The organism is Micromonospora sp. FIMYZ51 (genome assembly GCF_038246755.1).
Classification (GTDB): Bacteria; Actinomycetota; Actinomycetes; order Mycobacteriales; family Micromonosporaceae; genus Micromonospora.
Map to the genome: position 1 here is coordinate 6219232 of NZ_CP134706.1, position 113474 is coordinate 6332705.

Genomic DNA, 113474 nt, shown 5'->3' on the forward strand with positions numbered 1-113474 from the left:
TGCCGGTGGCGGGTACGTCGGTGTGCACGCCGCCTCCGACACCGAATACGACTGGGCCTGGTACGGCCAACTCGTCGGCGCCTACTTCAACAGCCACCCGGCCAACCAGACGGCCACGGTCAAGGTGGAGGACAGCACCCACGAGTCGACCCGGCACCTGCCGGACCGGTGGTCCCGCTACGACGAGTGGTACAACTTCCGCACCAACCCCCGGTCCCGTCAGGTGCAGGTGCTGGCCTCGCTCGACGAACGCTCCTACAACCCGGGCAGCGGCGCGATGGGGCACGACCACCCGATCGCCTGGTGCCAGAACTTCGACGGTGGCCGGTCCTGGTACACCGGTGGCGGGCACACCCAGGAATCCTTCGCCGACGCCGCCTTCCTCCAGCACCTGCTCGGTGGCATCCAGACCGCAGCCGGGGTGGTGCACGCGGACTGTGGCGCCGGCCGGGCCGCCAGCTTCGAGAAGGTGACGCTTGACAGCAACACCAGCAACCCGATGGAGCTGGACATAGCCGAGGACGGCCGGGTCTTCTACATCGAGCGCGACGGCCGGGTGCAGATCATCAAGCCGGACACCGGTCAGACCGTCACCGCGCTGCGGCTGAGTGTCTTCGCCGGCAACGAGGACGGTCTCCTCGGCATCCGGCTCGACCCGAACTTCGCCAGCAACGGGTGGATCTGGCTCTACTACGCCCCGAGCGCAGGCGGGTCTCGCAACCACCTGTCCCGGTTCACCGTCACCGGTGACACGATCAACCCGTCGAGCGAACGGGTCGTCCTAGAGGTGCCCACCCAGCGCAACACCTGCTGCCACATGGGCGGGACGATGGTCTTCGACTCCGCCGGCAACCTCTACCTGGCCACCGGTGACAACACCAGTCCCTTCGAGTCCAGCGGATACAGCCCGCTGGACGAGCGCTCCGGCCGGTCGGACTACGACGCGCAGCGGACCGCCGGCAACACCAACGATCTGCGCGGGAAGGTGCTCCGGATCCGGCCTCAGGCGGACGGGACGTACACCATTCCGGAGGGGAACCTGTTCGCCCCGGGAACCGCCCGGACCCGGCCGGAGATCTACGCGATGGGCCTGCGCAACCCGTTCCGGATCGGCATCGACCCGGTCACCAACGTGCTCTACGTCGCCGACTACGGTCCGGACGCCACCACCGCGAACGCGAACCGGGGCCCGGCGGGCCTGGTGGAGTGGAACATCGTCGACCGGCCCGGCAACTTCGGCTGGCCGTACTGCCACGGCAACAACCAGGCGTACAACGACTACCAGTTCCCCTCCGGCCCGAGCGGAGCGAAGTTCAACTGCGCCGCGCCGGTGAACAACTCGCCGAACAACACCGGCCTGACCAACCTGCCGGCGGCCATCGCGGCCACCGTCGACTACGGCTACAGCGGCGACGCCCGCTTCCCGGAGATCGGCGGCGGCGGGGCTCCCATGGCCGGCCCGGTCTACCGGTACGACCCGAACATCTCGTCCCGCCGGCAGTGGCCGGCGTACTTCGACGGCAAGGCGCTCTTCGGCGAGTGGAACCAGTCGCGGATGTACACCATGCAGGTCAGCCGGGACGGCAAGTCGCTCGTCGACATCAACCGCATCCTCGACCAGATGACCTTCGTCCGGCCGATGGACTTCGAGTTCGGCCCCGACGGCGCGATGTACCTGATCGAGTGGGGCAGCGGCTTCGGCGGCAACAACGACAACTCCGGCGTCTACCGGATCGACTACACCGCCGGCGCCCGCGCCCCGATCGCGGTCGCCGCGGCCACCCCGACGTCGGGTGCTCCGCCGCTGGCCGTCACCTTCTCCAGCGCCGGCTCCCGCGACCCCGACGGCGGGACCCTCAGCTACGCCTGGACGTTCGGTGACGGCGGCACCTCCACCCAGGCCAACCCCACCCACACGTACACCCGGTCCGGCAGCTACACCGCACAGTTGCGGGTGACCAACCCGGCGGGCCGGAGCGCGGTGGCGAACGTGCCGATCACCGTGGGCAACACCGCACCGACCGTCACCATCGAGTTCCCGCCGGACGGTGGCTTCTTCGGCTGGGGTGACCAGGTCGCCTACACGATCAAGGTGACCGACCCGGAGGACGGCACGATCGACTGCGACGACGTCGAACTCCAGGTGCTGCTCGGCCACGACGAACACGCCCACCCGCTGGAGCGGCACACCGGCTGCACCGGCACGGTGCAGACCCAGCTCGCCGACGGCCACGGCGCGGACGCGAACGTCTTCACCGTGCTTGAGGCGACCTACACCGACCGGGGCGGAGCCGACGGGGCCGAGCCACAGACCGGCCGGGCGTTGAAGATCCTCCAGCCCAAGCGCAAGGAGGCCGAGTACTTCTCGGCCACCGGCCGGGTGGCGGGTGCCACCGGGGGTGGCACCGCAGGAGTGCAGCGGGAGACCACCGGTGACACCGCCGGTGGCGGGCAGAACATCAGCTTCATCGAGGACGGCGACTGGTGGTCGGTCGATCCGGCCAGCCTGACCGGAATCACCTCGGTCCGGTTCCGGGTCGCCTCGGCCAACGCCGGTGGCCGGATCGAGGTCCGTGCCGGGGCCGCCGACGGGCCGCTGATCACCACCGCCACCGTGGCCGGCACCGGCGGGTGGCAGACGTACACCGACGTCACCGCGCAGATACCCAACGGCGCCGCCGCCGAGGGCAAGCTGTTCTTCGTCGCCCGCGACCCGAACCGCGGCACCGGCACCCTGTTCAACGTCAACTGGATGGACTTCGTCGGCCCCGGGGTGAGTGGTAACGCTCCGCCGACGGTCACCGCCACCGCCACCCCGACCAGCGGGACCGCGCCACTGGCCGTGACCTTCACCGGTACGGCGACCGACCCGGACGGGGACACCCCGCTGACGTACGCCTGGAACTTCGGCGACGGTGGCACCGCGACCACGCTCAACGCCGCCCACACGTACACCACGGCGGGCACCTACACCGCCACCCTGACGGTCACCGACAGTCGGGGCGCGCGGGGTCAGGCCAGTGTGCAGATCCGGGTCGACGGGGCCGGCGGCAACCCCTGCCAGGGTGAGCCGGGACCGCAGCGGTCCGACGAGTTCACCGGCACCGCGCTTGATCGTCAGCGGTGGACGAGCGTGGTCCGGGACAGCCAGTCGTACTCGATCTCCGGGGGTGCGTTGCGCCTGCCTACCGGTGTGGGTGACCTGTACGGCACCCGCAACGACGCGACAAACCTGGTGCTCCAGCCCGCGCCCAGCGGCGCCTGGCAGGCGACCACCCGGCTCACCGTGCCGGTCCGGGCCGACTACCAGCAGGCCGGTCTGATCATCTACGGCAACGACGACAACTACGCCAAGTTGGATCTGGTCTACGGTGGCAACCGGAAGGTCGAGTTCATCCGGGAGACCGCCGGCACCGCCCGCAACGAGGGAGCCGATGCCACCGCCGCGCCCACAGGTGACACCATCCATCTGCGACTGACAAGCGACGGGACGAACCTGACCGCGGCCTATTCGACCGACGGGCAGACCTTCACCCCGGTCGGCCGGTCCGCCGCCCTGGCCGGGATCACCAATCCCCGGATCGGTCTCTTCGCCCTCAACGGCGGCACCACCGCCCCGGTGGTGAACGCCGACTTCGACTGGTTCCGGATCACTCCGGAGACCTCGACCGGTGGGGGCACCGCACCCTCGGACGAGTTCACCGGCAGCAGCCTGGAGACGTGCCGGTGGAACGCCATCGTGCGGGAGGACGCCACCCGGTACCGGGTGAGCGACGGCTCGCTGCGCATCGACGTGCCCAACGGTGACATCTACGGCACCGGCAACACCGGGCCGACGAACTTCATCCTCCAGAACAGCCCGGCCGGGAACTGGACGATCCAGACCCGGGTCGACGGCAGCCTGCTCAACGAGCAGTACCAGCAGGCGGGTCTGCTGGTGTACGCCGACGACGACAACTACCTCAAGTTCGACTACGTCACGGACAACGCGGCCGGTCAGACGGTCTCGCGACGGATCGAGTTCCGCAGCGAGGTCGGCGGGGTGGTGCAGAGTACGCAGCCGCAGGCCACCGGACTGACCCAGGGGATCTGGCACCTGCGCCTGTCCCGCAGCGGCAGCAGCTTCACCGCCGCGTACTCGGCGGACGGCACGAGCTGGACGACCCTGGGGACGTTGACCAGCACCGCGGTCGGTACGACCCCGAAGGTGGGGCTGTTCACCCTCGGCGCCAACCAGACCGCCTCGAAGACGGTCGCGTTCGACTACTTCCGGCTCACGCCTGGTTAGCGAGCCGACCGCAGCCGATCCATCGATGCCGGCCTGTGCTTTCCGCGAGGCGCAGGCCGGCATCGCCGTGGCGGGCGCGGCGTTTTGGGTGGACTCTAGGCGAATGTCGCTCGTAGTTATTGAAACGTTACCTATCGACACCTTGCCATGAATGGATTCAGCGGAATTAATTTGTTCAGCGATTCGACATAATGCCGGAACGGATGCCCTGGCAAGGTGTCCGTCCCGGTCCACCTGGGACGGTCTTCGGCGAGCCGGCCCCCGCGACCCCATGTCCAGTAAGGACAAAGGAGACCGGATGTCTCGACCACGCCGTGCCCGCGTACCAATCACCGCCACCCTGCTCAGCCTCGGACTCGCCGTGACCATGGTCGCCGGCGGGCCTGCGCAGGCCGCCCCCGCGCCGCAGACCGTTCCGGTCGCGCAGGCCGCGACCCAGGCGACAAAGACCCCCGCAGCGAAGACCACAGCCGCACCGGAGGCCGCGGCTGCCGAGCCCTTCTCGGTGCTCGTCTTCTCCAAGACCGCCGGTTTCCGGCACGACTCGATCCCGACCGGCATCGCCGCCATCCAGCAACTCGGCGCGGCGCACGGGTTCACCGTCGACACCACCGAGGACGGCGCGGCCTTCACCGACGCCAACCTCGCCCGCTACCAGGCGGTGATCTGGCTCTCCACCACAGGTGACGTGCTCAACGCCGAGCAGCAGGCCGCGTTCGAGCGCTACATCCAGGCGGGCGGCGGATACGCGGGTGTGCACGCCGCCTCCGACACCGAGTACAGCTGGGAGTGGTATGGCGGCCTGGTGGGCGCCTACTTCGCCAGCCACCCGGCCAACCAGACGGCCACGGTGAAGGTGGAGGACCCGGCGCACGAGTCCACCGCCCACCTGCCGGACCGCTGGTCCCGGTACGACGAGTGGTACAACTACCGCGCCAACCCGCGCGGCACGGTGCACGTGCTGGCCACCCTCGACGAGACCAGCTACTCCCCCGGCACCGGCGCGATGGGCCACGACCACCCGATCGCCTGGTGCCAGGACTACGACGGCGGCCGGTCCTGGTACACCGGTGGCGGGCACACCCGCGAGTCGTACGCCGAGCCGGAGTTCCTTCAGCACCTGCTCGGCGGCATCCAGACCGCCGCCGGAGTGGCCCCCGCCGACTGCGGCGCCACGCTCGACGCGAGCTTCGAGAAGGTGACGCTGGACAGCAACACCAGCAACCCGATGGAGCTGGACGTCGCCGAGGACGGCCGGGTCTTCTACATCGAGCGCGACGGCCGGGTGCAGATCATCAAGCCGGACACCGGCAACACGGTCACCGCCGTCAGCCTGGACGTCTTCACCGGCAACGAGGACGGCCTGATCGGCATCCGGCTCGACCCGGACTTCGCCACAAACAACTGGGTGTACCTGTACTACGCGCCCAGCGGCGGCGGGCCGCGCAACTACCTGTCCCGGTTCACGGTGACCGGTGACAGCATCGACAAGGCCAGCGAGAAGGTCGTCCTCCAGGTCGACACGCAGCGCAACACCTGCTGCCACGCGGGCGGCACGATGACCTTCGACTCCGCCGGCAACCTCTACCTGGCCACCGGGGACAACACCAACCCGTTCTCGTCCGACGCGTACACCCCGATCGACGAGCGGCCCGGCCGCGCCGACTACGACGCGCAGCGTACCTCCGGCAACACCAACGACCTGCGGGGCAAGGTGATCCGGATCCACCCGGAGGACGACGGGACGTACACCATCCCGGCGGGCAACCTCTTCCCGCCGGGTACCGAGAAGACCCGTCCCGAGATCTACGCGATGGGCTTCCGTAACCCGTTCCGGATCGGCATCGACCTGGCCACCGACGTGCTCTACGTGGCCGACTACGGGCCGGACGCCGGCTCGGCCAACCCGAACCGCGGCCCCGAGGGCCTGGTGGAGTGGAACATCGTCGACCGGCCCGGCAACTTCGGCTGGCCGTACTGCCACGGCAACAACCAGGCGTACAACGACTACCAGTTCCCCTCCGGCCCGTCCGGCGCGAAGTTCGACTGCCAGAACCTGGTGAACGACTCGCCAAACAACACCGGCCTGACCAACCTGCCGCCGGCCATCCCGGCCACCGTCGACTACGGCTACGCCGCCAACCCGCGCTTCCCGGAGATCGGTGGCGGCGGCGCGCCGATGGGCGGCCCGGTCTACCGGTACGACGCCGACCTCGACTCCGACCGCAAGTGGCCGGCCTACTACGACGGCAAGGCGCTCTTCGGCGAGTGGAACCAGTCGCGGATGTACACCATGCAGGTCAGCCAGGACGGCAAGTCCCTGGTGGACATCAACCGCCTGCTGGCGGGCATGAACTTCATCCGGCCGATGGACTTCGAGTTCGGCCCCGACGGCGCGATGTACCTGATCGAGTGGGGCAGCGGCTTCGGCGGCAACAACGACAACTCCGGGGTCTACCGGATCGACTACATCGCCGGTGACCGGTCGCCGATCGCGGTGGCCTCCGCCGAGCCGACCTCCGGGCCGGCACCGCTCACCGTCGAGTTCTCCAGCGCCGGTTCCCGCGACCCGGACGGCGGGACGCTCAGCTACGCCTGGACGTTCGGTGACGGCGAGAGTTCCGACGCGGCCAACCCCACCCACACGTACGCCGAGGCGGGCAACTACAACGCCCAGCTCACCGTGACCAACCCGAAGGGGCGGACCGCGGTGGCGAACGTGCGCGTCACGGTCGGCAACACCGCGCCGACGGTCACCATCGAGTTCCCGCCGGACGGCGGCTTCTTCGACTGGGGTGACCAGGTCAAGTACACGATCAAGGTGACCGACCCGGAGGACGGGGAGGTCGACTGCGACGACGTCCAGCTCCAGGTCCTGCTCGGCCACGACGAGCACGCCCACCCGCTGGAGCAGCACACCGGCTGCACCGGTGTGGTGCAGACGCAGCTCGCCGCCGGCCACGGCGCCGAGGCGAACGTCTTCACCGTCCTGGAGGCCAGCTACACCGACCAGGGCGGGGTCGGCGGCGCCGAGCCGCTTACCGGCCGGTCGTTGCAGATCCTCCAGCCCAAGCGGAAGCAGGCCGAGTACTACTCCGCCACCGGACGGGCCGCCGGCAGCACCGGCGGCGGTGACCCCGGCGTGGGCAAGGAGACCACCTCCGACAGCGCCGGCGGTGGACAGAACATCGGCTTCATCGAGGACGGCGACTGGTGGTCGGTGGAGCCGGCCAGCCTGACCGGCATCGACGCCATCCGGTTCCGGGTCGCCTCGGAGACCTCGGGCGGCCGGATCGACGTACGTGCCGGCGCCGCCGACGGCCCGCTTGTCACCTCGGTCACCGTGCCCGGCACCGGAGCCTGGCAGACCTACACCGATGTCACCGCCGAGGTGCCGGCCGACGCCGACGCCCGGGGCAAGCTGTTCTTCGTGGCGAAATCCCCGGAGGGCGGCTCCGGAAGCCTGTTCAACGTCAACTGGATGGACTTCCTGGGCAAGGGGGTCACCGACAACGCGCCACCGGTGGTGACCGCGACGGCCACCCCGACCACCGGCATCGCGCCGGTGAACGTGGCCTTCTCGGGTACCGCCACCGACGCCGAGGACGACACCCCGTTCACGTACGCCTGGGACTTCGGTGACGGCGGCACGGCCGACACCCTGAACGCCTCCCACACGTACACCACCCCGGGCACCTTCGCCGCCACCCTGACCGTGACCGACAGCCGGGGTGCGAAGGCGTACGCCACCGTCACGGTGAAGGTGGACGCACCGAACACCTCCTGCTTCGGGGCCCGCTCGGACGAGTTCGACGGCGCCGAGCTGAATCGGGACCGGTGGACCACGGTGGTCCGGGAGAACCAGTCGTACTCGGTCACCGACGGCGCGCTGCGCCTGCCCACCTCGGTGGGTGACCTTTACGGCACTCGCAACGACGCGAGCAATCTGGTGCTCCAGCCCGCACCCAGCGGGTCCTGGCAGGCCACCACGAAGGTGACCGTGCCGGTCACCGCCGACTACCAGCAGGCCGGCCTGATCATCTACGGCGACGACGACAACTACGCAAAGGTGGGTCTGCTCTACGGCGGCAGCCGGAAGGTGGAGTTCATCCGGGAGACCGCGGGCACCCCGCGTAACGAGGCGGCCGACAGCACCGCCGCACCCACCGGTGACACCATCCACCTGCGGTTGATCAGCGACGGGGTGAACCTGACCGCCGCGTACTCCACCGACGGGCAGAACTTCACCCCGGTCGGCCGGGCGGCGGAGCTCGCCGGGATCACCAACCCACGGATCGGTCTCTTCGCGCTCAACGGCGGCACCACCGCGCCGGTGGTCGACGCCGCCTTCGACTGGTTCCAGGTGACGCCGGACGCCCCCGCCGGGCCGGTCGACCGGTCCGACGAGTTCACCGGCAACGCGCTGGACAAGTGCCGGTGGGACGCGATTCTCCGGGAGGACCCGGCCGCCTACCGGGTCAGCGACGGAGTGTTGTCGATCGATGTGCCAAACGGTGACATCTACGGCACCAACAACACCGGGCCGACGAACTTCATCCTCCAGAACGCGCCCGAGGGCGACTGGACGATGGAGACCAAGATCGACGGCAGCCTGTTGGACGAGCAGTACCAGCAGGCCGGCCTGCTCGTGTACGCCGACGACGACAACTACCTGAAGTTCGACTTCGTGGTGGACAACCAGGCCGGTCAGCCGGTGACCCGGCGGATCGAGCTGCGCAGCGAGATCGGCGGGACGATCCAGGACCCACAGCCGGGTGCGGAGAACCTGACCTCGGCGCAGTGGTACCTGCGGTTGGCCCGCACCGGTGACACCTTCACCGGGTCGTACTCGGCCGACGGCGAGACCTGGACGGCGTTGACCGAGCTGACCAACGCGGCCGTGGGGGCGACCCCGAAGGTGGGTCTGTTCACCCTCAGCGGTAACCAGACCGCGTCGAAGCGGGCGTCGTTCGACTACTTCCGGTTCGCCACCGGGGCCGAGCCGGACGACGACGTGGCGCCGGTGACCACGGCCGAGGTGGCCGGCACACCGGTCGAGGGTTGGTACACCGGCCCGACCACCGTCACGCTCACCGCCACCGACGCCGAGGGCGGCAGCGGGGTGGCTCGCACCGAGTTCCAGCTCAACGACGCCACCGCCTGGACCACCTACAGCGGTCCGGTCCAGGTGGCCGGGGACGGCGAGCACGAGCTGCGGTTCCGTTCCGTGGACGAGGCCGGCAACGTCGAGGAGACCAAGCAGGTCGCCGTCAGGATCGATGCCACCGCGCCGGTCAGCACCGCGGCGTTCGCCCCGGCGAACGACGAGGGCTGGCACGACGGCACGGTGCCGGTGGTGCTCACCTCGACCGATGCCGGTTCCGGGGTGCAGCTGCTGGAGTGGTCGCTGGACGGCGGCGAGTGGCAGCCGTACCGCGAGCCGGTGGAGATCAGCGGCGACGGGGACCACGAGCTGCTCTACCGGGCCACCGACAAGGCGGGCAACGCCGAGACGCTCAAGTCGGCGGTGGTACGCATCGACGGCACGAAGCCGACCCTGCTGGTCTCCGGGATCGCCGACGGCCAGCTCTACGGCGACAGCCAGGACGTCCGGGTGTCCTGGCAGGCGGTCGACCCGACCTCGGGCCTGGCCGCAGTGGTCGGCACCCTTGACGGCCGGCCGTACGCCAGCGGCACGCTCCAGGCGATGTACGAGTTGCCGCTGGGCCTGCACGAGCTGACGGTGACGGCGACCGACAAGGCCGGCAACGCCACCACCGCCAACGTCCGGTTCTTCGTCACCACCTCGTTCCGGGACATGCAGAACCTGCTGGACCGGTTCAAGGCGACCGGACGGCTGAAGAACCAGGCGTACAACCAGTTGTCGAACCGGCTCGCCAACGCCCGTACGGCGGAGGCGGCCGGAAACGACCGGCGGGCGATCAACCAGCTCACCGCGTTCCGCACCCTGGCGGGGGACGCGTCGCTTGTCGACGAGGCGGAGATCCGGGACGTACTGATCCGGGACGCCGACGCGATGATCGTCCGGCTCGGCGGTGACGCCAGCAGGGCGGGCGTACGCGCCAACGACGGTGCGTCGGTCAAGGGCACCGGCCGACTCGGTGGCGACCCCACCCGGCTGGCTCCCGGCCGCAAGCTGTAACCGAATTCCGGGGCCCCGTCCGGCAACAGCCGGGCGGGGCCCCGGCCTTTCCCGTGCCCTACCGGTCGAGGACCGCGCGTAGTGCCTTGAGGTCGGCCTCGGTGGGCTGCCAGGTGCCGGCCTCGGCGTTGGCCCGGACCTGGTCCGGCGTGGTGGCCCCAGCGATCACCGAGGTCACCGCCAGCTGGGCGGCCAGCCCGCCGATCGCCACGTGCAGCATCGACACCCCCCGCTCGGCGGCGTACGCCTCGATGCCCTCGATGGTGTCCCAGTCGGCTGCGGCGAGCCGTTGGGCGTACCGGCCGCCACCGGCGAGCCGGCTGCCGGCGGGCGGTGCCTCGCCACGCTTGTACTTGCCGGTGAGCAGACCGTTGGCCAGCGGGAAGAATGGCAGCATGCCGAGCCCGAAGCGCTCGCAGGCGGGCAGCACCTCGATCTCGGCGTCCCGGTTCAGCAGGCTGTAGTGGTTCTGCGCGCTGACGAAGCGGGTCAGCCCCCGGGTCTTCGCCGTCCAGTCGGCGTCGGCGATCTGCCAGCCGGCGAAGTTGGAGTTGCCCAGGTAGCGCACCTTCCCGGCGCGGACCAGGTCGTCCAGGGCGGAGAGCGTCTCGTCGATCGGGGTGCCCGGATCGGGCTCGTGGAACTGGTACAGGTCGATGTAGTCGGTGTCCAACCGGCGCAGCGACGCCTCGACCGCCCGGACCACGTACCGCCGCGAGCCGCGTACGCCGAAGTCCCGCCCGTTGCCCCCGCCCATCGACATGCCGAACTTGGTGGCCACCACCACGTCGTCCCGGCGGCCTTTGAGGGCCGCACCGAGCTGTGCCTCCGACGCGCCGTGCGGCTCACCGTAGATGTCGGCGGTGTCGAAGAAGTTGATCCCGACGTCGAGGGCCGCGTCGACCACCGCGCGGGTGCCGTCCAGGTCGAGCTTGCGGCCGAAGTTGTTGCAGCCGATCCCCACCACGGACACCACGAGCCCGGAGTCGCCCAGCCGGCGATAGGTCATCTCAGTCACGAGATCCACCATATGTCGGGCCGACCGGCCCGGTTGCCGAGCCGGTCAGGGCGGCTACGTCCGGCAGGCGACCGGTCACGACACGTCCCAGACCGGCTCGGTCGTCTCCACCACCTCGCCGTCGCCTCGGAAGAGCAGGAACCGGTCGAAGGTGCGGGTGAACCAGCGGTCGTGGGTGACCGCCAGCACCGTGCCGGCGAACGCGGTGAGCCCGGCCTCCAGCGCCTCGGCCGAGGCCAGGTCGAGGTTGTCGGTCGGCTCGTCGAGCAGCAGCAGGGTCGCCCCGGACAGCTCCAGCAGCAGCACCAGGAAGCGCGCCTGCTGACCACCGGAGAGGGTGCCGAAGCGCTGGTCACCCTGCGCGGCCAGCTCGTACCGGCTGAGCGCGGCCATCGCCGCGTGCCGGTCCATGCCGGCCCGGTGCTCGTCACCCCGCCAGAGGATCTCGACAAGCGTCTTCGACATCAACTCCGGTCGGTCGTGGGTCTGCGAGAAGTGACCGGGGCGGACCCGCGCGCCGAGCCGGGCCACCCCGCCGTGGGCCACCGGCGCGAGCGCCGCCGCGCCGTCGACCGGACCGTTCGCCGGGTCGGGATCGGTGCCGCCCCGGGCCAGCAGCCGCAGGAAGTGCGACTTGCCGGTGCCGTTGGCGCCGAGCACCGCGAGCCGGTCGCCGTACCAGACCTCCAGGTCGAACGGGTAGGTCAGGCCGTCGAGTTCGAGCTGCTCGCAGACCAGCGCACGCTTGCCGGTCCGTCCGCCGGTCAGCCGCATCCGGATGTCCTGCTCCTTCGGCGGTACGGGCGGCGGCCCGGCCTCCTCGAACTTACGCAACCGGGTCTGCGCCGACTGGTACCGGGAGGCCATGTCGGAGTTGTACGCGGCCTTCTGCTTGTACATCAGCATCTGCTCGCGCAGCTTCTGGTGCTCCTCGTCCCACCGTTTGCGTCTCTCGTCGAGACGGGCGTGCCGGGCCACCCGGGCCGCGTGCCAGCTGGCGAAGCCGCCCGGATGCACCCAGGCACTGCCGCCCTCGACCGCGACCACCCGGTCGGCGGTCTGCGCCAGCAGCTCCCGGTCGTGCGAGACGTAGAGCACCGACTTACCGGATTCGCGCAGCCGCGCCTCCAGCCAGCGTTTGCCGGGCACGTCGAGGAAGTTGTCCGGTTCGTCGAGCAGCAGTACCTGTTCCGGGCCGCGCAGCAGCAGTTCCAGGGCGAACCGCTTCTGCTGGCCACCGGAGAGGGTGCGGACCGGGCGGTGCCGGGCGCTGTCCCAGGGCAGGTCCAGGACGATCGTGGCGACGGTGTCGAAGAGCACCTCGGCGTCGTACCCGCCGGCCTCGCCCCAGGCCGCGAGCGCCTCCGCGTACGCCAGCTGGGCCTGGGCGGCGGCGGTGCTGTACTTGCCGCGCAGCTCGGCCGCCCGCATGGCCGCCTCGGTCTCGGCCAGCCGGCGACCGACCTCGGGCAGCGGTGGCGGGGCGAGCGAGAGCGCCAGGTCGGCAAGCGTCGACTCATCGCCGATCATGCCGATGAACTGGCGCATCACGCCCAGCCCACCGGTACGCGCGATGGTGCCGGTAGGCACCGGCAGATCCCCGGCGACCATCCGCAGCAGCGTCGTCTTGCCGGCACCGTTCGGCCCGACCAGCGCCACCTTGGCACCCTCGCCGACTCGGAACGACACATCGGCGAAGAGTTCCCGCCCGTCCGGCAGGACGTATCCGACCGCCGCCACGTCCACGTATCCCACCCGGGCATCCTCCCGGAGCCCCGCCGGTACGCCAACCGATTACCTGCTCAGCGCGTGACCCGGAGCACTCGGAAGCCCTTCTGGCTGGCGTGCCGTTCGACCTGCCAGCCCTGCTCGACAAGCCAGCGGTGCAGCGAGTCGCCGCCGAGGTGACGGGCCACCACCAGCCAGGCCACGCCGTCCGGGGTCAGTCGTGGCAGCCAGCGCCGCAGCATCTGGTGCAACTCCTCCTTGCCGACCCGGATCGGCGGGTTGGACCAGATCTGGGTGAAGCCGAGCTCGGTGGGTACCTCGTCGGGGGTCACCGCCCGCACCCGGTCGGCGACGCCGAGCCGGGCCGCGTTGGCGGCGGTGAGTTCACGTGCCCGCGCGTTGACGTCGACCGCCCACACCGTCGCGCTCGGTGCGAGGGTCGCCAGGGCGCAGGTGATCGGGCCGAACCCGCTGCCGAGGTCGAGCAGCGCGCCGGTGGTCGCGGGGCCCGGCAACTCGGCCTTGCGCAGCAGCACGGCGGTGCCCGGATCGAGCCGGGTCGCCGAGAAGACGCCAGCGGCGGAGGCCAGGGCGTACTCCCGGCCGGCGAGGGTGAAGCGCACCTCGCGCGGCTCGGCGGACGCGCTGGGTTCGGCGGTGAAGTAGTGGTCCCCGGTCACGCCGGCCATTCTCGCATCGGGCCGGGAACGCCCAGCGGGACGGGAGTCGTGGGCCGCTCCGGCAAACCGTGCATTTCCCGGAATTACCTACTAAAGGGATAAAACTCCCTACTCTGGACACCATGGTTTATCGGTACGACTCCGATGAGGACGCTCACGTCCCGTCCCGGGAGGACGGGCCCATGGCGCAGTCGCCGGGCAGCGATCCGCCCCCGGGCGGGCCCTCCCCGTCGCGCTTTCCCGCGCCGTTGCTGCCGCGTCCCAATCAGCTCATCCTGCCCTCGGCCGCACCGCCACCGCAGCAGCCGCCAGCGCGGCACCAGCCGGCCCCGGGCCTACCACCGCCAACGGCCGAGGCCGTGGCGCCACCGCCACGCGGCGGTGGCCGTGGCTGGCAGGTGGTGATCGGTGGCGCCGCCGTGCTGGTGCTGCTCGCCCTCGTCGGGCTCACCGCCGCCACCCTGCTGGATGCGCGGCAGCCGACCAATCGGACAGCCGCGCCCGAGCCCACCGTGCAGATCACCCGTGAGGCCGAGCCGAGCGACCTGGACTCCCGCGACACCGACCAGGCGCCACTCACCGCCCGGGAGGTCTTCCCCGGCAGCACCGTCACCGTCGGCGAAGACCGGACGGAGTACGAGCTGCGGCGCACCCAGTCCAGCGCCAGCTGCCCGGTGGCCGCCACCGAAGAGCTGGCCGACCTGCTGGTACGACTCGGCTGCAACCAGGTGGTCCGAGCCACGCTCCGGGCGCCCGACCAGGAGCATCTGGTCACCGTGGGGCTGTTCAACCTCACCGACCGGTCCAGCGCCGAGCGGGCCCGGGAGCGGATCCGCCAGATCCTCGACGAGCGGCAGGGCCGGTTCCGCGGCTTGCCGGCGGGCGACGAGACCGAGATCATCGCCACCGCGCCGGCCCGGGTCGGTTGGCAGGTACGCGGCCACTACCTCGCGTACGCGGTGGTCGCCCGCGTCGACGGCGAGGCGATCCGCTCCGGCGACACCAGGGTCCGCGAGATCCTCTTCGACCTGCTCGAACTGCACCTCAACCGGACCGTGCTGGAGCAGCGGGCCAACGGCGGGAGCGCCAGCCAGCCGACCGCCGCCCCCAGCGAGGGCACCGGTGACCAGAACGAGTCGACCGAGGACTGACCGACGAGCGAGCGGTCGCGGTCAGCTTTCGGCGGGCACCCGGAGCCGGCGCGTCGCGTCGGCCCGGCGGGCGTACTCGGCGGGATCGTCCGGATAGCCCACCGCCACCAGGGTCAGCCCGTGGGCCGGTGCCACGCTCACCTCGCTGGACCGCTCCCGCCGGGTGAGCAGACCGGCCGGCCACTGCGCCGGCCGTCGGCCCTCCCCCACCGCCAGCATGGCCCCCACCAGGCTGCGCACCATCGCCTGGCAGAACGCGTCGGCCTGCACCGTGGCGACCAGGATCCCGTCGGCGTCACGTCGCCAGTCCAGCCGGGTCACCTCCCGCAGCGTGGTGGCGTTCTCCTTGCGCCGGCAGTACGCGGCGAAGTCATGCTCCCCCACCAGACCGGCCGCGGCAGCGGCGAGCCGGTCCAGGTCGAGCGGTCGGGGCCAAGCCAGGATCTCGTGTCGGCGCAGCGGTTCCGCCCCCCACGGCGCATCGGTCACCCGGTACTCGTAACGCCGGAAGGTGGCCGAGAAGCGGGCGTCGAAGGTGGCTGGCACCACGGTCATCGTCCGGACCCGCACGTCGGGCGGGAGCAGCCGGGCCAGCCGGCGCAGCAGGCCGCCCTCGTGCCCCTGCCAGACCTCGGTGGGCAGGTCGAGATGACAGACCTGCCCGGTGGCGTGCACACCCGCATCGGTACGACCGGCGACGGTCAACCCGCTCGCGGTGCCGGCGCCGAGAATCCGGTCCAGCGCCTCGACCAGCACCCCGGCCACCGTACGCCGGTCCGGTTGGGGGGCCCACCCGGAGAAGTCCGAGCCGTCGTACGCGACGTCCAGTCGCAGCCGGGTCCGCTCGTCCACGTCGTACCTCCTGGTGCGGTGCCAGCACACCGCACTGACGGGTCGGGCCCGGCACCCCAGGGGTACCGGGCCCGACGACGGCCTGGATCAGGCCTTGCCTTCCTCGACCTTGCCTTCCTCGGTGGCCAGGTCGCTGTCCTCGCGGGCAGCGGCGGTGTCACCGGACGCCGACACCGGCGCCTCGGCGTCCTGGTCGGCCGGCCGCGACTCCGGGGCCTCCTCGGCCGGGGCCAGCGCCTCGACCTTGTCCTGCTGGGCGGCCTTGCGGGCGGCGGTCTTCTGGTTCGCCTTCGGCTCGGCGATCTCCAGCTCCTCGACCAGCTCGATGATCGCCATCGGCGCGTTGTCACCCTTGCGCGGACCGGTCTTCACGATCCGGGTGTAGCCGCCGGCGCGGTTGGCGTACCGCGGCGCGATCTGGTCGAACAGGGCGTAGACCACGTCCTTGTCCTTGACCACGGTGAGCACCCGCCGACGCGAGGCGAGGTCGCCCCGCTTGGCCTTGGTGATCAGCTGCTCGGCGAGCGGACGCAGCCGCCGGGCCTTGGTCTCGGTGGTCTTGATCCTGCCGTGCTGGAACAGCGAGGTGGCCAGGTTGGCCAGCATCAGCCGCTCGTGCGCGGGGCTGCCGCCGAGGCGGGGGCCCTTGGTGGGCGTGGGCATGCTTGGTGCTCCTCAGGTGTGGCGGCAGCGCGGACTAGAGCTGCTCGGTCTCGCGGTAGTCGTCGGTGTCGTAGTCGGCCTCGCCGAAGGCGTCCACGACGTGCGCCGGGTCGAAGTTCGGAGCCGAGTCCTTCAGCCCCAGACCCATCCCGGCGAGCTTCATCTTGACCTCGTCGATCGACTTCTGGCCGAAGTTGCGGATGTCGAGAAGGTCGGCCTCGGTACGCCCGATCAGCTCACCAACGGAGTTGATGCCCTCGCGCTTGAGGCAGTTGTAGGAGCGGACGGTGAGGTCCAGCTCCTCGATCGGCAGGGCCAGGTCCGCCGCCAGCTGCGCGTCCTGCGGGGACGGGCCGATGTCGATGCCCTCCGCGGTCTCGTCCAGCTCCCGGGCCAGCCCGAACAGCTCGACAAGCGTCGAGCCGGCCGACGCCAGCGCGGTACGCGGACCCATCGACGGCTTGGTCTCGACGTCGATGATCAGCCGGTCGAAGTCGGTCCGCTGCTCGACCCGGGTCGCCTCGACGCGGTACGTCACCTTGAGCACGGGCGAGTAGATCGAGTCGACCGGGATCCGGCCGATCTCCGCGCCCGCCTGCTTGTTCTGCGCGGCCGTGACGTAGCCCCGGCCCCGCTCGACGGTCAGCTCCATGTCGAGCCGGCCCTTGCCGTTGAGGGTGGCGAGCTTCAGGTCCGGGTTGTGTACCGAGACTCCGGCCGGGGGCTGGATGTCACCGGCGGTCACGTCGCCCGGGCCCTGCTTGCGCAGGTACATGCTGACCGGCTCGTCGTGCTCGGAGCTGACGCAGAGCTCCTTGATGTTCATGACGAGCTCGACCACGTCCTCCTTGACACCGGGGATCGTGGTGAACTCGTGCAGCACACCGTCGATCTTGATCGAGGTGACCGCCGCACCCGGGATCGACGACAGCAGCGTACGCCGCAGCGAGTTGCCCAGGGTGTAGCCGAAGCCCGGCTCCAGCGGCTCGATGGTGAACCGGGACCGGGTCTCGTTGATCGACTCCTCGGAGAGAGTCGGTCGCTGGCTGATGAGCATCTTTTCTCTTCTCTTCCGGGGCGCCCGCTATATGACGCCCACGACACAAACTGTTCCGGTGGCCCGCCCGAGCGGGCGGGCCACCGCAACGAGCCCTTACTTCGAGTAGAGCTCGACGATCAGCTGCTCCTGGACCTGGGTGTCGATCACCTGGCGGGCCGGGAGCGAGTGCACGAGGATCTTCATCTGGCTCGGGATCGCCTCCAGCCATGCCGGGACGGTCTTCGAGCCGGCCTCACCCTGCGCCACCAGGAACGGGGTGAGTTCCTTGCTCTTGCCACGCACCTCGATGATGTCGTGTGCGCTGACCCGGAACGACGGGATGTCGACCTTCTTGCCGTTCACCGTGAAGTGACCGTGCTTGACCAGCTGACGGGCCATGTCCCGGGACTTGGCGTAGCCGGCCCGGTAGACCACGTTGTCCAGCCGCGACTCGAGGATCTGCAGGAGGACCTCACCGGTCTTGGCCTGCTTGGCCACGGCCTCCTCGTAGTAACCGCGGAACTGCTTCTCCAGCACGCCGTAGACCCGGCGCGCCTTCTGCTTCTCACGGAGCTGGAGCAGGTACTCCGTCTCCTTCGTGCGACCGCGGCCGTGCTGCCCGGGCGGGAACGGCCGGGACTCGAACGGGCACTTCGGTCCATCGCACTTGCTGCCCTTGAGGAACAGCTTCATCTTCTCCCGCCGGCAACGGCGGCAGTCAGCACCGGTGTAACGAGCCATCTCTCTCTAACCTCTCAGACCCGGCGACGCTTCGGCGGACGGCACCCGTTGTGCGGCTGCGGGGTGACGTCGGAGATCTGCCCGACCTCCAGACCCACCGCCTGCAACGAACGGATGGCGGTCTCCCGGCCGGAACCGGGGCCCTTGACGAACACGTCGACCTTGCGCATGCCGTGCTCCATCGCCCGACGCGCGGCGGCCTCGGCGGCCAGCTGCGCGGCGAACGGGGTCGACTTGCGGGAGCCCTTGAAACCGACCTGGCCGGCGGAGGCCCAGGAGATGACGGCACCGGTCGGGTCCGTGATGGACACGATGGTGTTGTTGAAGGTGCTCTTGATGTGCGCCTGCCCGTGGGCGACGTTCTTGCGTTCCTTGCGCCGGACCTTCTTGACAGCGGCTCCGGCACGAGCCTTCGGTGGCATAAGTCTGTGCGCTCCTATTACTTCTTACCGGGCTTCTTCTTGCCGGCGACCGTCCGCTTCGGGCCCTTGCGGGTGCGAGCGTTGGTACGGGTCCGCTGGCCACGCACGGGCAGACCCCGGCGGTGCCGGATGCCCTCGTAGCAGCCGATCTCGACCTTGCGACGGATGTCAGCGGCGACCTCGCGGCGCAGGTCACCTTCAACCTTGTAGTTGCCCTCGATGTGGTCACGGAGCTGTACCAGCTCTTCGTCCGTGAGGTCGCGGGCACGCTTGTCCGGCGAGATGCCGGTGGCAGCGAGCGTCTCCAGGGCGCGGGTGCGACCCACGCCGAAGATGTAGGTGAGCGCAATCTCCAGCCGCTTCTCGCGGGGGAGATCCACGCCGACTAGACGTGCCATGTGCGGGCGTACTCCTTGTGGTTTCTGCCGGAGGTGTGGACCCGTCCCACCCCGCTACCGACTTCTCCCGGCTGATCCGGCGCGGTGTCGCACCGGCGACCGGGATCGGTCGCTGCCCGAGCGGGCCCCGGCCTCCGACCGGGGGTCAACCACGAGTGCGTACGCGCTGCGCACTGCTCGCGGCTGGGACGAGCATGTGAAATGTGTTGGCTGGACCTGCCGCCCGGCTTCACCTCGACCGGCCGTCGAACACCCGGCCAGTCGGACGGTTCAGCCCTGGCGCTGCTTGTGGCGCGGGTCGGTGCAGATGACCATGACCCGGCCGTGCCGGCGGATCACCCGGCACTTGTTGCAGATCCTCTTGACGCTCGGCTTGACCTTCACGGTTGCCTTACTTCCCATCTGGCCCGGTATCCCCTAGGCGGGGCACCGGACGTCGAAGACGGACACGGGACGATTCCCGGCCGCCGCCAGGACTACTTGTAGCGGTAGACGATGCGCCCGCGGGTCAGGTCATACGGCGAGAGTTCGACGACGACCCGGTCCTCCGGCAGGATGCGGATGTAGTGCTGCCGCATCTTGCCGCTGATGTGAGCCAGCACCTTGTGGCCGTTGGCGAGCTCCACCCGAAACATGGCGTTCGGCAGGGGCTCGATGACCCGACCTTCGATCTCGATGGCTCCGTCTTTTTTCGGCATGTCCTCCGCTGTCCTGACGTCGGTTGCTCCGGACGGCCCACAACGTCTTACACGGGATCTGATCAAGATCAGCTTTCCCGCGCCAGCCGCGGCTCCGCGTCCCACCGAAGCGCTGGTGGGCATGGCGGAGTGGACGCTGCGCGCCGATCAGAAAGTGTACGCCCGCCCGAGCGCCGTCGCCAAACCGACCGGCCCTTACGCACCGACTGGCCGGACAAACGTGACTTTCAGGTCGTAGCGTCCCGCTCGGGCCCGGCCGATCGCTCCTCCGGGGAGCCGCCGTCGAGTTGCTGCTGGCGGAGGGCCCGCTGTTCCCGCTTGAGCGCCTTCTTCTCCGCCCGCCGCTGCCGGCGGCGCTCCCGCTCCGCGGCCCACCGCTGGGGCTCGCCAGTGGCCAGGCCGGTGACCGTATGGACCAGCACCACCGCACCCCAGGGCCCGGCCACCCAGCCCGGCCAGAAGTAGATCGCCTCGCCAGCAGCCAACGAGGTGACCGCCCAGATCGCCACCACGATGCCTACTGCCTTGAGCCACGGCTCCCAGACCTCGGCAAGCCACCGCGCGGTCACCCCTCGCCCGCCGGGCCCCGCCGGCAACTGCCCGCCGTCCTCGCGCTGGGCCGGCACCGCGCCGGTCGCCGGCACCACCGCGCCCGTCACCGGCAGGTCGCTCACCAGGCCGTCCAGATCGGCGTACGTGCGGGCGGCGTAGGCCCGCTGCAACCGCTCGTCGTACTCGTGCAGGTCGAGCCGACCCTCGTCGAGGGCCGCCCGGAGTCGTTCGGCGATGGCCTGTCGGTCCGAATCCGCTGCCCGCATGCCATCCCGCCGTTCCATACCGGCAAGCATGCCACCGTGCCGCCAACCCGGCGATACCGCAGTGATCATCCGTCCATCGGCGGGACGCACCCGGCGACCGGATCCAGCTGGCCGGGGACCGGGATCAGCTGGCCGGTGACCGGCTCGGCTCGCGGCCGGTCACCAGGTCGCCGAGGCGGGCCCGCCCGCCGTCCGGGGCGGTGAGCACCCAGACCCCGTCGGGCAGCAGAGCCATGGTGTGCTCGACGTGCGCCGCCCGCGACCCGTCCCGGGTCACCACCGTCCAACCGTCGGCAAGTTCCTCGGTCCTCGGCGAGCCCATGGTGATCATCGGCTCGATGGCCAGCGCCATGCCCGGCACCAGACGGGGCCCCTTGCCCGGCCGCCCATGGTTGAGCACGTGCGGGTCCTGGTGCATCTCGGTGCCGATGCCGTGCCCGCCGTAGCCGTCGACGATGCCGTACCGGCCGGCCTTGCGTACCGCGTTCTCGACGGCGTGCGAGATGTCGGTGAGCCGGCCCTTGCCGCTCGCCGCGCCCCGGGCGGCCACCGCGATACCGGCCCACATCGCGTCCTCGGCGACCTTGGCCATCCGCAGCAGGGCGGGATCGACCTCGCCCACGCCGACCGTGATCGCCGCATCGCCGTGCCAGCCGTCGAGCACCGCGCCGCAGTCGATCGAGATCAGGTCACCCTCGGCGAGAACCTGCCCGGGCGACGGGATCGCGTGCACGATCTGCTCGTTGACCGACGAGCAGATCGACGCCGGAAAGCCGTGGTAGCCCTTGAAGGACGGGACGGCACCGGACTCGCGGATGGTCGCCTCGGCGATCGCGTCCAGGTCGGCCGTGCTCACCCCGGGCGCGACCGCCTCCCGCATCCTGCGCAGCGCCTCCGCGACCACCAGGCCGGCGGCTCGCATCTTCTCGATCTGCTCGGGGGTCTTCAGCTGGATGTCCAGCTGGGGACGACGCATGGAGGTGCAACCTTTCGTTACCGAAACAGCGGGGCACGCCGCACGTACCCCGCTGTACCGCACTTTATCCGGCCGGCGGCTACGCCGACGTCAGCCCCCGTACGAGCGGAGGGCGTCGATCGCGCGGACCGTGACGTCCTCGACCGGGCCGGTGGCGTCGATGCCTACCAGCTTGCCCTGGGCGCCGTAGTAGTCCACCAGCGGCGCGGTCTTCTCCGCGTACTCCCGCAGGCGGGCGGCGATGGTCTCCGGCTTGTCGTCGTCGCGCTGGAACAGCTCGGCGCCGCACCGGTCGCAGATGCCCTCCCGGGTGGTCGGGTCGAACTCGACGTGCCAGATCTTGCCGCAGCCCCGGCAGGTGCGGCGGCCGGAGAGCCGCCGGATCACCTCGTCGTCGTCGACCACCAACTCCAGCACGAGCTCCAGCGAGGTCCCCAGGTCAGCGAGGAGCTTGTCCAGCGCCGCCGCCTGCGGGGTGGTCCGCGGAAAACCGTCGAGGAGGAAGCCCTCGGCAGCGTCCGGCTCGGCCAACCGGTCCCGCACCATGTTGATGGTGACCTCGTCCGGCACCAGCTTGCCGGCGTCCATGTAGCGCTTGGCCTCGACGCCCAGCGGCGTGCCCTGCGACACGTTGGCCCGGAAGATGTCGCCGGTCGAGATCTTCGGCACGGAGAGGTGCGCGGCGATGAACTCTGCCTGAGTGCCCTTGCCCGCACCCGGCGGGCCAACCAGAACCAGTCTCATCTACCGCAGGAACCCTTCGTAGTTCCGCTGCATCAGTTGGCTCTCGATCTGCTTGCTGGTTTCGAGGGCCACGCCAACCATGATCAGCACAGCGGTCCCGCCGAACGGGAAGTTCATGTACTGCTGCCGGTCCAGCCAGATGAAGAAGAAGTTCGGCAGGATGGAGATGGTCGCCAGGTAGAGCGCGCCCGGCAGGGTGATCCGGCTGAGGATGAAGTCCAGGTAGTCGGCGGTCGGCTTACCCGGGCGGATGCCCGGCACGAAGCCGCCGTACTTCTTCATGTTGTCCGCGACCTCGGTCGGGTTGAACGTGATCGAGACGTAGAAGTAAGTGAAGAAGATGATCAGCAGGAAGTAGACCGCGATGTAGATCGGGCTGGTCGGGTCGACCAGGTTGTTCTGGATCCACACCTGGGTCTTGCCCGGGTCGTTCTGGTCGAAGAACTGGAGCGCCAGCTGCGGGAGGTAGAGCAGCGACGAACCGAAGATGACCGGGATGACACCCGCCTGGTTGACCTTCAGCGGGATGTAGGTCGAGGTGCCGCCGTACATCCGCCGGCCGATCATGCGCTTGGCGTACTGCACCGGGATCCGGCGCTGGGCCTGCTCGATGAAGGTGACCGCGGTGATGACCACCAGCACCAGGGCGATGACGAGGAAGAACTTCCACCAGCCCTGGCTCTCCTTGATCCGCCAGCCCTCGCTGGGCAGCCGGGCGGCGATCGAGGTGAAGATCAGGACGGACATGCCGTTGCCGACGCCGCGGTCGGTGATCAGCTCGCCGAGCCACATCACCACGCCGGTGCCGGCGGTCATCGTCATCACCAGGATGGAGAGCGTCAGCCAGTCCGGGATGCCGGTGCCGGTCGGGATGATCTCCTCGTCGCACATGTTGTTGAACAGCTGGCCGGAGCGGGCCAGCGCGACGAAGGCCGATGCCTGCAACACACCCAGACCCAGGGTCAGGTAGCGGGTGTACTGGGTGATCTTCGCCTGACCGGCCTGACCCTCCTTGCGGAGCTGCTCCAGGCGCGGGATGACCACCGTGAGCAGTTGCAGGATGATCGACGCGGTGATGTAGGGCATGATGCCCAGCGCGAAGACCGACAGCTGAAGCAGCGCGCCGCCCGAGAAGAGGTCGAGCAGGTTCAGGACACCCGTCGATCCCTCGGTGGCTTCGATGCACTTCTGCACGTTGCCGTACGAGACGCCCGGGCTGGGCACCGTCGCGCCGAGCCGGTAGATCGCGATGATGCCGACTGTGAACAGCAGCTTCTTGCGCAGGTCAGGCGTACGGAACGCACTGAGAAAGGCGGACAGCAACTTCTTCCTCCTGCGCGAGGCGGGCCGCCGGTCGTCCCTGGCGGTGCGGGGTGGGTGCCGGGCAAGTGCCCGATATCCATGGCTGGGAAGGGACTCTAACAGCCCAATCCCGGTCCGGGCAGATGCGCCCGGCTACATATACCGAATCCGATGTTACCGGGCGCTCACGCCCGGCGTAGCGCACGGCGCCCGCCAGCTGGGGTCAACTGGCGGGCACCACACGTTTTCGCAGCTTACAGCTCGGTGGCCGAGCCGCCGGCGGCAGTGATCTTCTCCTTGGCCGACGCGCTGAACGCGTGCGCCGAAACCTGGAGCTGCACACCGCCAAGGTCCCCGGTACCGAGAACCTTCACCGGCTGGCCCTTGCGGACCGCGCCGGACTCGACCAGCTCGGCCGGGCCGACCTGCCCGCCGTTGGGGAACAACTCGGCCAGGCGGTCCAGGTTGACCACCTGGTAGACCACCTTGAACTTGTTCTTGAAGCCCTTCAGCTTCGGCAGGCGCATGTGGATGGGCATCTGCCCACCCTCGAACGCCGCCGAGATGTTCTTCCGGGCCTTCGAACCCTTGGTACCGCGACCGGCGGTCTTGCCCTTGGAGCCCTCACCGCGACCCACCCGGGTCTTCGGAGTCTTGGCCCCCGGCGCCGGGCGCAGGTGGTGGACCTTGATCGTCATTACTCGACCTCCTCGACCTTCACGAGGTGGTTCACCTTGAAGATCATGCCGCGAATCTCCGGCCGGTCCTCCTTGACCACCACGTCGTTGATCCGCTTGAGACCGAGCGAACGCAGCGACTCACGCTGGTTGTGCTTGGTCCCGATGTCGGAACGGACCTGGGTGACCTTCAGCCGTGCCATCAGGACGCCACCTCCGCCCGCGAGGCCAGCATGGCGGCGGGAGCAACGTCCTCCACCGGCAGGCCCCGACGCGCGGCGACCGCCTCGGGGGACTCAAGCCCCTTCAACGCGGCCACCGTGGCGTGCACGATGTTGATCGGGTTGGACGATCCGAGGCTCTTGGAGAGCACGTCGTGGATGCCCGCGCACTCCAGCACGGCACGGACCGGACCACCGGCGATGACACCCGTACCGGCGGAGGCCGGCTTGAGCAGCACCACACCGGCGGCGTCCTCGCCCTGCACCGGGTGCGGGATCGAGGAGCCGATCCGCGGCACCTTGAAGAAGTGCTTCTTGGCCTCCTCGACGCCCTTGGCGATCGCCGCGGGCACCTCCTTGGCCTTTCCGTAGCCCACGCCCACGGTGCCGTCGCCGTCGCCCACGATCACCAGGGCGGTGAAGCTGAAGCGACGACCACCCTTCACGACCTTGGCGACACGGTTGATCGCGACGACCCGCTCGAGGTGCGGGGTCTTCTCGGCGGGCGCGTTTCCGCGGCCGCCCTCACGGCGGTTGTCGCGGCGACCACCCTCGTTGCCACCGGACCCGCCGCCACGGCGCTGTTGACCTGGCATCAGCAGCCTTCCTCTCTCTCGTGACGGGGTTACTAGAACTCGAGCCCGGCTTCGCGAGCGGCGTCGGCCAGGGCGGCTACCCGCCCCGCGTACCGGCTGCCACCGCGGTCGAAGACGACCTTGGAGATGCCGGCCGCCTTGGCCCGCTCGGCGAGCAGGGCACCGACCTTGCCGGCCAGAGCACTCTTGTCGCCCTCCGTGCCGCGCACCGAGGCGTCCAGGGTCGAGGCCGACGCCAGGGTGTGCCCCTTGGTGTCGTCCACGATCTGGGCGACGATGTGCCGCAGCGAGCGGGTGACGACCAGGCGCGGACGCTCGGCGGTGCCGCTGACGTTCTTGCGGACCCGGAAGTGCCGACGCGCACGCCCGACGGCACGCTTGGCGGCAACGCCGCGGCGGCGCTTGAGCAGCGTGGCGCTCACTTCTTACCTGCCTTTCCGGCCTTACGGCGAATCACTTCACCCTGGTACTTCACACCCTTGCCCTTGTAGGGCTCCGGCGGGCGGATCTTCCGGATGTTGGCGGCCACCTCACCGACCAGTTGCTTGTCGATGCCGGCCACGTGGAACAGCGTCGGGCGCTCCACCGTGAAGGTGATGCCCTCCGGCGCCTGCACCGTCACCGGGTGCGAGAACCCGAGCGCGAACTCCAGGTCCTTGCCCTTGGCGGTGACCCGGTAACCGGTGCCCGCGATCTCCAGGCTCTTGCGGTAGCCCTCGGTGACCCCGACGATCATGTTCGCGACCAGGGTACGGCTCAGGCCGTGCAGCTCCTTGGCCTTGCGCTCGTCGTTCGGGCGGTTGACGTTCAGCTGCCCGTCCTCGGCCCGCTCGATGGTGATCGGCTCGGCCAGGGTGTGCGCCAGCTCGCCCTTGGGGCCCTTGACCTTGACGGTCCGGCCGTCGATCGTCACGTCGACGCCGGTAGGCACCGGGATCGACTTACGTCCAATACGCGACATTTCTACCTGTCTCCCGTTACCAGACGAAGGCGAGGACTTCCCCGCCAACGCTCCGCTTGCGGGCCTGCCGGTCGGTGAGCAGCCCCTGGGACGTCGAAATGATCGCCACGCCCAGCCCGCCGAGCACCCGGGGAAGCTCGCCCGACTTGGCGTACACCCGAAGACCGGGCTTGGAGACGCGCTTGATACCGGCCAGGCTCCGCTCCCGGTTCTGGCCGTACTTCAGCTCGACGACCAGTCGCTTGCCGACGGCACCCTCTTCGGGCTCCTCGACCGCCCAGGTGGCGATGTAACCCTCGGCCTTGAGGACCTCGGCGATGTTCGCCTTGATCTTCGAGTAGGGCATCGTCACCCGGTCGTGGTACGCCTGGTTGGCGTTACGCAGACGCGTGAGCATGTCTGCGATCGGGTCGGTCATCGTCATGAAAACTCGTCAACCTTTCTCGCCGGGGTTCCCGCGAACAGCAGGCCTACGGCGAAGAGACAGTCCAGCTAACGCGCGAGCGCGCCGGGCTATTACCAGGAAGCCTTGGACACGCCGGGCAGCTCACCGCGGTGAGCCATCTCCCGGATGCACACCCGGCAGAGCCCGAACTTGCGGTAGACCGCCTTGGGACGCCCGCACCGCTGGCAGCGGGTGTACGCGCGAACCGAGAACTTCGGCTTCGCGGCCGCCTTGAGGATCAGCGCCTTCTTGGCCATCTCAGTTCTCCTTGAACGGGAAGCCCAGGAGCTTCAGCAGCGCCCGGCCCTCGTCGTCGGTCGTGGCGGTGGTGACCACCGTGATGTCCATGCCCCGCTGGCGATCGATCTTGTCCTGGTCGATCTCGTGGAACACCGACTGCTCGGTCAGACCGAACGTGTAGTTGCCGTGCCCGTCGAGCTTGCGCCCGTCCAGGCCGCGGAAGTCGCGAATACGCGGCAGCGCGATGGAGAGCAGCCGGTCCAGGAACTCCCACATCCGGTCGCCGCGCAGGGTCACCTTCGCGCCGATCGGCATCCCCTCGCGGAGCTTGAACTGCGCGATGGACTTCTTCGCCCGCCGAACCTGCGGCTTCTGGCCGGTGATCGTGGCCAGGTCACGGACCGCACCGTCGATGAGCTTGGCGTCCCGAGCGGCCTCGCCGACGCCCATGTTCACGACGATCTTGACCAGCCGCGGCACCTGCATCGGGTTGCCGTAGTTGTACTGCTCGCGCAGCTGGGCCACGATCTCGTTGCGGTACCGCTCCTTGAGGCGCGGCATGGTCTTGGTTTCGGTAGCCGTGGTCATCACAGGTCCTTACCGGTGCTACGCGCGATGCGAACCTTCTGGCCGTTCTCGTCGATCCGGTAACCGACGCGGGTCGGCTTACCGTCGGAGTCCAGGACCATCACGTTCGAGACGTGGATCGGGGCCTCCTGGGTGACGATGCCACCGGTCTTGGCGCCACGCTGAGTGGTGCTGATGCGAGTGTGCTTCTTGACCCGGTTCACGCCCTCGACCAGGACCTTGTCCTGCCGCGGGTAGGCCGCGATGACCTTGCCCTTGGCACCCTTGTCCTTGCCGGCGATGACGACGACCGTGTCGCCCTTCTTGACCTTCACGGTCACAACACCTCCGGCGCGAGAGAGATGATCTTCATGAACCGCTTGTCCCGCAGCTCACGACCGACCGGGCCGAAGATACGGGTGCCACGCGGGTCCCCGCCGTCCTTGATGATGACGGCGGCGTTCTCGTCGAAGCGGATGTACGAACCGTCCGGCCGACGCTTCTCCTTGGCGGTGCGGACGACGACGGCCTTGACCACGTCACCCTTCTTCACACCGGCACCCGGGATGGCGTCCTTGACGGTGGCGACGATGACGTCGCCGATGCTCGCGTAGCGCCGACCGGAGCCGCCGAGAACCCGAATGCACAGGATCTCCCGGGCACCCGTGTTGTCGGCGACGCGCAGTCGCGACTCCTGCTGAATCACGTCTATCTCCTATGTCTGCCGGTTCTCCGGCCGCCGGGGCGGCCGGAGCCTGGCGGAACCTGCGCCCGACCGATCTCGGCCGAGCTCGAGCCTTCGCTACTTGGCCTTCTCGAGGATCTCCACGAGCCGCCACCGCTTGGTGGCGGACAGCGGCCGGGTCTCCATGATGAGGACCCGGTCGCCGATGCCGGCGGAGTTCTGCTCGTCGTGGACCTTGAGCTTGCTGGTCCGGCGCATGATCTTGCCGTACAGCGCGTGCTTGACCCGGTCCTCGACCTCGACGACGACGGTCTTGTCCATCTTGTCGCTGACCACGAGGCCCTCACGCACCTTGCGGCGGCCACGCGTGGCGGTGGTGGTGTTCTCGCTCATCCTGCAGTCACCTCAGTCGGCGCGGCCGAGAGCCCCAGCTCGCGCTCACGCATGATCGTGTAGATCCGGGCGATCTCCCGGCGGATGACCTGCAACCGCCGGTTGTTGTCCAGCTGCCCGGTTGCGGCCTGCACGCGGAGGTTGAACAGCTCCGCCTTGGCCTCGCGCAGCTTCGTGACCAGCTCCTCCTGGGAGAGCTCACGCAGCTCGGCGGCCTTAACGCCCGCTGCCATCAGGATTCACCCACTTCGCGCGTCACAATGCGGCACTTCATCGGGAGCTTGTGAATCGCGCGACGCATCGCCTCTCGCGCGATCTGCTCGTTGGGGAAGGACATCTCGAAGAGCACCCGCCCCGGCTTGACGTTTGCGACCCACCACTCGGGCGAGCCCTTACCGGAACCCATCCGGGTTTCCGCCGGCTTCTTGGTGAGGGCCTGGTCCGGGAAGATGGTGATCCAGACCTTGCCACCACGCTTGATGTGGCGGGTCATCGCGATACGCGCCGACTCGATCTGCCGGTTGGTCACGTACGCCGGCTCGAGAGCCTGGATCCCGAACTCGCCGAACACCACCCGGTTGCCACCCTTGGACGCGCCACTGCGGTCCGGGTGGTGCGGCTTGCGGAAGCCCTTCGGGGGCTTGCGCGGCATCAGCATCTGTCAGCCCTCCTGCTGCGTTTCTGCCGCGGCGGCGACGGCGGAAGCGTCCACCGGCTCACCGCTCGGCGTCTCGGCCTGCTGCCCGACGGTCGTCGCGGCGGCCCGGCCGGCCTCGGTGCCACCGGAGGTCGTACCGGACGAACCGGAGCGACCACGGCGCGGCCGCTCGGGGCGGTCGCCGCGCTCCCGGCGCGGGCGCGACGGAGCCTCGGTCGGGGTCTCCCGACCCGGCACCGCGTCGCCCTTGTAGATCCAGACCTTCACGCCGATGCGGCCGAAGGTGGTACGCGCCTCGAAGAAGCCGTACTCGATGTTGGCCCGCAGCGTGTGCAGCGGAACCCGACCCTCGCGGTAGAACTCCGTACGGCTCATCTCGGCGCCGCCGAGGCGACCCGAGACCTGCACCCGGATGCCCTTGCACATCGGGTTCTTCATCGCCGACTGCATCGCCTTGCGCATCGCCCGACGGAAGCTGACCCGGCTGGAGAGCTGCTCGGCCACGCCCTGGGCAACCAGCTGCGCGTCCGACTCGGGGTTCTTCACCTCGATGATGTTCAGCTGCACCTGCTTGCCGGTGAGCTTCTCCAGCTCGCCGCGGATCCGGTCGGCCTCGGCACCCTTACGGCCGATGACGATGCCCGGCCGGGCGGTGTGGATGTCGACGCGGACCCGGTCGCGGGTGCGCTCGATGTCGACCTTGGAGATGCCGGCGCGCTCCAGCCCCTTGGACATCATCCGGCGGATCTTGACATCCTCGCCGATGTAGTCCTTGTAGAGCTTGTCCGCGAACCAGCGGGACTTCCAGTCGGTCGAGATGCCGAGCCGGAACCCGTGCGGGTGAACCTTCTGACCCATTACTCGGCGCCCTCCGTGTTGCTCTGCGTCTCAGCCGGCGCGGTCTGCTTCGCCGGGGCCGTCTTCTTCGCCGACTTCGGCGCGGCCGGCGCCACCGCCTCGACCGCCACGGTGATGTGGCACGTGCGCTTGCGGATCCGGTACGCCCGGCCCTGCGCCCGCGGCTGGAACCGCTTCATGGTCGGGCCCTCGTCCACGAACGCCTCGCTGACGAGCAGCGCGTCGGGGTCCAGCCGCTCGTTGTTCTCCGCGTTGGCGATCGCGCTCGCGAGCACCTTGTATACCTGCTCGCTCGCTGCCTGCGGCGCGAACTGCAGCACCGTGAGCGCCTCCTTCGCGGGCAGGCCGCGGACGAGGTTGACCACCCGGCGCGCCTTCATCGGCGAGATGCGCACATACCGCGCAACCGCCCGCGCGCCCGGAAGCACCGGAGCGTCGCCCTTTCCTGGCATCGCTGTAACCCCTTGATCCTCTATCCGTATGCCCGCGGCGTCAGCGCCGGCGGCTCTTCCGGTCGTCCTTCTCGTGACCCTTGAACGTGCGGGTCAGCGCGAACTCGCCGAGCTTGTGCCCGACCATCGCCTCGGTCACGAACACCGGGACGTGCTTACGTCCGTCGTGCACCGCGATCGTGTGCCCGAGCATGTCCGGGATGATCGTCGAGCGGCGCGACCAAGTCTTGATGACGTTCTTCGAGCCCTTCTCGTTCTGCGTCTCCACCTTCTTGAGCAGGTGGTCGTCGATGAACGGGCCCTTCTTCAGGCTGCGAGGCATGTCTTATCTCCCTCAGCCGCGCTTACGCGTGGCGTAGCGGCGGCGGACGATCAGCCGGTCACTCGGCTGGCCCTTACGACGGGTGCGGCCCTCGGGCTTACCCTGCGGGTTGACCGGGTGGCGACCACCGGAGGTCTTGCCCTCGCCACCACCGTGCGGGTGGTCGACCGGGTTCATGGCGACACCACGGACGGTCGGGCGCTTGCCCTTCCACCGCATCCGGCCGGCCTTGCCCCAGTTGATGTTTGACTGGTCGGCGTTGCCGATCTCGCCGATGCTGGCGCGGCAGCGCACGTCGACCCGCCGGATCTCGCCGGACGGCATACGCAGGGTCGCGTACGCGCCCTCCCGGCCGAGCAGCTGGATGCCGACGCCGGCCGAGCGGGCCAGCTTGGCCCCGCCACCGGGCCGCAGCTCCACGTTGTGGATCGTGGTACCGACCGGGATGTTGCGCAGCGGCAGGTTGTTGCCCGGCTTGATGTCGGCGCTCGGACCAGACTCGACGCGGTCGCCCTGCTTCAGGTCCTTCGGCGCGATGATGTAACGCTTCTCGCCGTCGAGGTAGTGCAGCAGCGCGATGCGCGCGGTGCGGTTCGGGTCGTACTCGATGTGCGCGACCTTGGCCGGCACGCCGTCCTTGTCGACCCGCTTGAAGTCGATGATCCGGTACTGGCGCTTGTGGCCACCACCCTGGTGCCGGGCGGTGATCCGGCCGTGGACGTTCCGACCGCCCTTCTTCGGCAGCGGCGCCAGCAGCGACTTCTCGGGCGTCGACCGGGTGATCTCGGCGAAGTCGGCGACGCTCGAGCCACGCCGGCCCGGCGTCGTCGGCTTGTACTTACGGATAGCCATTGTCTACACCCCTCAGCTGACCGGGCCGCCGAAGGCCTCGATGCGGTCGCCCTCAGCCAGCTTCACCATCGCCCGCTTGGTGTTCTTGCGCTTGCCGAACCCGGTACGGGTCCGCTTGCGCTTGCCCTCGCGATTGAGCGTGTTGACCGTCAGGACGCGGACGTTGAAGATCTGCTCGATGGCGATCTTGATCGCCGTCTTGTTCGCGTCCGGGTGCACCAGGAAGGTGTACCAGTTGCGGTTCAGCTCGCTGTAGCTCTTCTCCGAGACGACCGGCGCCACGATGATGTCGCGCGGGTCGGCGATCGTGCTCACTTGCCACCCTCCTCGGTGGTCTCGGCGGGGACGCCCAGGAACTCGTCCAGGGCCGCCTTGGTGAAGACCACGTCGTCGGCCACCAGCACGTCGTACGTGTTCAGCTGGCCGGCCTCGATCAGGTGCACCCGCGGCTCGTTGCGCAGCGACAGCCAGTTCAGCTCGTCGGTGCTGCTCAGCACGACCAGTACCCGGCGGGCGTCGGTCAGCTTGGCGAGGGTGGCCAGCGCGGCCTTGATCGACGGCTTCTCGCCCGAGACGAACGCCTCGACGACGTGCACCTGGCCGGCGCGGGCCCGGTCCGACAGGGCGCCACGCAGGGCAGCGGCCTTCATCTTCTTCGGGGTGCGCTGGCTGTAGTCGCGCGGCACCGGGCCGTGCACCACGCCACCACCGGCGAACTGCGGCGCGCGGATCGAACCCTGCCGGGCCCGACCGGTGCCCTTCTGCTTGTACGGCTTCTTGCCGCCGCCGGAGACCTCACCACGGGTCTTGGTCTTGTGGGTGCCCTGCCGGGCCGCCGCGAGCTGCGCCACCACGACCTGGTGCATCAGCGCGATGTTGGCCTGCACGTCGAAGATGTCGGCGGGCAGCTCGACCGAGCCGGTGGTGGCGCCTTCGGTGTTACGGACGTCAACGGTGGTCACTTGGCCACACCGCCCTTCTTCGCCTTGGCCGCGGTGCGGACCAGGACCAGCGCGCCCTTGGGGCCCGGAATGGCACCCCGGACGAGCAGGAGGTTGTTCTCGGTGTCGACCGCCTGGATGGTCAGGTTCTGCACGGTGTAGCGCACACCACCCATGCGGCCCGCCATCCGGGTGCCCTTGAAGACCCGACCCGGGGTGGCGCAGGCGCCGATGGAGCCCGGCGAGCGGTGCTTGCGCTCGACACCGTGGCTGGCGCGCAGACCGTGGAAGCCGTGCCGCTTCATCGGGCCGGCGTAGCCCTTGCCCTTGGTCTTGCCGGTGACGTCGACCGAGACGCCGACCGGGAACTCCTCGACCGTGATCTCCTGGCCGAGCGAGTAGTCCGCGGCGTCGATGGTGCGCAGCTCGACGATGTGCCGGCGCGGCGCCACGTCAGCCTTGGCGTAGTGCCCGCGGAGCGGCTGCTTGACCTTGCGCGGGTCGATCGTGCCGTACGCCAGCTGGACCGCGGAGTAACCGTCCTTGTCGGCGTTACGAACCTGGGTGATGACGCAGGGGCCGGCCTGAACCACGGTCACCGGGACAACGCGGTTGTTGTCCCAGACCTGGGTCATGCCGAGCTTCGCGCCCAGGATCCCCTTAACTTGCCTGTCCATGTGTCCGGTCCCTACAGCTTGATCTCGATGTCGACGCCAGCCGGCAGGTCGAGGCGCATGAGCGAGTCGACCGTCTTCGGGGTCGGGTCGATGATGTCGATAAGCCGCTTGTGCGTACGCATCTCGAAGTGCTCGCGCGAGTCCTTGTACTTGTGCGGCGAGCGGATGACGCAGAAACGGTTGATCTCCGTGGGCAGCGGCACCGGGCCCGCGACCTGCGCCCCGGTACGCGTCACCGTCTCGACGATCTTCCGAGCCGAGGAGTCGACGACCTCGTGGTCATAGGCCTTGAGCCGGATGCGGATCTTCTGTCCCGCCATGGTGGCTTCTGTTCCTTCTCTCGATGCCGCTGTGTTGCGGGTGCCTGTACCGGCTGGCACAGGCCCTCTTCGCCCACCCCCGCGGTCGGGCGTGTCGCGCCCTTGGGCCAGGCTCCGCCCCGGGATACCGGAGCGATCCTGACCCGCGGTGGGTCCAGGCGCCGATCGCGCTACCGCGACCTGAACGCCGCGCAAGGGTGGTTGGCGGGCGACCGCCAACCACCCCACGCCCGACTGCTCTGCCCACCCGGAGGTTCAGCGTGAGCCGAACACGGGAGGCGAACTGTCGTTACGCAACCTGACTAGTATGCCGCACGACCGGCGGCGGGTCTAATCGGGGTTACCCAGCTCACTTGATGATCTTGGTGACGCGACCAGCGCCGACCGTACGGCCACCCTCCCGGATCGCGAACTTGAGGTTTTCCTCCATCGCGATGGGCTGGATCAGCTTCACGGTCATCGTGGTGTTGTCGCCAGGCATGACCATCTCGGTGCCCTCGGGGAGGGTGACGACACCGGTGACGTCCGTGGTCCGGAAGTAGAACTGCGGACGGTAGTTCTGGAAGAACGGGGTGTGCCGGCCGCCCTCCTCCTTGGAGAGGATGTAGACCGTCGCCTCGAACTCCGTGTGCGGGGTCGTGGTGCCCGGCTTGACGACCACCATGCCGCGCTCGACGTCCTCGCGCTTGATGCCCCGCAGCAGCAGACCGACGTTCTCACCCGCGCGGGCCTCGTCGAGCAGCTTGCGGAACATCTCGATGCCGGTGCAGACCGTCTTCTGCGACTTCTCGCGGATACCGACGATCTCCACCTCCTCGTTCGGCTTGAGGACGCCGCGCTCCGCGCGACCGGTGACGACGGTGCCCCGACCGGTGATCGTGAAGACGTCCTCGATCGGCATCAGGAACGGCTTCTCGGTCTCGCGCTCCGGCTGCGGGATCGCGGTGTCGACAGCGTTCATCAGCTCCATCAGGCGACCGGTCCACTCCGGGTCACCCTCAAGGGCCTTGAGCGCCGAGACGCGCACGACCGGCAGGTCGTCGCCCGGGTACTCCTGCGACGAGAGCAGCTCGCGGACCTCGAGCTCGACGAGCTCCAGCAGCTCCTCGTCGTCGACCATGTCGCTCTTGTTGAGCGCCACGACGATGTACGGCACGCCGACCTGACGGGCCAACAGCACGTGCTCGCGGGTCTGCGGCATCGGGCCGTCGGTCGCCGCGACCACCAGGATCGCGCCGTCCATCTGCGCGGCACCGGTGATCATGTTCTTGATGTAGTCGGCGTGACCGGGGCAGTCGACGTGCGCGTAGTGCCGCGCCTCGGTCTGGTACTCGACGTGCGAGATCGAGATCGTGATGCCGCGAGCCTTCTCCTCCGGCGCCTTGTCGATCTCGTCGAACGGCGTGTACGGGTTCAGGTCCGGGTACTGGTCGTGCAGGACCTTGGTGATGGCCGCCGTCAGCGTCGTCTTACCGTGGTCGATGTGACCAATGGTGCCGATGTTGACGTGCGGCTTAGTCCGCTCGAACTTCGCCTTCGCCACTGGTGTCCTCCTGTGGACTTCTTGGTTCTTCTCGCCCCGGTGCGCCAGGTCGGCGCTTAGGACTCTGTCGACAGCCTTTCCGGCCTGAGGGGCCGGAGAGCTTTGTGGGTTCTGCGGCGATGAAGCCTACAGGCCCGGAATTCATCCAATCCGACCGAGGTGGTCGCGGTCGGGGAATCCTCCCGCGACCACCGTCGGATCAGCTCAGGCGAGCGTCACTCACCCGTCGCCTTGGCGATGATCTCCTTGGCCACCGAGGCCGGAACCTCGGCGTAGGAGTCGAACTGCATGCTGTAGCTAGCCCGGCCCTGGGTCTTCGACCGCAGGTCGCCGACGTAGCCGAACATCTCCGACAACGGCACCAGAGCCCGGACGACACGGGCGCCGCTGCGCTCCTCCATCGCCTGGATGATGCCGCGGCGGGAGTTGAGGTCACCGATGACGTCACCCATGTTCTCCTCAGGAGTGGTGACCTCAACGGCCATCATCGGCTCGAGGAGGGCGGGGTCGGCCTTGCGGGCCGCCTCCTTCATCGCCATCGAGCCGGCGATCTTGAACGCCATTTCCGACGAGTCGACCTCGTGGTACTGGCCGTCCACCAGGGTGAGCTTGATGCCCACCAGGGGGAAGCCGGCGAGGATGCCGTACTGCATGGCGTCCTGCGCGCCCGCGTCCACCGAGGGGATGAACTCCCGGGGGATGCGGCCACCGGTGACGGCGTTGGCGAACTCGTACGTCGGCGCGTCGTTCCCGAGCGGCAGCGGCTCCAGGCTGATGATCACCCGGGCGTACTGGCCGGAACCACCGGTCTGCTTCTTGTGGGTGTACTCGACCTTCTCCACCTTGCGGCGGATGGTCTCGCGGTACGCCACCTGCGGCTTACCGATGTTCGCCTCGACGTTGAACTCGCGGCGCATCCGGTCGACCAGGATGTCCAGGTGCAGCTCGCCCATGCCGGAGATGACCGTCTGGCCGGTCTGGTCGTCCAGCTTGACGCGGAAGGTCGGGTCCTCCTCGGCCAGCCGCTGGATGGCGGTGCTGAGCTTCTCCTGGTCGGCCTTGGTCTTCGGCTCGATGGCCACCTCGATGACCGGCTCCGGGAAGGTCATCGACTCCAGGATGACCGGGTTCGCCGGGTCGCAGAGGGTGTCACCGGTGGTGGTCTGCTTCAGACCCTGCACCGCGATGATGTCGCCAGCCTTGGCGGTGCTGCGCTCTTCCCGCTTGTTGGCGTGCATCTGGTAGATCTTGCCGATCCGCTCCTTGCGGTCCTTGGTGGAGTTGACCACCTGGGAACCCGACTCGAGCGTGCCGGAGTAGACCCGGACGTAGGTGAGCTTGCCGAGGTGCTTGTCCGTCTGGATCTTGAAGGCCAGACCGGAGAACGGCTCCGACACCGACGGCTTACGCTGCATCGGGGTCTCGCCGTCGGTGGCCGTACCCTCGATCGCCGGGATGTCCAGCGGCGACGGCAGGTACGCGACGACCGCGTCCAGCATCGGCTGGATGCCCTTGTTCTTGAAGGCGGTGCCGGTGAGGACCGGGTTGGCCTTGCCGCCGATGGTGGCGCGACGGATGGCGGCCTTGATCTCCTCGGCGGAGATCTCCTCGCCCTCCAGGTACTTCTCCATCACCGAGTCGTCGACGTCGGCAAGCGTCTCCATCAGCTTCTCGCGCCACTCCGCGGCGGCGTCGGCGAGGTCGGCCGGGATCTCCTCGACCGCGTAGTCCTCACCCTTCTGGGTCTCGCCACGCCAGGTGAGGGCACGCATCTCGACCAGGTCGACCACGCCGATGAAGTCGGACTCGGCGCCGATCGGGATCTGGAGCACCAGCGGGGTGGCGTTCAGCCGGTCGATCATCATCTGCACGCAGCGGAAGAAGTCCGCACCGGTGCGGTCAAGCTTGTTGACGAAACACATCCGGGGGACGTTGTACTTGTCCGCCTGGCGCCAGACGTTCTCCGTCTGCGGCTCCACGCCGGCCACGCCGTCGTAGACCGCGACCGCACCGTCCAGCACCCGCAGCGACCGCTCCACCTCGACCGTGAAGTCGACGTGGCCGGGCGTGTCGATGATCTGGATCGTGTGGCCCTTCCACTCGCACTTCGTGGCGGCGGAAGTGATGGTGATACCGCGCTCCTGCTCCTGCTCCATCCAGTCCATGACGGCAGCGCCCTCGTGGACCTCACCGATCTTGTACGTGATACCGGTGTAGAACAGGATTCGCTCGGTGGTAGTGGTCTTACCGGCATCGATGTGCGCCATGATGCCGATATTGCGTACGTTGGCGAGCGCGTCTGCGGCGGCCACTTCAATCCCTACTTATCGTCGTCTCGACACAACTGGTGGCGGTCCCGGCACCGGTTGGGCGCCGGGACCAGGGTGTTACCAGCGGTAGTGCGCGAAGGCCTTGTTGGACTCCGCCATCTTGTGCGTGTCCTCGCGCCGCTTGACGGCGGCACCGAGGCCGTTGCTCGCGTCCAGCAGCTCGTTCATCAGCCGCTCGACCATGGTCTTCTCGCGCCGGGCGCGGGAGTAGGTGACCAGCCAGCGCAGGCCCAGCGTGGTCGCCCGGGCCGGGCGGACCTCGACCGGCACCTGGTAGGTCGCGCCACCAACCCGGCGGCTGCGGACCTCAAGCGTCGGCTTGACGTTGTCCATCGCCCGCTTGAGCGTGACGACCGGGTCGGTGCCGGACTTCTCCCGGCAGCCCTCAAGCGCCGCGTACACGACGCGCTCGGCCAGCTGACGCTTGCCCCGCAGGAGGATCTTGTTCACCAACTGAGTGACCAGCGGCGAGTTGTACACCGGGTCAGCGACCAGCGGCCGCCGCGGAGCGGGTCCCTTACGCGGCATGTCAGCTCTTCTCCTTCTTCGCGCCGTAACGGCTGCGCGCCTGCTTGCGGTTGCGGACACCCTGGGTGTCCAGCGAGCCGCGAACGATCTTGTAACGCACGCCGGGGAGGTCCTTCACACGACCACCGCGGACGAGCACGATCGAGTGCTCCTGCAGGTTGTGTCCGACACCCGGGATGTAGGCGGTCACCTCGACCTGGCTGCTGAGCTTGACACGAGCGACCTTGCGCAGCGCCGAGTTCGGCTTCTTCGGGGTGGTGGTGTACACGCGGGTGCACACGCCGCGCCGCTGAGGGGATCCCTTCAGCGCCGGGGTCTTGGTCTTACTCGTCTTTGCCTGGCGGCCCTTTCGGACCAGCTGCTGGATCGTGGGCACCGGGTTTCTCCGCTCCCTTCGGCCGCTCGTCGCGGCCGCGCCGTCTGCCGTAGCCGACCGGGTGATCGACTCTCCTACATTCCGGCCAGGGCCACCTCGCGGAGGTCCCGGCACCCGCGGTCGGGCGTGTCGCCCGTCTCACGGTCCCGGCTCCGACACATGCACGTGCGGCCCGGGGTTCTGTCACCGGCACACGGGTCGCCGCAGGCCGGATCATCTTGCTCAGTCGTGGCGCCACTCGGATCCCGGATGACCGGATCCAACGCACGCACGAGTTGCCCGGGCAGGCCCGGGCACAAGGGGAAAGAGTACCTACCACAGCCGCGCAGGTCAAAACGGAAGACCCGCCAGCCTGCACACCGTGCGGCGACCGGTCCCGTCACTCCACCCGCCCGTGATGGGCACCTACGGAGACAAGTGTACCGGCTCCGCCGGAAACCGCCCGCCGAGCCCCCGACCGGGCGTCAGGGCAGGTCAGGCCACCGCTAGCAGGACCGCCAGAGCCATGCCCAGCAGGCTCAGCAACAGCCCGGCGCCACCACAGCTGATCCCGGCGATCGCCAGACCACGACCGGTGAACCGGACCGCGGGCGGAGGCGCCGGTCGCCGGATCTGGCGCTGGCCCAACAGGCCCGCGACGACGGCACCGGCGCCGGTCAGCCCACCGAGCGCGGTGAAGGCGCCGGCGGCCCACACACCGGCCGTCCCTCCCGCGACCGCACCGAAGCAGATGACCAGGAACGACACCAGGATGGAGGTGATTCCAGCCACCAGCGAGCCGACCGCCAGGCCCGAGGTGACCGGCGGCACGTCGAGGTGCACCATCGCGAACGGAGTGCCGGGCACCTGCTCCACCCGCTTCGGCGGCCGGGGCCGGTCCTGCGGCGGCGCGGGGTTGCCGCCTCCCCAGCCCGAACCGGGCGGCCAGCCCGACGCTCCCCCACCCGGCGGCCCCGACGGCGGCCCGAAGCCCGACGGCTCGGGCGAGAACGACGACGATCCGATGCCCGACGGCCCGGGCGGGAACGACGGCGACCCGAAGCCCGGCGACCCCGGTCGCGATTCGGAGCCCGACGGCCCCGGCGAGAACGACGGCGGCCCGAAGCCCGGCGACCCTGGCGGCCCCGGTCGCGATTCGAAGCCCGACGGCCCCGGTGAAAACGACGGCGGCCCGAACCCCGGCGGCCCCGGCGGGAACGACGGCCAGCCGGGCGGCACCGGCGCGAACGCCCCCGGTGGGAGCGGCGGCGAGCCCGGTGGGAGCGGCGGCGCGGAGGGCACGGGTGGTGGTACGGACGAGTTGGGCGGCACCGGCGCGGAGGGTGCGGGCGAGGACTGTGGGTAGCCCGTGGGGAAGGGTGCCGGCGGGGATGCCGGAGGCCCCCACCCGCTCGGTTCCGGTGTCTCGGTCTCCGGGCGCCCGGCGGTAGGTCGAGCGGGTTCACCGCTCTCGGGACGCGCCGGTTCCGTCACAGGATCCTCCTCATCGGCCGCGTCCACCACCGCGCGGTGGACAACGTCAGGCTACCGTCGCCGATCAGCTGATCGGCGTGCGGCGCGGGAGATGCCGCCCTGATCGACACCAGTTCGGCGCAACGGCGGGGTTCGGGCAGGCCGGACACCCCAGTCCGGGCGGCACGCAGCCGATCACCGCCCCTGACAGGCCCCGGGGCGGGTCAGTCGATGTTCGGCGCGAAATCGTGGCCGTAGGGCACCTCGGCGAGCCGGATCACGCCGACCACAATCGCGGCGACCACAGTCACCGCGGCCAGTACCAGGCCCGTCCAGGCCAGGCTCTCGCCGCGCCGCAGCCAGGCCGCGCCGGTGAGAAAACCTCCCGAGGCGTACGCCTCGCGGCGCGCCTGCCGGGACAGTTGGAGCGCCACCGTGGCCGGCACCACTCCCCCGATGAACAGACCGGTAAGCGCGCCCATCAGACCGAGCGCGAAGACCGCCCTCGCCTTCGTGGCCCGGACCGGGTCGGGGTCGAGCGGATGCCGGGGCGGCTCCGGTGGTGGAGCGACCGGCATGGGGCCGGCGGCGGTCGTCATGCCTCCATCATGCCCCGTCGCCGGAGCCGGAGACCCGGATCCTGTGGGGCGAAAGCCACGGCGTGCGGGTCGTCCACCCTGACGCAGGGCGGGTCGACCTCGCGCAGCGGACGCTCAGCCGTACCGGACCGGTACCGACGAACGAGGCCCCCGGCGGATGCCGGGGGCCTCGTTGTCAGAGCGGATAACTTGTCAGAGCGGATAACTCAGCGGTACGACCCGAAGTCGAAGTCGTCCAGCGGAACCGCCTGGCCGCTGGCCGGCCCGAAGCCGTAGTCGGTCTCCGGGTAGCCGGTCATCGAGTAGACCTTGGCCTTCGCCTCCTCGGTCGGCTCGACCCGGACGTTGCGGTACTTGCTGATGCCGGTACCGGCCGGGATGAGCTTACCGATGATCACGTTCTCCTTGAGGCCGATCAGCGAGTCGCTGCGGGCGTGGATCGCCGCGTCGGTCAGCACCCGGGTGGTCTCCTGGAAGGAGGCCGCCGAGAGCCAGGAGTCGGTGGCCAGCGAGGCCTTGGTGATGCCCATCAGCACCGGACGACCGGCGGCGGGCTCGCCACCCTCGCCGACGAGCCGGCGGTTCTCCGACTCGAACAGCGCCCGGTCGACCAGCACGCCCGGCAGGAACTCGGTCGAGCCGGAGTCGATGACCGTCACCCGCTTGAGCATCTGGCGGATGATGATCTCGATGTGCTTGTCGTGGATGAGCACGCCCTGCGAGCGGTAGACCTCCTGGACCTCCTGGGTCAGGTGGACCTGGACCGCCCGCGGACCGAGGATGCGCAGCAGCTCGTGCGGGTCGATGGTGCCCTCGGTGAGCTTCTCGCCGACGTCGACGTGGTCGCCGTCGTGTGCCCGCAGCCGGACCCGCTTCGAGATCTTGTCGTAGACGATCTCGTCGCTGCCGTCGTCCGGGATCACGACGATCTTGCGCGACCGCTCGCCGTCCTCGATCCGGATCCGGCCCGGGGTGTCGGCGATCGGCGCCTTGCCCTTCGGGATCCGGGCCTCGAAGATCTCCTGGACCCGGGGCAGACCCTGGGTGATGTCCTCACCCGCGACGCCACCGGTGTGGAAGGTACGCATCGTCAGCTGCGTACCCGGCTCACCGATCGACTGGGCGGCGATGATGCCGACCGCCTCGCCGACGTCCACGATCTTGCCGGTCGGCAGCGAGCGGCCGTAGCACGCACCGCAGACGCCCAGCTTCGACTCGCAGGTGAGCACGCTGCGTACCCGGACGGTATCCACCCCGGCGGCGACGATCCGGTCGACCAGGATCGAGTTGATGTCGGCGCCCCGCTCGGCGACGACGGTGCCGTCCGGACCCTTGATGTCGTCGGCCAGCGTGCGGGCGTGCACGCTGGTCTCGGCGTGCTCGTGCACCACGAGCCGGCCGTCGAGCTGCTGACCGATCTGCATCGGGATGGCCCGATCGGTGCCGCAGTCCTCCTCGCGGATGATGACGTCCTGCGAGACGTCCACCAGACGCCGGGTCAGGTAACCCGAGTCGGCGGTACGCAGGGCGGTGTCCGCGAGACCCTTACGGGCACCGTGCGTGGAGATGAAGTACTCCAGCACGGACAGACCCTCCCGGTAGCTGGCCTTGATCGGCCGCGGGATGATCTCGCCCTTCGGGTTGGCCACCAGACCACGGATCGCCGCGATCTGCCGGAGCTGGAGCAGGTTACCGCGAGCACCCGAGTTGATCATCTTCCACAGCGGGTTCTCCTGCGGCAGCGCGGTGTCCATCTCCTTGGCGACCTCGTTGGTCGCCTTGGTCCAGATCTCGATGAGCTCGCCGCGACGCTCCTCGGCGGTCATCAGACCACGCTGGTACTGCTTGTCGATCCGGTCGGCTTCCTTCTCGTACCGCTCCAGGATCTCCCGCTTGCGCGGCGGAGCGATGACGTCCTCCATGCCGATGGTGACGCCGGACCAGGTGGCCCAGTGGAAACCGGCCTCCTTGAGCCCGTCCAGGGTGGCCGCGAGGGCCACCTTCGGGAACCGCTCGGCGAGATCGTTGACGATCGCGGAGAGCTGCCCCTTGCGGATCTCGTAGTTCACGAACCGGTAGCCCTGCGGCAGGGTCTCGTTGAACAGCACCCGGCCGAGGGTGGTCTCCACGGTCAGCGGCTCACCCGGAACCCAGCCCTCGGGCGCGGTCCACGGCTGCCCACCGGCACCGTTGTCGACCTCGACCACGTCCCGCAGCCGGATCTTGACCGGCGCCTGGAGGTGCAGCTCGCCGTTGTCGTACGCCATCCGCGCCTCGGCGTCCGAGCTGAACGCCCGACCCTCCCCGCGCTCACCGGTGGTGAGGTGGGTCAGGTGGTAGAGCCCGATGACCATGTCCTGGGTGGGCATGGTGACCGGCTTGCCGTCGGCCGGCTTGAGGATGTTGTTCGACGACAGCATCAGGATCCGCGCCTCGGCCTGGGCCTCGGCGGAGAGCGGCACGTGCACCGCCATCTGGTCACCGTCGAAGTCGGCGTTGAACGCGGTGCAGACCAGCGGGTGGATCTGGATGGCCTTGCCCTCGACCAGCTGCGGCTCGAAGGCCTGGATGCCCAGCCGGTGCAGGGTGGGCGCCCGGTTGAGCAGCACCGGGTGCTCGCCGATGACCTCTTCCAGCACATCCCACACGACCGGCCGCTGCCGCTCGACCATCCGCTTGGCGGACTTGATGTTCTGTGCGTGGTTGAGGTCGACCAGCCGCTTCATCACGAACGGCTTGAACAGCTCCAGCGCCATCTGCTTGGGCAGGCCGCACTGGTGCAGCTTGAGCTTCGGGCCGACCACGATCACCGAACGGCCGGAGTAGTCGACGCGCTTGCCAAGCAGGTTCTGCCGGAACCGGCCCTGCTTGCCCTTGAGCATGTCGGAGAGCGACTTCAGCGGGCGGTTACCCGGGCCGGTGACCGGCCGACCGCGGCGGCCGTTGTCGAACAGCGCGTCGACGGCCTCCTGGAGCATCCGCTTCTCGTTGTTGACGATGATCTCGGGCGCGCCGAGGTCGATCAGTCGCTTGAGCCGGTTGTTCCGGTTGATCACCCGGCGGTACAGGTCGTTCAGGTCGCTGGTCGCGAAGCGGCCACCGTCCAGCTGCACCATCGGACGCAGGTCCGGCGGGATGACCGGTACGCAGTCCAGCACCATGCCGAGCGGCGAGTTGCGGGTGTTCTGGAACGCCGCCACGACCTTCAGCCGCTTGAGCGCCCGGATCTTCCGCTGGCCCTTGCCGGTGCGGATGGTCTCCCGCAGGCTCTCCGCCTCGGCGTCGAGGTCCATGTTCTGCACCAGGGCCTTGATCGCCTCGGCGCCCATGCCCCCGGTGAAGTACTCGCCGAACCGGTCGCGCAGCTCGCGGTAGAGCAGCTCGTCGGTGACCAGCTGCTTCGCGTCGAGCTTGCGGAAGGTGTCCAGCACCTCGTCCAGGCGGTCGATCTCGCGCTGGGCCCGGTCGCGGATCTGGCGCATCTCGCGCTCTCCGCCCTCCTTGACCTTGCGCCGGACGTCCGCCTTCGCGCCCTCGGCCTCCAGCTCGGCCAGGTCGGACTCGAGCTTGGCGGCCCGCTTCTCGATCTCCGAGTCGCGGCTGTTCTCCGACTGGCGCTTCTCGGCCAGGATCTCGTTCTCGATCGTCGAGAGGTCACGGTGACGTGCCTCGGCGTCCACGCTCGTCACCACGTACGAGGCGAAGTAGATGATCTTTTCGAGGTCCTTGGGGGCGAGGTCCAGCAGGTAGCCCAGCCGGCTCGGCACGCCCTTGAAGTACCAGATGTGGGTCACCGGGGCAGCGAGCTCGATGTGGCCCATCCGCTCCCGGCGGACCTTCGAGCGGGTCACCTCGACGCCGCAGCGCTCGCAGATGATGCCCTTGAAGCGGACCCGCTTGTACTTACCGCAGTAGCACTCCCAGTCGCGCTGCGGACCGAAGATCTTCTCGCAGAAGAGCCCGTCCTTCTCCGGCTTGAGAGTGCGGTAGTTGATCGTCTCGGGCTTCTTGACCTCGCCGTGCGACCACTGACGGATGTCGTCTGCGGTCGCCAGCCCAATTCGCAACTCGTCGAAAAAGTTGACGTCGAGCACGTTCAATTCCCTCACACGTCGCTTGTTGCGTCAGCAGCTCAGCTCATCGGGGTTCGGTCCCGGGACGGGGGTCACCCCGTCCCGGAACCCAACGTCACACCTCTTCGACCGAGCTCGGCTCGCGCCGGGACAGGTCGATACCCAGCTCCTCCGCGGCCCGGAACACCTCGTCGTCGGTCTCGCGCATCTCCAGGGCCACACCGTCGCTGGAAAGCACCTCAACGTTGAGGCACAGCGACTGAAGCTCCTTGAGCAGCACCTTGAACGACTCCGGGATGCCCGGCTCCGGGATGTTCTCGCCCTTGACGATGGCCTCGTAGACCTTCACCCGGCCGAGCACGTCGTCGGACTTGATCGTCAGCAGCTCCTGTAGGGCGTACGCGGCACCGTAGGCCTGCATCGCCCAGCACTCCATCTCACCGAAGCGCTGGCCACCGAACTGCGCCTTACCACCCAGCGGCTGCTGCGTGATCATCGAGTACGGACCGGTCGACCGTGCGTGGATCTTGTCGTCGACCAGGTGGTTCAGCTTCAGGATGTAGATGTAGCCGACGGCGATCGGGTCCGGCAGCGGCTCGCCGGAGCGACCGTCGAACAGCTGCGCCTTGCCGGAGGAACCGATCAGCTGCTTGCCGTCCCGGTTGGGCAGGGTCGACGCGAGCAGACCGGAGATCTCCTCCTCGCGGGCACCGTCGAAGACCGGGGTGGCCACGTTGCTGTCCGGCTCGGACTCGTGCGCGTCGATCGAGCGGAGCTGTCGCTTCCACTCCGCGTCGTCGCCGTCCACGCTCCAGCCGGTCTTGGCCACCCACCCGAGGTGGGTCTCCAGCACCTGGCCGATGTTCATCCGGCTCGGCACACCCAGCGGGTTGAGCACGATGTCGACCGGGGTGCCGTCCTCCAGGAACGGCATGTCCTCGACCGGCAGGATCTTGGAGATGACGCCCTTGTTGCCGTGCCGGCCGGCGAGCTTGTCGCCGTCCTGGATCTTCCGCTTCTGGGCGACGTAGACCCGGACCAGCTCGTTGACGCCCGGCGGCAGCTCGTCGCCGTCCTCCCGGGAGAAGGTACGCACGCCGATGACCGTGCCGGTCTCACCGTGCGGCACCTTCAGCGAGGTGTCCCGGACCTCGCGCGCCTTCTCACCGAAGATCGCGCGGAGCAGCCGCTCCTCCGGGGTCAGCTCGGTCTCACCCTTCGGAGTGACCTTGCCGACCAGGATGTCACCGGGAACGACCTCGGCGCCGATCCGGATGATGCCGCGCTCGTCGAGGTCGGCGAGCATTTCCTCGCTGACGTTCGGGATGTCGCGGGTGATCTCCTCCGGGCCGAGCTTGGTGTCCCGCGCGTCGACCTCGTGCTCCTCGATGTGGATCGAGGTGAGCACGTCCTGCTGCACGAGGCGCTGCGACAGGATGATCGCGTCCTCGTAGTTGTGCCCCTCCCAGGTCATGAAGGCCACGAGCAGGTTGCGCCCGAGCGCCATCTCGCCCTCGTCGGTGCACGGACCGTCGGCGATGACCTGGCCGGCCTCGACCCGGTCGCCCTCGAAGACCACCGGCTTCTGGTTGACGCAGGAGCCGGCGTTGGAGCGACGGAACTTGTGCAGCAGGTACGTCCGGCGGTGGCCGTCGTCCTGGTGGACCGTGATGTAGTCGGCGCAGAGGTCCTCGACCACGCCACCGACCTCGGCCACCACCACGTCACCGGCGTCGACGGCGGCACGGTACTCCATGCCGGTGCCGACGAGCGGGGACTCGGCCTTGACCAGCGGCACCGCCTGACGCTGCATGTTCGCGCCCATCAGGGCCCGGTTCGCGTCGTCGTGCTCCAGGAACGGGATCATCGCGGTCGCGACCGAGGTCATCTGCCGCGGCGACACGTCCATGTAGTCCACCGCGGCCGGCGGGACGTCCTCGGTCTCGCCGCCCTTACGACGGACCAGGACGCGATCCTCGGCGAACGTGCCGTCGGCCCGCAGCGGCGCGTTGGCCTGCGCCTTGACGAACCGGTCCTCCTCGTCTGCGGTCAGGTAGTCGATCTGGTCGGTGACCCGACCGTCGATGACCTTCCGGTACGGCGTCTCGATGAAGCCGAACGGGTTGACCCGGGCGAAGGTGGACAGGGCGCCGATCAGGCCGATGTTCGGGCCTTCCGGCGTCTCGATCGGGCACATCCGGCCGTAGTGGGACGGGTGCACGTCGCGGACCTCGAAGCCCGCCCGCTCCCGAGACAGACCACCCGGACCGAGCGCGCTCAGTCGACGCCGGTGGGTCAGGCCCGCCAGCGGGTTGGTCTGGTCCATGAACTGGGAGAGCTGCGAGGTGCCGAAGAACTCCCGGATCGCCGCCACCACCGGACGGATGTTGATCAGGGTCTGCGGCGTGATCGCCTCGACGTCCTGCGTGGTCATCCGCTCACGGACGACGCGCTCCATCCGGGACAGGCCGACCCGAACCTGGTTCTGGATCAGCTCGCCGACCGTACGCAGGCGCCGGTTGCCGAAGTGGTCGATGTCGTCGGCCTCGTAGCCCTCCTCACCGGCGTGCAGCCGGCAGAGGTACTCCACGGTGGCGACGATGTCGTCCTCGGTGAGCGTGCCGGTGGTGATCGGCACGTCCAGCTCGAGCTTCTTGTTGAACTTGTACCGACCGACCTTGGCGACGTCGTACCGCTTCGGGTTGAAGAAGAGGTTGTCGAGCAGGGTCTGGGCGTTCTCGCGGGTCGGCGGCTCGCCAGGGCGCAGCTTGCGGTAGATGTCTAGCAGCGCCTCGTCCTGGCCGGCGATGTGGTCCTTCTCGAGCGTGGTCATCATCAGCTCGGACCAGCCGAACTTCTCCCGGATCCGCTCGGCCGACCATCCGACGGCCTTGAGCAGCACCGTGACGGCCTGCCGCCGCTTGCGGTCGATCCGGACGCCGACGGTGTCGCGCTTGTCGATGTCGAACTCCAGCCAGGCACCCCGGCTGGGAATGACCTTGACGCTGGAGAGGTCACGGTCGGAGGTCTTGTCCGGCTGCTTGTCGAAGTAGACACCCGGCGACCGGACGAGCTGGCTGACGACCACCCGCTCGGTGCCGTTGATGATGAAGGTGCCCTTCGGCGTCATCATCGGGAAGTCACCCATGAACACCGTCTGGCTCTTGATCTCGCCGGTGGTGTTGTTGGTGAACTCCGCGGTCACGAAGAGTGGCGCGCAGTAGGTGAGGTCCTTCTCCTTGCACTCCTCGATCGAGGCCTTGACCTCGTCGAAGCGCGGCGCGGAGAAGGAAAGCGACATAGTGCCGGAGAAGTCCTCAATGGGACTGATTTCGTCGAGGATTTCCGCGAGACCCGAGCGTGCGTGCGGGTCGTCCGCCGACCGGCCCTGCCAAGCCTCGTTGCCGACGAGCCAGTCGAAGGACTCGTTCTGGATGGCGAGGAGGTTGGGGACCTCGAGGTGTTCGGTGATCCGACCGAAGGAAACTCGGCGGGGAGCGAATGCGCTCGACGTACGACTGGTCTTCGCAGGGCGGGAAGCTGCCAAGATGCGTCCTTCCGAGGACCGGTGCTGCAGAACGGCTGGTACGCGTGCACTCCAATGACCCCACCAGAAAATATCCACAAACGGACATTTCCGAGCAGGGGTCAAGTCGGAAGGCAGCGCAAACTAGCAGTGTAGCCGAGAGGCTAACCGCTGTCCAGCCCACCCCGCAGGTCGTTGCGGAACTAGGCCTCGGGACCCTGGCACGGGTCGCACCGGACCGCTCGGAACGCAACGTTCCCGCTGGGCCGCTCGGGTGTCTGCGGCGTGTTGCTGGTGCCGCTTCACTACCCGTGCGGTGGCCGTCGCAAGCGCGGAAGGTCTTGCTGATGTCAGCGTGCCTGGCTGCCGGGGCCGCGTCAAGGGCGGCATCGCCATCCGATGCTCTTTCCCACGGACGGGGCGCGGCGCGGACCGGTGCCCGAACCTCGCGGACCTGCCCCCGCCCGGGGTTCGGCAGCGCCACGAGCACGGCGGACGACGATCCGAGTGTCGGATCGTCGTCCGCCGCGACGTCGCACTACCCCCGCTCGGGTGAGCCGGGACAGCCAGGTGAGGCTCAGATCACTTGAGGGTGACCTTGGCGCCTTCGCCCTCCAGCTTGGCCTTGGCCTTGTCGGCGGCCTCCTTGTTGACCTTCTCCAGAACCGGCTTCGGGGCCGCCTCGACCAGGTCCTTGGCCTCCTTGAGGCCCAGGCCGGTCAGCTCACGCACGACCTTGATGACCTGGATCTTCTTGCCACCGTCGGCGTCGAGGATGACGTCGAACTCGTCCTTCTCCGGCTCGGCCTCGGCGGCGGCGCCACCACCGGCCGGGGCACCCGCGGCGACGGCAACCGGCGCGGCGGCGGTGACCTCGAAGGTCTCCTCGAACTGCTTCACGAACTCCGAGAGCTCGATCAGCGTCATCTCCTTGAACGCGTCGAGCAGCTCTTCGGTGCTGAGCTTCGCCATGTCTGGCGTCCTTTCCTGAATGGTTTAACTAAGAACGTGGGTGCGCCGCGCGGCCTCAGGCCGCCTCGGCGCCGCCTTCCTTCTCGCGCTTGTCCTGCAGGGCAGCCGCCAGGCGGGCGGTCTTCGACAGCGGAGCCTGGAACAGGGCCGCGGCCTTGCTCAGGTTGCCCTTCATCGCGCCGGCCAGCTTGGCCAGCAGCACCTCACGGGACTCCAGGTCGGCGAGCTTCGTGACCTCGGCCGCGGAAATGGCCTTGCCCTCGAAGACACCACCCTTGATGACGAGCTTCGGGTTGGTCTTCGCGAAGTCACGAAGCCCCTTCGCCGCCTCGACGACGTCGCCCGAAACGAAAGTCAGCGCGGTAGGACCGGTGAACAGCTCGTCGAGGCCGGAGATGCCCGCGTCCGCCGCAGCACGCTTGGCCAGCGTGTTCTTGGCGACCGTGTAGGTGGTCTCCTTGCCGAGCGAGCGCCGCAGCTGGGTGAGCTGGGAAACCGTCAGACCGCGGTACTCGGTCAGCACGGTGGCACCCGCGCTGCGGAAGCTCTCGGTCAGCTCAGCAACGGCCGTGGCCTTGTCGGCCCGGATCGGCTTGTCCGCCATGTCCCTCCTCTCTCGTTGCTTCGAGGCTGGTCACCGGCGCAGGCGAATGACTGCGACAGGAGCGGAGGGTCGCGGCAACAGAAAAGCCCCGGCGCAGGGCGCACGGGGCGAGGTCGGCGGCGATCACTGCGGTCGGCGGACCACGGGATGCTGCCGGTATTCGCTTGCCGCCCTACGCGGGTCGCCCGTCATCGCGGGACCTTCGACCGTGCCAAGGCACGGTGACCAGCGGTCTCTGGGTGGAACGTCGGCCACCCGAAGTGGCCAACGTGCAAAGACTACGCGACCTGCCGCACCACCACCAAATCCGCGCTGGTGGGCCGGCTCACACCACCGCAGAAACAGCCGCGGCCCACGCATCGCAGATGCGCGCCGATGCAGGCGCAGCCGCCAGCTCAGAGCCAGCGCGGGTACGGCGACGGGGCGCCGCCCGTAGGCGACGCCCCGTCGGCAGGCGTACCGCTCAGCTCTCGGCCGAGGCGTCCTGGAGGTTCTTCACCAGGTTCGGGTCGACCGGGACGCCCGGGCCCATGGTGGTGGTGAGGGTGACCTTCTTCAGGTACTTGCCCTTCGCCGCCGACGGCTTGGCCCGGAGCACCTCGTCGAGGACGGCCGCGTAGTTGTCGACCAGCTGCGCCTCGGAGAACGAGGCCTTACCGATGATCAGGTGCAGGTTCGAGTGCTTGTCCACCCGGAAGGTGATCTTGCCGCCCTTGATGTCGGAGACCGCCTTGGTGACGTCCATGGTCACGGTGCCGGTCTTCGGGTTCGGCATGAGACCGCGCGGGCCCAGGATCCGCGCGATCCGGCCGATCTTGGCCATCTGGTCCGGCGTGGCGATCGCCGCGTCGAAGTCCAGCCAGCCGCCCTGGATCCGGGCGACCAACTCGTCGGTGCCCACCTCGTCCGCACCGGCGGCGACGGCCTCCTCGGCCTTCGCGCCGGCGGCGAAGACGATCACGCGGGCGGTCTTACCGGTGCCGTGCGGCAGGTTGACCGTGCCACGGACCATCTGGTCCGCCTTGCGGGGGTCGACGCCGAGGCGCATCGCGACCTCGACCGTGGCGTCGAACTTGGTGGAGGTGCTCTCCTTGGCCAGCTTGACGGCCTCGGCGGGGGTGTAGAGCTTGGACCGGTCGATGGCCTCGGCGGCCTTGCGGTAGCTCTTGCTGCGCTGCATGTTCTGTCTACTCCTGTGGTCTTTGGCGGGCCGCGATGCTCGCGCGCCCTCCCACGATCCGTACGGGTCGGTGGTGGCCGAGGTCAGTCGGTGACGTCCAGGCCCATCGACCGGGCGGTGCCGGCGATGATCTTCTCAGCCTGGTCCAGGTCGTTGGCGTTGAGGTCGGCCATCTTCTTCTCGGCGATCTCGCGCAGCTGGGCGCGGGTGACCGAGCCGACCTTCTGCGTGTGCGGGACGCCCGAGCCCTTCTGCACACCGGCGGCCTTGATCAGCAGCCGGGCAGCGGGCGGGGTCTTCAGCACGAAGGTGAACGTGCGGTCCTCGTACACGCTGATCTCGGCGGGGACGATGTCGCCCCGCTGCGACTCGGTCTGCGCGTTGTAGGACTTGCAGAACTCCATGATGTTCACGCCGTGCTGACCGAGCGCGGGGCCGACCGGCGGCGCCGGGGTGGCCTGGCCCGCCGGCAGCTGAAGCGTGAACGTCTTGACGAGCTTCTTCTTCGGAGGCATGTCTCTTCCTGGGACTTGAACTGGGAAAGGTTCGCACCGACGCCGCCGTCGGGGCGCGCACGGTCAGCGCGGATTCGACAGCAGCGACGTTCTAGGGTAGCGCAGCCCTGGAAACGCCCGCCCACAGAGGTTGGCCGGACGAACGAACCGGACAAACGCCGCTGGCGACGGCCGACGCCGTCGCCAGCGGTTGGTGAATCAGATCTTGGCGACCTGGTTGAAGTTCAGCTCGACCGGCGTCTCCCGGCCGAAGATCGAGACGAGCACCTTGAGCTTCTGCTGGTCGGCGTTGATCTCGCTGATCGTGGCCGGCAGCGAGGCGAAGGCACCGTCGGTGACGGTCACCGAGTCGCCGACCTCGAAGTCGAGGACCTTGACCTCGGGCTTGGCCTTCTTCTGCTCGGTCTCCACGGCCGGCGCCAGCCACTTGAGCACCTCGTCGAGGCTCAGCGGCGCCGGACGGTCGGCCCGGTCCGTGGCACCCACGAAACCGGTGACGCCCGGGGTGTTGCGGACGCAGGAGTAGGACTCGGCGGTCAACTCCATCCGGACCAGGATGTAGCCCGGGAAGACCTTGGCCTGCACCTGGGAGCGCTTGCCGTTCTTGACCTCGACCTCTTCCCGGGTCGGCACCTCGACCTGGTAGATGTAGTCCTCCATGTCGAGGGAGGTGATCCGGGTTTCGAGGTTGGTCTTGACCTTGTTCTCGTAACCGGCGTACGAGTGCACCACGTACCAGTCGCCCGGCGCGTAGCGCAGCTTCTGCCGCAACTCCGCGACCGGGTCGAAGCTCTCGTCCGGTGCTGGCTCAGTCATCGCGAACTCCGGCTCGCTGGCGGCCTCGACCGACTCGTCACCAGCCGCCGTCGCCACCGTGGACTGCTCGTCCGGGGTCTCGGCGGTCTCGTCGTACTCAGGCACGCTCGCTCACTTCCGTCACTATCGGCACAGTCAGCCGGTCAGCTGGGGTTGCCGAAGACCCACAGCACGCCCTTGGCGAATCCGTAGTCGAGGACGGCCACGATCGTCAGCATCACCGTGACGAACGCGATCACCACGGCCGTGTAGGTCAGCAACTCCTTGCGCGTCGGCCAGATGACCTTACGCAGTTCGGCCACGACCTCGCGGATGAAACGCGCGACGCGACCGAACAGCCCGACCTTGTCGGCATCGGTACGCGTCTTCGACCGGCTGTCGGCGGACTCCGCCTTGGCCCGTTCCCGGGTGGCGGTGCCGCCCCGGGAAACCGGCTCATCCCCGTCGGTGGCGTCGTCGTCGGCGCCGTCACTGACGACCTCGTCGTTCAGGCGGTCGTCGTCGGCGTCCTCGCCGCGCCGCTTGTTGTCGGCCACTTCGCCCTCCGTCGCGGGATGTCGGGTCGCACGCAGTACGCGTGCGCGGCGCTTGGTCACGCCGGCCGGACCAACCGTCCCGGGACGGGCCGCGGCCGGCGGATCAACCGGAAGGCCCGATGCCTCGGAACCTCCCCGCCAATGCCACCACCACGGGCCGGACGCCACCGGAAGGTGGCGCGACCCACGGAACGGTCAGGCCTGAGGCGCAGGGGTGACAGGACTTGAACCTGCAGCCTGCGGTTTTGGAGACCGCTGCTCTGCCAATTGAGCTACACCCCTGTGCGGCAACGCTCGCCCCACCAGGTCATCAGGACCAGGCAGGGGTCACTTGCCCCACGGCGGACCAGTGTACGGGTACCGACCCGAGTTTCCCAACCGGTCTACCGATCACGCTCTCCGGCGGCGGTCAGCCGGCCGTCCGGACGGTGGCCCTGGCCTGCGAGAGCACCTTCTCGCCGTGGCAGGTGGCGGTGATGTCGAGCCTGGTCAGCCCCGCCTCGGTCACCTCGCGGACCACCGCGCTCACCACGATCTCGGTGCCGGCGTCGTCGTCGGGTACCACCACCGGGCGGGTGAACCGGACGTTGAAGTCGACCACCGCGTCGGCGGCGCCGGCCCAGCTGGTGACCGCCCGGCCGACCAGCGCCATGGTGAACATGCCGTGGGCGATCACCCCGGGCAGGCCGACCTTTGTGGCGAACCGGTCACTCCAGTGGATCGGGTTGAAGTCGCCCGAGGCACCGGCGTAGCGGACCAGGTCCGCCCGGGTCACCCGGAACGTCTGGGTGGGCAGCTCCACGTCAGGCCTCCCCGCGTACGACGAGCTTGGACCAGACCGTGACCACCAGCTCGCCGGTGGTGGTGTTGACGTCGGTCCGGGTGGTCAGGAAATCGTGACCGCCGCGGCTGGTCACGTCCTCCACGGTGTTGACGCAGACCAGCTCGTCGCCGGCCACCACCGGACGGGTGTACGCGAACCGCTGGTCGCCGTGGACGACCCGGCTGTAGTCGACGCCGAGGGCCGGGTCCTCGATCACCTGGCGGCTGGCGGCCATGGTGAGCACCATGGGAAAGGTCGGCGGCGCGACCACGTCCGGGTGACCCAGCGCACGGGCCGCCTCCGGGTCGTGGTGGGCGGGGTCGGTGGCACCGATCGCCGCAGCGAACTCGCGGATCTTCTCGCGGCCCACCTGGTAGGGCGCGGTCGGCGGGTAGCTCCGGCCGACGAAGGAGTGGTCCAGGGACATGCCGCGAACCTACACGCAAAGCACGATCGCCGATCCAAGCGGTCAGCGCGCAGACCCGACGGGTCGCGCCGACCATGGACCGGCGATCGTGGTACGTGTGAAACCGGGCCGGTTGTTGGGCCCGGACGGGTCAGCGCGTCTCGCGGTGAACCGTGTGCCGCCCGTCCCGGGGGCAGAACTTCTTCATCTCAATGCGGTCCGGGTCGTTGCGGCGGTTCTTGCGCGTGATGTAGTTGCGCTCCTTGCACTCCACACACGCCAAAGTGATCTTCGGCCGGACATCGGTCGCCTTCGCCACGGCGGAGTGCCTTCCTCGCTAACGGATACAACTACAGCGCTACAGCCTACGCGCCGCCTGGGCGGACACGCAAAGCGGGCGCCCCTGGCGCCCGTCCTACAACCACCGGAAACCCCGGCGGCCGAGAGTAGCGGTGGCCGGACTTGAACCGGCGACACAGCGATTATGAGCCGCTTGCTCTGCCATCTGAGCTACACCGCCGTGGTGGGCCCAGCCGGACCCTCTGAGCCCCCTTACGGAATCGAACCGTAGACCTTCTCCTTACCATGGAGACGCTCTGCCGACTGAGCTAAGGGGGCCTGCGCGATCACTCGGTGGCCGCGCAGAGGTAAGAGTACACGGCCCCGCCGCGCCGGTGAAATCGGATCCCCCGACTGCGCGTACGCCCTGTTCAGGGCACCACACGGAGGCGCGGCAGCTCGTTGTTGGAGATCGAATCGGGGTCGACCTGGGCGCCGAACCAGGCCTCCAGCCGCTCGTACGGCAGCGGGCGGCTGAACAGGAATCCCTGCCCGATCTCGCAGCCGATGTCCTGGAGCAGCTCCAGGGTCAGCTCGCTCTCCACCCCCTCGGCCACCACGGTCAGGCCGAACTGCTGGGAGAGGGTGACCACGGCGTTGACGATCGCCAGGTCGCCCGGGTCGGTCGCCATGCCCTGCACGAACGACCGGTCCACCTTGACCTCGTTGACCGGCAACCGACGCAGGTGGGCCAGGGAGGAGTTGCCGGTGCCGAAGTCGTCAACGGAGAGCCGTACGCCGAGGTCCCGCAGGCGACGCAGGGTCGGGATCAGCCGGTCGGTGCCGTCCAGCACCCCGGCCTCGGTGATCTCCAGCGTCAGCAGCTGCGCCGGAACGCCGTACTCTTCCAGCAGCTCGCGTACCTGCTCGGGAAAGCCGGGGTCGATGAGCGTACGCGCGGAGAGGTTGACCGCGACGGCGAGCGGGTGGCCGCCGAGCGCCCAGTCGCGACTGTGCCGCAGCCCTTCCCGGAGCACGAACTCGGTGAGCCGGCCGAGCTGGCCGGTGTGCTCGGCCACCGGGACGAAGTCCGCCGGGGCGATCGTGCCGTGCGTCGGGTGCTCCCAGCGGGCCAGGCACTCCACCCCGACCAGCCGGCGGCCCCGCAGCGTCACCTTGGGTTGGTAGTAGATCTCCAGCTCGCCGCTGTCGAGCGCGCTGCGCAGGTCGCCGGCGAGGCCGAGCCGGTGCAGCGCCCGCGATTCCAGGGCGGGCGTGTAGAGCTGCACGCTTCCCGGGACCGCCTTGGCCGCCATCGCCGCCACGTCCACCCGTTGCAGCAGGGTCGCCGGATCGCTGCCGTGATCCGGATGTACGACGATCCCTACGGCGGTGTCCACGTCCAGGGTGAGCGCGTCGAAGACCATCTCGTCCCGGATCTGTTCCCGCAACTGGCTGGCCAGCTCCACCGCCGCCTCGGCGCTCTCCAGGCGCAGCGTCACCAGGAACTCGTCGCCGCCCACCCGGCCGACCAGCGCGGCCGACGGTGCGCAGCCACGCAGCCGGTCGGCGACCTCGATCAGCACCTTGTCCCCCGCCGCATGGCCGAGGGACTCGTTGACCTGCCGCAGCCGGTCGACGTCGAAGAGCAGCAGCGCGACCACCTCGCCCGGCGCACGGATCCGGACCGCCTCGGCAAGCGCGCCGAGGATCCGGCGACGGTTGGGCAGCTTGGTCAGGCCGTCGTGGTAGGCGTCGTGTCGCAGCCGGTCGACCAGGCGGGAGTTCTCCAGCGCCACCGCGGCGTGCGCCGCCACGGTCTCGAAGACGGTGACGTCCTCGGCGCGGAAGAAGTTGATGTCGCCGAGCCGGTTGGCCACCTCCAGGGTGCCGATGACCGCCTTGCCCGAGCGCAGCGGCACGACGATCACGTCCTTGACCCTGGTCGGCCGCAACGCCTCGCGTAGCTCCGGGTCGGCGCCGAGCCGGTGGCTCACCGCCACCGTCTCCTGGCGGGCCAGTACCGCCTCGCGCAGCGCCGCCGGGCTCGGTGTGGAGTCCAGCAACCCGGGCTTACCCTCCTGGGCGGTCAGCAGCACCTCCGGGTGACGGCCCTGCGCGGGCAACCAGAGGGTGGCGGACTCCGCCTGCATCAGGCTGCGGATCCGGACCAGCAACGCGTCGATGAGGTTTCCGTCCGACCCGCTCTCGGTGATCGCCTTGGTCAGCTCGTACATCTCGGAGAGGGTCCGGTGCTGCCGGAGGAACTGCGTGTAGGAGTGGTAGACCAGCGCGAACGCCATGGCCAGCCCGGCGAAGATCAGGATGGCCCACGGGGTGCTCCGCCAGGCGATGATGATCAACAGTCCGATGGAGAGGTTGATCATGACCCCGAGCAGCATCGGCGGACCGGCGGCCCGGATCAGCTCCCGGCCGGCCTGCCAGCTCTGCACCACGGTGAAGACCCCGACCATCGCCGCAAGCTGGACCACGGTGTGGATGCCGATGGCGGCGAGCAGGACCGCCCAGGTGCCCGGTCCGACATTCCCGGACTTCGGCATGACGGTATAAGCCGCCGTGGCCAGAGCGGTCGCCGCCGCCGCACCGGCCACGTTGAACCAGAGCTTCACCGGCAACACCTTGCGGCGCAGCTGGATCACCAGGTTGGCGACGGTGTACGCCAGCACCACCGACAGCGGTGGCAGCACGAACAACGCGACGACGAGCGGAATCTCGGTCGGCGAAACCAGGAACGCCTGCCGTCGGATCACCACGTTGATGGTCGGCATGGCGGCGACGACCATCGCCACGGTGAGCAGCAGAGTGAGCGGCAGCTCCCCAAGCGAAGGGTCGACCGTGACGCCGAGCAGCAGGCAGACAAGCACCGCGCAGAGCGCCAGCGGGCCCGTGATGAGCCAGGCGTATTCGGTTCGTCGGCGGGCGGAGCGAGGACGAGACGTCATGGCTCCCCTCGTCGGTTATGTCTGATGGCCGAGCGGGAGCAACCGGTCAGGGCAGCGTGGACGAGGCCCAGTCGATGCCGGAGGTCCGCACTTCGAGCTCAGCAGCCGCGCCGGAGGCGAACAGCAGGCCAAGAATGAGCGTGAGGGAGCCGAGCAGCCGGCCCAGACGTTGAGCAGACATCTGTGCTCCTGATGGGGTGATCGCAACCGTGATGGAGGTTCTCCCGATAGTGCCACAGCCGCTGAGCCGGTGGAAAGTTCACGGGACCGATGTCGGACCGGTCGTCGTCCGCCGTGGCCCGACCGTAGCCGACAGATGTACGTCCGGGCATGCCAGGAGGGGCAGTCGACGGGCATTGTCGGAAGAAGACGCCAACCACTCAATACTCTCCATATCCGGATCTAGCGGACCAGGTCATCGACCATCCGACACCGCGTCCAGCATCGTGCTGACTTTTTTCGACCCGGTGCTGGTCTTCGCCCTCGACCGGGTGGTCTGCTCGATCACCCCGGGTCTGGAGAACCGCTCCGCCGCCCCACCCACCTCCTGAGGTTGTCCAATTTGATCGGCAACATCGGGTGACCGCAGGGAGGACCGATGGAAACCTGGCGTTTCCTGGCGAGTGGCATCGCGAGCCTGGCCATGACACTTGTCGGTGCGGCGCTGGCCCTCAACGTCCGCGGGGTGACCGAATGGCACGTACGCCGCTCGATGGCCACCACGAACCTGTCACGGCGTCGACCAGTTCAACACCTGGCGCGCTTCGTCCTGCTGGGACGGGTGATCGGCACGGCCTTCGCCGCAGTCGGCCTAACCTTCCTGGTTGTCCTCAGCTACACCGTTCTCACCGACCAGCCGATGCGGACAGTAAAGTAGGCAAGCTGCTCAGTCGGGGTCGTAGCGGTCCTCCAGCGGCAGCCCCTTGGTCATCACCCGCCACCGCACGTAGGTCAGCTCGTAGATGAGCCGATCGAGCTGCACCCGCGAGAGCAGCACCGACTCCGTCGCCCCGGACCGACTCGCGTCGACCCGGACGACCGCGTCGCGGCGGCGGAACCGATCCAGCAGCAGTTGCACACTCACCCAGCCGCTACGCTCGGTGCCGACCGTGGCGAGCAGCCCTCGGTGCATCGGATCGTTCGGGCCACAGCCCCGACACCAGTCCGGACACGCCACGTCCGCCGCCGCCACCGTCGCCCGCCGCGCGCCGGCCGGCCGGTCAGCTGCCCCCATGTTCACCACCCTCCTCACCGTCGGCGTTCTGAACGCTGGCTTCCTGGCCGTCGGCCTGCGCCAGCAACGACCGCAGCTGCTCGACCAACTGCCCGGCCTGCGGCAACGACAACTCGGCCCAGGCGGTACCGGCCCGGCAGGACGCGTGCACCCGCACGCTCGGCGTCTGCCCATCGGCCCCGATCAGGTACGACACCACCGCCCCGGACGGTCGCACCGCACCAACCTTCAGCAGTACGCCTCGATGCCGCCGCTCCAGGTGCGCCAGCACCGGCGGCACCAGCTGCCCACACCGATCCAACACACACCAGTCCGGATGCACCGGAACCCTGGCCAGTTGGCTTGGTCGGCTCACCGCAACCACCTCCTTACGCCGCCGATCACTGATCGGTGGGGCCGCTGAGGACAGGTGGCGAAACTTCGACGCTTAGGGTCAGGCATCACACCTCCACAGGTAGGAGAGCCGGCAACCAATCAGGGGCACTGCGGTCGCCGGCCCGACCGAGGGCCCGGCAGCACCCGTCCCACAGGGAGAGCGGATAGCCAGGCCAACCACTGCGCTTAGGCCCCTAAACGTGGTGAGATCAGGGAATGCGATGTGCTGTTTAGGGGGTATAAGCAGATTAACAGTGGCAAGAGCCCTGTCAAGGGGGTCTAAACTTTGATGAGTGACTCAGCCCGTTGATCAATTCGAGCGCGTGCGCGGCGAGACTGACCCGCTGCGCCAGGCGAAGCTCGCCAGCGAACTCATCGCCCTCTACCAGCAGCGATCGGTAGAACTCGCGCGACTCCGTAAGGAGGCGATCAACCGCGCAGCATCCGAGCGGAACCTCTCCTACAGCGCCATCGCAGCCGAGTTGGGGCTCACCCGTGGCCGGATCACGCAGATACGCCAGACCGCACCGCCCGCAGAGCGAGCCTTCTTCGGCGTAGGCCCGGTGACCGTCGCGGTGCCATTGCGAGAGGTCTCCGGCCGCGCACTTCCGGTCATCTCGTCCGAGGATGCTCGGGCAGCCGAGCGGCTCGCCAAGCTACTCAGCGAGCTGTCCTTCCAGGTGGAACACTTCCGCATCCCGCCAGACGGTCGCTGGCAACCGAAGACCGATGCCATCGCCATCTGCGGTCCGAAGTCATCGCCCATCACTGCCGAGGCCATCAGCAGGGACCCCTACCTCGCGTTCGAGCCGGACGAGTCAGGGAACTGGACGATCCGCGAGCGGGACGGCAGTCGGGTTTACGAGTCCCCCATGGATGACGAGGATGCGCAGCGATGGTCTGACGTGGCGTACGTCGCTCGACTCCCACTGCCAGCCTGCAACCAGAACCTGCTTGTGATCGCAGGTATCCACGCGCTCGGCTCCGTCGGCGCCGTCGACTACCTGGCCCACAACCTCCCCGGCCTCTACCAGCAGGTCGGCACACGTCCGTTCTCGATGGTCGTTACCAGCGATCATGACGGCGAATCGGTGACAAGGAGCGAACTCCTGTGCCCGCCACGAACGCACCGCTAGCCACCATCCGAACGGCAGAGCGTCCTCGTCCGGACCGCCCCAGCGAGGATCGCGTCTTCGTCATCGCCAACGCGGTCGTGGTGCTCGACGGCGCATCGCAGCCAGAAGCCGGCGAGCGCAACGGAGGATGGCTGGCCGACACACTCGGGCGGGACGTCGCCGAACGACTCAGCCATTCCCACGATGACCTACGTCAAATCCTCGCCGACGCCATCGCAGCCGTTGCCAAGCGACACGACCTGAAACCTGGCGCGGCTCCCTCGACCACTGTCAGCATCGCCCGGTGGAACGATGAGGTGGTCGACATTCTGGTCCTTGGTGACAGTCCCGTCGTCCTGCTGGATCGTGACGGTGGGTTACACCAGGTACGGGATGACCGGCTACACCAAATCGCCAGCCACCAGCGTCAACAACTGAAGCGGCAGGCAGGCTACGGGTTCGGATTCGACGACCGCGACCGCTGGCAAACCCTCGTTGATGCTGAGCGCAGCCACCGCAACCGGCCAGGTGGCTATTGGATAGCCGAGGCGGTGCCCGAAGCGGCAGCCCAGGCCGTGAGCGGCCGATGGCAGCTTGAGGATGTGGCCGCCACGGTGATGATGACCGACGGGGTATCAGTTGGCGTAAGTCGCTACCGCCGGCCATCGGACTGGAGATCGGCCGTTGAGATCGCAATGGCCGATCCTGCTGGACTTGTAAATCTGGTCCACGACGCTGAGGCCGAAGACCCCGACGGCATCCGGTGGCCACGCACCAAGCGCCACGACGACAAGACGCTGGCAGTCGTCGAGCACCACCACGGTTGAGGCCGAGGGCTAGAATGCAGGTGTGCTCGGGGCTCGGAACTTGCCCCTTCTCGACCCCCACCGTACCGCTCACCTAGCCTAGAACGGCGGCTCCTCATCGAAGTTCGATGAAACCGACGGAGGTGAGGGCGGGGGCGTATTCGCCCATGGATCCTCGAAGGCCCCACTCTTTATCGGGAGTGAATTAGCCCAATCGTCAAAAGGGCCGGCAGTCGTTCTAGTGACCAGAGTGGCGATGTCATCGTCTGTCAGGCGACCTTCCTGCGCAAGCCTTTCAACGAACAACCGAAGGGACATGAAATCCTCAACAGATGCGCCGCGTGTCCGGCTGACCTGAACGTCTCGCTGAATTCGTTTTACGGCTTCCAATATTTGCGCAAGCCCCTGCTCCTCCGGGTTAGCGGATGTCCGCAGATCCTGCAACTCGATTGCAAAGGACATAGGTGTCTCGATCGGCTCACCCTTGTGAATACTCTCAATCGCCCGCGAGAGTGCCGCCTTCGCATCCTCTACACTGTCCAAGTCGCGATGGTCGACGTGGATCGTTCGTAGACCTGCAATGTCGAACGGCAGACGCTGGGCGGAATCAATTAGTTGAATAAATGGCTTCCGCAGCACATGGCGCACTGCCAGTTCGTAGTAGACGTTGGGGTTGGCGTCCGTTAGGTCGGCGATCACAAGCGGATCGTTCGCAATTCGAGTCAGAATGTGGCTGGTGATCAAGCCGCCTTGATCCATCTCATCGCCTCGGACGGCCACGTAACCATGCCTACCCAGCACCGGACGAATTAGATACTTCATGATCTGATTACTCCGACGTCGTATCTCCCCGCCGGCAGGACCAATGGGTGCGATGACGAAGCAGGGCTTCGTCGGGAAATTGGCTACCGCCCCGTCCGGCGGCGTCGGCTCGCTCACGTCGTGCCCCCTACTGCCCGTTCGAAGGTCGCTTGGTGGACAACCTGCCAGGAAGCAAAACAGACCCCTGACTTGCGTCTTCGCAGGTCAGGGGTCTGTTCCCTGGTGGCGGGTAGAGGATTCGAACCTCTGTAGCTTTCGCGACGGATTTACAGTGCGCCACTCGCCAGCCCCTGACCAGCGCAAACATGCACCCAGTTCAAGCCCGTGACACAGATATGACACGGGGCGCCAGTTGACCGGAGCGGGCAGCGTCCTGCTCGCTGCTGTGAGGTTCCCCCGGTTGGCCGGAGGGTTGGTTACCTGGCGCCGGTGGGCTCAGGCTGAACGATAGTTGCCTCGTCCTGCTGGGCCTGGTGACCGTCGGGGCCTTGCGGGCGGGTGTGCCAGGCGGCTTCGTACTCGTCTGGGGATCGCCAGCCGAGGTCTTTCTGGATGCGCCGGGTGTTGTACCACCCGTCGATGTAGCTGAAGATCGCGTTCTCCGCCTCGTCGCGGGTCCGCCACGAGTTGCGGTAGACCAACTCGATCTTCAACGTCGACCAGAAGTTCTCCATCAGGGCGTTGTCGAAGCTGTCGCCGACCGACCCCATCGAGGGCAAGATTCCGTTGTCAGCCAGGCGTTGCGCGAAGCGGAACGACGTGTAGTTCGAGCCCCTGTCCGAGTGGTGGATCAGTTGCCCGTCGCGGACGTCACGCGACCAGATGCCGTATTCGAGGGCGCCGAGGATCAGGTCGGTGTCGCAGCGGTCGGAACACCGCCAGCCCACGATGCGGTTGGAGAAGACATCCCGCACGGCGGCGAGCCAGAACACGCCCTCGCCGCAGGGGATGCGGGTGGCGTCGGCGACCCACAGCCGGTTCGGTGCCGCAGCGGTGAACTGCCGGTTGACCAAATCCGGTGCCGGTGTCGCCTTTGGGTTCGACCGGGTCGAGGGGATGCGCCACTTCTTGCGCAGGAACGCCCCTTGCAGTCCGGCGGTACGCATCAACCGCTCGACCCGCTTGCGGCCCACCTGGCGGCCTTGGCGGCGCAGCATGGCGTGCACCCGCGGACTGCCGTAGGTGGCGCCGGAGACCTCGTGGATCTCGGCGATCTCGACCGCCAGTTCCGCGTCCTCGCGGCGCCGAGCGGACGGATTCGCGGCTTGGGCGAGCCAGCCGTAGTAGGTGGAGACGGCTACGCCCAGGACCCGGAGGACGGGCTCGACCCCGAAGCGATCGCGCAGCTCGCCGACGAGCGTCACGACCGTCGCCGGGTTGGGTCGAGTTCCGAGGCGAAAAAAGCCGACGCGGCCTTCAGTATCTCGTTGGCGCGCTTCAGCTCGGCGTTCTCCCGCCGCAGGCGGCGCAGCTCCTCCAAGTCGGAGGTCGTGGGCCGGTCGTCACGCTGCCCACGGTCGGCTTCGTCCTGGCGGATCCAGTTCCGCAACGCCTCGTGATGCACCCCAAGCTGGCGGGCCAGCTGGCGGATCACGGGCTTCGGGTCCGACTCCCGATACAAGCGCACCGCACGTTCACGCAGCTCATCGGGGTACTTCTTCGGTGCTGCCACGGATGACTCCCTTCAGCTCCATCAGAGCATGATCGAAAGCCTCCGAGCTACCGGGGGAACCTCAGCTGGGCTCGATGTCAGCCCCCCTGGCGGTCGACAGTCCGCCGATCCTCCGCAACCTGCGCCTGGTCGAGGTAGATCTGCCGCACCCTCGCGCCGATGCCCCGCATTGCCGCGTCCTGCGCATCAGCGGCAGCCACCATCGCCGCGTCGGCCTCCTCAACCGTGGTTCGCATGAGGTTGGTCATCCGGCCGTAGGAGCGGTGAACCGTCTCCACCGTCGCCCGCAGGTTGTCGTCGAGCACCAGGTGCATCAGGCTCAGCACCTCGCGGCCAGCGTTGTACAGCTCGCCATTCAGCTCCTCCGGCAGCTGATGGCTCGCATACTCACCACTCTGCTTGGCCACCATCGCGTCGTGGAAGTGCACCCGGCCCGCCGCCCGGCCGTACCGCAATAGCGCCTCGTTGAGCCGCAATAGGTGATCGAGCTCAAACGTCTCCCGGCGTTCCTGACGCGCCCGGTCACGGTCGGCGTCGCGTGCTTCTTGGGCAGCCCGGCGCTGTCTGGCATCGGCACCCCACTGACCGAGGTACTGAAGGATTGCACCCAGAGCGAGGGTGATGACGGGGAGCAGGGTCTGCCATGGCATGAGAGCGAGAGTACGAGCGCTTAGCTACCGGATGCGCGAGCGGCAGCGCGCTGGACAACGCCGGCTGCCTTCAACAGGAGCTCAGTCGCCTCGCGGCTGACCGCCGCTGCCTCGACTGGCTCACCGGTCAGCGTGCGAGGCATGACGACCATCCTTCCTCTAACTACCTAGGAATGCCTTCACGGCCTCGGTGATGAGGCCGCCAGCAGCACCGACGCCCACCTGGGTCGTGGTCCGTGCTAGCCATCCCCGCACTCTGGCACCGGGCTCACGAGGGTGATCACCACCCGCCTCCCTACGATCTTCCTCCAGCGCTGTGCGGAGCTCTTGGATGCTGGCCTCGGAAACACCAGCCGCTTCGAGAGCCCGAACCAGAGATGGCTCGTCGCCCGGCGTAACGTTCACCACTTGACTAAACGACGAGCTTTCAATAGCAACGTTGTTGGATGAGCCGTAAAAGTTGTATGTGTTCATCACCTGAGCAGCGCGATCCCTGGAGTCTTGGTGAGCGTCAGGCTGCCCGGCCTCTGGCGCCACTCTTTCCAGCTCAAGAGCCAAATCGAGAACTCTGTTCCGGACAGCATCAAGGATGCCGACGAATATCTGACGCGGGAAGGGACGCGATGCGTTAACCAATCCCATGCCCGGATGCATGATTCGCCGGATCTTTCCTTGCGCCACACCCCAGTTATAGTATTCGACCGCATCCGCCGACCACCCCATGTTCACCGATTCCTTCGAAGCCAATTCCTCCAGCTCCGCAACTGGCTGGGTGAAGCCGACCTCGAAAAGGGCGGATTTCCTCATATCTTCCGGAAATGAGATCTCCGGAATTGGCATATTCCGAGCTTCGGTATTGAACGGACCAATGAAGTGCCCAAGAATCGGCGGCCTAAAGGGACCTCTATAGTCGGGCAATGGCGCCGAATCCGGGTATCCGGAGAGCTCGTGGTCAACCCATTCGGCCAGCCGACCAGTTCCCGTCCTGGCGGCCACGACCTTTAGCTGCCGAAGCAGTCTCGCCACGGACGCTTCCCCACTGGCGCCGTCAATTATCTCCGTAAGAAGCGTCACGCCCCATTTCCAATCTTCCTCAAGTTCTTCAACGCTTGACCGCCTTCCGCCCTTTCGGCTCGTCAATGCATAGTCAAAGCCCGCGCCGCGATCTTAGACATGGCGAAGCCATCACCGTCCGGCCACATTGCCCCGATCCCTCGGTCCTTCTCCAGGTAGTCGGTCCACATCTGAGGGACAGGACGATCGGCCATGAAAATCAGACTGGATTCCGGATCGGCCACACGGAAGTAGCGATATTCGTACAGTTGCCCTACCGCCTCGCGTATCGCCTTTGCCCAAGACTTCTGCACAACCTTCGCCTCGATGATGACACCGAGTTCGGCCACCCCCAGATCGATGGCAGCGTTCCGCCCCGGAACGAATCCATTATCCGCCAGCCACTTCGCACAAGCGTTCACAAGCGTCTCATGCCTGCGGCCCCTCCTGGCAGAACCGCCGACCATCTTGGAAAAGTAGTCAGCATCCGCCTTCGGCTTAAATGGGTCTAGGAAGGCCCATCCTTGGTCAGCTTGCGGGCTGTCCAGGGGTACGGAATTAGCTGCGGGAACGTCCGCTGTCGGCGCGCTCTCCACTTGGCCGCCCCCTAGGCCGTCTTTGCCAAAGAGTATAGGGACCGCCTGCTTGGGTAATTTGGCAAAGTAGTTTGACATAGAGCTGAACTTAGAACGGTCCTCCTTGAACTGCCAAGGCAGGTAGAGCGGATCGCCGAACAAATTTCGAAGCTCGTCTCGCAGCACATAAAGCCGATCGGCGCGCGAGCGGAGAAATTCGAGCGACAGGTCAGCCCGAAGCGGCGTGAAATTTGTTAGGTCGACTACAAAAGCGTCATTCTGCGCATCAATTCGTGCGTCCAGTGCGGCAAAGCTCCTGCCGACGAAACGACTCTCGACGGCATTCCAATGGTAGATAGTGTCTCCCGCAGCCACCGAGCTTACGAGGTTATACCAACCATCCACTCCGCCGTCTTCGTCCCGAGTCGGCGCCCAGAGTTGTGTACCTATGCCGGGCCGCTTCCTGATCTCGACCCAATAACGCTGCGTGGGATCGTCTGACCACCAGTACGCCATACGTCGAATCGCTCCTTGAATACGAGAGCCGCGAGCAGAACCGCTCTCACCGAGCTGCTTCCCTCACTGAACCTGAGCCCCTCGCACCATAGAGGACGGAGCTCGCACGGCGCTGCCCCCAAGGCGACAGGTTGGCGCCACCGTCTAGACCGGTCCTGGCAGGGATGGCGGCTACCTAGGTCGCCGAGTGGGCCGGGCACAGCGTGCACGTCCTCATGGGGGTCTACGCGAAGTGCGTCTACGGCCAAGAGGAAGCCGCACGCCGACGCATCCAGGCGGCATTAGCGGGAATGAAGTAGGCCAGCCGGGACAACGCTGCGTCGGCGCTACAGTAGTTTCTCTGTGGGGCACTCCAAGCGGGGTGCCCCACAGCCGTCCTTCAAAATCACGTCAACAGTCGGCTCAGCACACTGAGCATTGCATCGACGTCGTTGATGTTTCCCAGCGCTACTCCGACCAGCATCCAGAACAGCCAGCGCGGCATGCTGACCTGCACCCGCAGCACCGGCTCTCGGTCCTGGTTCATCTCTTGCTGGCTCATTCGGTCGCCGCCGCAGCGGCTCGCGGCTTGCTCGCTGCGCGCATGACTCGCGTCGGGCGGTATTGGTAGAACATGGTTGAGCCGGCTGGCGTCAACGGCGCCCGCTTGTAACGCTCCCGCCGCTCGATCAGGCCCAGCTTGAGCAACTCCTTCAACCCGCGCTCGGTCGTGTCGGCCGACCAGCCGTACCACCGATCCTCAGGCATCCGCTCCGCCGGGAACGCAGCCCAGTTCCGCTCGTTGCAGATGGCCAGCAGCATGGCGAGGCCGGGCATCGACACCTTCCCATCGAATCCCCTTAACCAGAAGGCGGTGGGGATCTGGAGGTAGGCGTCATTGTTATTCAGACCCGGCCGAGTGTACGGCTGCCCAGATCCGTCCTCACGGAGCAGGGTTACCTTGATCTTCCGGCTCCCCGGGGTCCGAGCGCAGGAGATCAGCTGCTTCTTCTGCAGCCGGATCAGGGTCCGCCACGCCGCAGTCCGAGTGCCTGCGTCGTCTGCGGTGTACTGATCGGCATCGAACAGCCTTCCCCAAACCAGGCTATCCAGTTCGGTGGTCTTGCCGCGCTCGTCCTGCCCGCTGCTTGCAGCCAGCACCATCAGGTAGGCGCGCAGCGCGCGAAGGTCACCCTTCTGCACGAACGAAGCGAGCACGCCGTGGCGCATTGGCTTGTCCTGCGCTAGCTGGACGAACGCCCTCCGCAGGGGGACTGCCGACCTTTTGGCCCTTTTGATCAACTCTGCTCGGGTTTCACCGCCGGTGACATCCAGTGGTTTCGCGCTGAGCGAGCCGCGCGTTGTTTGCTTCGACATGCCGGCAATCCTCGCCGTACAGCCCAGTGAAAATCCAGCGGACGAGGTGTCAGCAAGCGGCACGCCGCAGCGGGTGCTATGCCGATTACCAATGCCAATATCCCTATGCCGAGTACCAAGTGCCGAGGACCATGCCGAGGACCAAGACAGGCGGAGACAAGACCCAGCGGGCAGCGCACGGACGCCGGGGCGGACGACTCAGAGCATCTGAGCGCAGCACTGGCACCACCTCAGTTTTCGGCGGTGGGCAGTCCGCTTCACACCTGTCCGCCCTTTTCATCCTACGCTCGCTTCACTCTCGCTCCGGCGCCCCAGCCCTCAAGGCAAACGGGCGCCGCCAGAAAGGGGCGCGGCGGAAGCCCACCTAGCCGTGACGCATCCACCGCGGCGGTCGGCGGAAGCCCCCTGGGGCGAGTTGACGTTTCCCGCCTGGTGGCTTCCGTCACCCGCCGCCTGACGCACGCCGCAGCCGGCGGCCTTGCGTCACTGCCACTGCGGCGAGCCACTTCGTTGCCCTGCGACCGGCCGATGGCCGCGTCACCGCCCCCCGCATGACGCCCCGCCGGCCCACACCTCGTGTCCACCGACCATCGCAGAACACCGGCACACCAGGGGTGCACCCCCCACCCCTGCGGCCCGGTTCAGCCGTTCGTGCCTGACACGAACTCATGCAGCGGCGTGAGGTCGTGTTCCCAGAACAAGATCACGCCCGCCTGCTGTGCAGTCCGTAGGCAAGACATGTCAAAGACTCCCGCCAGCACAACCCCCGTTATGAGCTGAACTCCGAAGTGGGACCGCCAAGCCTCCGCCTTGCCGACCACCTCGCGGTTCACCCGTTTCCAGCCGTTCTTGGGGCCGTTCGAGACTTTGCACTCAAGTGCCAGGAGCCGGCCGTCCGGCAACCGAATGGGTACGTCGCACTTGGCGCCCGCGATGTGTCGCTCACGGCTGTAGGTGCCACGCTGCATGTCGTCGAAGAAGTGAATGGGAGAGCGGGAGGGGTCGAGCACCAACCCGGCTCGACTGAGGGTTTCACCCGTCAGTGCTTCCTGGCGAGTGGATGCCTCACCTCTCCGCTCGGTGGCGAGTTGCTGCGCTGCCCACAGCACAGAGGTCGCCAGGATGGCGGCCTCCCTCTCGTCGTCGCGCGGGTAGCGCCTCTGCTCGACCCACGGGAACCGGACGGGGTCGATGACGACGCGGATGGCATCCGCAGTCGCCTCGGCAAGCCCTGGGGGAACTTTTCGAAACTTCGAGGATCCCACCAAGGTCCACAGGTCTTCTTGGCTGATCGGTGGTCCGCACACGTAACGGCCTGCCTGCCAGGCGGACGGGTCGGCGATGAAGACCTCCCCTGTCAGGTCGAGCAGGTCTTTGGACGCGGCAAAGAGCTGCTCAACCTGAGGCCTCAGGCTGTCATACATGCGGGCGAAGGACCGTGGCCCTTCCTCCCGGCGGTGGGCGGTGAAGAGGCTCTCAGCATGGTCGCGAGCAGCCTTCAGGGCCTCTTCTGTCCAACTTGGAGGCTGATAGAACGCGAGGGGCATGGGGGCAGTCTGCCGTCGACAGTCATTCGCCGATGCCCCGGTTCAGCCCGGCGTGTCTACCGCCTTTGCTCGCACTCTGACCCGCAGTACGCCATTGACCCGATGCTCCGCCTCCGTGTACTTCACTCGCTTCACAAGCTCAGGCGGCCAAGGCGGCGTCACCGGGGGCTCACTGACAGGGCCGGCGCGGAACGATGCAAGGAGCGCCTCGCCAAGGGCCTCGGCCATGTCGACCTGGACCGCATTGCCGATCTGCTGGAAGACGGACGCACGGGTGCCCGCGAACTGCCAGCCGCGCGGAAAGCCCTGCAACGCCGCACATTCTGCCCATGTGAGCCGACGTAGATCATCCTCGCTTGGCAGCCGCAGCCAGTCGGGCGTGCTTGCTGCACGGATTGTCCTTGAGGGCAGCGCCAGATCGGCAAGGAAGCTGTCCTGCCTGTAGCCCCATTGCCCGCTGGGCCGGTTGTTCATCACCCGCCCTCCCGTCTTGAGTCCCGTTCCCGGGCTCAGAGCGCGGAGCAGTTCAGCCCTCTCTCCTGTTGGCCGAACAACATCCTTCGCATCGGGCTTGGGGAGACTGGCGAGCAGTTCACCCAGCGTCACCCATGGCTTACGCCCATCCTTGGCAGCCTTATCGTGGGTGGGCTCGGGAAACACGGGAAGCGCGTGGTCGCTCGTCGCCATCAGCAGAAGGCGTACGCGACGCTGAGCTGCCCCGTAGTCAGCAGCATTCAGAGTCGCGATGCGGCTCGCGTAACCCATCCCTGCCAAGTCCTCTTGAATGCTTCGGAGCACCTCACCCGGCGTCTGGGTTGCCCCAACTGCTGTGACCAAGCCGCGCACGTTCTCGAAGAGGACGAAACGCGGTTGCGACTCTTCGATCAGCCGCAGCATGTGCTCGATCAGCTTTCCACGAGGGTCACTCAAGCCTTTCTGGTGCCCGGCTGATGACCACGGTTGGCACGGCGGTCCACCAGCAAGGAGGTCCGGTCGCCATCCACTCGCGGCTCGTGGCGGTCGCAAGTCAGAGGCCTTGAGGTCCTGCACGTCCGCCTCGATCAGCCGCGTTCCGTCGAGGTGGGTGCCGCTACGCCGCCCACGAATCGGTACCTGTGCCGCTTGGCTGCGCCTGAGCGTTTCCATGCTGGGTTTGGACAGATCCGTCGCTGTCACAACATCCCAACCGGCTCGCTCCAGCCCGATGTCGAGCCCTCCGGCTCCGCTGAAGAGACTGACCACGGAGGGCCGCCGTCGAGGCTTCGTCACGCTGGCCACCCCTCCTCATTCATCCCCGCCAAGATCAGACCGCCTGCAAGATCAGAGACGGAAGCCCCGCGACGTTGCGCCTCAGCCTTGAGTCGCTCCGCCTGCTGCTTCGGTAGGCGAATCAAGATGGCCTCTCGTTCGCCTCTCCACTGCGGCCGACGGGATCGCCGGACTGTCTTGACGCGCATGGAGAGATCTTGTATCACGTTTGCCCATCCGCACGCCAGACGCGCCGATCCCGCCAACGGCCATCCGGTCAGACCAACCCACCGTCGGCCCCGCCGCTCCCCCGGTCGATCAACGCTGCGGCTATCTCGCTCATGCTGGTGACCACCGCATCCGCCCCGGCGAGCCGGAAGGCGTCGACCTTCGCGGGTCGATTCGCGTAGCCGATCACCGCGACCCCGGCGGCCCGCGCTCCCTCGATATCCGAGATCGAGTCACCGATCAGCACACACCGCCCCGCCGGCTCGCCGACGGAGCGCACGGCTTGCAGGATCGGTTCCGGGTTGGGTTTCATGCGGCCCGGCTCGGCGTACGCCCGGCCGATGACCGGCGAGACGTGCTCGGCGAGCCGGTGCGCCGCGAGGTAGGCGGTCACCGCGCCGGCCGAGTTGTTACTCACTGCCGCCACCGGCATCCCGGCCTGCCGGGCCGCCACGATGACCTCCCGGCCGTACGGTGTCGGCACCGCAGTCTCGACGGCTCGGCGCTCGGCCTCGCAGAGCACATCCTCTACCGCCCGCGTGACGCCGTGGTCGCCGGCCGCGCCCGTGCGGCGTAGCACTTCGAGCGGGTCCGGCTCGCTGGCGAGGTCCGGTGGCACGTCGACCCCGCGCCGCCGCAGTACGTCCACCAGTTCGGCCGCGACCTGCGGCGCGGGATACCCGGCGAAGATGCTGCACACCGGTCCGTCGAAGTCGAGCAGCACCGCGCCGATCTCGCCAAACAGGTGGCCCAGGTCGGCGCTCATCCGTCATACCGGTAGGCGATGGTCGACCACACCGAGTCGAACCACTGGCGGGACGCCTCTACGAACTGCGTGCCGTGAGACGTGTCGTCATCGGTCACGGCGTAGTGGAACAGCGGCACGTCCTTGCCCATTAGATCGTAGATCGCCATGGGCTCACCCTTAATCGAAACGGTGCGCTCAACGACCGGATAAAAGCCGTAGAAGACCTCTTCGCCGTTGAGGATGTAGAGCTTGAACAGGGGCGACGCCCTATGCATCCGCACCTCTACGGTGGTCGAGCGGATCAGACCGAGGTCGCCCAGTTCGGCTACCTGGTCGATGATCCCGTCAGCCGCCCGGCGCGTGATGCGCTCGGCCCGCTCTCGCACCGCCGGATCATCCGCCTGAGTCTCGGCCCGAGCCGGCAGGGCCATGGGCGCCGTCATGTCGGAGATCAGGACCCGCACCGCGATTGTCTCCGGCGCGAGCCTGCCAACTCGCACCTTGTCGAGTGCCTCGGCGAGCGCATCTCGCAGCGTCTCGCCGGAGAATCCGGCGAAGTCGATAGTGACGTGCGGCCTCTCGAATGAGGCTTCGATGTGTGGCCGCAGCTCCACGGCCCGCTGCGTCTGCGCGCGGACGAACGCCCCGCTGCCCTGCCGGGACACGATCAGCCGCTCTGCCCGGAGCAGGTCCAAGGCTCGCTTGACCGTTTCCCGCGCCACGCCGTAGCGGGCGGCTAGGTCGGGCTGCGACGGCAGCTTGTCACCGGGTGCGAGTCGACGCGTGAGGATGGCCGCCCGCAGCTTGTTCGCGATCTGCTGCGAGGCCTGTTTGGGGTCGTCGGGATCTAGCTCGCCGAGGAAGTCGAGGTTGTCACTCACCCGCTCACGGTAGCGCTGACTAGCCAAGTTAGGAAAGTGCGCCGCAACCCCTTGACCTGACTAGCCAAGCCGGCTTACGTTCGTCCCGTTGAACCTGGCTAGCCAGGTACGACAAGCCGAGCGGAAGCCGGGGAAGGCAGCGACTGCGCTGCGCGCCCACGGGCCGTTCGTGTGGTCGTTCATTCAGAACTACACAGCGACGGAATGCGCGGACGAGCCGTCCTCGGTAGACCCCCGCCTTGAGTCACATGGTGGCCGACCCCCGGTGCAGAGCCGGGGCGAGCAGGTGTCAGGCAAGGAAGGCGTCCGCGCTGTACGACCTCGGAGCCGGGGGTGGGTGACGCATTCACCGCGGCGACCGGTGACGGATGCCCATCGACGAGACGTATTCCCGCCTGGCGGCTTGCGTCACGGACTGCTGACGCAACCCCGCCGGCGGCCTTGCGTCACCACCCGGCTCCGAGGATTCCCCCGCTGCAACGACCCATACCGGAGGTTCCCGTGAGGAAGCACCTCGCTCTCATCGCCACCGAGCCGACCGCCGCCGACCTGGCCGCGATCGAGACGGAGTGGCCGCTGATCGCGGCCGAGCTGGACGTGCTCGACGCCGAGATCACGATGCTCTACGCCGAGGACCACGGCGGCCCGTCGCCGCTGGACTGGCGGCGGCTGCGCCGGGCCGAGGCCCGCGTCACCCGCGCCGCCGCCGACCTGAGCACCCGCACCGACCCGCGCCGCGCGGCCTGATGTCCCGCATCCGCGCCGCCTTTCACGATCCGGACGGGGGGCGGTACGGCATCCCGACCTACTGGTGGCGAGGTGCCCCGCCCGGCTACGCCACCCGCCGCCAACTGACCGCCGCCGGCCTACGGCCTGCCGGTCAGCCGATCGCCGCTCAGATCCTCTGGCGCGGCGTCGGCGGCACCCGCGCCGCCTACCTGTACCGGGTCGACCTGGCCCAACCGAAGCGCACCGCCACCCCCGCCCAACGCGTCGCCATCGGCAAAGCGTTGACCGCCCGCCGTACGTGCCGCGTCTGCGGCCAGGTGCGGCCCTACTACATCCCGCGCTCGCTCGGCGAATGCCTCGCGTGCGCCTACCCGCTGGAGGACGCAGCATGACCGCCCCCACGATCAACGGCACCCGCTACCCGCAGCCCATCGAAGACCTGTTGCCCGCCGCCCGGGACCTGGACCTGCCCGACGGCGAGACGTTCCCGTCCCGCAACCGGCTCATGCGCGAGTTCCGCATCGGCGCACCCAAGGCCGGTGAACTCCTCGCGCTGCTCAAGGCCGAGGCCACCGCGCCGCCGGCCGACACCGCCGAGCCGGACACCCTGGACCCGGCCCCCGCGCCGGCCGCACCCGAGCCCGCCCCGCTGGCCGAGCCGGACCCGACGCCCACGCCGGAGATCACGACGGCCGAGCCGCCGGCCGAGGCCAGCGCGGTCAGTCGCCCGGACACGCCCACCCCGACCGGCCCGGCTCACCAGCCGGTGGTGTGGCCGGTGGTGCTGATGGCCCTCGGCGCGTTCGTGGCCGTTTGGTCCGGATGGGTGGGGCTCGGGAAGCTCACCGGGTTCGGGAAGGTGGACCTGCTGCCCGGGATCGTGGAGCCGGGTTCGTGGGCCACGATCGACTCCGCGATCACGCTTCCGATCGGGGTGGAGGCGTACGCCGCCTATGCCCTCTACGTGTGGCTGTCCGGTCGGGTGCCGACCCGGGCGCGCACGTTCGCCAAGTGGTCGGCGTTGGCCTCCCTCGCCGTCGGCGCGCTGGGCCAGGTCGCCTACCACCTGCTCACCGCCTACGACGTCACCGCCGCCCCGTGGTGGATCACCACCCTCGTGTCCTGCCTGCCGGTGGCGGTGCTCGGCATGGGCGCGGCGCTCGCGCACCTCGTCCGTACGCACGACTAGTTCCGCCCGGCGGCGCGGCCCTTCGGCCTAGGAACCGTGCCGCGCCGCCGGTCCCCCTTCCGATCTGAGGACCGTTGGAGGAAACCCCATCATGACGTCCCCCCGAGATGACGACCGTTTCGACTGGCAGGCCGCTGAGGCCGACCTGACCGACCCGACCACCGCCGGCCCGGATGCCGAGGTGGTGGACCTGGACGCCGCCCGGTCCCGCCGGCAGGCTTCCGTCACGCCCGACGATGACGGAAGCGACCTGGCCGACGCCCCCCGGCGGTTGGTCGACTCCCCGGCGGCGCAGCGGTCCCCGCGCTTCACCGTCGCCGCGTTGCAGGACGCGAAGCGGCGGCCGATCGTGCCGGCGTGGCTGCGCTCGCGCGCCGAGCTGCGCGACGCCGCCCGCTGGACGGTCGGGCACCTGTTCCACGCCGGCGCCTACCACCTCACCCGCTCCCCGAAGTACGCCGGCAAGCTCGCGTGGCGGGCACCGCGCGGCGCGGGTCGGCTGCTGACCGGGTGGGGCCGCTGGCTGTTCGACCTCCAGGGCGAGCACGTCCGCCAGCTCATGGCCGACAAGGGCGACGCGGAGATGTACCTCAAGGCGTCCAAGCTGCGCGACCAGCGCGTCAGGTGGCGGGGCTTCGTCACCGCCGCCGTCGTCCTCGGCGTGCTCCCGGCGCTGGGTATCGCCTACGCGCTCGCCCCGGCGGGTGCCCGCTACGCCACCCTCGCCGCCCTCCTCGCGGCCCTCGGCGCGCTCGGACGGCCGGCGGACAAGCCGCTGCTCGACACCGCCGTCATGGTGCCCAAGGTGCAGAAGCTGACCTCGGATGTGGTGGTTCGGGCGTTGGGCAACCTCGGCATCACCGGCATCAACCAGGCGCTGTCCAAGGGAGACCGGGGCAAGGACTGGTTCCCCGCCCCGATCACCCGTGACGGCCCCGGCTGGCGCGCCGATGTGGAGCTGCCGAACGGCGTCACCGCCACCGAGGTCATCGAGAAGCGCGAGAAGCTGGCCGCCGGCCTCAGCCGCCCCCTCGGCTGTGTGTGGCCCGAGGGGCAGCCGGAGGTGCACCCCGGCCGGCTCGTGCTGTGGGTGGGCGATCAGGACATGTCCAAGGCCCGCAAGCCCGTGTGGCCGCTGCTCAAGGGCGGCACCGTGGACCTGTTCCGGCCGCAGCCGTTCGGCACCGACCCGCGCGGCCGGTGGGTCGAGCTGACCCTGATGTTCATGGCGATGGTCATCGGCTCCATCCCCCGCATGGGCAAGACGTTCACGCTGCGGGAGGTACTGCTCATCGCCGCGCTCGACCCGCGTGCGGAGATCCACGCCTACGACCTCAAGGGCACCGGCGACCTGTCCGCCCTGGAGCAGGTCACCCACCGCTACCGCGCCGGTGAGGAGGACGAGGACATCGAGTACGCGGTGGCCGGCATGCGGGAGCTGCGCGAGGAACTGCGCCGCCGCGCCAAGGTGATCCGCGACCTCCCCCGCGACCTCTGCCCGGAAAACAAGGTCACCCCCGAGCTGGCGTCCAAGAAGAGCTTGGGTCTGCACCCGCTGGTCATCGGGGTGGACGAGTGCCAGAAGTGGTTCGAGCACCCCGAGTACGGCAAGGAACTGGAAGCCATCAGCACCGACCTTGTCAAGCGCGGGCCAGCGCTGGGCATCATCCCCGTCTTCGCCACCCAGCGGCCGGACGCCAAGAGCCTGCCCACCGACATCAGCGCGAACGCGTCGACCCGGTTCTGCCTCAAGGTGATGGGGCAGACCGAGAACGACATGGTGCTGGGCACCTCGCAGTACAAGCAGGGCATCCGGGCGACGATGTTCGCCTGGACGGACAAGGGCACCGGCTACTTCGTCGGCGAGGGCGCCGACGCGAGGATCACCACCACCGTCAACATCGACGGCCCCCTGGCCGAGCGGATCGCCGCCCGCGCCCGCGCCGCCCGGGAGGCCGCCGGACGGCTCACCGGGCACGCCCTCGGCGAGCAGCCCGCCACCGCCCCGGCGCTGTCGTTCCACCTGCTGGAGGACATCGCCGCCGTGGTGCCGGCCAGTGAGGCCAAGGTGTGGTGCCGCACCGTCGCGGCCCGGCTGGCCGAGCTGCGGCCCGAGGTCTACGACGGGTGGGACGCCGAGCGGGTCACGGTCGCGCTCAAGCCGTTCGGGGTGAAGGTCGGGCAGACGTGGGGCACCGACCCGGACACCGGCAAGGGCGCGAACCGGGGCGGCTTCGAACGCGCTGCGATCATCGCCGCCATCGCGGAGCGTAACCGGAAGCGGGACGCGAGCTGACCCCGGATTGGTCCTAGGTCTAGGAGCAGGCACCTCCTAGACCTAGGACCGCCCCTAGGAACCAATCCGAACCCTGATCAGGACGCTAGGAATCTAGCGGCCTCCCCCGACCACACCCGAAAACCGGCCCTGGAGGCTGTCATGACCCCCCGCGACCTGCTAGCCGCCGCACCCTGCCTCACCATCCTCCTGCTCACGCTCGGTTACCTCGCACTCTGCGTGGTCGACCCGTTCGGACGCTGCCGCACCTGCCACGGCACCGGCCGCAAGCGCTCCCCGCTCAACCGCGCCGGCCGGGAATGCCGCCGCTGCGCCGGCACCGGCCTGCGGCTGCGCGTCGGCCGGCACGCCATCAACCACATCAAGGACGAGTACCAGGCGGCCAAGCGATGACCCGCCCCGAGCACACCGACTGGTGCGGACGCGACCACCGCTGCGGCCTCGGCGAGCACCGATCCCCAGAGATCGTGGTCGACCTGCCCGGCCGCGCCCGCGCCGTCCTCGTGCGCGTCCGTACCGATTCCGGGCGGGAGCACGCCGAGGTACGGCTCAGGGTCGCTCTCGCCTCCCGCGAGGTGGCCGCCCGCCGCCAGTTGGTGGGGCTGCTCGGCGACGTGCGCCAAGCCGTCACCCGCGCCGCCATCGCCGCCCGTCCCCGCCCGACACGGTGACCCGATGGCCACCCGGTGGCTCGCCGCGTCCACGGTGCTCGGCCGATCGGTGACCGACGCCGAGCCGTACCCGCACATCTGCGGCCGGCTGCTTCCCGCCGACCACGCCCTCAACGGGCGGCCCGTGCTGCTGCAACGCCGTGACTGCGCCGCCTGCGCCCACGGCCGGCACGAACGCCGCCGACCCGATCACGCCCCCGACACCTCGCCCGCTCCGATGGAGAGGACCGGCACCATGTCGGACAACCCGCTGTTGACCGCCGCCCTCGGCCACGCCGAACGCGGCTGGCACGTCTTCCCGCTGCGCCCCGACGACAAGCGACCCGCCTTCCCCGACCACACCGCCGACGACTGCATCGGCCGCGACCCACGCTGCCGTACGGGGCACGTCGGGTGGGAGGCCCGCGCCACCACCGACCCCGACCGCATCCGCCGGGCATGGACCGCCCGCCCGTACGGCATCGGGCTGGCGTGCGGGCCGTCCCGCCTCGTGGTGGTCGACCTCGACAGGCCGAAGGACGGCAGCGCCGGCCCGACCGGGCTGGACACCCTCACCACCCTCGCTCGGCAGCACGGGGCCGGCATCGACGCCACCTACACCGTGACCACCGGGCGCGGCGGCACCCACCTGTACTACCGGCACCCCGAGGCCGGGCCGGCGTTACGCAACACCGCCGGCACGCTCGGGCCGATGGTCGACACGCGCGGCCAGGGGGGATACGTCGTCGCCGCCGGTTCCACGGTCGCCGGTCGGCCCTACACCGTCGATCTAGATACCGACCCCGCTCCGCTGCCCGCCTGGCTCGCCGCGCTGCTCGCCCCGGCCCCACTGCCGCCGCAACGGCCGGTGGTGGTCGACCTCGGCACCGGACGGGCCGGCGGGTACGTACAGGCCGCCGTCGCCCGCGAGATCGACCGGGTCACCACCGCCGCCAACGGCGAACGCAACCGGGCGCTGTACATCGCCGCCGTGGCCCTCGGCCAACTCGTGGCCGGTGGGGCGCTCGGCGAGGACGACGCCCAAAGCGTGCTGGAACAGGCAGGCGTGACGGCCGGGCTGCGCACCGCCGAGGCGTACCGCACCGTCCGATCCGGCCTCACCGCCGGCAGCATGCGGCCCCGGACGGTGGCCGCATGAGTCGCCGCCTGCGGCTGCTGGACCTGTTCTGCTGCGCGGGCGGCGCGTCGGCCGGCTACTACGCCGCTGGCTTCGACGTGGTGGGCGTGGACATCCGACCGCAGCCGCACTACCCGTTCCCCTTCATCCAGGCCGACGCGCTCACCGTGGACCTGGCCGGCTTCGACGTGATCGCCGCGTCGCCGCCGTGCCAGCGGTTCAGCGCCGCCACTCCCGCGCACCGCCGCGATGAGCACCCCGACCTGATCGAGCCGACCCGCGAACGGTTGCGGGCAGCGGTGGCCGAGCCGGGCGGGCCGTGGGCGTACGTCATCGAGAACGTGCCCGGAGCACCCCTGCTCGACCCGATCACCATCTGCGGCGACAGCCTGCGCCTCGGGGTGCGCCGGCACCGCCTGTTCGAATCGAACGTGCCGCTGGTCGGCACGCCCTGCTGGCACGACCGGCAAACGCCACCCGTGCCCGTGTACGGCAGCTACGGCCAGCGCGCGGGACGAAAGCCCATCGTCGATGGCGAAGCGTCACCGAACACCGACGCCGCCCGCGCCGCGATGGGCATCGACTGGATGCCCTGGCCCAACCTCACCCAGGCCATCCCACCCGCCTACACCCACTGGATCGGCGTGCAACTCATGCGCCACCGCGCCGCCGACGCCACCCGACGACGGATGCCACCTGGCCGTGACGCATCCACCGCGGCGGCCGATGACGGATGCCCTGCGGACTCCGTGACGCAACCCGGGCGCCGGACGGCGAGCGTCGATGACGGAAGCCGCCTGGCCGTCGTCCCCGCCGCTGACGTAACCCCGCCGGCCGGGTTGCGTCACTGCCACTGCGGCAAGCCGCTACGCCGCCCCGCCACCGGCCGGTGGCCGCGCCACTGCTCCCACGCCTGCCGCCAAGCCGCCTACCGCAACCGCACCACCGCACAGAACGGAGAGGCCGCATGACGCCTGCCCGCCTGCACCTCGTAACCACCGACGACCCGCACGACACCGACGCACCACCGGCCAGCGGCGGCCCGCTGTGGGATGTTCCAGTGCCCCTGACCGGGGCCGCCACCGCAACCCCACCGTTCCCCCTCGATGTGTTCCCGCGCTGGCTCGGCGACATGGCCACCGGCGTCGCCCGGTTCACCGCCACCGACCCGGCCATGGCCGGCACCCTCGCCGTCGCCGTGCTGTCCGCATGCGCGGGCGGGCGGCTGGAAGTCGAGCCGGTGCCCGGATGGCGGGAGCCGGTGAACATCTTCGCCGCCGTCATCGCCGGCCCCGGCGAACGCAAGAGCCCCGTTCACCGGGCGATGACCGCACCACTGTTCGCCGCGCAGTCCACGCTGTCCGAGGCGATGCGCCCGAGGATCGCCGAGGCCGCCGCGCTGCGCGACATCGCCGACCGGCAGGCCGAACAGGCCAAGGCCCAAGCCGCGAAAGCCACCGACCCCGGCAAGCGCGACGAGGCGGCGGCCGAGGCGGTGGCCGCCGCCATCGCCGCCGAGGCCATCACCGTGCCCGGCCTGCCCCGCCTGATCGTGGACGACGCCACCCCCGAAGCCCTGATAGGGCTGATGGCCGCCAACGGCGGACGCATGGCGATCATCAGCGATGAGGGCGGCATCTTCGACACCCTCGCCGGCCGCTACTCCGGCGCACCCAACCTCGACCCCTACCTCAAGGGCCACGCGGGCCAGCCGATGAGCAACGAACGGCAGACCCGCGAAGGCGCGTCGATCGACAAGCCCGCGCTGACCGTGTGCGTGATGGCGCAACCGGTGGTGCTGCGCCAGTTCGGCGGTAACGCCGGCCTCGCCGGCCGAGGACTGCCAGCCCGATTCCTGTTCGCGCTGCCCGCCTCGATGGCCGGCTACCGACCCGTGGACACGCCCCCGGTGCCCGAGCAGGTGACCGCCGGCTACCGGCACCGCGTGCACGACCTGGCCGCCACCTTCGCCGAGTGGGAAGACCCCGCCGTCGTCACGCTGACCGAGGACGCCGGCAAAGTCCGGCGGGCCGCCGCCGAGCAGGTGGAAGCCGAGCTACGCCCCGGCGGCAACCTGCACGACATGCGGGAATGGGGCAACAAACTGGCCGGCGCAACGCTGCGGCTGGCCGGGCTGCTGCACGTCGCCCACCACCCCGCCGACGCATGGCGACGCCCCATCGACGCCGACCGCATGGCCGACGCCGTACGCCTGGCCGAGTTCTTCGCCGCCCACTACCGGGCCGCCGCCGCCACCATCACCGCCGACGCCACCACCGAAACCGCCCGCCGCGTCCTCGCGGTCGTCACCGCCAAGGGCATGAGCACCTTCACCCGCCGGGAGCTGCACCGCCGCTGCCACCGGCAACTACCCCGCGCCGCCGACGTCACCGCCGTCCTGGACGTGCTCACCGCCCACGGCTGGATCCGCGCCACCGAGGCCGGCGGCTACGAAGTTCACCCCCGCGCCAACGACCTCACTACCGGCGGGGGCGGTGACAGCGGTGACACGGTGACAACCCCGCCCGTCGGGAGCATTTCAGCAGCTCAGAGCACCTGAACTGCTGTCACCACCCCTCGGTGACAGGGCGGTGACAGCGGTGACACGCCCCGCCGGCTGTCACCGCTGTCACCACCTGTCACCACCGCCCGGTGACAGCACCAAACCCCTTCTCACCAGCGCAAACAGCCGTCGACCACCCGACTGTCACCGTGTCACCGCCCCTGGCCCCGCCGCCCGGCACCGACGCCCGCCAGGTCGCTTCCGTCACGGCATCCCGCCGCCGGCGGGCTTCCGACACCGCCCGCTGAGAGCCACGGATACAGATCGGCCCTATGCCTTACAGCGACCCATCCGCGATCACGCGTCTACGGCGCCCTCAGCGGGCCGATCTACGCCGTTCTCCCGCGCTGCCAGACCGGCCCTCCACACGCGACCCGCACCGACTGAAAGGCGCTCACCGTGCGAATCAGGCTGCACGGCACACCCGCTGAAACAGCCGCAGCGCTCGCCGCATCGCCAGAGTGCTGCACATCCAGCAGGTCAGCCGGCCCTACCCCGACCGCCGACCCCCCGCTGTTCCAGCGCATCTACCTCCACGCCACCCCGAGAGAGGACACCAGCCCATGACGACCGCCCGCCGCACCCCCACCGGGAACCTGCTCACCCTCGCCGAAGTCCTGGACGAACTACGCGTACCCCGCTCGACCTTCTTCCGCTGGAAGGCCACCGGCCGCGCCCCCCGAACCATCAAGTACCCCAACGGCAGCCTGTATGTCCGCCGCCGCGACCTGGACCACTGGCTCAACGACCATGAAGAGGCAGCATGAGCACCTACGACGTGCGGGTCTACAGCATCCAGAAACGCCAGCTCACCAAGGGTTTCTCATACGGCGTGCGCTGGAAGGTGGCCGGCAGGCCGTTCCGCGACACCTTCGCCACACGAGCGCTGGCCGAGAGCTTCCGGTCAAAGCTGGTGGTGTCTCAGCGGGAAGGCGTCGCGTTCGATGAGGCGAGCGGCCTACCGGAGCCGATGGCGCGCGCGCTCAACGCCCGTTCGTGGTACGAGCACGCGGTGGCCTACGTCGACATGAAGTGGCCGCGCGCGTCGGCGAAGCACCGCAAGGGCATCGCCGAGACGCTGGCCACGGTCACCCCGGCGCTGCTGGCGACGGAGCGGGGCGCACCCAGCGACAAGGCGCTACGCGCCGTGCTCTACGGGTGGGCGTTCAACAAGACACGCCGTGATGCGGGAGAGCCACCCGCTCATCTCGCCCCCGCCGCGCGCTGGCTCAAGGCCAACACCGTCGACCTGGCCGCGCTCACTGATGCCGCGTTGGTCCGCAAGGCTCTCGACACGCTGGCCCTACGGATGGACGGCGCTCCCGCGTCGCCCAGCACGATCGCCCGCAAGCGAGCCGTCTTCTCGGGTGTACTCAAGTACGCCGTCGAGCTGCGGCTACTCGATGCTCACCCGATGTCTCTCGTGAGCTGGACCGCGCCGAAGATGGCCGACGAGATCGACCGGGGATCGGTGGTCAATCCTGATCAGGCACGCGCACTGCTCGCCGAGGTAGGGCGGGCTGTACCCGAGCTGGAGGCGTTCTTCGGATGCATGTACTACGCCGCGCTGCGCCCCGAAGAGGTGCTTCACCTGCGCGAGGACGAGTACGAGCGGCCCGCCCAGCGTGGGGGGTGGGGCGTGCTGCACCTGACCGGCTCAACGGTTGCCGTCGGGCGAGGCTGGGGCGACGGCGACGACACCGCCGAGGATCGCGGGTTAAAGCACCGGGCGAAGTCGGCCACGCGGGATGTGCCCGTACCGCCGCCGCTCGTGCGGCTGCTCGACCGCCATGTCAAGGAGTATCCGCCCGGATCGAACGGCAAACTGTTCGTTACCCGGCGCGGCCCCGGTGGCCGGTACGTGCCCACGGCTGGCCAGCCGATCCCGAACAACACGTACGGGAAGGCGTGGCGCGACGCGCGGGCAAGGGTGCTCACGCCGGCACAGCAGCGCTCGCCCCTGGCCCGGCGTCCGTACGACCTGCGACACGCCGCCGTGTCGCTGTGGCTCAATGCCGGGGTGCCGGCTACCCAGGTCGCGGAGTGGGCAGGGCACAGCGTGCACGTCCTCATGCGGGTCTACGCGAAGTGCGTCTACGGCCAGGAGGAAGCCGCCCGCCGCCGCGTGGAGGCGGCGCTCGGCCTGCCGCCGGCCTCTGACGCAACCCCGCCGGCTGCTGACGAATCCACCGCGGCGGCGGCCGGCTGAGCGCCTGACGCAAACCCGCCTGGCGGCTTCCGTCACCCGATGATCTCGGTGACACGCATGTGACACAGCCAGCGAGATCGAGCGGGCTGGAGCGGGACTGAGTGGGACTCACAGAAGAGGCCCCTGACCGGCGTTCTCGCTGGTCAGGGGCCTCTTTGTACACCTGGTGGCGGGTAGAGGATTCGAACCTCTGTAGCTTTCGCGACGGATTTACAGTCCGCTCCCATTGGCCGCTCGGGCAACCCGCCAGGGCGTACCGCCACGCCGTGGCGCGGCAGCGAAGCAAGGATAGCGGCATCCCCGGGCTCCGCCGCAACCGGGTACCGTCAGGGTGTCGTACCCCTGGGCATCCAGGGGCAAAGGATCACAAACTCGCCGGACAGCAGGAGCATGAGCATGGCAGCGAACCCGTCGTTCGACATCGTGAGCAAGGTCGACCGCCAGGAGGTCGACAACGCCCTCCGCCAGGCGGAGAAGGAGCTCGCGACGCGGTTCGACTTTCGGGGCACCGGTGCGGAGATCTCCTGGTCGGGTGAGGAGGCGATCAGCCTCCAGGCCGAGACGGAGGAGCGCGTACGGGCGGCGCTGGAAGTGTTCAAGGAGAAGCTGGTCAAGCGCAACATCTCGATGAAGTCACTGGACGCGGGCGACCCGCGCGCCTCGGGCAAGGTCTTCAAGATCGACGCCAAGGTGGTGCAGGGCATCAACCAGGAGAAGGCCAAGGCGATCAGCAAGAAGATCCGCGACGAGGGCCCGAAGGGCGTCCAGGCCCAGATCCAGGGCGACCAGCTGCGGGTGACCGGCAAGAAGAAGGACGATCTCCAGGCCGTCATCACCCTGCTCAAGAGCGAGGACTTCGGCGTCGCCCTCCAGTTCACCAACTACCGCTGAGCTGGGGCCGGGCCCGGGGGTTCCCTAACTACCGCTGAAACGAGCGCCGAGCCGGCGCCTTCACCGACTATCGCTGAGGACTCAGCCGGGCCCGCGCCGCCCCGAAGCCATGAGAGCTGCGTGACGGCGGGGCCCGCCGCTGAGGCACCTGTCCGGCGGCTCAGCCGGGTGCCTGGCGGCTCAGGTGCTCCCAGGCGCGGTATTCCGCCACTCTCGCCTGCTCCATCTGCTGCACGATGTCGTACGAGTTGCTGCCGACGATCAGGCGCAGGGGCGGGTCGGGTAGCTCGGCCAGGGCCATGATGACCGGTGCGGCGGTGTCGGGTGCGGGGCCAGCGTCGTCGCCCCAGAGTTCGGCAAGTTTGGCGCGCAGCGGGGCGTACGCCGGGTCCGGCTCGGTTGCCGTGGTGCCCACTGTGTAGAGGCCGGTGTCGTAGCCGCCGGGCTGCACGATGGTGACCTTGATGCCGAAGGGTGCGAGCTCCATCGCGACGGACTGGCTGAGCGCGTCGAGCGCCGCCTTGCCGGCCGCGTAGCAGCCGACGGAGGCCACGCCGCCGCCGCTGCCCATGGAGGTGACCTGGAGCAGGCGGCCGGTGCCCTGGGCGCGCAGGTGTGGGATGACGGCCTGGGTGACCCAGACGGCGCCGAAGAAGTTGACGTCGAAGTGCCGCCGAATCTGCTCCTCGCTGGCCTCTTCGAGCATGCCGAGCAGCAGGCCACCGGCGTTGTTGAGCACGATGTCGAGCCGGCCGAACGCCGCTGCCGCGCGCTCCACCGCGTCGGTGACGGCGGCGCGGTCGGCCACGTCGAGCGGCAGGGTGACCAGGGTGTCCGGGTAGCGCTCGGTCAGCTCGGCGAGCGGGCCGAGGTCGCGCGCCGCGCCGACGACGCGCTCTCCGGCGGCCAGGGCCGCCTCGGTGACCGCGCGGCCGAGTCCACGGGTCGCCCCGGTGATGAACCACACGCGGGATTGGGCAGTCACGATCATTCCTCGATCCTCAGATGAGACGAGACGGGCCGTCTCGACATGATCCCAGACTGGCACACCGGCAGGTCGAACGACAAGGCAGCACAAGCCTCCGCGCGCTACGTCCCTACGGGTCGGGCCACGGCGGCGTCGATCCACTGCCGGTCGCCGGTAGCGACCCGCGAGACGAGCACCGGGTCAGCGGTTGAAGATCAGCAGCAGCACCACGGTCAGGATGGCGCTGATCAGAATCGAGCCGAGGCAGCCGATCCGGTTGGTGAAGAAGAGGAACATCCGGTCGGCGTACCCAGGATGATGCTGGTCAGACCGGGACGGGCTGCTGTTCGGTGCGTACGGCGGCGGCTTCCGCGCGGGCGATGGGGCCGGCGGGCAGGGCGGCGACCCCGGCCCCGACGGCGACCGCGGCCCCGGCGAAGAGGAAGGCCCAGGGCACGCCACCGTGGTCGACGATCAGGCCGGCGACCGCGCCGCCGACGGCGCTGGCACCGACCGACATGGTCACCACCCAGGTGTACGCCTCGTTCATCATGGCGGTCGGCGAGATCCGCCCGACCAGGGTGTTCTCCAGGATCAGCGCGGGCGCGATGGTGGCCCCGCCGATCACCAGGGCGACACCGAGCGCGGCCGGGGTGGGCATCACGGCGAAGATGGCGAAGGTGCCCGCCAGCGCGGCGAGCAGCCAGGCGAACTGGCGGGTCATGTTGCGAGCCGGTCGCCGCGTGCCGAACCAGACGCCACCGATCGCGCTGCCGACGCCCCAGACGGCCAGGAGTACGCCGGCGAGGCTGTCCGGGTCGTCCGGGGTGTAGCGGGTGGCGAAGGCTGGGACGGTCACCCCGGCCGCCCCGAAGGCGATGCCGATGCCGGCCACGCAGAGCAGCAGCGCCGGGAAGCCACCGACCCGGAGCGGGCCCAGCCCGCGCGCGTGGTGTTCGCGGGCGTGCGGCTGCCGGCCGCGCATCGCCTGGCCGAGGGCCACCGCGACGGTGCCGGCCAGGGTCACCACCGCCGCACCGATGAGCGCCGCGCTGGCGTCGGCGACCAGGACGAAGCCGGCCACCAGCAGTGGACCGAGCACGAAGACGAGTTCGAACAGGGTGGTCTCGGCGGCGAGCGCGGTGTTGCGCAGGTGGTACCGGCCGGAGGCGAGGCTGGTCAGGTCGTGCCAGGCACCCCGGATCGCGGCGGTCATCGGCGGGTACGACCCACCGGCCAACGCGGCGGCCAGCATGACCACGGCGAAGGGTGCGGAGTCGGAGCGGGCCGCCCAGAGCAGGCCGACCAGGGCCAGCGGGTGGGCGACCGCGGTGGCGAGCAGCACCGGGGTGGGGCCGATCCGGTCGGCGATCCGGCCGGCCACCGGGCTGAGCGCGGCACCGGAGAGGGCGTACGCGGCACCGGCCAGGGCGGCCAGCGAGTACCGCCCGGTGACCTGCTCGATGACGAGCAGCAACGCCAGCGGCGTCATGCCGATGCCGAGCCGGCCGATGATGCCGGTGACCAGCAGTGTCGGAGCGCCAGGGAGCTGCCAGACGGCCAGGTAAGGGCGCAGCCCAGCCACGACCGACCTCCAGGAATGTAATGAGTGAGACCCGTTTAGACCCTAACTCATCAGATTTGTTTCCTCGGGCCCGCTACCGCCCGGCACCGCGCTGTGCGCTGCGTCGCGTCCGCCACTGAGCTGGGCAAACTATTTACTGATGGCGGCCAGCGTGAGGTCCACGAGCTGGTCGGCGTACTCCTCGGTGAGCGGCCCGGTGCGCAGCAGCCACCGGTGGTAGACCGGGCCGAAGAGCAACTCGACCGCCTGGTCGAGATCGACATCGGTACGCACCTGCCCGGCGCGCTGACCGGCGCGGAGGCGATCCCGGACCGCAGCCAGCTGGGGCCTCAGCAGCCGGTCGCGGACCTGCACGGCGAGTTCGTCGTCGGCGAGCGTCTCGATGGTCAACGCGCGGGTGCTCGCAGACAACTTCGGGTCGGCGAATTCCGCGACGGTGCCCCGCAGGACGGTACGCAGGTCGGCCCGCAGGTCGCCGGTGTCCGGCAGGACCATGCCGCCGGCAGCGACGGCTTCCACGAGTGCGTCCAGGATCACCCCTCCCTTACCGCGCCACCAGCGGTAGATGGTCTGTTTGCCCACTCCGGCGCGGGCGGCGATCGCCTCGACGGTCAGCTCGGTGTAGCCGGCCTCGGTGAGCAGGTCGAGGGCAGCGTCGAGGATCGCGCGGCGGGCGCGTTCGTTGCGGCGGCTGGGATCGGGTGTCGGCACGGGATCACTATATCGCCACGAGACAATACGTCTCGTCTTGACCTTCGCGCAGCCAGGGCGGCGCTGACCGCGCCGCTGATCTGATCGAGGCCGAGTTGCCCGACGCCGGCTCGCGATGAGGTGACGAACCGCCGCAGGTGACGAACCGTACAAAACGCCGCCCGGACCGGTGATGAACCGGTCCGGGCGGCGCAAGGGGTTGGTGCGAGGTCAGCGCTGGAAGCGGACCGGGCCCTGCTGGGCGGCCAACTGCTCCAGCCGGGCCACCCGCTGCTCCATCGGCGGGTGCGTGGCGAAGAGCGCGGCCACTCCGCCGCCCTTGAACGGGTTGGCGATCATCAGGTGGGCGGTGCTGGTGAGCTGCCCCTCGGCCGGCAGCGGCCGACGCTGGGCACCCATATGGATCTTCCGCAGAGCGCTGGCCAGGGCCAGCGGGTCACGGGTCAGCTCGGCGCCGGAGGCGTCCGCCTGGAACTCCCGGCTCCGGCTGATCGCCAGCTGGATGACGGACGCGGCGATCGGGCCCAGGATGATGGTGAGCAGCAGCACCAGCGGGTTCGGGCCGTCCTCGTCGTTGCCGCCCAGCGGAATGAACAGGGCCAGGTTCGCGATCATCGTGATGATGCCGGCCAGACCCGCCGCCACGCTGGAGATGAGGATGTCCCGGTTGTAGACGTGCGACAGCTCGTGCCCGATGACGCCCCGCAACTCACGGTAGTCGAGCAGCTCGACGATCCCCTGCGTCACGCAGACCGCCGCGTGCTGCGGGTTGCGGCCGGTGGCGAACGCGTTGGGCTGAGCGGTCGGGCTGATGTAGAGGCGCGGCATCGGCTGCCGGGCTTCGGCGGCCAACTCCCGCACCATGTGGTACAGCTCGGGGAACTGTGCCTCGCTTACCGGTTGCGCCCGCATCGAGCGCAGTGCCAGCTTGTCGGAGTAGAAGTAGGTGACGCCGTTCATCACCAGCGACACGAGTACGGCGATGACCAGTCCGCCACTGCCACCGAACCAGTAGCCCACCGCCAGGATCAACGAGGTGAGCAGGCCGAGCAGTGCGGCGGTCTTGAGACGGTTGTGGTGCACGAATCACTCCTTCGGTGCACGGATGCCGGGATCCGCTGACCGGTACAACACACCGGTACCCGTCAACCATCCGTCTCATGACTGAGAGTTACCTGAGTGACAGTGACTCAACTTCCGGCGGGCGCTCAGCTACCTACCGGCGGCCCCCAGCTTCCGGCGGGCGCTCAGCTTCCGGCGAGGTCGAGCACCAACTGCGGAGCGAAGCCGACGATCAGGGCGACCAGGGTGGCCACCGCCAGCGCCCCGGCCACCACGCGGCCCGGCCGGGCGAGCGGGGCCACGGCGTCGCCGGTCGGCGCGTACAGCAGCGCGGCGAAACGCAGGTAGTAGGCCAGACCGATCACCGCGTTCACCGCCACCACCAGGGCCAGCCAGCCGGCCCCGCCGTCGAGCAGCGACCGGACCACCGTCACCTTGGCGAAGAGCCCGGCCAGGGCGGGCGGTAGACCGGCCAACCCGACAAGCGCGAACGCCAGCGCGGCACCGATCCAGGGCTGCCGGCGGGCGGCCCCCCGCAGGTCGTCCAGGCGACCGCCGTCCGCGCCCGCCGGGCGCAGGGCCACCACACCGGCGAAGGCCGCCAACTCCAGCAGCACGAAGAAGACGGCGTACGCCAGAGCTGCGGCGTACACGCCGGAACGGGCGTCGGCGTCGGCAAGCGCCAGGGCACCGAGCGGGGCGAGGATGTAGCCGGCCTGGGCCACCGATGACCAGGCCAGCAGCCGGACGGTACGCCGCTGGCGCAGCGCCACCAGGTTGCCCACGGTCATGGTCAGCGCGGCGACCAGAGCCAGGATCGGCCCGGTCACGCCCTGGGGCAGCGCGTACTGCACCACCGCGAGCAGGGCGACCACCCCGCCGAACTTCGACGCGGTCGACAGGTACGCGGCCACCGGCAGCGGTGCGCCGTCGTAGGTGGCCGGCGCCCAGGCATGGAACGGCACCGCCGCCACCTTGAACGCCAGCCCGGCCACCAGCAGGGTCACCGCCACCCCGGTCAGCGGCAGGTCGAGCAGGTCCGAGCGGTCGGCCAGCGCCACCCCCAACCTGTTGAGGTGCAGCGCACCGGTGCTCGCGTAGAGCAGCGCGGCACCGAGCAGGGTGATCGTGGTGGCGATCACGCTCACCACGAAGAAGGTGAGCGCCGCCTCGGCGCTGGCCAGGCTGCCCCGGCGGAGCCCGACCAGGATGTAGAGCGGCAGGGTGAGGGTCTCCACCGCCACGATCAGGGTGATCAGGTCGCCGGCCGCGCCGAGCACCACGCCGCCGGTCATCGAGCAGGCGAGCAGGAAGCAGTACTCTCCCACCGGGGTCGCGCCGGACCGCAGCAGCGGCCCGGAGAGCGCGAGCACGCCCAGCACCAGCAGCGGCACCAGCGCGGCGACAAGCGCCGCCCGGCCACCGAACAGGTACGAGCAGTCGGTGCCGACGCAGAAGGTACGCCGCTCGCCGGCCGCGCCGACCGCCACCGCGCCGATCGCGGTGGCGACCGCACCGGTGACCGCCGCGAACACGGTCGCCGCCGGCCGGGCCAGCAGCAGGTCGACCAGGAGCACCAACACCGCCGTCCCGGCGGCCAGGTACGCCGGCAGCAGCGCCACGTTGTCGACGCTCTGCGCCACCATGCTCACGCCCACCTTCCGTCGGCGGTCCCGGTCATCGCAGCACCTCCACCAGGGCGGCCACCGGTGCCTCGGCCACGCCCAGCACCAGGGTCGGCGCCAGCCCGACGGCCAGCGCCAGCAACACCAGCGGCGCCCAGGCGACCAACTCCGCACCGGCCAGCCCCGATCCGGGTCGGGCGACGACGGGACCGGCCGACTCGACTCCCGGCCCGGCAACGGCAGGCTGCGGGCCGGTGGCTGCCGGGGCCGCCGCCGGTTCCCGCCGCAACGCCGCGACGGCCGCGCTCGGCCGGCCGTGGGTCACCCGCCGCAGCAACCGCAGCAGGTACGCGGCCGTCAGCGCCCCGCCGAGCGCGGCCAGCACCGCAAGCGTGGTCCAGAGGGCCCCGCCCACCTCGACGGCGGCGACCACGGCGAACGCCTCACCCCAGAAGCCGGCCAGTCCTGGCAGGCCCAGCGAGGCGACCGCCGCGAAGGCGAGCAGCCCGGAGAGCCGGGGTGCGGTCTCCCGCAACCCGGACAGCTCGCGCAGCGCCCCGGTGTGGGTCCGGTCCTTGATCGCGCCGGCCAGGAAGAAGAGCAGGCCGGTGATGATGCCGTGCGCGACGTTGCCGATCAGCGCCGCCTGGATGCCGGTGGTGGTGAGCGTGGCGATCCCGAGCAGCACGAAGCCCATGTGCCCCACGCTGGAGTACGCGATAAGCCGTTTCAGCTCGGTCTGTGCCAGGCAGACCAGCGAGCCGACCAGGATGGCCGCGACGGCGAGCACGCCGAGCACCGGCGCCGCCCAGCGGGCACCTTCGGGGGCCACCCCGACGGCGACCCGGATCAAGCCGTACGTGCCCATCTTGAGCAGCACCCCGGCGAGCAGCACGCTGCCGACGGTGGGTGCCTGGGTGTGCGCGTCCGGCAGCCAGGAATGCAGCGGCCAGAGCGGGCTCTTCACCGCGAAGGCCAGCGCGAGCAGCGTGAACGCGACAAGTTGGGTGCTGCGGGACAGCCCGGTGCCACCGGTGAGCGCGACGATGTCGGCGGTGCCTGCGGCGGCCACCACGACGTAGACCCCGACCAGCAGCAGCACCGACCCGAAGAGGGTGTAGAGGGCGAACTTCCGCCCGGCCCGGCGGCGCGCCGCCACCGCCGCCGGATCGGTGCCGTCGCCGCCCCAGCCGACGATGATCGCGTACATCGGCAGCAGGACGACCTCGAAGAAGAGGAAGAAGAGGACCAGGTCCAGGGCGAGGAAGGTGCCGAGGATGCCGACCTCGACCACCAGCAGCAGCGCCACCAGCGCCCGCCCGCTGCCGCCGGCCGGCACCCGCCAGAGGCTGTAGCCGCAGCAGAGCAACGTGAGCAGGGCGGTCAGCACCACCAGGGGCCAGGAGATGCCGTCCACCCCGAGGTGGAACCGCAGGTCCAGCCCCGGCACCCAGGGCAGGTCGAGCGCGTGCCAGGGCCGTACGGCCGGCGGGGTCGGCCGGTAGGCCGTCCAGGAGCCGGCCCGGTCAACGACCAGCGCGAGCGCCGCGACGAGGGTAAGCGCGGCGGCGATCGTACCCACCAGCCGGGCGGCCCGGTCGCGTGGCGTGGCCGCCACCGCGAGCGCACCGAGGGCCGGCACCGCGAGTACCGCGACCAGCAGGAACTGCCCGAGACTCATGCCGCCCCTCCGGTCCTGCGCGCTGCCGGTCTGCCGAGGCTCATGCGGTGACTCCGATTGCGCGGTACCGCCCGGTCGAAGCTCATGCGGTGACTCCGATTGCGCGCTGCCACCCGGTCGAGGCTCATGCGGTGACTCCGATTGCGCGGTACCGCCCGGTCCAGGCTCATGCGGTGGCTCCGATCAGGACGGCGGCCAGCCCGATCAGCAGCACACCGGCGAGCAGCGCGGCGGCGGCGCGGGGCAGCGCCGCCCGGTGCAGGGCGCCGAGCCCACCACCGAGGGCGCGGGCACCCCGCCCGGTCCCGGTGACCGCCCCGTCCACCACCCGCTCGTCGGCCACCCGCGCCGCCCGCCCGAGCGCGCTCGTCGGGCGTACCACCAGGGCGTGCTGGACGTCGTCGAGGCGGAACGCGCGGGCGAAGACCGGCCGCAGCGGACCCAGCGCCGCCGCCGGATCGGCGGCGGTGTCCCGCCGCCAGCCGGCCCAGGCCAGTGCGGCACCGAGCAGCAGCAGCGCCAGCGGTAGCAGCATCAGCGGCCCGATGTGCATCCCCAGCTCACCGGGACCATTCGACACCAGCCGATCGGTGAAGGCGGGCCAGAACCCGGCCAGGCCGAGCAGCGCGGCCGGGACGGCCAGCAGCAGCACCGGCCAGCGCAACACCGCCGGCGGGTCGTGCGGCTCGACCAACGGATCGCGGGCGGTGCCGAAGAAGGTACGCAGCAGCAGCCGGGTGGCGTACCAGGCGGTGACGGCGACCCCGACCAGGCCGGCGAGGAACACCAGCCAGCCGACCCAGACCGGGGCCGGACCGCCGCCGTGCAGCGCCTCCTCGGCGGCGGCGAGCACGCCCTCCTTGCTCCAGAAACCGGCCAGCGGCGGTACGCCGGCCAGCGCGCCCAGCCCGATCAGCGTGCACCAGAAGGTGACCGGCATGCTGTGCCGCAGCCCGCCCATCCGGGACATCAGCGTGGTGCCGACGGCGTGGATCACCGCACCGGCGGCGAGGAAGAGCAGCGCCTTGAACGCGGCGTGGGTGAGCAGGTGGAACAGCGCGGCGGCCGGGGCGCCGACGGCGAGCGCGCCGGTCATGTAGCCGATCTGGGAGACCGTGGACCAGGCGAGCACCCGCTTGATGTCGTCCTGCGCGGTGGCGGCGAACGCGCCGAGCAGCAGGGTCACCGAGGCCATCACCCCGAGTACCGCAAGCACGGCCGGGGTGGCCGCGAAGATCGGCCAGAGCCGGGTGACCGCGTACACGCCGGCGGCCACCATGGTCGCGGCGTGGATCAGCGCGGAGATCGGCGTCGGGCCCGCCATCGCGTCCGGCAGCCAGGTGTGCAGCGGGAACTGGGCGCTCTTGCCGGCGACCCCGGCGAGCAGCAGCAGGCCGGCGGCGGTGAGCGTGGTCGCGCTGTGGTCGTGGGCGAGCACGTCGGCGATCCGGAAGCTGCCCGCCGAGACACCGAGCAGCGCGATGCCGAGCAGGAAGCCGACGTCACCGACCCGGGTCACCAGAAACGCCTTCATCGCGGCGGTCGGCGCCTCCGGCAGCCGCCGGTCGTGGGCGATCAGCAGGTACGAGCAGATCCCCATCACCTCCCAGCCGACCAGCAGCAAGATCAGGTCACCGGAGACCACCACCAGCAGCATGGCGGCGGTGAAGAGGCTGATCTGCGCCGCGTACGGCGGGTAGCGATGATCGACGTCCAGGTCGTCGTGCGGGCCGCGCTTGAGGTAACCGATCGAGTAGACCTGCACGGCCAGCGCGACCGCCGCCACCGCGACCGCGACCAGGGCGGCGGCACCGTCGAGGCGTACCCCGAGGGTGACGGTGAGCCCGCCGAACCGGATCCAGGTGGTCGACACCTCCGCCGGGCCGTCCAGGGTGACCAGCAGGGCCAGCGCCAGGCCGAGCGCACCGGCCGCGCCGGCCACGCCGAGACCGATGGCGACCCGCCGGGCGACATCGGGCCCGGAGCCGGCGATGGCACCCCGTCGGCCGGCGTCGGGCACCGTGCCAGCGCTGCGCGACGAGGGCGGCAGCAGCAGGCCGATCAGACCGGCGACCAGGGGTACGGCCGGCAGCAGCACACCGAGCAGCGTCACGCCGTTCACCGCTCACCCTCCAGCGGTACCTCGTCGACGGCGACAGTTGCCCGCATCCGGTAGAGCTGGAGCACGATCGCCAGGCCGACCCCGATCTCGGCGGCGGCCAGCACGATCACGAAGAGCGCGAAGACCTGGCCGCCGTGCGGCAGCATCGCCTTCGCCGTGGTGTCCGCCGTGATCAGAATCAGGTTCACCGCGTTGAGCATCAGCTCGACGGACATCAGCACCAGCACCGCGTTGCGTCGGCGCAGTACGCCGTACACGCCGAGGCCGAAGAGCAGGGCGGCGGTGACGTACGGGATGACCGGTCTCACCGCAGCGGCTCCCGTCCACTTTCCGCGTTGTCGGTCGGGGCGCGCCCCCCGACGTCCGGCCCCCCGACGTCGGGGCGGCCGATGTCGGGGCGGCCGATGTCGGGGCGGGAGAGCACGATGGCGCCGACCAGGGCCGCCAACAGCAGCACCGAGAGCAGCTCGAACGGCAGCACCCAGGCGCCGAAGACCTGCTCGCCGATGCGTTCGGCGGTGCCCGCTTCCGGCAGTTCCACCCTCGTCCAGCGGTACGCGTCGACAAGCAGCGCCGCCAGGCCCAACCCGACCCCGCCGCCGATCAGTGCGGCCGGCCAACCGGGACGGTCCAGGTCGTCAGAGGGACCGATCGGCGCGCGAGTAAGCATCACCGCGAAGAGCAGCAGCACCACGACCGCGCCGACGTAGATCAGCACCTGCACCCAGGTCACCAGTTCGGCGGTGAGGACCAGGTACATGCCGGCCAGGGCACCGAGGCAGACCACCAGGTAGAGCCCGGCCCGGACCAGGTGTCGCGTCGCCACCACCAGCACGCCCGCACCGACGGCCACCGCGCCGAGGGCGAGCAGCAGCACGTCCACGCCGGTCACGCGGTCGTACCTTCGTCGTCGCCGGCCCCGGCGTCACCGGGCGCGGCGTCACCGGGCGCGGCCGGGCCCCGGTCGGAGGCAGTCGGGCCACTGTCGGGGGCGGACGCAGGCGGGTCACTGGCCGGGGTGGCTTTGCCGTCGCCGCTTGTGGGCGTGGGGCCGCCGGGGTTGGCGCGGGGTGGGGCGGGGCGGCGTTCGGGGCGTACCGCCGGGGTGGTCGGTCGGGCGGCGGAGGCGGCCGGGACCGTGGCCTTGCGCGCGGCGGCGGTCTCCTCCTTGGCCGGCTCGCCGTTGCGGTCGTGCGCGGGCGGCGGCGGCACGGTGACCATCCACTCGCCCAGGTGGTCCTTGTCGTGCAGCAGGTCCTTGATGTCGTACTCGGCGTACTCGAACTCCGGCGACCAGTAGAGCGCGTCGAAGGGGCAGACCTCGATGCAGATGCCGCAGTACATGCAGAGCGAGAAGTCGATGTCGAACCGGTCGAGCACGTTGCGCTGGCGGGGGCGGGCGGCGCCGGGCACCGCCACCTCCTCCTTGTGCGAGTCGATGTAGATGCACCAGTCCGGACACTCGCGTGCGCAGAGCATGCAGACCGTGCAGTTCTCCTCCAGCAGGGCGATCACCCCGCGCGAGCGCGGCGGCAGATCGGGAGCGACGTCCGGGTACTGCTGGGTGGTGGACCGCTTCGTCATCGTCTTGAGCGTGACCGCCAGCCCCTTCACCAGGCCGCTGCCCGGCATCCCGGCCGGCTCGCTTCGCTCGCTCATGCCGAACATCCTGCCCTGTGCGCACGGCGTGCGCGACCACCACCCGGGGGTTGGTGAGAGTACGGTGGCTGTGGGGAGAACGGCGCACCGGAAAGGACCCGTCAATGACCGCCGCGCTGCACGACGACTACCCGGCGCCGGGCGAGTGGACGACGGACGACCTCGACCGCCTGCCCGACGACGGCCACCGCCGTGAACTCCTGGACGGACAACTGATCGTGTCGCCCTCCCCCACGCGACTGCACCAATCCATCGCACTGCGGCTCGGCGCCGCCCTGATGGAGACCTGCCCCGCCGAGTTCGACGTAACCCAGGGGGTGTCGGTGCGGATGTCCCGCACCCGAGCCTTCATCCCGGACGTGCTGGTCACCGAGCTGGACGCCGCCGCCCGCAATCCCTCGTCCTACCTGCCGAGCGAAGTCCTGCTGGTGGTCGAGATCGTCTCGGAGCGGACCCGCAGCATCGACCGGGTGCTCAAGCCCGCGCTGTACGCCGAGGCGGACATCCCGTTCTTCTGGCGGATCGAGACGGAGTCGGGCATCGTGGTGCACGCCCACCGGCTCGACCCGGTGAAGCGCGTCTACGTCGAGCACGTCCGGATGTCCGACGGCATTCTGCTGGCCGACCCGTGGGAGATGGACATCCCGCTGGAGCGCATCACCCCGCGCTCCCGCTGACCTGCTGCGACCGGCCCGCTGACGTTGCCAGGTGGGCGAAGTGGGCGTCCACCTCGGCGCGAGCCTCGGCGGGCGTGAGTGCGGTCGACAGCAGCCGGACGGTGAGCCCGTCCAGCAGCGTGGCGAGCCCGCTCGCCGCCGCCGGCACATCGACGTCCGCGGCGATGCTGCCGTCCGCGCGGGCCTGGGCGACCAGGCGTTCGAGGTTGCCGCGCAGCTCGACGGCGCTGTCCCGCAGCACGCCCGCGATCCGCTCGTCGATCAGGGACTCGGCGGTCAGCACCAGCCAGACCCGCGCCTCGAAGATCCGGTCGGCGTCCAGGGGTACGAGTTCCAGCACGGCGAGCCGCAGCGTGTCCAGCGCGGTCGGCCCGGTCGGGATCATCCGGGCCCGGTTGACCACCCGGTCGGCCAGGTGCGCCATCGCGGCCCGGACCATCAGCTCCCGGGTCGGTAGGTAGTGCTGGGCGGTGGCCAGCGGCATGCCCGCCTCGCCCGCGACGGCCCGCACGGTCGTCCCGGCCGCTCCGGTACGGCTCAGCACGGCGCATGCGGCGGCACCGAGTCGTCGTCGGCGTTCCTCGTGATCGACCACCTTCGGCATGCGCCGATGATACTTTATCGGTCGGTTGACCTAAATAGGTCGCGTGACTAACATTGGCGCGATGAGTACGCCTACCGCTCCGGCCCGCCCCACCCCGTCGCCGCCCGCGACCCGGTTCAGCTGGCTCGACCTGGTGATCGTCCTCGTGGTCGGCTTCGGCCTGGCCAACGCCACGGTGGCCGACCTGCTCGCCCGAGGACCGGCCGCGCTCGGCGCCGCCGAGGTGGTCGCCATGAGCATCGCCTGGTTCCTGATCAACGGGGCCCAGCTGCTGGTCGGCCTCGCCGTCACGTACCACCGGTTCGGCGCGGTACGCGCACCGCTCCTGCTGCACCGGCCCCGACCCGCCCAACTGCGCGCAGCCGGCGGCTGGGGCCTGGCGAAGGCGGCGTTCACCCTCGTCCTGCTACTCGTGCTACCGGCGGCGCTGACCGCCGACGGTGGCGGTGAGGGCGGTTACCCGGCCGGCCCGCTGCTGGCCCAGTTCACCTTCGCCCTCTTCTTCGCGGCCGTCGCCTCCCCGATCTACGAGGAAGTGCTCTACCGGGGCGTCTTCTTCCAGGGGCTGGCCGCCCGACTCCCCGCCGTCGCCGCGATCGTGACCTCCGCCGCCTTCTTCGCGGTGATGCACCTGCCCCGGGGCTTCAACACCATCAGCGCGTTCACCGCCGGCCTGCTCTTCGCCTGGCTGCTGCACCGCCACCGGAACCTCTGGGTACCGATCGTGGCCCACGCGGTGAGCAACGGCGCCCTGGTCGTACTCGCCTTCGCCGCCCAGGCCGCCTGAGCAACAGACTGGCCGTCAGCCGGGCTTCCACCGAGCCGGCAGCTGGCCCGTCAGCCGGCTTCCCACCGAGTCGGCAACCGGCCCTGAGCCGGGCGGTCACCGAGCCGGTGGGCGGCCCTGAGCCGGGCTGTCACCGAGCCGGTGGGCGGAGCATCAGCCATGATGGGACCCGAACGGGCAGCTGGCACGGGCAGAGGGCGAGGCAATGACCGAGAACAACGGCGCGGACCGGGCACAGAGCGGCGGGAAGTACGTCGAGCCGGGTGGTGAGTTCAACCGGGATCAGCGGTACATCACCACGAGGATCACCGCCGACGGGCGGGACGGCTATCCGGTCGAGCCGGGTCGGTACCGGTTGGTGGTCAGCCGCGCCTGCCCCTGGGCGAACCGGCTGATCATCGTACGCCGGCTGCTGGGCCTGGAGGACGCGATCTCGATGGGCGTCGCCGGCCCGACGCACGACGCACGGAGCTGGACCTTCGATCTCGACCCGGACGGACGGGACCCGGTGCTCGGCATCGAGCGGCTCCAGGAGGCGTACTTCGCCCGCTACCCCGACTATCCGCGGGGCATCACCGTGCCGGCGATCGTCGACGTGCCGACGGGCCAGGTCGCCACCAACGACTTCTCCCAGATGAGCCTGGACCTCTCCGCCGAGTGGACGGCGTACCACCGGCCCGGCGCACCGGACCTGTATCCGGAGCACCTGCGCGCCGAGATCGACGAGGTGAATGCGGCGGTGTTCGGCGACGTCAACAACGGCGTCTACCGGTGCGGCTTCGCCGGCAGCCAGGAGGCGTACGACGAGGCGTACCGTCGGCTGTTCGACCGGCTGGACTGGCTCAGCGAGCGGCTCGCGGGGCAGCGGTACCTGGTCGGTGACACGATCACCGAGGCCGACGTACGGCTCTTCACCACGTTGGTCCGCTTCGACCCGGTCTACCACGGCCACTTCAAGTGCAACCGGAGCAAGCTGACCGAGATGCCGGTGCTGTGGGCGTACGCCCGGGATCTGTTCCAGACCCCCGGCTTCGGCGACACGATCGACTTCGACCACATCAAGCGGCATTACTACGAGGTGCACCGGGACATCAACCCGACCGGAATCGTACCCCTCGGCCCCGACCTGTCGAACTGGCTCACCCCGCACGACCGGGACCGCCTCGGCGGCCGGCCGTTCGGCGACGGCACCCCGCCGCCGCCTCCCAGCCCGGCCGAGCGCGTCGACCCGGCGCACACCCCGCTGCGCTGACCTGGCGGCGCGGGTGGTTTGTTAAAAGCGCGGGTGGTTTGTTAAGAGGGGGCCCTTCCTATACCGGAGGCGTTAACAGGGGGCCCTTCCTTGCATCCTTACAGCGCGATGCGGACGGCGGCGGTCAGGACCAGCTGGGCGAGGGCGGTGGGGACGAGGACCAGCCAGCAGAGGCGTTGTAGTTGGTCCGCACGGAGCCGGGGGTAGGAGACCCGGAACCAGATGATCAGGAAGCTGACGGCGGCCACCTTGAGCAGGGTCCAGAGCCAACCGAGTTGCGCGTCGGCGAACGGGCCCTGCCAGCCGCCGAGGAAGAGCACAGTGGTCAGCGCGGCGATCACCACGATGCCGACGTACTCGGCCAGCAGCAGGAACGCGAAACGCAGGCCGGTGTACTCGGTCATGTACCCGAAGACCAGCTCCGAGTCGGCCACCGGCATGTCGAACGGCGGCCGGCGGATCTCGGCCAGGCCGGCCAGGAAGAAGACCACCATCGCCGGGGCCTGCCAGAGCAGCCACCAGGGCTGCCACGCCTCGACGATGCCGGAGAGGCTGAGCGTGCCGGCGGCCATCGCCACCGACGCGGCGGCCAGCACCAGCGGCAGCTCGTAGCCGAGCAGCTGGGCCGCGCCCCGCAGCCCGCCGAGCAGGCTGTACTTGTTGGCCGAGGCCCAGGCCGACATCAGCACCGCCAAGACGCCGACGCCGACCACCGCCAGCACGAAGAAGAGGCCGATGTCCAGCGGCTGGCCGACCAGGTCGTTCGGGCCGAGCGGGATGACCAGCAACGCCAGCAGGTACGGCAGCAGCGCCACCGCCGGAGCCAGCCGGAACACCTGCCGGTCCGCCGACCGTGGTGTGACGTCCTCCTTCTGGACGAACTTCACCCCGTCAGCGATCAACTGGGCCCAGCCGTGGAAGCCGCCCGCGTACATCGGGCCGAGCCGGCCCTGCATGTGCGCCATCACCTTGTGCTCGGCCTGCCCGACCAGCAACGGGAGGACGAGGAAGGCGACAAGCACGCCGCCGATCCGGATCACCAGCTCCAGCCAGAGTGGCATCAGCTCGTCTCCCCCTCGTCGGCGTCGGTGCGGCGGGGGTCGCGTGCGCCCGGAGCCGGGCGGGCGGGGCGCTCCCGGGCAGGTCGGGCCGGGGTGCCGCCGCGCGGTCCCTCGCCGGCTCCGCCCGCGCCGGCCGGGGTCGGGGTGGTGCCCCACTCCCCCGGCGCGGGTACGCCCGGCGGCCGGATCGGCCGACGGCCACCGCCGGCCTCCGACTCGCCCGGTTCCTTCGCCCCCGGCCAGGGCTTGGCCACCCGCGAGGCGAGCACGAACTCCTTGCGCAGCGGATGTCCCTCGAATTCCGGCGGCAGCAGCAACGGCCGCAGGTCGGCGTGCCCGGCGAAGTCGATGCCGAACATTTCGTGGGTTTCCCGCTCGTGCCAGGCGGCACCCGGGAACACGTCCACCACGGACTCGACAGTCGGTGTCTCGCGCGGGATCCGGGCGCGCAGCAGCACCCCGTGCCGCTGTCGGGTGGACCAGAGGTGGGCGACCACGTCGAAGCCGTCGGCCAACTCGTCCACCGCGGAGAGCCAGTCGAAGTAGTCGCAGCCCAGCTCGGCGTCGTCGCGGGCGGCCAGCAACGCCGCACGCCACCCGTGCGGGGGTACGTCGACGGTGGCCCGGGCGTACGCCTGACCGCCGGAGACCGTCGCGGTGGCCTCGACGGGCGCGAGCAGCGCGACGAGCCGCTGGCCGACCTCTTCCGGTGTCATGCCGCTGATCCTATGGCCGACCACGGCCGAGCGCGTCGCCCCGGGCACGCGAGTGGACGCGGCGGACGGCACCCAACCGGTGGCGGTACGCGGCCGGGTGGAGATCCGGGCTTTGCCGGCGGTGCCCGGCAGCGGTCGTCAGGATGGGGCCGTGCGCGCTGTGACTGTCATCCCCGGAGTACCGGGTTCGCTGCGGCTGCTCGAGGACTACCCGGAGCCGGCCACCGACGAGGGCGCGATCCTGGTGGAGGCGGTCGCGGTGGGCATCTGCGGCACCGACATCGAGATCATCGAGGGGCAGTACGGCGAGGCCCCACCCGGCACCGATCACCTGGTGCTCGGGCACGAGTCGCTGGGCCGGGTCGTGGAGGACCCGACCGGCACCTTGCAGCCGGGCGATCTGGTGGCCGGGATCGTCCGGCACCCGGACCCGCTGCCCTGCCCGAACTGCGCGGTCGACGAGTGGGACATGTGCCGCAACGGCATGTTCACCGAGCACGGCATCAAGGCGCTGCCGGGCTTCGCCCGCCAGCGGTGGCGGCTCCAGCCGCGCTTCGCCGTCGGGTTGCACCCCGGGCTGGGCGAGGTCGGTGTGCTGCTCGAACCGACAAGTGTGGTGGCCAAGGCGTGGGACCACATCGACCGGATCGGCCTGCGGGCGGAGTGGCAGCCGCGTACCGCCCTGATCACCGGTGCCGGGCCGATCGGCCTGCTGGCCGCGCTGCTGGCCAGCCAGCGCGGGCTCGCCGTGCACGTGCTCGACCTGGCCACCGAGGGCCCGAAGCCGGCGCTGGTCGGTGCGCTCGGCGCGACGTACCACTCCGGGCCGCTCGATCAGCTCGACTTCGAACCGGACATCATCATCGAGTGCACCGGGGCACCGGTCGTCGTGCTGGAGTCGATGTACCGGGTCGCCCCGACCGGGATCGTCTGCCTGGCCGGCGTCTCCAGTGGCGGGCGGACGATCGACCTCGACGCGGGCGCGCTGAACCGCACCCTGGTGCTGGAGAACAACGTGGTCTTCGGCTCGGTCAACGCCAACCGGCGGCACTGGGACGCCGCCGCCGAGGCACTCGCCCGAGCCGACCACGCCTGGCTCGGCTCGCTGATCACCCGCCGGGTGCCGCTGGCCGAGTACGCCTCCGCCTACTCTCCCGGCCCGCAGGACATCAAGGTGATCATCGACTTCACCGGCTGAGCCGTTGCCACCGGAAGCTGGACCGACCGGCGCGGGCCGGCGCGGCGGTCAGGGGGTCGGCGGACGGACCGGCGGGGCGGTGAGCGAGGCGGCGGAGCGCGGCGGTCGCCCGTCGCTGGGCGGCGCGTCGACCGGCGGGGCGAGCACGTCCGGGCGGGGTACGCCACCGATGCCGGACTGCTCGGCGGCGATCTTCTCCTGGAGGCGGAGGATGCCGTGCAGCAGCGCCTCCGGTCGGGGCGGGCAGCCGGGCACGTAGACGTCGACCGGGATGAGCTGGTCGACGCCCTTGGTCACCGAGTACGAGTCCCAGTACGGGCCGCCGCAGTTGGAGCAGGCGCCGAACGAGATGACGTACTTCGGCTCGGGCATCTGGTCGTAGAGCCGCTTGATCGCCGGGGCCATCTTGTCGGTGACCGTGCCGGAGACCACCATCAGGTCGGCCTGCCGGGGGCCGTGCGCGAACGGGATCACGCCGAGTCGCATGAAGTCGTGCCGGGACATGCTTGTCGCGATGAACTCGATGGCGCAGCAGGCCAGCCCGAAGTTGAAGACCCAGAGCGAGTAACGCCGACCCCAGTTGAGCACGAACCGGATCGGCTCGCCGAGCACCGCCGGCAGCTGCACCTCGGCCTCCCTCGTCTGTCCCCGATGTGACAGTCAACCACAGCACCGCAGTTGCCCACCCCCGCAACCCTCGCCCGGGTCGAGGCGTGTGATCCGCGTCGATTCGCGCGACGCTGGCGCGCAGACGGGGAGGACAGATGATGGTGACCAGAAAACCACGGCTCGGGGAGCCGCCTCCGGACGAGGCGACAGAACTGCCGGCAGCGGCCGAGGGGATCGACTTCGACGGGCTCTACCACACGCATTTCCGGTCCCTGACGCTCCAGCTCGCCGCGTACTGCGGCGACCTGTCGCAGGCTCAGGACCTGGTCCAGGAGGCGTTCTGTCGGGCGTTCGCCCGCTGGTCACGGGTGTCCCGGTACGACGACCCGGTGCGCTGGGTACGCCGGGTCGCCTGGAACCTCGCCACCAGCCGCTGGCGGCGGATGCGCACCGCACAGTCCTGGCTGCGCCGGCAGCGGCCGGAGCACGTGGCGGGGCCGGGACCGGACCGGGTGGCGCTGACCGCCGCCCTGGCCCAGCTGCCCGCCGCCCAGCGCCGGGCGGTGGTGCTGCATTACCTGGCGGATCTCAGTGTCACCCAGATCGCGGAGCAGGAAGGTGTGCCGGCGGGCACGGTCAAGTCCTGGCTGCACCGGGGTCGAGTGGCACTGGCCGCACAACTGACCGGCACCCGAGGGGTGGACGACCATGACTGAGCCCGAGGACATCCTGGTCAGCGGCGAGTTCGCCGCGTTTCGGGAGGCGTACGGACCGGCGGTGCGGCCGGCGGGGACGCAGGCCGTACGGCACACGGTGCGCCGGCGGCGGCAGCGGGCGACGGTGGCCGTCGCGGCGGCCGTGGTGCTCGCCGTCGTGGTGCCGATGACCGCACACGCCCACCTGAACCGCACCGACGCGCCGCTGCCGGCACAGACCGGCGAGCCGACGCCGACGGGAGCGCCAACCCCGACTGGTACGCCGACACCGACGGCATCGCCGACAGCGACGCCAGACGCGTCCAGTCCCACCCTCGGCGGGCCGGACGGTCGGATCAGCCGGGCGCAGCTTCTCGCGGCCCGCGTCGACCTACCCGCCTGGCCGCCGTACGTCCCCACCGGCTGCATCACCGACGGCGTCCGGCTGCGCGAGAAGCAGTTGGAAAGTCTGCCGGAGCTGTGGGGCGAACTCCACTACGGCGATGTCGACGGCGACGGTCGCACCGACACGGTCGCCCTGGTCGCCTGCCGGTACGGGGAGGCGTTGGCCAAGCAGGTGCTCGCCTTCTCCCGGGACGGCACCGGCCAGATCGTCACCCTGGGCCGGGTGATCGGCACCCACGAAGGGCTTGACGACATCAAGGACGTCGCCCTGGCCGCCAACGGCGCGATCCGGGTGGAGGTGGCCGACATCCAGCCCTGCTGCGGCACCCCCACCTGGTGGGTGCGGCAGCAGTGGCGGACGTACGCCTGGCACGACAGCCGCTTCGAGCAGACGGCCGGGCCGACAGAGTTCGGGATCGACCCCCGACTGACCGATCTCGCCCTGAGCGCGGGTGAGCTGGTGCTCGATCCGGCCGACGGGGACGGCAATCGGACCGGTTCGGTCACCGTCACGGTCACCAACAAGGGCCCGGTGGACGTGCCCCAGCTCCGGTTCAGCTACTTCTACACGATCGGCGAGCCGGCCGGGCGGGACCTGTCCGGGTGCCGGATGGTGAGCACAGAAGGGGGCGATGCCTGCCTGCTGGACGGCCTACGGCCCGGCGCGCAGCGGAGCTACACCTTCCGATTCCTGATCAATAAGGACCTGGGAGAGCCGGCACCGAGTCTGCTGCTCGCCCACGTCGACGACCAGGATCGGGACTGGAAGGACCTGAAGCCGAAGGACAACTCCGTCGAGCTGCGCACCAGTCGCTGACCGGTGGGTGCGGCGGTCCCGGTGTCACCAGGGCCGCCGCACCTGCCGACCGTCGAGTCTGCGGCGGCGGCTGCGCGCCCGACCTACCAGGTCGGGCGTTGCAGCAGGCCGACGAACTCCACAAGCAGTCGTTCCCGCAACCGCACCGGCGCGGCGTCGAGCAGCGTGTTCACCACCGCCATCCGGTCCGGCGGGCCGGCCTGACCGGCCAGACCGAGCCCGTCGGCCAGCCCGGCGACCAGCTCCGGGGTGAGCGCCTCCGGGGTGAGGCTGCCGGCGAGCGCCAGCAGGTGCGGTGGCATCACCACCGGGCCGTGGGTCCGTGCCGCAGCCGCCGCGTCGGTAAGCGCCGGCCCGAACTCCGCCACCCGGGGCGTCACCGCCGCGGTCACCGTCAGGTGCACGCTGCGCGGCAGGCCGGCGTACCCGAGCTGGGGCTGGGTGTGCCAGCCACGCGCGGTCAGCTCGTCGACAAGCACGAAGAGGTCAAGCGCCGGATCGGTCGAGGTGAGACAGACCACTGTCGACTCCGGCTCGGCGACCAGCCGCAGGCCGTCGACGCCCCGTACCGCGTCGGCCAGGGCCCGCACCGCCGCCCAGGTCCGGTCGGTCAGTTCCAGGTAGCCGTCGTCGCCGAGGTGGCGCAGGGTGGCGTACGCGGCGGCGATCGGGCCACCGGAGCGGGTCGAGGAGAGCACCGGATTGACCATGGTGTAGCCGGGCCAGTCGGCGTACCCGAAGTACTGCGGCGTACGCAGCCCGGGGTCGCGGTGCAACAGCACCGAGACACCCTTCGGGGCGTACGCGTACTTGTGCAGGTCGACGGAGATCGAGGTGACCCCGTCGACCGTGAAGTCGAAGGGCGGCACCGGCACGCCGAGGCGGCGCAGGTAGGGCAGGGTCCAACCGCCGAAGCAGGCGTCCACGTGACACCGCACCCCGGCCTCGGCGGCTACCTGGGCGATCTGTTCGACCGGGTCGATGACGCCGTGTGCGTACGACGGGGCGGAGCAGACCACCAGCACCGTCTCCGGCCGGATCGCGGCGGCCACATCAGCGACCGCCGGCCGCAGGGTGGCCGGGTCGAGCGGCACCGTGTCGAGTTCCACCCGCAGGTAGTGCGCGGCCTTGGCGAAGGCGGCGTGCGCGCTGGCCGGCACCACGATCCGGGGCGTGTCGATCTCCGGTCGGGCGTCCCGGGCGGCCTTGACGGCCAGGATGAGCGACTCGGTGCCACCGCTGGTGACGCTGCCGACCGCCTCCGGTGCGCTCGTGCCGGGCCCGCCGCCGAGCAGCCGCGCCGCCGCACCGACAAGCGCGTTCTCCATCGCCAGCAGGGAGGGGAAGGCGGTCGGGTCGAGCCCGTTGACGTGCGCGCTCTCGGCGTACGCCGCGGCGGCCAACTCCTCCAGTCCGGCCACCCCCGCGTCGTACACGTACGCGAACAACCGCCCCCCATGCGTAGGCCGATCCGCCCCCCGCAGCTCCCGGATCTCCGCCAACACCCGCTCCGCCGGCACCCCGTGCGCGGGCAGCGCCGCCCTGCTCTCGTCGATCATGGACTTGTGGTCCCCTTTTCGTGGTGGTTCGCGGCTCGCGCCCCGACGACAACTCCATGATCGGCGGTGGCCGGCCGGGTGGTAAGGGCGGTGAGGCGGGCCTCGGTGAGGTTGTAGGGGCGCAGCAGGAGGGTGGCGAGGGCGATCAGGAGGGCGGGGAGGAGGGTGAAGCCTAGGAGGACACCGAGGCGAGCGGTGTCGGGTTGGGGGGCGGCGGTGCCGGTGGTGGAGGAGACGTAGCCGGTGACGGCGAGCACCAGGCCGTAGATGCCGGGGCCGAGGGCCAGGCCGAAGGTCTCGCCGGCGGTCCACAGGCCGGTGAACACACCCGCCTGTCGACGGCCGGTGCGCGCGGTGTCGTACGCGATGCAGTCCGGCAGCATCGCCATCGCGAAGACCTGCTGCCCGGCGTACCCGACCCCGATCAGCGCGACCAGCAGGTAGATCACGGCGGCGGGCAACACCGGCGCGGCGATCAGCGCCAGCCCGCCGGCCGCCAGGATCAGCGACGCGGCGACCAGGCCGGCGAGCTTGCCCAGCCGGGCGCCTACCCGGGACCAGATCGGCATCACCACCAGGGCCGGGCCGACGAAACAGACGAAGAGCAGGGTCGGCCCGGTAGTCGAATCGCGCAGGACCTGGTCGGCGAAGTACTGGACTCCGGCGAGGATCGTCGCCACCCCGGCGGACTGCACCACGAAGCAGAGCAGCAGCGCCCGGAACGGCCGGTTGCGGCCCGCGACAGCGAGTTGGGCGCGCAGGCTGGGCTCGCTCTCCCCGATCGCGCCCTGCGGGGCGGACCGGGTGCCGAGGAAGGCACCGACCGCACCGAGCGCGATAAGCGCCGCGACGAACAGACCCATCCAGCGGTGCCCGGGAACCGCGCCGCCGCCCGCGTCGCGCACCAGCGGGGCCACCGCCCCGGCGACCAGGATGGCCAGCGCCAGCACCGCGACCCGCCAGGTCATCAGCCGGGTACGTTCGGCGTAGTCGTCGGTCAACTCGGCCGGCATCGCCACGTACGGCACCTGGAAGAAGGCGAACGCGGTCGCGGTGGCCAGGAAGGCGATCGCGACGTACGCCCCGGCGGCGGGTCCGGTGCCGAACGGCGCGGCGAAGATCGACCCGAACAGCACGGCCAGCGCCAGCCCACCGAAGAGCAGGTACGGCCGGCGCGCACCCCAGCGGGACCGGGTGCGATCGGAGATCCGCCCGGCCACCGGGTTGACAAGCACGTCCCACGCCTTCGGCAGCAGCACCAGCAGGGCCGCCACCCCGGCGGCCACGCCGAGGGTGTCGGTGAGGTACGGCAACAGCAGCAGCCCCGGCACCGTGCCGAACGCCCCGGTGGCCAGCGAACCGAGGGCGTAACCGGCATGCACCTTGCGCGGCAGTCCGGGGTGCGCCGCGCGCGAGGCGCCGGTGGTCGCCTCCGGCGACGAGCCGGGACGCGCCGCACCCGGCCGGTCGGCATGCACCCTGCGCGGCAGGCCAGCGGGGGCCTCGCCCGGCGGGCCGGCATCGGGTGGTGAGCCGGCTGCGCCCGGCGACGCGCTCATGACGCCGAATGCTACTCACGTTTGCCGCCCGGTCACATCCCCTCTCCGGGCCACCAGGCCGCCGCGCGCATGTCCACCCGGTCCTGGCGCAGCGGCGTACTTTCGGCGAGCCAGCGTGCCCGCGCCTCGGCCGCGAGCCCGGGTGGCATGCCGCCCGAAGCGTTCACCACCCGGTGCCAGGGCACGCCGCCACCATGCCGGGCCATGATCGCCCCGACCAGCCGGGCGGAGGCGCGACCGGAGCGCTCGGTGAGCGCGTCGGCCACCGCGCCGTACGACATCACCCGGCCCGGCGGGATCCGGTCGACCAGTTCCAGCACCGCCTCGACGTACTCGTCAGGTGTCACAACCGGCCAGACTATGGGAACGGCGGCCGAGGTCGCTGCGACGACCACGCAGAATAGGCGGGTGCGTGACGCAGTCACGGCGGCCCGGCGGGTCGTCGTCAAGATCGGATCATCCTCGTTGACCACCGCCTCCGGCGGCCTGGACGACGAGCGGCTCGACGCGTTGGTCGACGCACTCGGCCTCCGCACCGCCGACGGTCGGGAGGTGGTGCTCGTCTCCTCCGGCGCGATCGCCGCCGGGCTGGCCCCACTCGGGTTGACCCGGCGACCACGCGACCTGGCCACCCAGCAGGCCGCCGCCAGCGTCGGCCAGGGCCTGCTGATCGGGCGGTACGCCGCAGCCTTCGCCCGGCACGGTCACACCGTCGGCCAGGTGCTGCTCACCGTCGACGACGTGACCCGGCGGGCGCACTACCGCAATGCCTACCGGACCCTGCGCAAGCTGCTCGACCTGCGGGCGGTGCCGATCGTCAACGAGAACGACACGGTCGCCACCGAGGAGATCCGGTTCGGCGACAACGACCGGCTGGCCGCCCTGGTGGCCGCCCTGGTCGACGCCGATCTGCTGGTGCTCCTCTCCGACGTCGACGCCCTCTGGACCGGCAACCCGGCTCGCCCCGGCTCCCGCCGCATCGCCGAGGTACGCGACGAGACCGACCTGGCCGGCGTCGACATCGGCGGCACCGGACGCTCGGGAGTCGGCACCGGCGGCATGGTGACAAAGGTCGAGGCGGCCCGGATCGCCACCGGATTCGGCATCCCGGTCGTGCTCACCTCCGCCGCCCAGGCCGTCCCCGCGCTGGCCGGCGAACCGGTCGGCACCTACTTCCACCCCAGCCTGCGCCGCCCGGCCGCCCGGCTGTTCTGGCTCGCCCACGCCACCTCGCCCCGGGGCCGCCTGCACCTCGATCCCGGCGCGGTCGCCGCCGTGGTGGGCCGACGCAAGTCGCTGCTGCCGGCCGGGATCACCGCCGTCGACGGGGCGTTCACCGCCGGGGACCCGGTCGACCTGGTCGACACCTCCGGGGCACCGGTCGCCCGTGGTCTGGTCAACTACGACGCGGTCGAGTTGCCCAGCCTGCTGGGGCGCTCCACCACCGACCTCGCCGCGGCACTCGGCCCGGCGTACGAACGAGAGGTCGTCCACCGCGACGACCTGGTCCTGCTGTAGATGCTGGTAAGGAAGGGCCCCTTATTAACGCCTGGTGTATATAAAGGGCCCCTTCCTAACACTGTGAGGAGCATGGGATGAGCGTGAGCGAGCAGGCCCGGCGGGCGCGTACCGCAGCGGAGGTGTTGGCCGTGTCGACGCGTACCGCCAAGGATGCCGCGCTGCACGCGATGGCCGACGCGCTGGTGGCGCGTACCCCGGAGATTCTGGCCGCGAACGGCGCGGACCTGGCGGCCGGGCGCGAGGCCGGGCTGAGCGCGGCCGTGCTGGACCGGCTCGCCCTCGACGAGGGCCGGGTGGCCGGCATCGCCGACGCGCTGCGCCAGATGGCTGCGCTACCGGACCCGGTGGGCGAGGTGGTTCGCGGCTCGACGTTGCCCAACGGGCTGGAACTGCGGCAGATCCGGGTACCGTTCGGCGTGGTCGGCATCGTCTACGAGGGGCGACCGAACGTGACCGTGGACGCCGCCGGCATCTGCCTGAAGTCCGGCAACGCGGCGCTGCTGCGCGGCTCCTCGTCGGCCGCGCACTCCAACGCGGCGCTGGTGGCGGTGCTGCGTGACGCCATCGCCGACGCCGGCCTGCCGGCGGACGCGGTGCAACTGCTCGACGCCAGCACCCGCGACTCGGTCAAGGAGCTGATGCGGGCCCGGGGCCTGGTCGACGTGCTGATCCCGCGCGGTGGCGCCTCGCTGATCCGGACCGTGGTCGAGGAGTCGACCGTACCCGTGATCGAGACCGGGGTGGGCAACTGCCACGTCTACGTGGACGCCGCCGCCGACCTGTCGATGGCGGTGTCGATCGCGTTGAACGCCAAGACCCAGCGACTGTCCACCTGCAACACCGCTGAGTCGCTGCTGGTGCACGCCGCGATCGCGGACGACTTCCTGCCCGCGATGCTGGCCGCCTTCGCCGAGGCCGGGGTTACCGTGCACGGTTCCGCCGAGGTGGCCCGGTACTCCGACGCCGTGGTTGCGGCCACCGACGAGGACTTCGCCACCGAATACCTCTCGGCGGACATCTCGGTCGCCGTCGTCGAGTCGCTCGACGCGGCGGTCGCGCACATTCGGCGGTACGGCAGCGGCCACACCGAGGCGATCGTCACCGACTCGCAGTCGGCGGCCCGGGAGTTCGTGGCCCGGGTGGACTCGGCGGCGGTCATGGTGAACGCCTCGACCCGGTTCACCGACGGCGGCGAGTTCGGCTTCGGTGCCGAGATCGGCATCTCCACCCAGAAGCTGCACGCCCGCGGCCCGATGGGGCTGCCCGAGCTGACCAGCACCAAGTACGTGGTCACCGGCACCGGCCACCTGCGCGGCTGACGTGCAAGGAAGGGCACCTTATTAACGCCTGGTGCATAGCAGGGGCCCCCGGTTAACAAGATCCCGGCGGCCGGCGGGCAGCGGCCGGCGGGCAGCGGGCGGCGGGGCAGCGGGCGGCGGGGCAGCGGGCAGCGGGCGGCGGGGCAGCGGGCAGCGGGCGACAGCGGCGAACGGGCGACAGCGCTGGGTGGGTGGGTGGGTGGGTGGCGGCGGCGGGTGAGTGACGGCGGCTCCGCGGGGTCGAGCTATGCCGGAGGGGATGGCGCCTCCGGTGGGCGGCCGGCGGCGTTCAGGGCGTCCGCTACGGCAACGCCGAGCAGCACGACGACGGCCGCTACGGCGGCCAGCAATGGCGGGCCCAGGACCAGCGGCGGCGCCAGCAGGACCAGGGTGCCGATGGCCACGACCCGGCGCCATGAGAGCCGGTCGAAGACGATACGTTCCAGTCGCATGCGGCCGAGCAGAAAGACTGCTGGCCCGCCGAGGATCATGGCCAACCAGGCCGGCTGAGTGTGCCCGCCCGGATGCTCCAGCACGATCTTCGAGCCCGCCGCGACGCCGAGGGTACCGATCACCATCAGCACATGAGCCGTGCCAACGGTCCGACCGGCGATCGCCCGGTTCGGCGACAGTGCGAGAGCCTCCGCAAGCACCTGGCCGGCGCGGTAGAAGTAGATCCGCCACATCAGTACGGTCGCCAGGAACGTGATCACCAGGGTCGCCGATGCGGCGGGCGTGGCAGCGTGACTGATGTAGGAGAGACCCACCGCCAGCATCGTCTCGCCGAGTGCGATCAAGAGCAGTTGCTCGTACCGCTCGGGCAGATGGGTACTACTGGTCATTGACCATGCGCTGGCGGAGAACCGGCGCATACCGGGCACCGGCCAGCCGAACCGTCCGACGGTCAGGTCCACGGTGATGGCGATCGACCACACTGCGACGCGCTGCTCATCGCGTACGAACGCGCCGGAGAACCAGAGCACGCTCGAGGCGCCGAACCAGATGGCCTTGCGGGTGTAGAGCAGACGCAACGCTTGGTGGTCACGCAGCAGCGGCCGGAGCAACAGGGGCCGTCCGGCGTGCAGCAGCACGTACGGCACGGCGAAGGCGGCACCGCGCGCGACGAAGGCGTACGGCAGGGACGCCGCCATGATCAGCAGACCGAACGTACTGGCCAGGACGATCAGCTGGATCCGGCGGGACCGGTGATCGAACCGGCTGGTGATGTGCGTAGTGGTCGTCCACAGCCAGAGCAGCGGCAGGGCCAGGACAACCAGGTACAGCAGTGCCAGCCAGCGTTGCCCCGAGTTGCCGGAAAGAAGATCCTGCACCACCCGGGTGACGACCCCGTTCAGAGCAAAGACCAGAACCAGGTCGAAGAACAGCTCGAGAAAGTTGGCCTGCCGAGCGTCCTCCTCGCCGCGCAGAATGCTCCCGCCCCGCGCAGGTTCGGTCCACCTCATTCGCCCATGTTCGCCAGGTAGAAACTAGTTTTACATCATTTCACCCTTTTACCCATCCAACCGGAACGAGGTGGCAGGCGGGTACACCAGTGGCGGCGAACGGCCGGCGGCGGCAGGCGGCGAACGGCCGGCGGCGACAGGCGGTTACGCCAGCGGTGGCGGACGGCCAGCGGTGGCAGGTGGCGGCCGAGGATCAGCGGAAGGCGCGGATCACGGCCAGAGTGGCGTGTACGTCGAACTGGTGGCCGTCGTCGCTGCTCCAACCGCCGTCCGTACGCTGCGTCTCGGTCAGCCGGCGGCGGGCCGCCACAAGCGTCCACTCCTGCTCGTCGACGCCGACCCGACGCAGCGTCGAAGCCAACCACGCGGCGTCGGCTGGCGCCGCCTGCGGTAGCCGCTCGGCGAGCACCGCCTTGATCCGCGCCGACTCGTAGAACATCTGCTGCCGGTGCAGCACCGCCGCGCTCAGCCAGCCGGCGGCCAGGAAGGACGGCCAACTGCCGTCGGGGTGCAGCTGGGCGGCGAGCGCCTGGCCCGCGGCCTGCACCACACCGGCGTACGCCCCGCCGACGCGATGGTCGAGCGGGCCGGCGGCCCGGGCGTCCAGGCCGGCCACGGTGAGCCAGAACGCGGCGTTGGCGGTCAGATAGAGTCGCGCCTCCGGGCTACCCGGACGGGCCCACTCGGGAGCGCTGTCGGCGAGCGCCTGGTCCTCTTCCCAGCAGCCGTCGCGCTGCTGGGCGGCGGCCAGCCAGTCCAGCGCCCGGCGGGCGGCCGGCCGGCCCAGCGCGCCGAGATCGTCCAACTCGGTCAGCCGGAAACAGGTCGCGTCGACGGAAGCGACCTCGTCACCCCAGGTAGCCGGCCAGCCGCCACCCAGGGTCTGGCCGATCTCGGCGCTGTCGAGCACCTCGGGAGGCGGCGGGGTGCCGGTGCGCAACCAGGAGAGCCGGGCACGCTCCACGGCGTCCCCGTGCGCCACCACGAACCCGATCGCGGCGTCGATGTCGACCACGGCGGTCAGGCTACCGGCGGGAAGATGATTGCGCCTCGGTTCTTCGGGCAGGTGGACCTGCCCGACGGCGGGGTGAGCTGGGTGTTCGTTGCGAACTGTTAATAGGGGGCCCCTCCTCTACACCAGGCGTTAAGAAGGGGCCCTTCCTTACTTCAGTACGTGGGGAGGGCGGGGTCGATCTGCTTGATCCAGGAGAGCACCCCGCCCTGTACGTGGACGGCGTCACGGAAGCCGGCCGCCTTCAGCGCGGCCAGCGCCTCGGCGGACCGGACGCCGGACTTGCAGTGCAGCACGACCTGCTTGTCCTGCGGCAGCCTGGACAGCGCCTCGCCGGAGAGGATCTCCCCCTTGGGGATCAGCGTTGCGCCGGGGATCCGGACGATCTCGTACTCGGCCGGCTCCCGCACGTCGACGAGGAAGATGTCCTTGCCGGCGTCCTGCCACTCCTTCAGCTCGGTCGCGGTGATGGTGGCGTCGACCACCGCCTCCTGCGCCTCGACCGAGACCGCACCGCAGAAGTCCTCGTAGTCCTCCATCAGGTCGGTCAGGGTCGCGTTCTCGCCGCAGAGCACGCAGTTCGGGTCCTTGCGAACCTTGATCTTGCGGTAGCTCATCTCCAGGGCGTCGTAGACCATCAGCCGGCCGACCAGCGGCTCGCCGATGCCGGTGAGCAGCTTGATCGCCTCGTTGACCTGGATCGAACCGATCGAGGCGCAGAGCACACCGAGCACGCCACCCTCGGCGCAGGAGGGGACCATGCCGGGCGGCGGGGGCTCCGGGTAGAGGCAGCGGTAGCAGGGACCGTGCTCGGCCCAGAACACCGACGCCTGGCCGTCGAAGCGGTAGATCGACCCCCAGACGTACGGCTTGCCGAGCAGCACCGCCGCGTCGTTGACCATGTACCGGGTGGCGAAGTTGTCCGTGCCGTCGACGATCAGGTCGTACTGGGCGAAGATCTCGCGGACGTTCTCCCGGTCCAGCGCGGTGTTGTGAATCACCACCTCGACCAGCGGGTTGATCTCGCGGACGCTTGCCGCCGCCGACTCGGCCTTGGGGCGGCCCACGTCGGAGACGCCGTGGATGACCTGGCGCTGGAGGTTGGACTCGTCGACGACGTCGAAGTCGATGATGCCGAGGGTGCCGACCCCGGCCGCGGCCAGGTACAGCAGCCCAGGAGAACCGAGGCCACCGGCGCCGACACAGAGCACCCGGGCGTTCTTCAGCCGCTTCTGGCCGGTCACCCCGAC

At 69.6% G+C, this 113474-nt stretch carries 116 protein-coding genes and 4 tRNA genes (2 of these 120 only partly in view); 27 read left to right on the forward strand and 93 right to left on the reverse strand.

All coding sequences use genetic code 11. The features are described from left to right. Together QQG74_RS27855 and QQG74_RS27860 are read left to right on the forward strand one after the other, a co-directional pair. A protein-coding gene (locus QQG74_RS27855) for a ThuA domain-containing protein (RefSeq protein WP_341717630.1) crosses the window boundary here: on the forward strand, positions 1–4288 show its 3' portion. Its footprint begins 434 nt before the window's first position; the window shows 4288 of its 4722 coding nt (coding positions 435–4722); the start codon falls outside the window, past its left edge; the stop codon is at positions 4286–4288. Between the two features lie 298 nt (positions 4289–4586). Further along, positions 4587–10451: a ThuA domain-containing protein gene (locus tag QQG74_RS27860; RefSeq protein ID WP_341717631.1), complete on the forward strand. Its 5865-nt coding sequence runs from the start codon at positions 4587–4589 to the stop codon at positions 10449–10451. Between the two features lie 58 nt (positions 10452–10509). Here QQG74_RS27860 and QQG74_RS27865 read toward each other — a convergent pair whose 3' ends face one another. The 3 genes from QQG74_RS27865 to QQG74_RS27875 form a co-directional block, all read right to left on the reverse strand. Further along, positions 10510–11478: an aldo/keto reductase gene (locus tag QQG74_RS27865; RefSeq protein ID WP_341721419.1), complete on the reverse strand. Its 969-nt coding sequence runs from the start codon at positions 11476–11478 to the stop codon at positions 10510–10512. Between the two features lie 66 nt (positions 11479–11544). Next, positions 11545–13224, reverse strand: coding sequence for an ATP-binding cassette domain-containing protein (locus tag QQG74_RS27870; RefSeq protein ID WP_341717632.1), 1680 nt, complete (start codon positions 13222–13224; stop codon positions 11545–11547). 47 nt (positions 13225–13271) lie between these two features. Next, positions 13272–13877: a methyltransferase gene (locus QQG74_RS27875; RefSeq protein ID WP_341717633.1), complete on the reverse strand. Its 606-nt coding sequence runs from the start codon at positions 13875–13877 to the stop codon at positions 13272–13274. 182 nt (positions 13878–14059) lie between these two features. Here QQG74_RS27875 and QQG74_RS27880 point away from each other — a divergent pair, with 182 nt between their 5' ends. Then, a complete protein-coding gene (locus QQG74_RS27880) occupies positions 14060–15028 on the forward strand; it encodes a hypothetical protein (RefSeq protein ID WP_341717634.1) in 969 nt (322 codons plus the stop codon). 21 nt (positions 15029–15049) lie between these two features. Here QQG74_RS27880 and truA read toward each other — a convergent pair whose 3' ends face one another. From truA to QQG74_RS28070, 38 genes are all read right to left on the reverse strand, one after another. Further along, complete coding sequence (gene truA / locus QQG74_RS27885; RefSeq protein WP_341717635.1) at positions 15050–15880, reverse strand: tRNA pseudouridine(38-40) synthase TruA; 831 nt, start codon at positions 15878–15880, stop codon at positions 15050–15052. A gap of 87 nt (positions 15881–15967) precedes the next feature. Further along, positions 15968–16543: a 50S ribosomal protein L17 gene (gene rplQ, locus QQG74_RS27890; RefSeq protein WP_341717636.1), complete on the reverse strand. Its 576-nt coding sequence runs from the start codon at positions 16541–16543 to the stop codon at positions 15968–15970. Between the two features lie 34 nt (positions 16544–16577). After that, positions 16578–17600 (reverse strand): DNA-directed RNA polymerase subunit alpha, encoded by a 1023-nt coding sequence (locus tag QQG74_RS27895; RefSeq protein WP_013735931.1) that lies wholly within the window; start codon positions 17598–17600, stop codon positions 16578–16580. Between the two features lie 96 nt (positions 17601–17696). Beyond that, on the reverse strand, positions 17697–18323 hold the full coding sequence (rpsD, locus tag QQG74_RS27900; RefSeq protein WP_341717637.1) for a 30S ribosomal protein S4: 627 nt from the start codon (positions 18321–18323) through the stop codon (positions 17697–17699). 14 nt (positions 18324–18337) lie between these two features. Beyond that, positions 18338–18745 carry a 30S ribosomal protein S11 gene (rpsK, locus tag QQG74_RS27905; RefSeq protein ID WP_007073011.1) on the reverse strand — a complete coding sequence of 136 codons (408 nt, stop codon included), beginning with the start codon at positions 18743–18745 and terminating at the stop codon, positions 18338–18340. Positions 18746–18762: 17 nt separating this feature from the next. Continuing rightward, positions 18763–19143, reverse strand: a complete 381-nt coding sequence (rpsM, locus tag QQG74_RS27910; RefSeq protein WP_111216656.1) for a 30S ribosomal protein S13 — start codon at positions 19141–19143, stop codon at positions 18763–18765. A 270-nt stretch (positions 19144–19413) separates the two neighbouring features. Then, positions 19414–19527 (reverse strand): 50S ribosomal protein L36, encoded by a 114-nt coding sequence (gene rpmJ / locus QQG74_RS27915; protein WP_012184307.1) that lies wholly within the window; start codon positions 19525–19527, stop codon positions 19414–19416. 92 nt (positions 19528–19619) lie between these two features. Further along, complete coding sequence (gene infA / locus QQG74_RS27920; protein ID WP_007073013.1) at positions 19620–19841, reverse strand: translation initiation factor IF-1; 222 nt, start codon at positions 19839–19841, stop codon at positions 19620–19622. Between the two features lie 227 nt (positions 19842–20068). Beyond that, positions 20069–20677, reverse strand: a complete 609-nt coding sequence (locus QQG74_RS27925) for a DUF1707 domain-containing protein (protein WP_341717639.1) — start codon at positions 20675–20677, stop codon at positions 20069–20071. 106 nt (positions 20678–20783) lie between these two features. Further along, entirely contained in the window at positions 20784–21635 is an 852-nt protein-coding gene (gene map, locus QQG74_RS27930; protein WP_341717640.1) for a type I methionyl aminopeptidase, read from the reverse strand. Positions 21636–21725: 90 nt separating this feature from the next. After that, entirely contained in the window at positions 21726–22379 is a 654-nt protein-coding gene (locus tag QQG74_RS27935) for an adenylate kinase (protein ID WP_341717641.1), read from the reverse strand. Further along, positions 22380–23702, reverse strand: coding sequence for a preprotein translocase subunit SecY (gene secY / locus QQG74_RS27940; protein WP_341717642.1), 1323 nt, complete (start codon positions 23700–23702; stop codon positions 22380–22382). A gap of 233 nt (positions 23703–23935) precedes the next feature. Further along, positions 23936–24379: a 50S ribosomal protein L15 gene (rplO, locus tag QQG74_RS27945; protein ID WP_341717643.1), complete on the reverse strand. Its 444-nt coding sequence runs from the start codon at positions 24377–24379 to the stop codon at positions 23936–23938. Then, on the reverse strand, positions 24379–24561 hold the full coding sequence (gene rpmD / locus QQG74_RS27950; protein WP_341717644.1) for a 50S ribosomal protein L30: 183 nt from the start codon (positions 24559–24561) through the stop codon (positions 24379–24381). Before rpmD ends, rplO begins: the two co-directional genes overlap by 1 nt. Further along, positions 24561–25175 (reverse strand): 30S ribosomal protein S5, encoded by a 615-nt coding sequence (gene rpsE, locus QQG74_RS27955; RefSeq protein ID WP_137776512.1) that lies wholly within the window; start codon positions 25173–25175, stop codon positions 24561–24563. Before rpsE ends, rpmD begins: the two co-directional genes overlap by 1 nt. Positions 25176–25207: 32 nt before the next feature. Next, on the reverse strand, positions 25208–25597 hold the full coding sequence (gene rplR, locus QQG74_RS27960) for a 50S ribosomal protein L18 (protein WP_341717645.1): 390 nt from the start codon (positions 25595–25597) through the stop codon (positions 25208–25210). Beyond that, on the reverse strand, positions 25594–26136 hold the full coding sequence (rplF, locus tag QQG74_RS27965) for a 50S ribosomal protein L6 (RefSeq protein WP_341717646.1): 543 nt from the start codon (positions 26134–26136) through the stop codon (positions 25594–25596). Before rplF ends, rplR begins: the two co-directional genes overlap by 4 nt. 16 nt (positions 26137–26152) lie before the next feature. Next, positions 26153–26560: a 30S ribosomal protein S8 gene (gene rpsH / locus QQG74_RS27970; RefSeq protein WP_341717647.1), complete on the reverse strand. Its 408-nt coding sequence runs from the start codon at positions 26558–26560 to the stop codon at positions 26153–26155. Positions 26561–26652: 92 nt separating this feature from the next. Next, the gene (locus QQG74_RS27975) at positions 26653–26838 is read right to left on the reverse strand and encodes a type Z 30S ribosomal protein S14 (RefSeq protein ID WP_007073023.1); all 186 of its coding nucleotides are present in this window, start codon (positions 26836–26838) and stop codon (positions 26653–26655) included. Between the two features lies 1 nt (position 26839). After that, complete coding sequence (gene rplE, locus QQG74_RS27980; protein ID WP_341717648.1) at positions 26840–27409, reverse strand: 50S ribosomal protein L5; 570 nt, start codon at positions 27407–27409, stop codon at positions 26840–26842. Beyond that, positions 27409–27729: a 50S ribosomal protein L24 gene (gene rplX, locus QQG74_RS27985; RefSeq protein ID WP_207228005.1), complete on the reverse strand. Its 321-nt coding sequence runs from the start codon at positions 27727–27729 to the stop codon at positions 27409–27411. The genes rplE and rplX overlap by 1 nt, the downstream gene beginning before the upstream one ends. After that, on the reverse strand, positions 27726–28094 hold the full coding sequence (gene rplN, locus QQG74_RS27990; protein ID WP_007073026.1) for a 50S ribosomal protein L14: 369 nt from the start codon (positions 28092–28094) through the stop codon (positions 27726–27728). Before rplN ends, rplX begins: the two co-directional genes overlap by 4 nt. 96 nt (positions 28095–28190) lie before the next feature. Next, positions 28191–28466, reverse strand: coding sequence for a 30S ribosomal protein S17 (gene rpsQ / locus QQG74_RS27995; RefSeq protein ID WP_189046361.1), 276 nt, complete (start codon positions 28464–28466; stop codon positions 28191–28193). After that, positions 28463–28699 carry a 50S ribosomal protein L29 gene (gene rpmC / locus QQG74_RS28000; protein WP_204033741.1) on the reverse strand — a complete coding sequence of 79 codons (237 nt, stop codon included), beginning with the start codon at positions 28697–28699 and terminating at the stop codon, positions 28463–28465. The genes rpsQ and rpmC overlap by 4 nt, the downstream gene beginning before the upstream one ends. Continuing rightward, positions 28699–29124: a 50S ribosomal protein L16 gene (gene rplP, locus QQG74_RS28005; RefSeq protein WP_007465292.1), complete on the reverse strand. Its 426-nt coding sequence runs from the start codon at positions 29122–29124 to the stop codon at positions 28699–28701. The genes rpmC and rplP overlap by 1 nt, the downstream gene beginning before the upstream one ends. Positions 29125–29127: 3 nt before the next feature. After that, a complete protein-coding gene (gene rpsC, locus QQG74_RS28010; RefSeq protein WP_341717649.1) occupies positions 29128–29982 on the reverse strand; it encodes a 30S ribosomal protein S3 in 855 nt (284 codons plus the stop codon). After that, positions 29982–30434, reverse strand: coding sequence for a 50S ribosomal protein L22 (rplV, locus tag QQG74_RS28015; RefSeq protein ID WP_341717650.1), 453 nt, complete (start codon positions 30432–30434; stop codon positions 29982–29984). Before rplV ends, rpsC begins: the two co-directional genes overlap by 1 nt. Before the next feature lie 40 nt (positions 30435–30474). Beyond that, the gene (gene rpsS, locus QQG74_RS28020) at positions 30475–30756 is read right to left on the reverse strand and encodes a 30S ribosomal protein S19 (RefSeq protein ID WP_067359615.1); all 282 of its coding nucleotides are present in this window, start codon (positions 30754–30756) and stop codon (positions 30475–30477) included. A gap of 12 nt (positions 30757–30768) precedes the next feature. Next, positions 30769–31608, reverse strand: a complete 840-nt coding sequence (gene rplB / locus QQG74_RS28025; RefSeq protein WP_341717651.1) for a 50S ribosomal protein L2 — start codon at positions 31606–31608, stop codon at positions 30769–30771. Between the two features lie 12 nt (positions 31609–31620). Continuing rightward, positions 31621–31923, reverse strand: coding sequence for a 50S ribosomal protein L23 (rplW, locus tag QQG74_RS28030; RefSeq protein WP_013735952.1), 303 nt, complete (start codon positions 31921–31923; stop codon positions 31621–31623). Further along, positions 31920–32570, reverse strand: coding sequence for a 50S ribosomal protein L4 (rplD, locus tag QQG74_RS28035; RefSeq protein ID WP_341717652.1), 651 nt, complete (start codon positions 32568–32570; stop codon positions 31920–31922). Before rplD ends, rplW begins: the two co-directional genes overlap by 4 nt. Next, the gene (rplC, locus tag QQG74_RS28040; RefSeq protein ID WP_341717653.1) at positions 32567–33226 is read right to left on the reverse strand and encodes a 50S ribosomal protein L3; all 660 of its coding nucleotides are present in this window, start codon (positions 33224–33226) and stop codon (positions 32567–32569) included. The genes rplD and rplC overlap by 4 nt, the downstream gene beginning before the upstream one ends. Positions 33227–33237: 11 nt before the next feature. Next, entirely contained in the window at positions 33238–33546 is a 309-nt protein-coding gene (gene rpsJ, locus QQG74_RS28045) for a 30S ribosomal protein S10 (RefSeq protein ID WP_007073037.1), read from the reverse strand. A 349-nt stretch (positions 33547–33895) separates the two neighbouring features. After that, the gene (gene tuf / locus QQG74_RS28050) at positions 33896–35089 is read right to left on the reverse strand and encodes an elongation factor Tu (RefSeq protein WP_341717654.1); all 1194 of its coding nucleotides are present in this window, start codon (positions 35087–35089) and stop codon (positions 33896–33898) included. Between the two features lie 215 nt (positions 35090–35304). Then, entirely contained in the window at positions 35305–37401 is a 2097-nt protein-coding gene (fusA, locus tag QQG74_RS28055; RefSeq protein ID WP_341717655.1) for an elongation factor G, read from the reverse strand. Between the two features lie 75 nt (positions 37402–37476). Continuing rightward, positions 37477–37947, reverse strand: a complete 471-nt coding sequence (gene rpsG / locus QQG74_RS28060) for a 30S ribosomal protein S7 (protein ID WP_091650217.1) — start codon at positions 37945–37947, stop codon at positions 37477–37479. A 1-nt stretch (position 37948) separates the two neighbouring features. Then, the gene (rpsL, locus tag QQG74_RS28065; protein ID WP_111215584.1) at positions 37949–38323 is read right to left on the reverse strand and encodes a 30S ribosomal protein S12; all 375 of its coding nucleotides are present in this window, start codon (positions 38321–38323) and stop codon (positions 37949–37951) included. A gap of 474 nt (positions 38324–38797) precedes the next feature. Continuing rightward, positions 38798–39169, reverse strand: a complete 372-nt coding sequence (locus QQG74_RS28070; RefSeq protein ID WP_341717656.1) for a hypothetical protein — start codon at positions 39167–39169, stop codon at positions 38798–38800. Between QQG74_RS28070 and QQG74_RS28075 the strand changes: the two genes are divergently transcribed. Continuing rightward, positions 39159–39668: a hypothetical protein gene (locus QQG74_RS28075; RefSeq protein WP_341717657.1), complete on the forward strand. Its 510-nt coding sequence runs from the start codon at positions 39159–39161 to the stop codon at positions 39666–39668. The two genes, QQG74_RS28070 and QQG74_RS28075, sit on opposite strands and share 11 nt — an antisense overlap. A 331-nt stretch (positions 39669–39999) precedes the next feature. Here the strand turns inward: QQG74_RS28075 and QQG74_RS28080 are convergent, their stop codons facing one another. The 17 genes from QQG74_RS28080 to QQG74_RS28160 all read right to left on the reverse strand — a co-directional run bounded on the left by QQG74_RS28080 (position 40000) and on the right by QQG74_RS28160 (position 57248). Then, positions 40000–40374 carry a hypothetical protein gene (locus QQG74_RS28080; protein ID WP_341717658.1) on the reverse strand — a complete coding sequence of 125 codons (375 nt, stop codon included), beginning with the start codon at positions 40372–40374 and terminating at the stop codon, positions 40000–40002. 206 nt (positions 40375–40580) lie between these two features. After that, positions 40581–44468, reverse strand: coding sequence for a DNA-directed RNA polymerase subunit beta' (locus tag QQG74_RS28085; protein WP_341721420.1), 3888 nt, complete (start codon positions 44466–44468; stop codon positions 40581–40583). Positions 44469–44562: 94 nt separating this feature from the next. Further along, on the reverse strand, positions 44563–47994 hold the full coding sequence (locus QQG74_RS28090; RefSeq protein ID WP_341717659.1) for a DNA-directed RNA polymerase subunit beta: 3432 nt from the start codon (positions 47992–47994) through the stop codon (positions 44563–44565). Between the two features lie 561 nt (positions 47995–48555). Continuing rightward, positions 48556–48945 (reverse strand): 50S ribosomal protein L7/L12, encoded by a 390-nt coding sequence (rplL, locus tag QQG74_RS28095; RefSeq protein WP_341717660.1) that lies wholly within the window; start codon positions 48943–48945, stop codon positions 48556–48558. Positions 48946–49000: 55 nt separating this feature from the next. Further along, a complete protein-coding gene (rplJ, locus tag QQG74_RS28100; protein ID WP_341717661.1) occupies positions 49001–49549 on the reverse strand; it encodes a 50S ribosomal protein L10 in 549 nt (182 codons plus the stop codon). A gap of 463 nt (positions 49550–50012) precedes the next feature. Next, positions 50013–50729: a 50S ribosomal protein L1 gene (gene rplA, locus QQG74_RS28105; RefSeq protein ID WP_341717662.1), complete on the reverse strand. Its 717-nt coding sequence runs from the start codon at positions 50727–50729 to the stop codon at positions 50013–50015. 83 nt (positions 50730–50812) lie between these two features. Next, positions 50813–51244, reverse strand: coding sequence for a 50S ribosomal protein L11 (rplK, locus tag QQG74_RS28110; protein WP_341717663.1), 432 nt, complete (start codon positions 51242–51244; stop codon positions 50813–50815). 198 nt (positions 51245–51442) lie between these two features. Then, on the reverse strand, positions 51443–52165 hold the full coding sequence (nusG, locus tag QQG74_RS28115; RefSeq protein WP_341717664.1) for a transcription termination/antitermination protein NusG: 723 nt from the start codon (positions 52163–52165) through the stop codon (positions 51443–51445). Positions 52166–52203: 38 nt separating this feature from the next. After that, positions 52204–52596: a preprotein translocase subunit SecE gene (gene secE / locus QQG74_RS28120; RefSeq protein WP_341717665.1), complete on the reverse strand. Its 393-nt coding sequence runs from the start codon at positions 52594–52596 to the stop codon at positions 52204–52206. 209 nt (positions 52597–52805) lie between these two features. Then, positions 52806–52878, reverse strand: a tRNA-Trp gene (locus tag QQG74_RS28125). Between the two features lie 127 nt (positions 52879–53005). After that, positions 53006–53398: a MaoC family dehydratase gene (locus QQG74_RS28130; RefSeq protein WP_341717667.1), complete on the reverse strand. Its 393-nt coding sequence runs from the start codon at positions 53396–53398 to the stop codon at positions 53006–53008. A gap of 1 nt (position 53399) precedes the next feature. Further along, positions 53400–53846, reverse strand: coding sequence for a MaoC family dehydratase N-terminal domain-containing protein (locus QQG74_RS28135; protein WP_341717668.1), 447 nt, complete (start codon positions 53844–53846; stop codon positions 53400–53402). Between the two features lie 130 nt (positions 53847–53976). After that, positions 53977–54144 carry a 50S ribosomal protein L33 gene (gene rpmG, locus QQG74_RS28140; RefSeq protein ID WP_341717669.1) on the reverse strand — a complete coding sequence of 56 codons (168 nt, stop codon included), beginning with the start codon at positions 54142–54144 and terminating at the stop codon, positions 53977–53979. Positions 54145–54272: 128 nt separating this feature from the next. After that, positions 54273–54345: transfer RNA gene (locus QQG74_RS28145), tRNA-Met, on the reverse strand. A 25-nt stretch (positions 54346–54370) separates the two neighbouring features. After that, positions 54371–54443: transfer RNA gene (locus tag QQG74_RS28150), tRNA-Thr, on the reverse strand. Between the two features lie 92 nt (positions 54444–54535). Then, positions 54536–57067: a bifunctional diguanylate cyclase/phosphodiesterase gene (locus QQG74_RS28155; RefSeq protein WP_341717670.1), complete on the reverse strand. Its 2532-nt coding sequence runs from the start codon at positions 57065–57067 to the stop codon at positions 54536–54538. Positions 57068–57113: 46 nt separating this feature from the next. Continuing rightward, on the reverse strand, positions 57114–57248 hold the full coding sequence (locus QQG74_RS28160) for a hypothetical protein (protein ID WP_341717671.1): 135 nt from the start codon (positions 57246–57248) through the stop codon (positions 57114–57116). A 417-nt stretch (positions 57249–57665) separates the two neighbouring features. On the opposite strand from QQG74_RS28160, the gene QQG74_RS28165 reads away from it, so the two are divergent. Continuing rightward, the gene (locus QQG74_RS28165; RefSeq protein ID WP_341717672.1) at positions 57666–57944 is read left to right on the forward strand and encodes a hypothetical protein; all 279 of its coding nucleotides are present in this window, start codon (positions 57666–57668) and stop codon (positions 57942–57944) included. Between the two features lie 9 nt (positions 57945–57953). On the opposite strand, the gene QQG74_RS28170 is transcribed toward QQG74_RS28165, so the two are convergent. Further along, positions 57954–58301: a hypothetical protein gene (locus tag QQG74_RS28170; RefSeq protein ID WP_341717673.1), complete on the reverse strand. Its 348-nt coding sequence runs from the start codon at positions 58299–58301 to the stop codon at positions 57954–57956. Beyond that, positions 58288–58656, reverse strand: coding sequence for a hypothetical protein (locus QQG74_RS28175; protein WP_341717674.1), 369 nt, complete (start codon positions 58654–58656; stop codon positions 58288–58290). The genes QQG74_RS28170 and QQG74_RS28175 overlap by 14 nt, the downstream gene beginning before the upstream one ends. A 313-nt stretch (positions 58657–58969) precedes the next feature. Here QQG74_RS28175 and QQG74_RS28180 point away from each other — a divergent pair, with 313 nt between their 5' ends. Both QQG74_RS28180 and QQG74_RS28185 read left to right on the forward strand, forming a co-directional pair. Then, positions 58970–59812 (forward strand): hypothetical protein, encoded by an 843-nt coding sequence (locus tag QQG74_RS28180; RefSeq protein WP_341717675.1) that lies wholly within the window; start codon positions 58970–58972, stop codon positions 59810–59812. Then, entirely contained in the window at positions 59788–60618 is an 831-nt protein-coding gene (locus QQG74_RS28185) for a protein phosphatase 2C domain-containing protein (RefSeq protein ID WP_341717676.1), read from the forward strand. The genes QQG74_RS28180 and QQG74_RS28185 overlap by 25 nt, the downstream gene beginning before the upstream one ends. 78 nt (positions 60619–60696) lie before the next feature. Here the strand turns inward: QQG74_RS28185 and QQG74_RS28190 are convergent, their stop codons facing one another. From QQG74_RS28190 to QQG74_RS28245, 12 genes are all read right to left on the reverse strand, one after another. After that, complete coding sequence (locus tag QQG74_RS28190) at positions 60697–61536, reverse strand: hypothetical protein (RefSeq protein ID WP_341717677.1); 840 nt, start codon at positions 61534–61536, stop codon at positions 60697–60699. Between the two features lie 299 nt (positions 61537–61835). Further along, positions 61836–62783: an IS3 family transposase gene (locus tag QQG74_RS28195; RefSeq protein WP_341717678.1), complete on the reverse strand. Its 948-nt coding sequence runs from the start codon at positions 62781–62783 to the stop codon at positions 61836–61838. Further along, positions 62780–63091, reverse strand: a complete 312-nt coding sequence (locus tag QQG74_RS28200; RefSeq protein ID WP_341716540.1) for a transposase — start codon at positions 63089–63091, stop codon at positions 62780–62782. Before QQG74_RS28200 ends, QQG74_RS28195 begins: the two co-directional genes overlap by 4 nt. Before the next feature lie 77 nt (positions 63092–63168). Then, on the reverse strand, positions 63169–63741 hold the full coding sequence (locus tag QQG74_RS28205; protein WP_341717679.1) for a hypothetical protein: 573 nt from the start codon (positions 63739–63741) through the stop codon (positions 63169–63171). Between the two features lie 159 nt (positions 63742–63900). Continuing rightward, positions 63901–64815: a hypothetical protein gene (locus QQG74_RS28210; protein WP_341717680.1), complete on the reverse strand. Its 915-nt coding sequence runs from the start codon at positions 64813–64815 to the stop codon at positions 63901–63903. Positions 64816–64877: 62 nt separating this feature from the next. Beyond that, positions 64878–65885: a hypothetical protein gene (locus tag QQG74_RS28215; RefSeq protein WP_341717681.1), complete on the reverse strand. Its 1008-nt coding sequence runs from the start codon at positions 65883–65885 to the stop codon at positions 64878–64880. A 385-nt stretch (positions 65886–66270) separates the two neighbouring features. After that, the gene (locus QQG74_RS28220) at positions 66271–66411 is read right to left on the reverse strand and encodes a hypothetical protein (protein ID WP_341717682.1); all 141 of its coding nucleotides are present in this window, start codon (positions 66409–66411) and stop codon (positions 66271–66273) included. A gap of 11 nt (positions 66412–66422) precedes the next feature. Further along, complete coding sequence (locus QQG74_RS28225; RefSeq protein ID WP_341717683.1) at positions 66423–67241, reverse strand: hypothetical protein; 819 nt, start codon at positions 67239–67241, stop codon at positions 66423–66425. A gap of 641 nt (positions 67242–67882) precedes the next feature. Continuing rightward, the gene (locus QQG74_RS28230) at positions 67883–68788 is read right to left on the reverse strand and encodes a XamI family restriction endonuclease (RefSeq protein ID WP_341717684.1); all 906 of its coding nucleotides are present in this window, start codon (positions 68786–68788) and stop codon (positions 67883–67885) included. 42 nt (positions 68789–68830) lie between these two features. Then, positions 68831–70066 carry a DNA cytosine methyltransferase gene (locus QQG74_RS28235; protein ID WP_341717685.1) on the reverse strand — a complete coding sequence of 412 codons (1236 nt, stop codon included), beginning with the start codon at positions 70064–70066 and terminating at the stop codon, positions 68831–68833. Between the two features lie 247 nt (positions 70067–70313). Beyond that, on the reverse strand, positions 70314–71030 hold the full coding sequence (locus tag QQG74_RS28240) for an HAD family phosphatase (protein ID WP_341717686.1): 717 nt from the start codon (positions 71028–71030) through the stop codon (positions 70314–70316). Beyond that, positions 71027–71893, reverse strand: a complete 867-nt coding sequence (locus tag QQG74_RS28245) for a GntR family transcriptional regulator (protein ID WP_341717687.1) — start codon at positions 71891–71893, stop codon at positions 71027–71029. Before QQG74_RS28245 ends, QQG74_RS28240 begins: the two co-directional genes overlap by 4 nt. Before the next feature lie 501 nt (positions 71894–72394). On the opposite strand from QQG74_RS28245, the gene QQG74_RS28250 reads away from it, so the two are divergent. The 11 genes from QQG74_RS28250 to QQG74_RS28300 all read left to right on the forward strand — a co-directional run bounded on the left by QQG74_RS28250 (position 72395) and on the right by QQG74_RS28300 (position 82667). After that, positions 72395–72640: a DUF6284 family protein gene (locus tag QQG74_RS28250; RefSeq protein WP_341717688.1), complete on the forward strand. Its 246-nt coding sequence runs from the start codon at positions 72395–72397 to the stop codon at positions 72638–72640. Beyond that, a complete protein-coding gene (locus QQG74_RS28255) occupies positions 72640–73014 on the forward strand; it encodes an RRQRL motif-containing zinc-binding protein (RefSeq protein WP_341717689.1) in 375 nt (124 codons plus the stop codon). Before QQG74_RS28250 ends, QQG74_RS28255 begins: the two co-directional genes overlap by 1 nt. Continuing rightward, positions 73011–73811, forward strand: a complete 801-nt coding sequence (locus QQG74_RS28260; protein ID WP_341717690.1) for an ABC transporter permease — start codon at positions 73011–73013, stop codon at positions 73809–73811. Before QQG74_RS28255 ends, QQG74_RS28260 begins: the two co-directional genes overlap by 4 nt. A gap of 91 nt (positions 73812–73902) precedes the next feature. Continuing rightward, on the forward strand, positions 73903–76107 hold the full coding sequence (locus QQG74_RS28265) for a cell division protein FtsK (RefSeq protein ID WP_341717691.1): 2205 nt from the start codon (positions 73903–73905) through the stop codon (positions 76105–76107). 141 nt (positions 76108–76248) lie between these two features. Beyond that, on the forward strand, positions 76249–76500 hold the full coding sequence (locus QQG74_RS28270; protein WP_341717692.1) for a hypothetical protein: 252 nt from the start codon (positions 76249–76251) through the stop codon (positions 76498–76500). Beyond that, positions 76497–76778, forward strand: a complete 282-nt coding sequence (locus QQG74_RS28275; RefSeq protein WP_341717693.1) for a hypothetical protein — start codon at positions 76497–76499, stop codon at positions 76776–76778. The genes QQG74_RS28270 and QQG74_RS28275 overlap by 4 nt, the downstream gene beginning before the upstream one ends. A 4-nt stretch (positions 76779–76782) precedes the next feature. Continuing rightward, a complete protein-coding gene (locus QQG74_RS28280) occupies positions 76783–77916 on the forward strand; it encodes a bifunctional DNA primase/polymerase (protein ID WP_341717694.1) in 1134 nt (377 codons plus the stop codon). Next, positions 77913–78866, forward strand: coding sequence for a hypothetical protein (locus tag QQG74_RS28285; protein ID WP_341717695.1), 954 nt, complete (start codon positions 77913–77915; stop codon positions 78864–78866). The genes QQG74_RS28280 and QQG74_RS28285 overlap by 4 nt, the downstream gene beginning before the upstream one ends. Then, the gene (locus tag QQG74_RS28290) at positions 78863–80455 is read left to right on the forward strand and encodes a YfjI family protein (protein WP_341717696.1); all 1593 of its coding nucleotides are present in this window, start codon (positions 78863–78865) and stop codon (positions 80453–80455) included. The genes QQG74_RS28285 and QQG74_RS28290 overlap by 4 nt, the downstream gene beginning before the upstream one ends. A 566-nt stretch (positions 80456–81021) precedes the next feature. Continuing rightward, entirely contained in the window at positions 81022–81225 is a 204-nt protein-coding gene (locus tag QQG74_RS28295) for a helix-turn-helix domain-containing protein (RefSeq protein ID WP_341717697.1), read from the forward strand. Then, positions 81222–82667, forward strand: a complete 1446-nt coding sequence (locus tag QQG74_RS28300) for an integrase (protein ID WP_341717698.1) — start codon at positions 81222–81224, stop codon at positions 82665–82667. Before QQG74_RS28295 ends, QQG74_RS28300 begins: the two co-directional genes overlap by 4 nt. Positions 82668–82831: 164 nt before the next feature. On the opposite strand, the gene QQG74_RS28305 is transcribed toward QQG74_RS28300, so the two are convergent. Further along, positions 82832–82915: transfer RNA gene (locus tag QQG74_RS28305), tRNA-Tyr, on the reverse strand. Positions 82916–83063: 148 nt separating this feature from the next. Here QQG74_RS28305 and QQG74_RS28310 point away from each other — a divergent pair. Then, positions 83064–83558 carry a YajQ family cyclic di-GMP-binding protein gene (locus QQG74_RS28310; RefSeq protein ID WP_341717699.1) on the forward strand — a complete coding sequence of 165 codons (495 nt, stop codon included), beginning with the start codon at positions 83064–83066 and terminating at the stop codon, positions 83556–83558. Between the two features lie 160 nt (positions 83559–83718). On the opposite strand, the gene QQG74_RS28315 is transcribed toward QQG74_RS28310, so the two are convergent. From QQG74_RS28315 to QQG74_RS28360, 10 genes are all read right to left on the reverse strand, one after another. Beyond that, positions 83719–84549, reverse strand: a complete 831-nt coding sequence (locus QQG74_RS28315; RefSeq protein ID WP_341717700.1) for an SDR family NAD(P)-dependent oxidoreductase — start codon at positions 84547–84549, stop codon at positions 83719–83721. 301 nt (positions 84550–84850) lie between these two features. Next, on the reverse strand, positions 84851–86110 hold the full coding sequence (locus QQG74_RS28320; RefSeq protein WP_341717701.1) for an MFS transporter: 1260 nt from the start codon (positions 86108–86110) through the stop codon (positions 84851–84853). A gap of 129 nt (positions 86111–86239) precedes the next feature. Next, complete coding sequence (locus tag QQG74_RS28325) at positions 86240–86821, reverse strand: TetR/AcrR family transcriptional regulator (protein WP_341717702.1); 582 nt, start codon at positions 86819–86821, stop codon at positions 86240–86242. A gap of 210 nt (positions 86822–87031) precedes the next feature. After that, a complete protein-coding gene (gene htpX / locus QQG74_RS28330; protein ID WP_341717703.1) occupies positions 87032–87904 on the reverse strand; it encodes a zinc metalloprotease HtpX in 873 nt (290 codons plus the stop codon). Between the two features lie 164 nt (positions 87905–88068). Beyond that, the gene (locus QQG74_RS28335; protein ID WP_341717704.1) at positions 88069–89535 is read right to left on the reverse strand and encodes an NADH-quinone oxidoreductase subunit N; all 1467 of its coding nucleotides are present in this window, start codon (positions 89533–89535) and stop codon (positions 88069–88071) included. Between the two features lie 25 nt (positions 89536–89560). Then, on the reverse strand, positions 89561–91189 hold the full coding sequence (locus QQG74_RS28340) for an NADH-quinone oxidoreductase subunit M (RefSeq protein ID WP_341717705.1): 1629 nt from the start codon (positions 91187–91189) through the stop codon (positions 89561–89563). A gap of 166 nt (positions 91190–91355) precedes the next feature. Beyond that, complete coding sequence (locus tag QQG74_RS28345; protein WP_341717706.1) at positions 91356–93311, reverse strand: NADH-quinone oxidoreductase subunit L; 1956 nt, start codon at positions 93309–93311, stop codon at positions 91356–91358. Further along, entirely contained in the window at positions 93308–93619 is a 312-nt protein-coding gene (nuoK, locus tag QQG74_RS28350; protein ID WP_341717707.1) for an NADH-quinone oxidoreductase subunit NuoK, read from the reverse strand. The genes QQG74_RS28345 and nuoK overlap by 4 nt, the downstream gene beginning before the upstream one ends. After that, positions 93616–94203, reverse strand: a complete 588-nt coding sequence (locus tag QQG74_RS28355) for an NADH-quinone oxidoreductase subunit J (RefSeq protein WP_341717708.1) — start codon at positions 94201–94203, stop codon at positions 93616–93618. The genes nuoK and QQG74_RS28355 overlap by 4 nt, the downstream gene beginning before the upstream one ends. Next, on the reverse strand, positions 94200–94979 hold the full coding sequence (locus QQG74_RS28360; protein WP_341717709.1) for a 4Fe-4S binding protein: 780 nt from the start codon (positions 94977–94979) through the stop codon (positions 94200–94202). Before QQG74_RS28360 ends, QQG74_RS28355 begins: the two co-directional genes overlap by 4 nt. Positions 94980–95074: 95 nt before the next feature. On the opposite strand from QQG74_RS28360, the gene QQG74_RS28365 reads away from it, so the two are divergent. Beyond that, positions 95075–95647: a Uma2 family endonuclease gene (locus tag QQG74_RS28365; RefSeq protein WP_341717710.1), complete on the forward strand. Its 573-nt coding sequence runs from the start codon at positions 95075–95077 to the stop codon at positions 95645–95647. Here the strand turns inward: QQG74_RS28365 and QQG74_RS28370 are convergent. Then, the gene (locus QQG74_RS28370; RefSeq protein WP_341717711.1) at positions 95628–96251 is read right to left on the reverse strand and encodes a TetR family transcriptional regulator C-terminal domain-containing protein; all 624 of its coding nucleotides are present in this window, start codon (positions 96249–96251) and stop codon (positions 95628–95630) included. The two genes, QQG74_RS28365 and QQG74_RS28370, sit on opposite strands and share 20 nt — an antisense overlap. Before the next feature lie 61 nt (positions 96252–96312). Between QQG74_RS28370 and QQG74_RS28375 the strand changes: the two genes are divergently transcribed. Further along, positions 96313–97038 carry a CPBP family intramembrane glutamic endopeptidase gene (locus QQG74_RS28375; RefSeq protein ID WP_341717712.1) on the forward strand — a complete coding sequence of 242 codons (726 nt, stop codon included), beginning with the start codon at positions 96313–96315 and terminating at the stop codon, positions 97036–97038. 205 nt (positions 97039–97243) lie between these two features. Continuing rightward, on the forward strand, positions 97244–98290 hold the full coding sequence (locus QQG74_RS28380) for a glutathione S-transferase C-terminal domain-containing protein (RefSeq protein WP_341717713.1): 1047 nt from the start codon (positions 97244–97246) through the stop codon (positions 98288–98290). A gap of 98 nt (positions 98291–98388) precedes the next feature. On the opposite strand, the gene QQG74_RS28385 is transcribed toward QQG74_RS28380, so the two are convergent. Together QQG74_RS28385 and QQG74_RS28390 are read right to left on the reverse strand one after the other, a co-directional pair. Then, positions 98389–99351 (reverse strand): complex I subunit 1 family protein, encoded by a 963-nt coding sequence (locus tag QQG74_RS28385; protein WP_341717714.1) that lies wholly within the window; start codon positions 99349–99351, stop codon positions 98389–98391. Continuing rightward, positions 99351–100067, reverse strand: a complete 717-nt coding sequence (locus QQG74_RS28390; protein ID WP_341717715.1) for an NADH-quinone oxidoreductase subunit C — start codon at positions 100065–100067, stop codon at positions 99351–99353. Before QQG74_RS28390 ends, QQG74_RS28385 begins: the two co-directional genes overlap by 1 nt. 151 nt (positions 100068–100218) lie before the next feature. Here QQG74_RS28390 and QQG74_RS28395 point away from each other — a divergent pair, with 151 nt between their 5' ends. Then, positions 100219–101265: a glucose 1-dehydrogenase gene (locus QQG74_RS28395; RefSeq protein ID WP_341717716.1), complete on the forward strand. Its 1047-nt coding sequence runs from the start codon at positions 100219–100221 to the stop codon at positions 101263–101265. A gap of 48 nt (positions 101266–101313) precedes the next feature. On the opposite strand, the gene QQG74_RS28400 is transcribed toward QQG74_RS28395, so the two are convergent. After that, entirely contained in the window at positions 101314–101892 is a 579-nt protein-coding gene (locus QQG74_RS28400) for an NADH-quinone oxidoreductase subunit B family protein (protein WP_341717717.1), read from the reverse strand. A 137-nt stretch (positions 101893–102029) separates the two neighbouring features. Here QQG74_RS28400 and QQG74_RS28405 point away from each other — a divergent pair, with 137 nt between their 5' ends. Together QQG74_RS28405 and QQG74_RS28410 are read left to right on the forward strand one after the other, a co-directional pair. Next, positions 102030–102590 (forward strand): SigE family RNA polymerase sigma factor, encoded by a 561-nt coding sequence (locus QQG74_RS28405; protein WP_341717718.1) that lies wholly within the window; start codon positions 102030–102032, stop codon positions 102588–102590. Continuing rightward, positions 102583–103791, forward strand: coding sequence for a hypothetical protein (locus QQG74_RS28410; protein ID WP_341717719.1), 1209 nt, complete (start codon positions 102583–102585; stop codon positions 103789–103791). Before QQG74_RS28405 ends, QQG74_RS28410 begins: the two co-directional genes overlap by 8 nt. A gap of 83 nt (positions 103792–103874) precedes the next feature. Here QQG74_RS28410 and QQG74_RS28415 read toward each other — a convergent pair whose 3' ends face one another. The 3 genes from QQG74_RS28415 to QQG74_RS28425 are packed head-to-tail and all read right to left on the reverse strand — an operon-like array spanning position 103875 to position 107256. Continuing rightward, positions 103875–105350 (reverse strand): aminotransferase class V-fold PLP-dependent enzyme, encoded by a 1476-nt coding sequence (locus QQG74_RS28415; protein WP_341717720.1) that lies wholly within the window; start codon positions 105348–105350, stop codon positions 103875–103877. Next, on the reverse strand, positions 105347–106909 hold the full coding sequence (locus QQG74_RS28420; protein WP_341717721.1) for an MFS transporter: 1563 nt from the start codon (positions 106907–106909) through the stop codon (positions 105347–105349). Before QQG74_RS28420 ends, QQG74_RS28415 begins: the two co-directional genes overlap by 4 nt. A 32-nt stretch (positions 106910–106941) precedes the next feature. Beyond that, on the reverse strand, positions 106942–107256 hold the full coding sequence (locus tag QQG74_RS28425) for an MGMT family protein (protein WP_341717722.1): 315 nt from the start codon (positions 107254–107256) through the stop codon (positions 106942–106944). A 61-nt stretch (positions 107257–107317) separates the two neighbouring features. Here QQG74_RS28425 and proB point away from each other — a divergent pair, with 61 nt between their 5' ends. Further along, positions 107318–108427 (forward strand): glutamate 5-kinase, encoded by a 1110-nt coding sequence (proB, locus tag QQG74_RS28430; RefSeq protein ID WP_341717723.1) that lies wholly within the window; start codon positions 107318–107320, stop codon positions 108425–108427. Positions 108428–108504: 77 nt separating this feature from the next. Next, complete coding sequence (locus tag QQG74_RS28435; RefSeq protein ID WP_341717724.1) at positions 108505–109749, forward strand: glutamate-5-semialdehyde dehydrogenase; 1245 nt, start codon at positions 108505–108507, stop codon at positions 109747–109749. 245 nt (positions 109750–109994) lie between these two features. Here the strand turns inward: QQG74_RS28435 and QQG74_RS28440 are convergent, their stop codons facing one another. The 3 genes from QQG74_RS28440 to moeZ form a co-directional block, all read right to left on the reverse strand. Next, on the reverse strand, positions 109995–111212 hold the full coding sequence (locus QQG74_RS28440) for a low temperature requirement protein A (RefSeq protein WP_341717725.1): 1218 nt from the start codon (positions 111210–111212) through the stop codon (positions 109995–109997). Positions 111213–111405: 193 nt separating this feature from the next. Then, positions 111406–112227 carry a squalene--hopene cyclase gene (locus QQG74_RS28445; protein WP_341717726.1) on the reverse strand — a complete coding sequence of 274 codons (822 nt, stop codon included), beginning with the start codon at positions 112225–112227 and terminating at the stop codon, positions 111406–111408. 152 nt (positions 112228–112379) lie between these two features. After that, a protein-coding gene (moeZ, locus tag QQG74_RS28450) for an adenylyltransferase/sulfurtransferase MoeZ (RefSeq protein WP_341717727.1) crosses the window boundary here: on the reverse strand, positions 112380–113474 show its 3' portion. It continues 87 nt past the right edge of the window; 1095 of the gene's 1182 nt are visible here — the last part of the coding sequence; its start codon lies beyond the right edge, outside the window; the stop codon is at positions 112380–112382.

Bases quoted from the DNA above. Each gene is read 5' to 3' on its own strand.
- QQG74_RS28220 (WP_341717682.1), bottom strand. From the start codon at position 66,411: ATGAACCAGGACCGAGAGCCGGTGCTGCGGGTGCAGGTCAGCATGCCG.
- QQG74_RS27880 (WP_341717634.1), top strand. From the start codon at position 14,060: ATGGCGCAGTCGCCGGGCAGCGATCCGCCCCCGGGCGGGCCCTCCCCG.
- rpsQ (WP_189046361.1), bottom strand. From the start codon at position 28,466: ATGAGCGAGAACACCACCACCGCCACGCGTGGCCGCCGCAAGGTGCGT.
- QQG74_RS28340 (WP_341717705.1), bottom strand. From the start codon at position 91,189: ATGAGTCTCGGGCAGTTCCTGCTGGTCGCGGTACTCGCGGTGCCGGCC.
- rplL (WP_341717660.1), bottom strand. From the start codon at position 48,945: ATGGCGAAGCTCAGCACCGAAGAGCTGCTCGACGCGTTCAAGGAGATG.
- QQG74_RS27860 (WP_341717631.1), top strand. From the start codon at position 4,587: ATGTCTCGACCACGCCGTGCCCGCGTACCAATCACCGCCACCCTGCTC.
- QQG74_RS28405 (WP_341717718.1), top strand. From the start codon at position 102,030: ATGATGGTGACCAGAAAACCACGGCTCGGGGAGCCGCCTCCGGACGAG.
- QQG74_RS28260 (WP_341717690.1), top strand. From the start codon at position 73,011: ATGACCGCCCCCACGATCAACGGCACCCGCTACCCGCAGCCCATCGAA.
- QQG74_RS28290 (WP_341717696.1), top strand. From the start codon at position 78,863: ATGACGCCTGCCCGCCTGCACCTCGTAACCACCGACGACCCGCACGAC.
- map (WP_341717640.1), bottom strand. From the start codon at position 21,635: ATGCGTCGTCCCCAGCTGGACATCCAGCTGAAGACCCCCGAGCAGATC.
- rplE (WP_341717648.1), bottom strand. From the start codon at position 27,409: ATGACCACGGCTACCGAAACCAAGACCATGCCGCGCCTCAAGGAGCGG.
- QQG74_RS28360 (WP_341717709.1), bottom strand. From the start codon at position 94,979: ATGTTCGGCATGAGCGAGCGAAGCGAGCCGGCCGGGATGCCGGGCAGC.
- QQG74_RS28135 (WP_341717668.1), bottom strand. From the start codon at position 53,846: ATGTCCCTGGACCACTCCTTCGTCGGCCGGAGCTACCCGCCGACCGCG.
- QQG74_RS28415 (WP_341717720.1), bottom strand. From the start codon at position 105,350: ATGATCGACGAGAGCAGGGCGGCGCTGCCCGCGCACGGGGTGCCGGCG.
- QQG74_RS28375 (WP_341717712.1), top strand. From the start codon at position 96,313: ATGAGTACGCCTACCGCTCCGGCCCGCCCCACCCCGTCGCCGCCCGCG.
- QQG74_RS28275 (WP_341717693.1), top strand. From the start codon at position 76,497: ATGACCCGCCCCGAGCACACCGACTGGTGCGGACGCGACCACCGCTGC.
- QQG74_RS28295 (WP_341717697.1), top strand. From the start codon at position 81,022: ATGACGACCGCCCGCCGCACCCCCACCGGGAACCTGCTCACCCTCGCC.
- QQG74_RS28230 (WP_341717684.1), bottom strand. From the start codon at position 68,788: ATGCCCCTCGCGTTCTATCAGCCTCCAAGTTGGACAGAAGAGGCCCTG.
- rplA (WP_341717662.1), bottom strand. From the start codon at position 50,729: ATGCAGCGCAGCAAGAGCTACCGCAAGGCCGCCGAGGCCATCGACCGG.
- QQG74_RS27925 (WP_341717639.1), bottom strand. From the start codon at position 20,677: ATGGAACGGCGGGATGGCATGCGGGCAGCGGATTCGGACCGACAGGCC.
- QQG74_RS28435 (WP_341717724.1), top strand. From the start codon at position 108,505: ATGAGCGTGAGCGAGCAGGCCCGGCGGGCGCGTACCGCAGCGGAGGTG.
- rplP (WP_007465292.1), bottom strand. From the start codon at position 29,124: ATGCTGATGCCGCGCAAGCCCCCGAAGGGCTTCCGCAAGCCGCACCAC.
- QQG74_RS28280 (WP_341717694.1), top strand. From the start codon at position 76,783: ATGGCCACCCGGTGGCTCGCCGCGTCCACGGTGCTCGGCCGATCGGTG.
- QQG74_RS28390 (WP_341717715.1), bottom strand. From the start codon at position 100,067: ATGACACCGGAAGAGGTCGGCCAGCGGCTCGTCGCGCTGCTCGCGCCC.
- rplV (WP_341717650.1), bottom strand. From the start codon at position 30,434: ATGCCAGGAAAGGGCGACGCTCCGGTGCTTCCGGGCGCGCGGGCGGTT.
- QQG74_RS28300 (WP_341717698.1), top strand. From the start codon at position 81,222: ATGAGCACCTACGACGTGCGGGTCTACAGCATCCAGAAACGCCAGCTC.
- QQG74_RS28420 (WP_341717721.1), bottom strand. From the start codon at position 106,909: ATGAGCGCGTCGCCGGGCGCAGCCGGCTCACCACCCGATGCCGGCCCG.
- QQG74_RS28160 (WP_341717671.1), bottom strand. From the start codon at position 57,248: ATGTCTGCTCAACGTCTGGGCCGGCTGCTCGGCTCCCTCACGCTCATT.
- rplF (WP_341717646.1), bottom strand. From the start codon at position 26,136: ATGTCGCGTATTGGACGTAAGTCGATCCCGGTGCCTACCGGCGTCGAC.
- QQG74_RS28315 (WP_341717700.1), bottom strand. From the start codon at position 84,549: ATGATCGTGACTGCCCAATCCCGCGTGTGGTTCATCACCGGGGCGACC.
- rplB (WP_341717651.1), bottom strand. From the start codon at position 31,608: ATGGCTATCCGTAAGTACAAGCCGACGACGCCGGGCCGGCGTGGCTCG.
- rpsJ (WP_007073037.1), bottom strand. From the start codon at position 33,546: ATGGCGGGACAGAAGATCCGCATCCGGCTCAAGGCCTATGACCACGAG.
- rplC (WP_341717653.1), bottom strand. From the start codon at position 33,226: ATGGACAGGCAAGTTAAGGGGATCCTGGGCGCGAAGCTCGGCATGACC.
- rplQ (WP_341717636.1), bottom strand. From the start codon at position 16,543: ATGCCCACGCCCACCAAGGGCCCCCGCCTCGGCGGCAGCCCCGCGCAC.
- QQG74_RS28165 (WP_341717672.1), top strand. From the start codon at position 57,666: ATGGAAACCTGGCGTTTCCTGGCGAGTGGCATCGCGAGCCTGGCCATG.
- QQG74_RS28285 (WP_341717695.1), top strand. From the start codon at position 77,913: ATGAGTCGCCGCCTGCGGCTGCTGGACCTGTTCTGCTGCGCGGGCGGC.
- rpsD (WP_341717637.1), bottom strand. From the start codon at position 18,323: ATGGCTCGTTACACCGGTGCTGACTGCCGCCGTTGCCGGCGGGAGAAG.
- QQG74_RS28385 (WP_341717714.1), bottom strand. From the start codon at position 99,351: ATGCCACTCTGGCTGGAGCTGGTGATCCGGATCGGCGGCGTGCTTGTC.
- QQG74_RS28440 (WP_341717725.1), bottom strand. From the start codon at position 111,212: ATGAGGTGGACCGAACCTGCGCGGGGCGGGAGCATTCTGCGCGGCGAG.
- rpsS (WP_067359615.1), bottom strand. From the start codon at position 30,756: ATGCCTCGCAGCCTGAAGAAGGGCCCGTTCATCGACGACCACCTGCTC.
- QQG74_RS27895 (WP_013735931.1), bottom strand. From the start codon at position 17,600: ATGCTCATCAGCCAGCGACCGACTCTCTCCGAGGAGTCGATCAACGAG.
- rpsE (WP_137776512.1), bottom strand. From the start codon at position 25,175: ATGCCAGGTCAACAGCGCCGTGGCGGCGGGTCCGGTGGCAACGAGGGT.
- rpsC (WP_341717649.1), bottom strand. From the start codon at position 29,982: ATGGGTCAGAAGGTTCACCCGCACGGGTTCCGGCTCGGCATCTCGACC.
- rpmC (WP_204033741.1), bottom strand. From the start codon at position 28,699: ATGGCAGCGGGCGTTAAGGCCGCCGAGCTGCGTGAGCTCTCCCAGGAG.
- infA (WP_007073013.1), bottom strand. From the start codon at position 19,841: ATGCCGAAAAAAGACGGAGCCATCGAGATCGAAGGTCGGGTCATCGAG.
- QQG74_RS28365 (WP_341717710.1), top strand. From the start codon at position 95,075: ATGACCGCCGCGCTGCACGACGACTACCCGGCGCCGGGCGAGTGGACG.
- QQG74_RS28170 (WP_341717673.1), bottom strand. From the start codon at position 58,301: ATGGGGGCAGCTGACCGGCCGGCCGGCGCGCGGCGGGCGACGGTGGCG.
- rpsG (WP_091650217.1), bottom strand. From the start codon at position 37,947: ATGCCGCGTAAGGGACCCGCTCCGCGGCGGCCGCTGGTCGCTGACCCG.
- QQG74_RS28255 (WP_341717689.1), top strand. From the start codon at position 72,640: ATGTCCCGCATCCGCGCCGCCTTTCACGATCCGGACGGGGGGCGGTAC.
- QQG74_RS28205 (WP_341717679.1), bottom strand. From the start codon at position 63,741: ATGCCATGGCAGACCCTGCTCCCCGTCATCACCCTCGCTCTGGGTGCA.
- QQG74_RS28080 (WP_341717658.1), bottom strand. From the start codon at position 40,374: ATGACGACCGCCGCCGGCCCCATGCCGGTCGCTCCACCACCGGAGCCG.
- QQG74_RS28370 (WP_341717711.1), bottom strand. From the start codon at position 96,251: ATGCCGAAGGTGGTCGATCACGAGGAACGCCGACGACGACTCGGTGCC.
- rplK (WP_341717663.1), bottom strand. From the start codon at position 51,244: ATGCCTCCGAAGAAGAAGCTCGTCAAGACGTTCACGCTTCAGCTGCCG.
- rpsK (WP_007073011.1), bottom strand. From the start codon at position 18,745: ATGCCACCGAAGGCTCGTGCCGGAGCCGCTGTCAAGAAGGTCCGGCGC.
- rplJ (WP_341717661.1), bottom strand. From the start codon at position 49,549: ATGGCGGACAAGCCGATCCGGGCCGACAAGGCCACGGCCGTTGCTGAG.
- QQG74_RS28410 (WP_341717719.1), top strand. From the start codon at position 102,583: ATGACTGAGCCCGAGGACATCCTGGTCAGCGGCGAGTTCGCCGCGTTT.
- rpsH (WP_341717647.1), bottom strand. From the start codon at position 26,560: ATGACGATGACCGACCCGATCGCAGACATGCTCACGCGTCTGCGTAAC.
- QQG74_RS28215 (WP_341717681.1), bottom strand. From the start codon at position 65,885: ATGGCGTACTGGTGGTCAGACGATCCCACGCAGCGTTATTGGGTCGAG.
- QQG74_RS28270 (WP_341717692.1), top strand. From the start codon at position 76,249: ATGACCCCCCGCGACCTGCTAGCCGCCGCACCCTGCCTCACCATCCTC.
- QQG74_RS28310 (WP_341717699.1), top strand. From the start codon at position 83,064: ATGGCAGCGAACCCGTCGTTCGACATCGTGAGCAAGGTCGACCGCCAG.
- QQG74_RS28155 (WP_341717670.1), bottom strand. From the start codon at position 57,067: ATGACGTCTCGTCCTCGCTCCGCCCGCCGACGAACCGAATACGCCTGG.
- rpmD (WP_341717644.1), bottom strand. From the start codon at position 24,561: ATGGCACGGCTGAAGGTCACCCAGGTCCGTTCCGACATCGGGACCAAG.
- QQG74_RS28380 (WP_341717713.1), top strand. From the start codon at position 97,244: ATGACCGAGAACAACGGCGCGGACCGGGCACAGAGCGGCGGGAAGTAC.
- rpsM (WP_111216656.1), bottom strand. From the start codon at position 19,143: ATGGCACGTCTAGTCGGCGTGGATCTCCCCCGCGAGAAGCGGCTGGAG.
- QQG74_RS28225 (WP_341717683.1), bottom strand. From the start codon at position 67,241: ATGTCGAAGCAAACAACGCGCGGCTCGCTCAGCGCGAAACCACTGGAT.
- QQG74_RS27975 (WP_007073023.1), bottom strand. From the start codon at position 26,838: ATGGCCAAGAAGGCGCTGATCCTCAAGGCGGCCGCGAAGCCGAAGTTC.
- QQG74_RS27935 (WP_341717641.1), bottom strand. From the start codon at position 22,379: ATGAGACTGGTTCTGGTTGGCCCGCCGGGTGCGGGCAAGGGCACTCAG.
- QQG74_RS28240 (WP_341717686.1), bottom strand. From the start codon at position 71,030: ATGAGCGCCGACCTGGGCCACCTGTTTGGCGAGATCGGCGCGGTGCTG.
- rplO (WP_341717643.1), bottom strand. From the start codon at position 24,379: ATGACGATCAAGGTCCACCACCTGCGCCCGGCGCCGGGGGCCAAGACT.
- QQG74_RS28265 (WP_341717691.1), top strand. From the start codon at position 73,903: ATGACGTCCCCCCGAGATGACGACCGTTTCGACTGGCAGGCCGCTGAG.